This window comes from Campylobacter corcagiensis (genome assembly GCF_013201645.1).
GTDB lineage: Bacteria > Campylobacterota > Campylobacteria > Campylobacterales > Campylobacteraceae > Campylobacter_B > Campylobacter_B corcagiensis.
Map to the genome: position 1 here is coordinate 861,101 of NZ_CP053842.1, position 115,343 is coordinate 976,443.

Below are 115,343 nucleotides of genomic sequence, written 5' to 3' on the forward strand. Positions count from 1 at the left end.
TGTAATGAAAATAGCATAAGTTGTGGCTGTAACTATCCTGAGTTTGCTAGTGATGATACAAAAATTTGGGCAAATCAAATTCACCAAATCTTAAAGAGTGAAGTTAGTGAAATTTTGCCACCAAATTTGATAAATCGCCCCACAACTTTTAGCTTAAAAGTTGGAAATTTAAACTTAGCCATAACTCATGGTGATGAAAAAACTCTATCTGGCTGGGGTTTATCAGCCAAAAATTTAGCTAAAAAATCTCGCCAAAGTGAAATTTACAACTGGTTAGCTAAAAACAGCTTTGATGCTATATTTTCAACTCACACTTGTACTAAGGTTTTTGCTGATTTAAATGATAAAGTAGTTTTAAATAACGGAGCAGCTGGACTTTCTACCGTTGGTACAAATGGCGTGATTTTAAGGGCTGGAATTAAACCAAAAAGTAAAGCTATTTTTAGTAAAAAGATAAAAAATACCTTCCTTGAAGCTCATTTAGTAAATTATGATAATGCTAAATTTATAAATTGGTTTGATGAAATTTGGGACATAAACTCTCCTGCTAGCAAGTCATATAGAGATAGGATATTAAAAGGATAAATTTATAAATAATTAGATATAATTATAATTTTTAGAAGGTAGGCTACCTTAGTTTTAAATTTAGGATTTTCTATGAAAAAAATCAAAATCTTTCTTTTAGCAGTTGTTGCTACAGTTTTTGTTGCTTGTGGTGGTGGGGTTGATACTACTACGATGAGTTCTGGTTATTTAAAGGGCGATGAGGTTGTTGCTGCGATGAAAGACCCAGATGCTGTAATTATCGATGTTAGGGTTAAAGATCAATTTGATGCTGGACATATTGATGGTGCAAAGCACATTCCGCTAGCTGATATTAAAAATAGCGTTGATGTTCTTAAACCATACAAGGATAAAAAGATCGTTTTTTACTGCAACAGCGGAAATCAAAGCGGACAAGCAGCTAAAATCCTTGAAGATAATGGCTTTAAAAGTGTCTATAACGCTGATGGCGTAAAACAATACAACTATAACTTAGTTAAATGACAAATGCCATTATTTTCTTTACAAAAGCTCCAGTAGCGGGCTTTTGTAAAACTAGACTACATGAGTTTTTAGCTCCTAATTATGCAGCAAATTTACAACTTTTTTTAATCAAGAAAAATTTAGAAATTTTAAAGAATTTGCAAGCTAAAACCTTTATATTTTTAGATGGCAAGTGGGAATTTGAAGGCTTTGAAGTTCATGCTCAAAATGGCGAGAATATAGGTCAAAAAATGAGCAGTGCTTTTGATGAAATTTTTAAAAAAGGTTATAAAAAAGTGCTTTTAATAGGCTCTGATTTAGCTGATTTAAAACCTGAAATTTTAAATAATGCGTTTGAAATTTTAGATTTTAAAGATGTAGTTTTTTCTTCAAGTAGTGATGGTGGATACTCACTAATCGGGCTTAAAGCCCCCTGCTCTAAGGTTTTTGAGTTAGAAAAATTTAGCACAGAAAATGTTTTAGATGATAGTTTAAAAACTATTAAAGATAAAAGTGTTGGTTTTGTGGATGAGATTTTAGACATTGATACACCAAAAGACATTGCAAATTTTATTACAAATTCTAAATGTGAATTTCTAGCAATGGGTGAGTATAATCTAAATTTTAAATTTAAAAATAAGGGTAAAACAGAGATTTTACGCATGAAAAAAGGCTCACAAATTAGTGTAGATGAGCCATCAAAATATGAATTTGAAGCACTAAAATTTCTTGAGCCACTCAATATCACACCAAAGGTATTTAAGCTATTTAATAAAAGCGTTTTTTTACCATATGGTGGCTTTACTATGGAATTTTTAGAAGGTAGAGCGCTTGATTATAAAAAAGATCTTTTAATAGCTGCTAGGATTTTGTCAAAGCTTCACTCATTTGATACTAAAAATGCCCCACTAATGATTACTAAAAAGCCATTTTTACAGATGTATGAAGAGTGCTTAAAATTTTCAAAATTTTATGAAAGCTCTAAATTTAAAAGCAGTAAAGTTTTAGAAATGCTTGAATTTTTTAAAGAGCATTTAAGTGAAAATCTAGATAGTGAAATTTCAACTAAAAGCGTAATCAACACCGAACTTAATAGCTCAAATTTTATTATTAGTAAAAATTCTTTTATCATAGACTGGGAAAAGCCATTAATAGGCGATAATGAGCAAGATTTAGCACACTTTTTAGTTCCAACTACCACCCTTTTTAAGAGCGAAAATACTCTAACAAAAGCTCAAATTTATGAGTTTTTAAATGAGTACTCAAAACTCAAAAGTTTTGATGAAAAACTACTTAAAAGATATCTTAAAGCCACCTGTTTTAGAGGCTTTTCATGGTGTGCTTTTGCTTACTATCAAAGTAAAATTTCAGGTATAAAAAGCCCAGCTTATAAAAAAATAAAAGAGTACTTAAGCGATGAATTTATAGAAAAACTTAAACGCTACTTTTTGGAGCTTTAATGGCAGTTAGTATCATCATTCCACTTTATAACGAAGGTAATTTAGAGCCACTTTTAGCAAATTTAAACGCTCTTAATGGCAAATTTGAAGTTATCTTTGTAAGTGGTGATAATACGCATTATAATACACAAAATTTTACGCATTTATCTTATGAAAAAGGTAGGGCTAAACAGCTAAATTTTGGTGCAAAAAGAGCTAAATTCGAGAATTTATGGTTTTTACACGCTGATTCAAAATTTAGTAAAAATGCCATTTTAGAAATAGAGAATTTTTTAACTAAAAATAGTCTTGGTGCTTTTAGACTTAAATTTGATAGCGATAAATTTCTACTTAAAGTTTGTGCATTTTTTTCAAATTTGCGCGTTAAATTTGGAGGTATTGCGTTTGGCGATCAAGGTATGTTTTTAAGCAAAGAGCTATTTTTTAAACTTGGTGGATTTAAAGACATTAAGATTATGGAAGATTATGAGTTTAGCTTAAATGCTAAAAAAAATGGCTTAAAATTTAACCTTTGTAATGAGTATATCACGACAAGTTCAAGGCGGTTTTTAAAGTATGGTACTTTAAAAATGATGATTAAAATGCCCATTTCAAGGCTACTTTACCGCTTTGGAGTGAGTGAAGATAAAATTTTAAGGTTTTATTATGCAAAATCCTAATAATTTAGATCAATGCATAAAGTGTGGCGTTTGCACAAAAAAGTGCGATTTTTTAAAAAAATACAATCTTGATTTAGTTGATTTTGCAAATCGCCCAGACTTAGCATATCACTGCTTTTTATGTGATGTTTGCACTCAGGTTTGCCCTGCTGATATAGATGGAGTTAAAATTTCGCTTAATCTAAGAGCTAAAAATCCAAAGAAATTTAGCTATTTAAATTTTAGTAAACAAAGTCCTTTTAAATCCCCATATATCTACTCAAACAACTCTAAAAATCCTAGCTGTGAGCTTATGTTTTTTGGCTGTAATTTTCCAGGATATTTTCCAAAAACTACCAAAATTTTAATAGATCTTTTTGCTAAAAATGGCGTTGATTTTAGTATTGATTGTTGTGGAAAACCTCTTTTTGAAGCAAATTTGGAATTTTTAAAAACTAAAAATCATCTTTTGGATCTGTTTAATAAAAAAGGTGTAAAACGCATCATTACTGCTTGTCCAAACTGCTACTATTTTTTTAAAGATCACTATAAATTTGAAAATATCCAAATTTCAAGTGTGTATGAGAAACTAAATGAACTTGGGCTTATGGACGATATAGAAGAGCAGATGAACCTTTTCTTTCCTTGTCCTGATAAATTTCGCCGTGAAATTTTTAGCGAGTTTAAAAAATATATAAATTTTAAAAATAGCTTTAGGGGTGTTAATTGTTGCGGTATGGGTGGGCTTGCAAAATCTCAAGAACCTGAAATTTACGAAAATGGCATAGAGATGGTTAGGCAAAAAGGTGGGCAAAATGTCTATACGTATTGTGCTACTTGTGCAGGAAATTTCGCTAAAAATGGTATAAAAAATGTAAGACATTTAACAAGTGAGTTTTTAGGAATTTGTGAAAGTCCTGATACAAATTATGCTAAAAATGTTATGAAATTTAAATTTTATAGGAGAAAAAGATGACAGCAGATGAGTTTTTAAATAGCGATTTAAAGGCAGATAAAATCACAACTATGCAGGTAAATTTAGGTAACCTTTGTAACCTTGCCTGTCGCCACTGCCATGTAAATGCAAGCCCTCGTGGCAAGGATAATATGAGCAGAAGTGTTGCTGAAATTTTAGTTAAAGTTTTTAAGGAAAATGGTTTTCATACGCTTGATTTAACAGGTGGAGCACCTGAGATGAATGAAAATTTTAGATTTATTATCGAAAGCTTAAAAAATGTGGCAAAAAAGATCATAGTTCGCACAAATTTAGTGATTTTAAATGAAGATGGTTTTAATGATTTGGCTGAGTATTTTGCTAAAAATGGCACCACTCTTGTAGCAAGCCTTCCATGCTATACAGTAGAAAATGTTGATAAACAGCGTGGAGATGGCGTTTTTGAAGGCTCTATAAAAGCTCTTAAAAAACTAAATAGTCTTGGATATGGTAAGGATTTGGAGTTAAATCTTGTTTATAATCCAAATGGAGCGTTCTTGCCAGGAGATCAAAAAGAGCTTGAAAATGACTATAAAAAGATGCTAAAAGAGAATTTTGATATAGAATTTAGCGAGCTTTTTACCATAACAAATATGCCAATAGGTAGATTTAAAAAAGAGCTTTTAAGAGATGATAAGCTTAGTGAGTATATGGAGCTTTTAAAGAGTAATTTTAACCAAACAACCATTCCAAATTTAATGTGTAAAAATCAAATTTCAGTAGGTTTTGATGGCAAACTTTACAATTGTGATTTTAACCAAATGCTAGGACTTGAGCTTAGTGAAAATTTAGAAAATTTTACTGATTTTGATGGCAAAATCATCATAAAACCACACTGTTTAGCCTGTACAGCTGGAGCTGGATCAAGCTGTGGCGGGGCTTTGGAGTAAGGCTTGATATGACAGATATAAAAGCAAAATCTGATTTTAAAAGTGGCAAAAACTGCACCCAAATAGTCTTAGATGAGTGTTGTAGCGATATCATTTCAAAAAAGATGAGTAAAGAACTAAGTAGCTGTTTTGCTGGAGGAATGTGTGCTGGAAAGATTTGTGGAGCAGTAACTGGGGCTTATATGGTTCTTGGACTAAAAAACAGACCCGAGCTAAAAAACGAATTTGATCGTGAGTTTTTAAAAGAGTTTAAAAGCTTAGAATGTAAGGAAATTTTGGGTTTTGATCTAAGTAAAGATGATGAGCTAAAACAGATACAAAAACAGGATTTATTTATGAAAATTTGCCATAAGACGGTGAAATTTGCAGTTGATTTTTTAAAGAAAAATGGGGTGTAAATTAAAGCTAGTTACACTTAAAAAAATAGCTATAAAAACTTTTTATTTATAAACTTAGATTATTTGTTAATTGTAAAATGATAGCATTTAGTTAAATTTTTAAAAAAGGGGATAAAATGAAAAAAATTCTTTTAGCAAGCTTAGCAGCTTCAACTATACTTTTTGCAGCTGGACATGATGCGGATGCAAATATGATAAATGAGTTTGATCCAAAAAGTGTTGAACATGTTGTTGTAGAGATGAATCTACTTGATGAAAATGGTGATAAAAAAGTTGGTGAAGTTGTTGCTATAAATACAAACTACGGTGTTGCTTTATTTCCAAATATGAGTGGTTTAGGCGAAGGCGGGATGCATGGATTTCACGTGCATGTAAATCCTGATTGCGGTGCGACTGAAAAAGGTCTTGCTATGAAAGCAGGCGGACACTGGGATCCAGCTGATACCAAAAAACACTCATTTGCATGGGATGATGAGGGTCACAAAGGCGACTTACCAGCACTTTATGTTGATAAAAACGGAGTTGCAAACTACCCAGTACTTGCTCCAAAAATTAAAAATATTGATGAGCTAAAAGGTCATTCCATAATGGTTCATGTTGGCGGTGATAACCACAGCGATAACCCAAAAGCACTTGGTGGTGGCGGTGCTAGAATGGTATGTGGCGTTATAAAATAAACCTTATAGCATAAAGCATAAATTTGCTTTATGCTTTTTAAAACCAAAAATAATGCCTATTTCATTAAATTTCTAACTATTTTACTGAAATAAAAAGCCTACCTAATAACTTTTTTCGGCTATTTTCAAGTTCGTTTATAACTTCCACGCTAAATCCCCACAAAAATTTCAACTATTTTTTTAATTTTTTCTAAAATTCCTAGTTTTTTCTTTTGCCTTTCTCCCCCACGCCTTGAAACAACTGGCATTATCTCATCTATCCATGTTCCATTTTCATCAACAAAACCTTTTTTTATCGCACTTTCGATGAGTTTTTTTGGACTGCTTATATTGTTTTGTAAGTTCTCATTTTCTATTAAATTTTTAATCTCTTTATCTTTTTTACCTTTTGCAAATGTATAAAAGCTTTCTAAAATTTCACTTTTTTCTTTTAGTTTTTTAATGTCTTGTTTTTCTAAAAACTCCATTATTAAGCTCTCTTTTGCTCTTACATCAAGGCTTGATCTAATCATTCTTTTAATGTCTGATTTGATGATATTTGGATCTTCGTTTTGCTGTGTTTTTTCTAAAATCAAAGCTAAAATATAATCCAAATTTATCTCATCAGTTTTTAAAAGTTCTATCTCAAAAGTAACATCGCTAAAATCAACCTTTTCTTTTGTATTTTCTAAAACTAAATCAGAGTTTTTATTTTTATAAACTTCATCTTTTATCTCGATATATGCACTTTTTAAATCCTGCATAAAACGCTCATCTATGGGACTTTCAAAAGTGCTAAACTCATCGTAATTTTTTAAGATATTTTCTGTTTTTAAAATCTCACCAAAAAGCTGTGCAAATTCCTTTTTATCACTATCAAAAATGATATTTGTAGGATCAGGAAATTTAGTCAGCATCTCATCACATAAAGCCTTAAATCCTTTAAACTCAACCCCATCATCAGCGTATCCATTTATATACTCTTCATAGCTTTTTTCTAAAATCACATTTAAGCTATTTTCATCGCCAAAAACTCTAATCGATTCTTTTGTCGCCTCTTCTAAATCTCTAAAACAAACTATATTTCCAAAAGTTTTGACGCTGTTTAAAATGCGATTTGTCCTAGAAAATGCTTGTAAAAGTCCGTGATAGCGTAAGTTTTTATCCACAAAAAGCGTGTTTAAAGTTGGAGCGTCAAAGCCAGTTAAAAACATACCAACAACTATTAAAAGATCAATCTCTTTATCTTTAACCCTTTTTGATAAATTTTCATAATACCCCTCAAAGCCTTTTGAATCGGTGCTAAAATTTGTCCTAAACTCAGCGTTATACTCTTTTATAACTTCGTCTAAAAACTCTTTTGATGATAAGTCCATTAAATTTAGGTCAAATTTCTCATCTAAAATCTCACCTTTTGCACTTTGTGTTTCATTTTGCGAAAAACTAAAAATAGTAGCGATTTTTAGCTTTTTATCATCTTTTAACTCATCAATTTGCTTTTTAAGTTCAGTATAGTAAATTTTTGCAGCTTCTACGCTTTGGACTGCAAACATCGCATTAAAGCCCTTTAAACGCTTATCTTTGATGTTATAAATTTCATTTCTATGAGTTTTTGTATCATAAACTTTTAAAATATGACTTACTACTTCGCTAATCCTCTCTGGGTGAAGTAAAAGCTTGTTTTCATATTTTTTAAGTTCATCTAAATTTTGCTCTTTTTCAATATCTTTAAATTTAGGCGATAAATTTATATAATCCACCTTAAATTTAAGCACTTTTTCATCTCTAATCGCATCAGTTATAACATAACTATGAAGCTGCGTTCCAAAAACCCCAGCTGTAGTTTGCGTCCCAAGGGCGTTATCTACGAAAATCGGCGTTCCTGTAAAGCCAAATTGATAATATTTTTTAAAATGCTTTGTTATGTTTTTTTGTGCTTCGCCAAATTGCGATCTATGGCACTCATCAAAGATCAAAACGCAGTGTTTATCGTAAATTTCGTGATTTTTATTTTGTTTTATAAACTCATTTAGTTTTTGTATCGTGGTTACGACGATTTTATCATCGCTTTTTTCAAGATTTTTTTTAAGCTCTTTTGTATTTACACTTCCATTTATGCTATTTTTTTGAAAACTTTCATATTCTTTTTTTGTTTGATAGTCTAAATCTTTCCTATCAACCACAAATAAAACTTTATCGATAAAATCAAGCTTTGTAGCGAGATTTGAAGTTTTAAAAGAAGTTAGCGTTTTTCCACTTCCAGTTGTGTGCCACACAAAACCACCTGCTTCAACGCTGCCAAATTTTTTATTTTTATAGCCAATTTCTATTTTTCTTAAAATTCTCTCACTTGCTGCGATTTGATAAGGTCGCATTATTAAAAGCTCATTTGATGAGTTAAAAACGCAGTATTTTGTGAGAATTTCAAGTAAGACTTTCTTTTGAAAAAATGTCGCTGTGAAGTCTTTTAAATCGCTAATCGCCCTATTTTTCGCATCCGCCCACTCGCAAGTAAATTCATAATTATTTTTATTTCTTGCAGCTGTATTTGCGAAATATCTAGTAAAAGTCCCATTTGAAATGACAAAAATTTGAGCGTATTTATAGAGTGAGTTTTGAGAATTAAAGCTTTCTTTTGTGTATCTGTGGATTTGATTAAACGCTTCATTTAAGCTAACGCCTCGTTTTTTAAGCTCGATATGCACAAGTGGAAGTCCATTTACTAAAATACTTACATCGTAGCGATTTTGGTGCGTTCCAGTTTGTGAGATTTGATTTACAACTTGCAAATAATTTTTATGAATCTCTTTTTTATCGATTATTTTTATATTTTCTAGCTTTTCGTTATCAAATTTAAAGCTGTGTTGATGATCTATTTGGATTTTTCTTGTGGCATCGATAAAAGTATCATTTTGCTTATCTAAATACTCATATAAAAATCTCTCCCACTCACTTTGTGAGAATTTAACTCCGTTTAATCGCTCGATTTGAGTTTTTAAATTTGCTTTCATCTCATCTAAGTTTAAAAAACTAACCCTTTCATAGCCTTGAGTTTCCAAATCTTTTATAAATTCATTTTCTAAATCTTTTTCGCTTTGATAAGAAGTTGAATTTTTAGGAAGTTTTTCGTAGTTTGCAAGGACGATGAAATTATCTGATTCTATTATGGGCTTTGTTTCTTGCATTTTTAATCCTTTTTAAAATTTAAAAGTAAATTTCTATAATATTCATATTGTTTTTGCCTTAAATTTATCTCTTTTGGTAAGCCTTTTTCTAAATTTGATGAAATTTGGCTAAATTTATCTAAAATTTTAACTATTTTTTCTTGGATTTTTAGAGGTGGTAGTAGGATTTTGAAATTTTGCGTTGTTTCAATTGATATTTGTGGTAGTTTGCCGGTAATAGCTTTGTTTTTAAAATAATCAATATTGTTTTTAAGATAGTAATACAAAAATTTAATATTGAGAATATTATCATTTTTTGAGCCATAAGACCACATTTCATTTTTATGAGTAAATTTACCACTATAAAATTCAAAATCAATATTTCCACGCGATTTCACAATAACACTTGGTTTATCTATTATATTTTCTAAGCCAACTTCTGCCGTGCTTAATCTTGCCATTGTATTTCCACCTGCAAAAACCATAACTTCTGAATTTTCATTATGTAGTTTTTCCATTTGTCCAGCTGTAATTTTAATACCTTTATATCTTTCACAAATTTCACCTAGCATTTTTGTTTGTAGTCGCCCCCCCCCCGCAGCTTCTTGGCTAAATTTATAACACATTTTTTCTAAAAACTCTTTACTTAGTAATAAATCTCTGTAAAATTCATACTGCTTAGTGCGGAGCTGTAATTCGGTCTGTAATTCGGTCTGTAATTCGGTAGCATAATTTGTAAATTTGTCAAGGGTTTTGGCAATTTTTTCTTGAATTTCTAATGGTGGAATTGGGATTTTTATTTTCAATAAATCTCCCATATTTAAATGCATAATAGTAGTTCCATAAACACACTGCATTTTTTTATTTTCAAAACTATTACTATTTAAATAATACATTAGATAATCAGGCGATATATCATCGTTTAAAATCAAAGATACTGCATCTCCGCCAAGCAATGCGGAGTCCATTTTAAACACAGAAGCTTTTCCTATTTTTGCTTCTTTTGTTGTGCTAGATATTGGTAATAAGATATTATTTTTTATTATTTTTACAGATGATTTAACTTTTTTGGCATCTACATATGTTTCTATTGAATTTATATAATCACCATACACCGTATATAGTTCTCCATATAAAATAGCTGGCACACCACTATCTTTTTTATCTGATTTTCTTAAACCTTTTCCACGCTTTATCTCGCAAACTTCCCCCAACTTTCTCCACTCAACTTCTACATTTTGTAAAATTTCATCTATTTTATTCATCATAATTCTTTTTAAATTTATGCTGTTTTATTTGAGGTGTTGTAAAAAATCATACCCTCAACGCTTAATTGTAAATCCAAGCTTTCCCACTCTATACCTGTTTTATCACAGATAAAATGCCAATCTTTCATCTGCTTTATCGTAGCATTTAAAAACTCCTTATACCAACTAAGTGGAGTTGAGATAATTCTGCCATCATCTAACTCAACATTTAGATAAAACTCATCAAATTTAACATCTTTAGCCCTTAAAATACTCATCCCAAATCCTTATAAAATCATCTTTTTTCTTTTGTAAAATTTTTAGTGCAAATTTAAGGTCATTTCCTTTTAAACTACTAAAAACAACTTCTAAATTTTCTAAATTTATCTTTGCAAACTCATCGCCTTTTAAAATATGGATATGTTTTGGCTCATGTTCGTTTGAGTAAAAGAAAAATTTAAAACCATCTGTTTTTAATAATGTTGGCATAAAATTTCCCTTGTATTATATAAATAAATTTTTAACTTCATTCATAAAATTTCTATCTCTTTTACGATTTCATCTATTTGGCTTCGTAAATTTGAGATGTTTTTTACAACTTCGCTGATTTCTAAATTTAGCTTTTTTATATCTATTTTTTCTCTTAAATCCTCTTTTTCAACATAGCTTGAAACAGAGAGATTATACTCATTTTCTTTTATCTCATCAAAACTAACATATCTTGAAAAATACTCTTTATCACTTCTTTTATCAAACTCATCTAAAATTTTTTCTATATTTTCATCGCTTAAAATGTTGTTATTTGTCTCTTTTTTAAACTCATTTGAGGCATCTATAAATAAAATTTTATTATCTATTTTATTTTTTGCCATTACTAAGATGCAAGTTGCGATGCTTGTGCCAAAAAATAAATTTGATGGAAGCTGTATAATGGCATCTATGAAGTTGTTATCCACCAAATATTCGCGGATCGTTTTTTCAGCACCTTTTCTATAAAAAATCCCTGGAAAACAGACAATGGCGGCTCTTCCTTTGGACGAGAGATAGCTTAAAGAGTGCATAATAAAGGCAAAATCTGCGTAATTTTTAGGTGCTAAACGCCCAGCTGGTGCGTAGCGTTCGTCGTTTATTAAGGTTGGGTCATTATCACCGATCCATTTTATGCCATACGGCGGATTTGAAACGATCGCATCAAATGGCTTGTCGTTATTATGCAAAGGATTTAAAAGCGTGTCGCCTCTTTTAATGTTAAATTTATTATAGTTAATGTTGTGTAAAAACATATTCATTCTAGCCATATTATAAATCGTGATATTTATCTCTTGCCCAAAAAATCCATCTTCGATTTTGTTTTTATCAAATTGTTTTATAATTTGTAAAAGTAACGACCCACTCCCACACGCTGGATCATAGACTTTATTAATGCTTTCTTTTTTGTGCGTTACGATTTTTGCTAACAGCTTTGAAACGCTTTGTGGGGTGAAAAACTCGCCGCCTGATTTACCTGCATTACTTGCGTAATTTGAGATCAAAAACTCATACGCATCGCCAAAAGCGTCTATTTTATTATCTTCAAATTTGCCAAAATTTATCTCACTTATGCCTTGTAAAATTTTAACTAATCTTTCATTTTTTTCTTTTACGGTTGAGCCGAGGCGATTATTTGTAGTATCGATATCATCAAAAAGCCCTTTTATGTCATCTTCCGAGTCAAAACCTATGGCACTTTTTTCGATATTTTTAAAGATATTTGCTAAATTTGTGTTTAAATTTTCATTTTTTTTAGCGTTTTTTACGACATTTTCAAAAAGCTCACTTGGTAGGATAAAAAAGCCTTTTTCTTTTACCGTGCCAGGCTTGAAGTCTTGTAAGGCATCTTCGTCTGAAATTTTTGCATAATCAAACTCCAAATCCCCTGCAATTCGTTCGTTCTCATTAAAATAATCTCTTAAATTTTCACAAATAAATCTATAAAATAAAATTCCTAAAATGTATTGTTTAAAGTCCCAGCCATCAACAGCCCCACGCACATCATCAGCAACTTTCCAAATTTTTCTATGAAGTTCATCTCTTTGTAGTGTTTCACTCATTTAATTTCCTTAAAATTTTAAACAAATTATAACGAGTTTTGGTAATTATTTAAACTTTCTTTTAACTTATGAAGTTCTTTAATAGCCTTAAATTCGCTATTTGATAAAACTCTACATATCAAAATTTCATCACCCAATTTTGCACTGCTAATAACTAAATCATCACTTATAACATCATCAAATTTTGGCGTTTTAAAACCATAGCAAAACATAAAAAAGCTAAATTTAAACTCTTTAAAAATCCCAAAACTTTTTATCTCATCACCCAAAAAAGTCTTATCGCTAAAAATAAGCTTTTCATCAGCGTAAAAGTTATTTACCAAAAAAAGTTCGCTAAAACTAAAAAGCTTATCATCACTGCTATATCCACTACTTACGCCATCAATGTAGATAAGCTTTGAGTTTTTTTCTAAGTAAAAATCTGAAATTTGCCTAAATTTAGCATCTTCATAAGCTATCAAACTTAAATTTTCATAGTCTAAAAATGAGTTTTTTCCTAGATTAATTTTAGAGTTAAAAATGGCAAATTTACCGTCTTGAGTTTTATAGACTTTTTGATTTGATTGTGGTTTTATGGCTATTTTTGCACCATCTAAAAGAGTGATATTTTGCTTATATTTTTCACCACTTATTAGCCCACCACCTAAGGTTACTAAGTAGATAAACTCATCATTTAAAACCCTACTAGCTTTTAAGCAACCTTTGTTTTTATACTCTTTTAAGTAAGTAATCTCACCTTTTTTGGCAAAAGTTAAGCTTAGTTTATTCATCTTAAATCTTCAAACAAACACTCTTTTTTTATCCACTTTACAGCCTCATTTACGCCTTCATCTTTTTTTAAATTTGTAAAGAAAAATGGCTTATTTGTGCGAAAATTTTCAGTATCACTTTTCATCACAGCTAAATTTGCTCCAACAAAGGGCGCAAGATCAGTTTTATTTATGATAAAAAGATCTGATTTTATCATACCAGCGCCTGCTTTTCGTGGGATTTTCTCACCTTGCGCGACATCGATGATATAAATGCTAAAATTTACTAAATCAGGACTAAAAGTCGCAGCCAAATTATCCCCGCCACTTTCTAAAAAAATAAGGTCTAAATTTGGAAATCTTTGATTTAGCTCATCAATTGCTGAATAATTCATCGACGCATCTTCTCTAATTGCGGTGTGAGGGCAGCCGCCAGTTTCAACGCCGATGATTCTGCTTTCGTCTAAAACGCTATTTTTTGCCAAAAACTTAGCGTCTTCTTTTGTGTAAATGTCGTTTGTTATGACGCCAATTTCGTAAGTTTTACTCAAAACTCGGCTAAGTCTTTCAACAAGCAAGGTTTTTCCAGCTCCAACAGGACCGCCGACGCCTATAATTACAGGTTTTTTCATAATTTTTCCTTTAAATTTCTTTATGACATAAAAAGACGGAAATTTAGGCTTTCGTGCATTAAATTTCCAACTTCTAAGCCGCAAAATCCACAACCTAAAAATTCACTTTTAAAACTGCTTAAATTTAAGGCATTTTCGTAAATTTCATCAACTAAATCGTAGCTATTTTTTAATATTTTTTGAGTGGCGATTTGCCCCAAAGGAATAGATCTTGTGGCATTTGCGGCTAAATTTTTAATGTTTGAGAAAGTGTAGTTTTTTAAAACGCTTTTACTAAGATCAAATTCTTTACAAAACAGCCCAAAAACTAAGGCATTATGTCCGTGACATTTTTTAGATTTAATCAAATTTGCGTATTTTAAAAGCGAATTTGAGCTAAAAATTTCCAAAGTTTTAAGCGAGTTTTGAGCCATAAATTTATTTGCATTTCGCATCTCCAAACTTTGCGAACTTGCAAATAAAATCTCATCTAAATTTGTAATATCAAAGCCATCATACGCTAATAAAAAGCCCAAAGCATCGTTATATAAAAAGCTTTTTTTCATATAAATTTCAAGCCATTTTAAAAAACTTTTTTCATCATTTATTAAATTTAGCCGTAAAAAACTCTCAAAACCAAAGCTGTGCGAATATGCTCCATTTGGAAAAGCGTTATCAAAAATTTGAGAGATTAAAAGTTCTTTTTGCACCGAATTTCCCCTAAATTTCGCTCTTAATGGCTATGTTCTGCGTGCTTTAACGCAGTTTTTAAAACTCTTTTTGTTTTTATAAATTTAGCTTTTTGTGAAGTTAAAAACTCCTCTATCACGCTATCTGGCTCAATTATTATCAAATTTTCTTCAAAAATAGCAGGTGTGTGGCGATTTCCGATATTGTGCGCTAAAAAGCCCATTTCCTTTAAATTTGCAGGGTAAATTTCAAGCACATCAGTTGGTAAAATTTCTACAATAATAACACTATCATCAAAAATAGCTAAAATATCGCCATTTTTAAGCTCATTTTCCACGCTTATTCCAAGCTCGGTGCCGCTATTACTTTTAACTCTTAAAACTTTTTTAAGCCTATCATCATTTGAAATTTGAGCAAAATCAATCTTTTTTCCACTCAAATTTCCGCCCAAATTATCGCCTGATTTTCCGCTCAAATCAAAATCTTTTAAATTTCCTAAAATTTTATTTACTATCAAATTTAGCCCTTAAAACATAAAATATCTCTGCGTCATCGGAAGACTTTCAAACGGCTCTGTATAAACAAACTCGCCATTTACATAAACTTTATAAGTTTGTGGATCGACTGAAATTTCAGGCGTTAAATTGTTTAATTTTAAATCCGTTTTTAAGACATTGTTGCAGTTACTTACAGGTAAAATTATCTTTTTTAGCCCATATTTTTTGCCGATATCAAGCTCATACGCACTTTTGCTAACAAAACTAAAACAAGTCTTATGCACCGCTTCGCCCATTGCCCCAAACATAAGTCTAAACTCATTTGGCTGAGGCGTTGGGATACTTGCGTTGCTATCGCCCATTTGTGATAGAGCTATCATTCCACCTTTTAAAACCATCTTTGGTTTTATACCAAAAAACTTTGGATCCCATAAAACTAAATCAGCAAATTTACCAACTTCCACACTTCCAACATATGAGCTAATTCCTGCTGCGATTGCTGGATTTATGGTGTATTTTGCGATATATCTTTTTATCCTTTCGTTATCACAAAACTCGCTATCGCCCTCTAAACTTCCCCTTTGAATTTTCATCTTATGAGCACATTGCCAAGTTCTTAAAACCATCTCGCCAATCCTACCCATAGCTTGAGAATCACTACTCATTATCGCCATTACGCCCATATCGTGAAGCACATCTTCTGCACCAATTGTCTCAGCTCTAATCCTACTATCAGCAAAAGCAACATCTTCAGGGACATTTTTATCTAAGTGATGACAAACCATAAGCATATCAAGGTGTTCTTCAATTGTATTATTAGTAAATGGCATCGTTGGGTTTGTACTTGCTGGAAGTATGTTTTTAAGTCCAGCTAGTTTTATGATATCAGGGGCGTGTCCGCCACCAGCACCTTCTGTGTGAAAAGTGTGAATCGTTCGTCCATTAATTGCTTTAATAGTATCTTCCACAAATCCAAACTCATTTAAAGTATCAGTGTGAAGTCCAACGCTTATATCAAATTTTTGCGAAGCCTCAAGTGAGAAATTTATAGCTGATTTTGTAGCACCCCAGTCTTCATGGACTTTTAGTCCAGCTGCACCAGCTAAAATTTGCGCTTCATTTACGCCTAAATTTGCCCCACTTCCTTTGCCATAAAGTCCGATATTTATCGGCAAATCATCAACTCCTTGAAGCATTCTTTCTATATTAAAAGCTCCTGGAGTTACGGTTGTGGCTTTGCTGCCATCAGCTGGTCCTGTTCCACCACCAAAGAGAGTCGTTACGCCATTACACAAAGCCTCTTTTACTTGATCTGGGTTTATAAAATGTATATGAGTATCTATCCCACCAGCTGTTACGATAAGTCCCTCAGCACTAATAACTTCTGTGCTAACTCCAACGATAAAATCAACTCCGTCCATCGTGCTATCATTTCCGCCATTTCCAATATAAGCAATCTTTCCATCTTTTATGCCGATGTCTGCTTTATAAATGCCGGTATAATCAATAATTAAAGCGTTTGTGATGATTAAATCCACCACTTTTGGCTCACCTCTTAAAAGTATCGCATTTTGTCCCATTCCATCTCTTAATGTCTTTCCACCGCCAAATTTTGCCTCTTCACCGTATGGAATTAAGCTTTTCTCAACTCTTGCAAAAAGTTCTGTATCAGCTAGACGAACGCTATCGCCTGTTGTGATGCCAAACATCGAAGCGTAATTTTTCCTTGAAATTTTAAAACTCATTTTTTCCTCACTTCTTATCTAAAAAACCATCGACTAAATTATTTAAACCATAAACTTCTCTTTTTCCGCCGATGTCAATTAAACTAATCTCTTTTTCAACGCCTGGTTCAAACCTAACAGCCGTTCCAGAGGCGATATCAAGCCTTTTGCCATAAGCTTTTTCTCTATTAAACTCTAAAAACTCATTTACTTCATAAAAATGAAAATGAGACCCAACTTGGATCGCTCTGTCGCCTCTGTTTTTTACAACTAAATTTATAGCCGTTTTTCCTTCATTACAAACTATATCGCCGTTTGCAAAAATGTATTCTCCTATTTTCAAAACATTTTCCTTTTTAAATAATTGGTTTATGAAGTGTGACAAGCTTTGTGCCGTCTTTAAAAGTAGCTTCAACTTGAACTTCATCTATCATCAAAGCCACGCCCTCCATCAAATCCTCACTTTTTAAAACCTCTCTACCACTTTGCATTAGCTCAACGACACTTTTTCCCTCTCTTGCGCCTTCAAGTATAAAGTCACTTAGTATCGCCATAGCTTCTGGATAGTTTAGTTTTAGCCCTTTTTCCTTTCGTTTTCTAGCCACAGATGCAGCGTAGCTAATAAGCAGTTTTTCATGCTCTCTTGGAGTAAAAATCATAATTTCCCTTTTAAAAATGTGATTAAAAAATAAAATAAGACTATTATATCATAAATAAAATAAAAAGCTAGTTTATATAAGTTTTATTAAATGTATTTAGGGTTTAAATCATTCATTATTCGTTGTAGTTAGTATATAAATTACACTTGTTGTGGTTTAAATTAAATTCTGAGCTTGAATCTAAATTTAATAGTTAGTTTTTAAATAGTTTAAAATTTAGAATATAAAGAAATTTATTAAAGATAGTGAATTAAAAAATACAAAAGTAAGATTTATTTCTTAAAATTTGCCCTAAAACTATATAATTTGTAGTTGATTTATGGAGAATATGCAGAATTTATATTGATTTTATTATCTTTTTGTTATAATCATAGCCTATCTATATAATAAAGGATTACTATGAAAAGAAAATGGGGGGGGGTTCTAACTCTTAGCTTTATTTTGGTCGGTTGTGGAGAAAATAATATTGATATAGTTAAAAACTATACCTTTCCTAATATAAAAACTATGACCATTGGGACAGCTATAGGGACATTTGATGAGTGCCAAAGCGTTAAATGGAAAGATGAAAGTAACGAAGCTCAAAAAATAGTAAGTGCAACTTGCGTGGTAAAACCTGAAATTTTAAAAGCTGAATATGAAACAGAAATTGCTAAGCTACAAAAAGAAAAAGATGAATATAAAGCTGAGTTTGATAAAGCAAAAGATGAGTTTGAAAAACGATACAAGGAAGCGGAACAAAAAGCACTAAATAGTTTTAAGGCTGATAGACAAAGAGAACTTGATTGGGCTGTTACTTGGGGTAATTGGCCAAAAGATACAGGCACCACGGAAGATGATGTTTGGGAGCTTTATGATGAGTTTTGTAAAGATAAAAAATTTTGTGATAATGATGGGCTATCTACTAAGATTCAATATAAATATAAATTAGGCAAAAATACAAATAAAGAAGAGCGTATGATAAAATCTATCAATAATCTCAAAAAAGAGATGGATAAAGAATTTTCTCCTGAAAACTACAATATGCCAAAATTTATAGAACCAGTTAAAATGTTTGGGAGAGATCTAAACCAAACAATTGAACCTATAAGCTCTCGTTCTTATAAATTTGAGTTTTTTGTAAATACGGATAAAACTGTGGAATTTAAAGATGAGTATATAATAGAAAATGGTCTAGCTGAAAAATCAGGTGGATTTGGTAAAGGAAGAATTTTATCTAAATTTTACAAAAGATAGATAATCTCTATAGTCAAGTAAGGGGCAAACTGCCCCACTAATTTTAATTATGTGCTTATTCACGCACTAAAATTTTTATCTTCTCATCATCAGCATCTATATAAATTTCATCGCCACTTTTTATCTCATCTTTTAGTATCATCTCAGCTATTTCATCCTCTACTAACTCATACATCGCCCGTCTTAGCGGTCTTGCACCAAACTCAGGGTCATATCCAACACTTGCGATTAACTTTTTAGCGTTATCGCTTAAATTTGCCTTAATCTCTCTATCTAGCAGTTTTTTGTTTAAAGCTTCAAACATAATATCAACTATTTTTACTAAATTTTCCTCTTTTAAAGGATTAAAGACGATGATATCATCAAGCCTGTTTAAAAACTCAGGCTTAAAATACCCTTTTAAAGCCGTTTTAACTAAGGCATCACGCTTATCTTTATCTGAGCCAAACTGCATAATCTCACTTGATGCGATATTTGAAGTTAAAATAATAATTGTATTTTTAAAATCAACCACAACGCCCTTATTATCAGTTGCCCTACCATCATCAAGTATTCCAAGTAAGATATTAAAAACATCTTTATGAGCCTTTTCTATCTCATCAAAAAGTAGCACTGAGTAAGGCTTTCTTCTAACTGCTTCGCTTAACTGCCCACCCTCGTCATATCCAACATATCCAGGAGGTGCTCCAAGCAGCCTTGAAACGCTGTGACGCTCCATATACTCACTCATATCAAACCTAATCATCGCCTTTTCATCATCAAATAAAAACTTAGCCAAAGCTTTAGCACTCTCTGTTTTTCCAACTCCAGTTGGACCTAAGAATAAAAAGCTACCTATCGGGCGATTCGCACTTGAAAGCCCTGCTTTATTTCGCTTAATAGCCCTTGCAAGTGCGTGAAGTGCTGCGTCTTGCCCTACAACGCTTTGTTTTAAATGCTCTTCAATGTGGAGGTATTTTTCTTTTTCGCTTGTTAGCATTTTTGTAACACTTATACCTGTCCATTTGCTTAAAATTCCAGCTACTAAATTTTCATCAACTTCATTTTTTAAAAGCGTTCCATTTTCTTGCATTTTATTCCACTTTTCTTCAAGCGATTTAATTTCGTTTTGTTTATTAGGAATTTTGCCATATTCTATCTCAGCGGCCTTATTTAGATCGCCATTTCTCCTAGCAAGTTCGGCTTCATTTTTTAAACTATCAACGCTTTTTTTAGCCTCGCTAATAGAACTAAATACCTTTTTTTCGTTTTCAAACTGCGAATTTAAGGCGTTTTTATTTTCGTTTAAATTTGCAAGTTCTTTTTCTATCTCATTAAGTCTGGTTTGATTTTTTTCTTTATCTTCCATTTTTAAGGCCTCTTTTTCAACTTGCAAAGTGATAATCTCTCTTTTTATCTTTGCTAACTCAAAAGGCTCGCTTTCTATTTGCATTTTAAGCTCAGCCGCTGCTTCATCGATCAAATCAATCGCCTTATCAGGTAAAAACCTGCCTGAAATATACCTATCACTTAGCTTTGCAGCCGAAACCAAAGCACTATCAGTTATGCTAACATTGTGATGAACTTCAAGCTTTTCTTTAATTCCTCTTAAAATTTGAATCGCTTCATTTACACTTGGTTCGCCCACATTTACAGGCTGAAAACGCCTTTGTAAGGCTGCATCTTTTTCAAAGTATTTTCTATACTCTTTTAAAGTAGTTGCTCCTATCATATGAAGCTCACCTCTTGCAAGTGCTGGCTTTAGGATGTTTGCCGCGTCCATTGAGCCCTCACTTGCTCCAGCTCCAACGATTGTGTGAATTTCATCGATAAATAAAATCACATTTTTAGCCTTTATTACTTCATCAATCACAGCTTTTAATCTATCTTCAAACTCGCCTCTATACTTTGCTCCTGCGATTAATGCACTCATGTCAAGGGCGATTAATTTTTTATTTGCAAGGCTTGTTGGAACATCGTTTTTTACTATTTTTTGTGCTAAGCTTTCTACAATCGCTGTTTTTCCAACACCTGGTTCGCCTAGTAAGATAGGATTATTTTTTGTTTTTCGTATTAAAATTTGCATAACTCTTTGAAGCTCTTCATCTCGTCCGATGACTGGATCAAGCTTTCCTTCTCTTGCTTTATCAGTTAAGTCAATTCCAAATTTTGCTAAGCTATCCATCGTCTCATCAGCAGTTTTTGAATCAATTTTCCTGCCACTTCTTAAAAGCTCAAGCTCTTTTTTAAACTCGTTTAAATCTATAAATTTGCTTAAAATTTCATTTATCGACTGAGTATTTAAATTTGCTAAAAGCCAGGTATCAATGGCTATAAAACTATCTCCAAGCTTTGTCATGAGCCCTTTTGCGTTTTCAAATGAGTTTAATAAATCTCTACTTATTTTAAGATTATCTTTACTTACATTTGAAGATGTTGGTAAATTTGAGATTTTTGATTTTATCTCTAAATTTAAGGCCTCTTTTGAAATGCTAAATTTATTTAAAATTTGATTTAGCAAAGAGCCACTATCAGTGCTTAAAGCCCAAAGCATATGAAGTGGCATAACTTCACTATTTTTAGAGTGAAGTGCCAAAGATAGCGAACTTTCAAGCACTCCTCTAAGCTGATCTGTTAAAATTTCAAATACATTACTACTCATCTTTTTTCCTTTTAATTTTATAATGGTTGTATTATATAACTTTAGTGTGTTAATGTCAAGTTTTATAATAAAATATTTTTAACTTTAAGAAATAAAATAAATTTTAGCTTAAAAATTTGATGAAAATTTTATAAAACAGGATAAACTTAAAAGAGTATAAATTACTATAAATTTCGCATTATTAAGCCCAAAATTCAGATAAATGTGATAAAATACCTGCTCAACTTAATAACGGAGACAATATTTGATAAAAAATAGAGTATTTATAAAATTTAGCTCTTGCTTGATTTCCTTATTGATGGTAGCAAGCTTAAGTGCAAATGAAGTAAAAAAAGATATTAAAAAACCAGACACAGAAGAGACAAAATTAGAAAGCCTTGCAAAATTTACAAGAGTTATAGCAACTGTAGAGAGCAACTATGCTGATGATCTTACTTTTTCAGAAATAATAAACAAAGCAATAGCAGGACTTATGACAAACCTTGATGCTCACTCTGCTTATCTTGATGAGAAGGCATTTAAAGATACGAAGGTCCAAACAGAAGGCGAATTTGGCGGACTTGGCATAACTGTTGGCATGAAAGATGGAGCTTTAACTGTTGTAGCACCCATTGAGGGAACTCCTGCTGATAAAGCTGGAATTAAATCAAACGATGTTATTTTAAGAATCGATGGTAACGCAACTTTAGGCATAACCCTTGAAGAAGCAGTTAGCAAAATGCGTGGAAAACCAAAAACACCTATAACTATCACAATTTACAGAAAAGGTGAGCCAAAGCCATTTGATGTAAATATCATAAGAGATATTATAAAAGTTGAGTCTGTTTATGCTAAAGAGATAGAAGATGAAGATGTGCTTTACTTAAGAGTTACAAATTTTGACCAAAAAGTTACGAAAGAAACCGCTAAATTTATCACAAAATATAAAGACAAAAAGGGTATAATCCTAGATCTTAGAAACAATCCTGGTGGACTTTTAGATCAAGCTATCGGTTTAACAAATATTTTTGTAGAAAGTGGCGTTATCGTATCTCAAAAAGGGCGCGATGAAAAAGAAAATATAGAGTACAAAGCCCAAAAAAATAGTAAGATAACCGACTTACCACTTGTAGTTTTAGTAAATGGCGGAAGTGCAAGTGCAAGCGAGATCGTAAGTGGGGCTTTACAAGATCTAAAAAGAGCTGTAGTTGTTGGAGAAAATACCTTTGGAAAAGGTAGCGTTCAAGTTATACTTCCACTATCTGAAAAAGAAGCTATAAAAATGACAATAGCGAGGTATTACTTACCAAGTGGCAGAACTATACAAAATACTGGCGTAGAGCCTGATATCATAGTATTTCCAGGAAATGTTCCAAATGATGAAAGTACATTTAATATAAAAGAGTCAGATCTTAAACTGCACTTAGAAAGTGAGCTAGAAAAGATCGGTGACAATAACAAAACAGTACAAAATAGTGATAATAATGGCACGAAAAAAGAGTTGATCACAAAAACTGATCTATACAAAGATATTCAGCTTAAAACAGCTGTTGATACGCTAAAAGTACTAAATCTTACAAAGGGTAAAAAATGACAAAAAACGAAATGATTTACGAAGGTAAAGCTAAAAAGATGTGGAGCACAAAAGAGTGTGAGGATTATTTAATAGTTGAGTTTAAAGACTCTTTAACTGCTTTTAATGGCGAAAAAAAGTCAGAGGAAGTTGGAAAAGGTGCTTTAAATAACAAAATTAGTACAGAGATATTTCACTTACTAGAGAAAAATTACATTAAGACTGCTCTTGTTGAGATGATTGATGACAATCATCAGCTTGTTAAAAAAGTAGATATTATTCCACTTGAAGTTATCGCAAGAAATATCGCAACTGGCAGCCTTACAAAACGCCTTGGCATAAAAGATGGTACGGTGCTTCCATTTACTTTAGTTGAGTTTTGTTATAAAGATGATGATTTAGGTGATCCCATATTAAACGATGAGCACGCATTGATACTTAAAGCAGTAAAAGATCAAAGTGAGCTTGACTATTTAAAGGCTGAAATTCGTAAAATTAATGAAATTTTAAAAGATTTCTTTGCTAAAAAAGGATTAAAGTTAGTTGATTTCAAGATTGAATTTGGTAAAGATAAAGATGGAAATATACTTCTAGCTGATGAGATAAGCCCTGATAGTTGCAGATTTTGGGATATGGAAACTAACGAAAAACTTGATAAAGATAGATTCAGACAAGGACTTGGTGGTGTAAAAGTCGCTTATGAAGAAGTTTTAAAAAGAATTTTAAGCTAGGAGAGATTTTGAAAGTTATAGTAAATGTAAAACTAAAAGCAGGTGTCCTTGACCCTGCTGGTAAAGCAACAGAAAATGCACTCCACTCACTTGGGTTTATTAGCGTAAATGATGTTCGTATCGGTAAGCAAATCGTGTTTAATCTTGACATTGATTGTAAAGATGAAGCTAAAAAAGAAGTTACTAAAATGTGCGAAGAACTCCTTGCAAACACAGTAATAGAAGAGTATGAGATAGTTTTATGAAAGTAGCTATTATAAATTTTCCAGGCACAAATTCAGAGATTGATACAAAATGGGCGTTTGATAAGCTTGGGTGTGATAGTGAAATTTTATGGCACAAAGAGAGTAGTATTGATGCTGATTTAGTTGTGCTTCCTGGTGGATTTAGCCATGGAGATTATCTTAGAACAGCAGCTATTGCTAAATTTAGCCCTATTATGGAAGCTGTTAAAGCTCACGCTAAAAAAGGTGGCTATATCTTAGGAATTTGTAATGGTTTTCAGATGCTTTTAGAACTTGGGTTACTGCCTGGTGCTATGAATAAAAACTTAAGCTTGAATTTTATAGCTAAATTTCACTGTTTAAAAGTTATATCAAATTCAAATAAATTTCTTAGCAATTGTGAAGTTGGTGAAATTTTAAAAGTTCCAATAGCCCATGGTGAAGGAAACTATCACATTGATAATTATAGCTTGTTTAAAATGCAAGATAAAGAGCAAATTTTACTTAAATACTGTGATGAAAACGGAGAAATCTTAAATCCAAACGGTTCAGTTGATGGCATAGCTGGAATTTGCGATGAAAACAAAAAGATTTTTGGGCTTATGCCTCATCCTGAAAGAGCTTGTGATGAACTAAATGGCAGTGTTTGTGGGATTAAAATGCTAAAAGGATTTCTTTGAGAATATTTATAACAGCCCTGCTTTTTCTTGCTAGTTCATTAATAGCTGAGGATGTAGATCTTGAGTTTTTAAAAAGCATAAAACCTAAATCTCAAGAAGAAATTCACGAGCAAGGACCTTACGCAGCTGAGAAAAAAATCCTTGAAAAAGACGAACTTACTCTTGATGATCTCATGTTTATAGCACCTACAAATGAAGAAGTCATATATGAAGAAAATGCTCAAGACTTCGCTGTTTATCAAGAGGTTAGAGTTACAGAACTTCTTTTGTCAACAAGCAATGTTCCTAAACAAATTTATCAAAATCAAGTATTTAGTATGAATTTTGCTGCAAATATTCAGCAAAACATTAATCTTGATCTTAACCTAACTATTGACTCCACAGAGTCGCTAAATTGGCTAAATCAAAATAATATTAATTGGGTAAAAGATATCAACGGTGTTTATAGAACAACGCTTTGGTTTGAAGCAAACGCAACAGATGCTTCTATAAATAAAATAAATGTTATAGCAAATAGAAATGGTGAATTTTTTCAAAAAGCAAGCATAAAGCCAAAACTTCCTAAAATTACTAATGTTGAAGAGCGTCCAAACTACGCTCATATAGTGGCTGATGAGCTTTTAGTTAAAAACTACAAAACATCTAAATTTGATGATAGTTCCAACATCATGACTATTGAAATAACAGCTAAAAATGCCAACCTTAACTCAATGTGGATAAATGATCCATCCATTACTAGACAAGGTTTTAACCCTTCAAGGGGAAATTATAGAAGTCAAACTGGATTTTACTTTGTTGTCTTTGATAACAATAAAACTGAATTTAACTTTAGTTACTTTAATGCAGTAAATAAACAGTTTGAAAACTACGCCCTTGGAGTAAGGCTTGAATTTGATGATTTAAGTACTCAAGTTGGGCTAAATCCGCAAAATGATCCATTTTCAGCATACAAAAAAGCAGCTATTTACATAGGTGTACTTATTTTATTATTTATGTATGTAGCTAGCAAAAACTCAACCCCATTAATTTTTGCTTGTTTTTTAATAGCATTTAATATCTACAGTCAAGACCCGCATTTTATCGGCATCGTAGCTGATAAAACGAAGGTAAAAATCCTTCCTATAGAGCGTTCAACTATTTTTTATGTAACACAAAAAGATGAAAAAGTTGAAATTTTTGACAAGGAAGGTGGGTATTATAAGGTGTTTTTTGATAATGGAAAAATTGGCTGGGTTGAGGAAAAAGATATAAAAATAGAGTAATTTATGCTAAAAATAAACGCAAAATGTGAGAATGAATTTATAGGAAAAAGCTTAAGTGAATTTTTAAAGGCTAAAAACTATAACATCTCTCACATTGCAGTTGAGTTAAACAAAGAGATAGTGCCAAAAGACAGATACGATACTACCATTTTAAAAAGTGGCGACATATTGGAGATTGTTACTTTTGTAAGGGGTGGGTGATTGGATAAAGATGACTTTTTACAAAAATTTAAAAAAAGAAATTCAAAAAAACTAAGAAAAAATCTAAACAGTTTAAAAATTGCAATAGCTGGGGCTGGTGGTATAGGCTCAAATTTAGCCATCTATCTTGCAAGAGCTGGCATTACTAATTTACATATCATAGACTATGACAGAGTTGAAATTTCTAATCTTAATAGGCAGCACTATTTCATAGATGATGTTGGAAAATATAAAGTTGATGCAATAAAAAGCCACCTTCTAAAAGTAAATCCATACATAAGTGTCACAACTGAAATTATAAAAATCACAAAAGATAATATCTTAGAAATTTTTAAAGACTATGATTTGATTTGTGAAGCTTTTGATGATGAAAAGAGCAAGTCAATGCTTGTTGATGAAATTTTATCAAATTTTAGTGATAAATTTGTAATATCAACTTCTGGAATGAGCGGAAATATAATAGATGAAAATTTTAAAATTAGAAAATTTGGAAATAGACTTTTTGTTTGTGGAGATTTAAAAGATGAAAATTTAGAGATTTCAGGTCTTATGGCACCAAAAGTTAGTGCTTGTGCAGCACTTTGTGCAAGTGTAGCATTAGAAATTTTACTAAGTAAATAGTAGTTGTGATAATATAAAAGGTACTAAATTTAAGATTTAAAGGTTAAAAATGTTAAAGCTAGGAAACAAAGAATTTCAATCGAGATTTATATTAGGTAGTGGTAAATTTAGCCTTGAGCTAATAAAAAGTGCTATACATAACGCAGGAGCTGAGATTATAACTCTTGCTTTAAGACGTGCAAATTTAGGCGGAGCTGAAAATATACTAGATTTTATCCCAGAAAATATCACCATACTTCCAAATACAAGCGGTGCGATAAATGCTGATGAAGCAGTTAGGATAGCAAAGCTTTCTAAAGAGATAGGTTGTGGAAATTTTATAAAAATTGAAGTTATAAGAGACACTAAATACTTGCTTCCAGACAATTACGAAACTATAAAAGCTACTGAAAAACTTGCAAATTTGGGTTTTTATCCGCTTGCTTATATGTATCCGGATTTAAATGTTGCAAGAGATTTAGCAAATGCTGGAGCGGCTGCTGTTATGCCACTAGCTTCACCGATTGGTTCAAATCGCGGACTTTTAACTAAAGAATTTATTCAGATATTGATAGATGAAATAGAAGTTCCAATCATAGTTGATGCAGGTATTGGTAACCCTGCACAAGCATGTGAAGTTATGCAAATGGGTGCAGATGCTGTTATGGTAAATACAGCAATAGCAACCGCAAGTAACATAAACCAAATGGCAAAGGCATTTAAACTGGCAGTAGAAGCTGGAAGAGAGGCATATCTTGCTGGTTTAGGTAGGATTATAAAACAAGCTGATGCAAGCTCACCACTAACTGGATTTTTGGACTAAGATATGAGAAGTGATTGTATGGAATTCCTTCCGCAAATGGAGCGTATAGATAGCAACATAATGGATGAAGTCTTAAAAGCTAGAGATGATTATAAATGTGAAAATTTTGAAATTTCAGATATTAAAGCAACACTTAGTAAAGATAGAATTTCGTTAATTGATCTTAAAATTTTACTTTGTGATAATGCTTTAGTTGTTTTAGAAGATATAGCAAGAAAAGCACGAGAGCTTACAAGGGCAAATTTTGGAAATTCTATTAACTTTTTTACTCCACTTTATATCTCAAACTACTGCGATAATGCCTGCGTATATTGTGGTTTTGGGTGCAGTAATAAAATAAAAAGAGTTCATCTAAACAGCACTTCTATAGAAAAAGAGTTAATCGCTATCAAAAAAACAGGACTTAATGAAATTTTACTACTAACTGGCGAGAGTCAAACTTACTCAACGCCGTCTTATATCGCAAATGCCGCTAAATTAGCTAAAAAATACTTCTCAACCATCGGAGCTGAAGTCTATCCTATGGATACTAAAGATTATAAGCTTTTACACGAAAATGGCGTGGATTTTGTCACTATCTTTAACGAAACATATAGCATTAAAAAATATCAAAAAGTCCATATTTCTGGCAATAAAAGAGTATTTCCTTACCGCTTTAACTCTCAAGAAAGAGCTTTGTTAGCTGGAATGAAAGGAGTTGGCTTTGGTGCACTTTTGGGTCTTGATGATTATAAAAAAGATGCTTTTTCAACTGCTCTTCATGCAAGTTTAATCCAGAAAAAATATCCACACGCTCAAATTTCTATCTCGGTTCCTCGTCTTCGCCCTACTTTAACAAATTCAAAAATAAATCCAAATAGCGTAGATGAAAGACGCCTACTTCAGATAATTTGTGCATACAGAATCTTTTTGCCATTTGCTTCTATAACTATTTCAACAAGAGAGAGTGCTAAATTTAGAAACGCAGCCATACAAATCGCTGCAAATAAAATTTCAGCAGGAGTTAGCGTTGGCATCGGCACTCACGATGAAACAAACCATGACAAAGGAAGTGAGCAGTTTGAAATTTCAGATAGTAGGAGTGTTAAAGAGGTCTATGATGACGTACTTAAACTAGGTCTTCAGCCAGTTTTTAAGGACTATGAATTTTTATCATGAATATAGTTTTTGTAACAAATAGCCAACTTTCTAGTCAAAATTTAACTCAAATTTTAAAAACAAAAACTGGCTTTAATAGCGTGATTTTAAGAGAGAATTTAGAGTATTACAATAAATTTGGAACTAGGATAATAGAAATATGTAAATTAAAAGGGGTAAATTTTATAACTCATAATTTTACAAATTTTGCTATTCAAAACTCTCTTAAGAGTATTCACTTTAGCTTTTTAAATTTTAAAAATTTAGATAAACAAATTTTGAAAAATTTTAGCCAGATATTAGTTAGTGTTCACTCTATAGATGAGCTTAAATTTGCTAAAGAAAACGGCGCAACAGCGGTTATTTATGGAAATATTTTTAAAACGGACTCTCATCCTAAAAAACCAGGAGTTGGCATGGATAGCTTAATAAATTTAACAAAACAAACCGATTTAGATGTTTATGCAATAGGTGGCATAAATTCTAAAAATCTAGATAAATTTAGCAACCTTGATATAGCTGGTATCTGTATGATGAGAGAATTTATGCTATAAAGTTGATATAAACTCTATAAACTTTACTAAATTATTAGCAACTTATGGTATAATCTGCTAAAAATTTTAGAAAAGGAAACAAAATGACAGAAAAACATGAATTTCAAACAGAGGTAAGTGATTTATTAAATTTAATGATCCACTCACTCTATTCAAACAAGGAAATTTTCCTAAGAGAGTTAATATCTAACGCAAGCGATGCGCTTGATAAACTCAACTACTTAACACTAACTGATGATAATTATAAAAGCTTAAACTACACTCCAAAGATAGATATCAAAATAGATAAAGATGCAAAAACATTAACTATTAGCGATACTGGAATTGGAATGGATAAAGATGAACTTATAAGCTCGCTTGGAACAATAGCAAGAAGCGGAACAAAAGGCTTTTTAGCAAACTTAAGTGGAGATGCTAAAAAAGACTCAAATTTAATAGGTCAGTTTGGAGTTGGTTTTTACTCAGCCTTTATGGTGGCTGATAAAATAGAAGTTTTAAGTAAAAAAGCATTAAATGAAGAAGCAAACTTATGGATAAGTGATGCAAAAGATTTTAGCATTAAACCAGCTAAAAAAGATACTCACGGAACGCAAATCACACTTCATATGAAAGATGATGAGTTTTTAAACGAGTATAGGATTGAAAATATCATTAAAAAATACTCAAACCATATCGCTTATCCAATTTTTATGGATAAAGAGGAATTTATCCCAGCTAAAACTGATGATGAAAGCAAAGAGATAGAGCCGAGTAAAAGCGAAATCAAAAATACTCAAATAAATAGAGCAAGTGCATTATGGCGAATGCCAAAAAGCTCACTAAAACCAAGTGATTATAATGAATTTTATAAACAAATCAGCCACGACAGTGCAGATCCACTACACTATATTCATACAAAAGCAGAAGGAACCTTAGAGTACACTACGCTTTTTTATATACCAAGTGTAGAGCCGTTTGATCTATATAGGGTTGATTATCAAAGCGGGGTTAAGCTCTATGTAAAAAGAGTTTTTATAACTGATGATGAAAAAGAGCTACTTCCTGTTTATCTAAGATTTATTAGAGGAATTATAGATGTTGAAGATCTGCCACTTAATATAAGCCGTGAAATTTTACAAGAAAATAGAGTAATGGCGACTGTAAAAGATGCAAGTGTTAAAAAAATACTTAGCGAACTTAAAAAAATGATGGATAGCGATAGAGAAAAATATCTAAAATTTTATAATCTTTTTGGCAGAGTTTTAAAAGAAGGGCTTTATGGATTTACACCTTATAAAGATGAGATTTTAAATTTAGTACTTTTTAAATCAAGCAAAAGAGATGGTCTTATTAGCCTAAAAGAGTATAAAGAGGCTATGAAAGATGACCAAAAAGAGATCTTTTATATAACTGGTAAAAACTCTCAAATGCTTAAAAATTCGCCTCTTTTAGAGAGTTTTAACAAAAAAGAAATTGAAGTTTTGCTTTGTGATGATGAGATAGATGCTATTGTTATGCCGATGGTTTTTGAGTATGATAAAACCCCTATAAAGCCAGTTTCAAGTGCTAAATTTGAAGAGGAGTTAAATCAAGATGATTTTAAAGAACTAACTTCAAAGATAAAACAAGCCTTAAACGATGAAGTAAAAGATGTCCGTGTTACTTCAAGGCTTGATAAATCAGCGTCTTGCTTAGTCTATGATGAAAACGACCCAGACTTTGCAACACAGCAAATTTTAAAGCAAATGGGACAAGAAAACTTACCAAAAATTTTGCCGATTTTAGAGATAAATCCAAATCACGAAATCATTAAAAAACTAAAAGATAATCAAATAATGCTAAATGATGTCTCAAAAGTTCTTTTAGGGATTGCAAAAATTCAAGAAGGAATTAATTTAGAAAATTCAGATGAATTTGCGAATTTACTAACTAAATTTATAGAAAAAGCGATTTAGCCTTAAAAAGAGTAGCTAAAAACTACTCTTTTATAAATTCATAATTATATTCTTTGCTTACTAGCTTCGCCTTTTAAAATCTCAAGTGCAACTACAATATCCCAAATCTCAGCAGATGCAAGATTAGCAAAATTAGATCAAATCAATAACCTTTTCATTGATTATTTTTTCTTATATCCATATTTTTCTATTAACTCTTCTGTATCTACAACTTCGCTTTTTTCTATTTTTTCATAGTTATATTTCTCTTTTAAAGCTTTCATTCCACCTTGTAAATTAATAATCTTCTCAAAGCCTCTTCCATCCAACATCTTAGCAGCTACACCGCTTCTACTACCAGCTTTACAAATAACCCCAATAGGTTTTTTAGGATCTAGCTTTGAACTTAGTACTTGTTTCACAAAAGCGTAATTTAGCGAAGTTTCATCATCATTTTTAATAGGAATCCAAATTGCTTTTTCAATATGTCCTTCTAAAAATTCACTTGGAGTTCTAACATCTAGAATTTGTAAATTTTCATCTTCTATGATTTCAGGCGTGACATCTATATTTATAATATCACCAAATAAAAGAGATGAGCCAAAAACCAAACCAAAAACAACTTTTTTCATTACTACTCCTTCTTTTAAAAATATATATTTTTATTATACAAATATATTTTAAATAAAATTTTATTTTTTATAGTTAAAAAATATATAATAATTATATTTTAATTTATGAATTTTAGATTTCTTTAAAACTTATTGTGATATAATTACACAAATCTTTAAATAAAGGAGAAAAGATGGCAACAAGAAAAGAACACGATTTTATCGGTGAGTTAGAAATTAGCGACGATGTCTATTATGGTGTCCAAACTTTTAGAGCGGTTGAAAACTTTAAAATGACTGGAAGACAGATCAAAGACTATCCATTCTTTGTAAAAGCTTTTGCTCAAATCAAAAAAGCAGCAGCCTTAGCAAATAAAGAAGTTGGAGTTTTATGCCCTGAAAGAGCTGATGCGATAGCAAAAGCAGCTGATAAAATTATCGCTGGTGAGTATTTAGATCAATTTGTTGTAGATATGATTCAAGGTGGTGCTGGAACATCAACAAATATGAACGCAAACGAAGTTATCACAAATGTTGCGTTAGAAATTTTAGGTCATAAAAAAGGCGAGTATAAATATCTCCACGCAAATGATCACACAAATTTAGGTCAAAGCACAAACGATACTTATCCAAGTTCTATCAAAGTTGCAACTTATGCAAAACTAGATGATCTATTAAAAGCTATGGAACTTTTAGTAAGCGAACTTGAGAAAAAAGGCACTGACTTCAAAGATATGATAAAAATGGGAAGAACAGAACTTGAAGATGCCGTTCCTACCACACTTGGAAATACCTTTAACGCTTTTGCAAGCTATGTAAAAGCTGATATTGAAAACATTAAAAAAGCAAAAGATTTAATGAGCTATTTAAACATGGGTGCAACAGCTATCGGAACAGGTATCAACTGCCATCCAGATTATAAAAAAGCAGTTCATAAACATCTTAGCCAAATTACAGGAAATGAGTTTAAACCAGCTGAAAATTTCATAGCTGCTACTCAAGATACAGCTGATTTTGTTCAAGTTAGTGCTAGTTTAAAAACAGCTGCTGTAAGACTTTCAAAAATAGCAAATGACTTGAGATTAATGAACTCAGGTCCAAGATGCGGTTTAGCTGAAATCGAACTTCCAAAAATGCAACCAGGTAGTTCAATCATGCCAGGAAAAGTAAATCCAGTTATAGCTGAAGTTGTTGGTGAGGCTTGCTATGAAGTTATGGGAAATGATGTAACAATCATGCTTTGTTCAGAAAGAGGAGAGTTTGAACTAAATGCGTTTGAACCAGGAATCGCATATGCACTATTTAACTCACTTGTAGTTTTAGAAAATGCATATATTACCCTAGCAAACAAAGCTATAAAAGAACTAAAACCAAAACCTGAAAACTGCTTAAATTTAGTTCTTAATTCAGTTGGTATAGTAACTGCCTTTAACCCAGTAATTGGCTATGAAAACTCAGCATCAATTGCAAAAGAAGCACTTGAAACTGGCAAATCAGTAGGTGATATTGCGATCCAAAGAGGTCTTTTAACAAAAGAAGAAGTTGATAAACTTCTAGATCCAAAAAGCATGTTAAACCCTCATATGGATCATACTGGTAAATAGTAAAAATAGCACAAGGATTTTTCCTTGTGCCTTAAATTTAAAAGGATTTTTTATGGACGTTTCAATTATTTTACAAATTATTGTTCTATTAGGAGCGATATTTCTAGGTGTTAAGCTAGGTGGTATCGGCATTGGTTATGCTGGTGGACTTGGCGTTATAGTTTTAACCATCGGACTTGGCTTAAAAATGGGAAGCATTCCATGGGATGTTATTTTAATCATCGCTTCTGTTATTTCAGCCATTGGGGCGATGCAAGTTGCTGGAGGGCTTGATTATTTAGTTCAATTAGCTGAAAAAATACTTAGGAAAAACCCAAAACATATAAATTTCCTAGCTCCAGCTGTAACTTACTTTTTAACAATATTTGCTGGAACAGGTCATACTGCATTTTCTATGATACCAGTTATCGCAGAAGTTGCAAAAGGTCAAAACATTAAGCCTTCCGTTCCGCTATCAATTGCAGTTGTAGCTTCACAAATAGCAATTACAGCAAGTCCAGTATCAGCTGCAGTTATTTTTATGGCTGGTGATATGGCACTTGGTGGGCTTGGAATTTCTTATCCGATACTTCTAGCTATTTGGATTCCAACAACATTTGCAGGTTGTATGGTAACAGCTTTGATTATGAACTTACTTTGGAAGCAAGATTTAGATAAAGACCCAGTTTATTTAGATAGACTTTCAAAAGGTTTAGTTGCAGCTCCACAAAAAGAAGGAACTTATAAAGAGCTTCCAGCAGGTGCAAAAACTTCTGTTATTATCTTTTTAGTTGGAATTATCTTAGTTGTTTTATATGCTTCAGCAATTAGCCCTCAATTTAAACTAATCGAAAATGTCAAACTTCCTAGAGATGGTGCGATTATGAGTATTATGCTTACAATTGGTGCGTTAATTGTTATGATTTGTAAGATTGATGTTGATAAAGTTCCACTTCAAAGCACATTTAGAAGCGGTATGACTGCTTGTATCTGCGTTTTAGGTGTTGCGTGGCTTGGAGATACTTTTGTATCAAACCACACAGAAGAGATCAAAGGCTTAGCTGGTGATTTAGTAAGTCAGTATCCTGTATTATTATCAGTAGCGTTATTTTTTGCAAGTATGCTTCTTTACTCACAAGCAGCAACTGCAAAAGCTTTGGTTCCTACTGTTATAGCAGCCCTTGGATTAACTGCTACAAATAACGGCGATGCTTATATCTTAGTTGCATCATTTGCAGCTGTTTCTGCACTATTTGTTCTACCAACCTACCCTACACTTCTTGGTGCAGTTCAAATGGACGATACAGGAACAACAAGAATTGGAAAATATGTATTTAACCACGCATTTTTCTTGCCAGGAGTTTTAGCTATAGCTTTCTCAGTAGGCTTTGGCTTTATTCTAGCACCGATTTTAATGTAAAATTCGTGCGAATTTAGTTGGGAGCTTTTCCCAACTAATCAAATTTAGTATAATCTTATAAAAATATACAACCATATAAAATTTAACAAAATTTAAGTTCATTATTCTTAATGATTTTATAAAACCCAATATAAATCTTATTAAATTTAAAATTTATACCATTTGAAAACTATTTATATAACTCTAAAAATCTACTTAATTCATAGATTATAAGAGCATCTCTAATAATATCAAATAAATTTAATCTTAATATAATTTTGGTATTAAACTATCAAAAGCTTAAAATTTCTAAATGTTAAAACTAGATATAAGTGTATAAATTTAAAAAAGCCCTAAGTTTTTACTCTTAGGGCTTTGTGGTTATGAACTTTTTGCATTTTTCTAAAATTTCTGAAATTATAACAGAATAGCTCATTAAAACTTCATTTTAAAACTTAAAATAAAATTACTCTTCCTCTTTTGCAAAGCCATCTTTTGCATGCGCTTCTAAAAATCTTAAAATTCTAGCTTTTTCTTCGTCATTTATCTTTGCAAAATACTGCATAGCTGATAAATAAGCATCCCACTCATTCATCAAATGCTCAGCTGGATGATGCCCTGCGTGGCAACTTGTACAAGTATCATAATAAACCAGTTCAATTTCCTCCCAAGATGGATACTCTTTATCGGTTAAATCAGAACTTTTTACCAAAAATTTATCACCGCTTTTTGCCTTTTTATCATTTAGCGTTAAAAAGCTAACTAGTGGCATTCCAGTTGTTGCATCGTTTTTATAAACTAAAACTTTATCATCCATTGCTGAGGCTTCACCTTTTATCTCAATCAAAGAAAACTCATCATCTTTTTTTATTAAATTTACAGGTGTTCCTTCATAAATTTCTCCAACAACTGCTTTTGTATCTGGGTCTAATAAATTTGTTTTGATATTATAAATCCACATATCTTTTGCAAATGCAAAATTTCCTAAAATTAATGCTAAAAACAGAACTTTTTTCATTATGCTTCCTTTATACTTGGTGTTTTTATGCCACTATATGGCTTAACATCTACTTTTTTAATATTTACAAGGCAAGTATTTACCGAAGTTGCTTGAGCCATAGATGAGGTTGAAAAGTTTGGAGTTAGGACATTTACATGACCAGCGTTACATCTTTTTTCGCTTTTATCTTCTGGGTCATACCAAACGCCCTCTTGCAGTGATAAAACTCCACTCATTATATCATCACTTACAACCGCACCTGCTAAAACAGCACCTCTATCGTTAAAAATTTCAACCGTATCGCCATCTTTTATGCCAAGTTTTAAAGCATCATCTTTATTTATCAAAACTGGTTCTCTATTTCCAACCTTATAAAGTTTTCTAACAAAGCAGTTATCAAGCTGAGAGTGAATTCTATAAGTTGGGTGTGGGCTTACGATGTGAAATGGAAATTTAGCCGTCATTTCTTTATTTCCTAGCCACTCGTTTGGCTCTTTCCAGATAGGATGACCTTTAAAATCATCTAAATTATAACTTGCAAATTTTTCTGAATAAATTTGAAGTTTTCCTGTTTCAGTTCTTAGTCTATTATTTACAGGATCATCTCTAAAATCACTATGGCGGACAAATTTATACGCACTTTCATCTGGCGTAAAATGCACAAATCCCTCTTTCCAAAACTCATCAAACTCAACATAATTTGGACAATCACTTCTTTCATAAAATTCTTTTATTCTAACTTCTTTTGATTTTCCACCGCCTGTAAATTTACGCCACTCTCTTTCTCCGACCATTTTTGCCATCTCTTCAAAAATATCGTAGTCGTTTCTTGCTTCATTTAATGGCTCGATGACTTTTTTCATAGCATAAACATAATCTTGAGAATAGCTTCCACCATAGCTTATATCATCTCTTTCAAGCGTTGTAGTCGCTGGTAAGACGATATCTGCCATTTTTGCAGTTGGTGTCCACCAAGGCTCATGAACTATAACCGTATCAAGAGTTCTTAAAGCTTTTATTAAGCTATTTGAGTCTGGTTGGTGACCTAAAGTATTACACCCAACATTATAGAAAATTTTAATATTTGGATAGGTTATTTTTTCGCCTTTAAATTTGATAGTTTTTCCAGGATTTAAAATCGCATCACTTACTCTTGAGGCTGGAATTTTAGCCCTTACTTTGTTTTTTCCCTGTGCAAGACCTGCTGGAAGCATAACTCCGCTTGATGCTTGACCGCCACCACAATAGTGCATAGAAAAGCCAAATCCACCGCCAGCAAGTCCGATTTGTCCGATAAACGCAGCCAAAACCATAAGAGTCCAATCAGCTTGTTCGCCATGTTGTGCTCTTTGCATCGCCCAGTTTCCTGCTAGAAATGTTCTATTTTTTACAAAAGTATCAGCAAGTGATTTTATAACACTTTCTTCAATTCCAGTTATTTTACTAGCCCAAGCAGGGGTTTTTTCTACTTTATCTTCTGTTTTACCAAGCAGATATGGCAAAAACTTATCAAATCCATAAGTGTATTTTTCAATAAATTCTTTATCGTATTGTTCTGTTTTATAAAGATAGTGCATCATTGATAGCATTAAAGCCACATCAGTATTTGGGCGAATTTTTATCCAATCTGCGTTAAGTTTTTTTGCAATAGGGGTGTATTGTGGGTCAATTGTAATAAATTTAATATTTGATTTTGCATATTTTTCATAGTAAGGATTATTTCCACGATTTGGAACTTTAAAATCGATTTAATTACACTTTAAAATATCAGCACCCCACATAACATAAACTTGAGTATTTTCTAAGATAACTTCGTGTGCGGTTTGAAGTGAATAAACTTCTAAATCCCCAACTATTGTTGTATTTACCTTACCAGCTGCACCGTTACTGTGTTCGCCATCCATTGTAACTGCACCGCCAATTACGGTATTAAAAAATCTACCAGTTGTTGCTGCACAGTTGTGAAGTAGTCCTGGATGTCCCCAACCACCATAACTTGCGTTATAAATTTCATCAGGTTTTACACTTTGAAGTTTATCTAAAACTAGCTTTAAAGCATCATCCCAGCTAACTCTTACAAATTCCTCTTTTCCGCGAAGTTCTGGCTTTGAGTTTGATTTTACACCTTTTGCTTCAAGATAGCTTTTTCTAACACATGGATATTTTATCCTTGTATCGCTATAAACTCTATCTATCCAAGCCTCACTCCAAGGTATTTTTGGGTCTTTATCAGAAGCTTGTGGGGTGATTTTTACTATCTTTCCACTCTCATCAACATCTGCATAAAATGCACCGACATTTGAAGCACTTGCTATTTTTTTAGTTTGATTTTCTTTTGCTAATAGCTGTGGCACAGCTGATAGCACAGCACTAGTAACCCCAGCTTTTTTAATGAAATCTCGTCTTTTTTCATCAATTTGCATTTTCTCTCCTTATAAAATTTAAGTGAAAAATTATAACCATTTTCATCATTTTAAAATCACTTTTTAGCTTTTAATTAGCTTAATTGTAGTAAAATGGCTAAAAATTAATTTTTAAGGAAAGTATTTTGAACAGATTTAGAAATTTAAATTTAATGCTTGTTACAAATGAAAAAAAACTAATCTCAAAAGCAAAACACTCAAGTAGTAATTTTAAAAATTTATACATTCAAAATAGTGATGATTTTATCTCTGCTTATCTTAACTCAAATGTTGCAATTGACGCTGTTGTGCTTGATTTAGACGATGATGAAAAAATAGATCTTTCAGCTATTTTATATATCCATCCAAATCAGCAATTTATTTTCCTAGCTTCAAAAAGGCAAATTTATGTTGATTTTTTAGATAAATTTAGAGGTGGAAAATCAGCAGTTTTATTTAAGCCGATTAAATTTAGTGCGATTTTGGATAATTTAACTTTGATGCTAAAAAACAAAGATAAAAAAAGTGAAAATTTAATAAATTTAAATGATAAAATAAGCATAAATTTAGAAAAAGAGAAAATTTATGAAAATGGCAAAGAGATTTTTCTAACTCCAATGATGCATAAACTTATGCTTTTACTTTGTGCAAATTTAGATAGTCTAGTAACTTTTGAAATGATAGAAAGCTCAGTTTATGAAAGTGTGCCAAACTCACGCATCGTTGTGCAAAATTTAGTCGGAAATTTAAAAAGAAAATTCAGTCTTGACATAAAAAGCATATATGCAAAAGGATATATGTTACAAAGTTTTCAAAGCCAATAAATTTAACTATCTATGTCAATCTTAAGAAAAATTTATTTTATAAATTCGATCTTTATTTTGACGATAACTAAACTTGCTATTAAAATAGCAGTTAAGTTCTTTAAATAAAACCTAACCATTAAAAAATTAAGTAAATTTAGCTTTATCAAAATTTAAATTTACTATTTTCCTTTTGGGCGAAAAACCTTCATAACCTTTTCATCAGTTTCTATTCTTGAACCTTCTATTAGGTCTATACAGTAAGGAATAGCAGGAAAAACAGGCTCTAAACACTCTCTAATCGCTTTTGGTTGACCTGGCAAATTTATAATAAAACTACTTTTTCTAGTTCCAGCTATTTGGCGAGATAAGATAGCTGTTGGAACATACTTAAGACTTTCTAGTCTCATAAGTTCGCCAAACCCAGGTAGAATCTTATCACATACAGCTTCTGTAGCCTCTGGAGTTATATCTCTTTTTGCAGGTCCTGTTCCACCAGTTGTGATGATCATATCACACTTTTTTTCATCAGAGAATTCTATAAGGCTTGATTTAACCATATCATAATCATCAGGAATTACCTTATAAAAATACTCCACATCGTTTAATAACCACTTTTCAAGAAGTTCTTTTATAGCAACGCCTGATCTGTCTTCATACTCTCCACTACTTGCTCTATCACTTAGCGTAATGATACCTATTTTAATTTTTTGCATTTTCTTCTCCATCATACTCTTTTGATAATATCTCTTTAATCTTATCTGCAGTAACAGTCTCAAAAGCAAAAAGATATTTTGATACACTAACCAAACTAGAGCCCATACTTGATAAAAATTCACTAACTTCATCAAAGTTTTTCTTAAGCAAACTCTCTACCACTTGCTGGCTTGGCATAATTTCATCACCCATAGCATAATCAAATATCATAATATTTGCCAAATTTAGTGCCTTTTTGACATCGTGTTTTGAGTTACTAAAGCTATCTTCTTTATAAATCTTAAGTGCAGCCATACCGCTTAGATAGACTTTTAGTTTATTCTCAAGTGTTGTTTTTGACTCAATCTCACTATCGTCTTTTAAAAAATCATCTTCTAAAAGATTTATTTTAGAGAAATTTACACTATACCAGTATGCACTTAAAGCCTTAGCTCCTTGATAAAGAGCTTGGATCTCTTTTTCTTTTTCACTTAAGACAAGATCCTTTTTTTTGCCTATTAAAACTTTATTTTTAACACTTTCAAAATCACTAAGCTCTAAAATCTCACTACCCCTTCTTATAGCATTTATCATAGCTTCATTTACAAATGTAGCAAGTCCAGCACCACTAAAACCAACACTCATTCTTGATAATTTTGTTATATCAGCTGAGTTTGCTTTTCCTTTTAGGTGAAGTTTTAAAATTTCAATTCTATCTTTAAAATTTGGAAGTGAGATAAAAATTCTTCTATCAAACCTTCCAGGACGAAGCAAAGCATCATCTATCATGTCTATTTTATTTGTAGCAGCGATAACTATAACACCACTATTTTCCTCAAATCCATCCATTTCAGTTAGAAGCTGATTAAGAGTTACTTCACGCTCATCATTTCGCCCCTCACCCCTACTTTTGCCAATAGCATCAATCTCATCTATAAAGATTATACTTGGAGCATTTGCTTTAGCATTTGCAAAAAGCTCACGAACTCTTTTAGCTCCCAAACCAACATACATCTGGCTAAAATTTGCTCCACTTTCATAGTAAAATGGCACGCCTGACTCGCCAGCTACGGCTTTTGCTATAAGTGTTTTACCAACTCCAGGAGGTCCAGCCATAATAACTCCTTTTGGAAGTTTGATGCCAAAATTTCGATATTTTATAGGGTTTTTAAGAAAATCAACTATCTCTACAAGTTCGCTTTTAACTTCATCAATCCCTGCTACATCGCTAAATTTAATATTTGAAATTGATGGAGTAAAACTAAAATTTGATGAGTTTGTGCTATTTGCTAAACCTTTTTGTTCTACTATAATCTTTCTTGCTGGAGCATTTTTAAGAATTTTATCAATAGCAAAAATTAGTAGAAAAACCATAATGGCAAGAATTATAAAATCAACCCAAAAAGATGATTCATTAGCTTTTTCTATCTTGGTCACGCCAAAAAGCTCTTTTAAATCAACCGCATCTTCTAAAACAATGTAATCTTTGCCATTATACTTAAGATAAATTTTGCCATCATCAAGAGTTGCTTTTGTTATGGCTTTGTTGTCAATAAGTGAGTCATATTCGGCTTTTGAGATATAAATAGATGGATTTCTAAAATAGACAAAACTAAGTAAAAATATAAGTATAAATAAAAATATAAGTATTATATTTAGCTTGTTTGGTTTAAGCTTTTGCAAAATTTCCGCTATCTTTGATCTCATAATCTCTAACCTCTATAAATTTATTTCTTAAGTCTTGATCGCTTTTTAGATAAACTCTGTTATAAAACTGATCAAATCCACTCCAAAACTCGCCGTTTTTTTGCTCAAACAGAACATTTAGTGGCTCATTATACAGCTTTTTTCTAAATTCTAAATTGTTTAAATTTACTATATTTTGAATCTCTTTAAGTCTTTGTTTAGAAATTTTACCATTAATTTCTCCAAATTCTTTAAGTAGTTCAGCACTTCTTGTACCATCTCTTTTTGAGTAGATAAAAGCATGGATATGAGTTAGTGGAAATTTTTTAAAGTTACTCAAAGCTTCACTCCAAATTTCATCACTCTCTCCTGGATGCCCTACTATAAAATCCGTTCCTAAAGCAAATCCCATATCGCTAAGTTCACAAAATAGCTCTATATCTTTAATCGCTGTATTTCTTCGCCTCATTAAGCTTAGCATCTTTTGACTTGTGTGTTGAAGTGCGATATGAAGATGCCTTTCTAGCCAACTCTCTTTTAAAATTTCTCTAAAACTATCATCTATCTGAGATGGCTCTAAACTTCCAAGTCTTATTCTTTTAATGCCTTTTATAAGACTAAGTTTTTTAAGAAGTTCACCTAAATTTGTGCCACTATCACTTCCATAACTTCCGATATTTGTGCCTGTTAAAACTATTTCACAAAAGCCATTTTCTACTAAATTTTTTGCTTCGTTAAGAAGTTTTTCTTCACTTTCACTTCTTGCAATACCCCTTACATGAGGAATTATACAGTAGCTACATTTAAAGTTACAACCCTCTTGAATTTTAAGAAAAGCTTTTGAGTGATTAGAGAAATTTGTTACACTTCCTTTTTCAGTTGTAGAGCTATCTCCAAATTCATAAAATTTAGTACTATTTTTTAAAAAATCTGAAATTTCAAGCTTTCTACTCATACCAAAAACGCCATCAACCTTGCCATCATCTAAAAGCTCTTTGCCTTTAAAAACAGCTCCACACCCTGTTAAAAGAACTCTTTTTCCAGCTCTTTTCATACGGCTTATATAGGTTCTTACATCGCTATCTGCGCCATTTGTAACTGTGCAAGAATTTACAACTATAGTATCAGCCAAACTCTCATCATTACAAATTTCATCAAAATTTATAGAATTTTTCATAATTTCACTATCGTAGATATTTGTCCTACAGCCAAATGTCTTAAAGTATACTTTCAAGCTAACTCTTCCTTTGCTTCGTTATTTGTTTCATGTTTTTGAGTTTGTAAAACATGCCTTGCTAAATCATCTTTTTCTTTTAAATATAAAGTCTGGCTTGGATAGGCTATTTTAATGTCATTTTCTTTTCTAAAAGCTTCTAAAATTTCTCCAGATATAGTACTTCTTAAAGCTAAAGTTGCATATGAGTTAGTCATATACCAAACGCTTATTTTTATGCCATAAGCATCAAAAAAGTGAAAAATTCTAGGCTCAACACTTGGGCTTTTTATACTATACTGACTCCTTAGTTTATTCATCTGTTTTTTTGCTATATCTGTATATCCTTTTGAGTATTGACGAGCGATGTTTTTAACAATATAAGTTGCTTTTTGGTAGTTACTATCAAATGTAAGTAAGATATCAATACCATCCCATACTGTTTTCATCCCACTATGAGTATAGTTTGAGATAAGTTCTGTAAATATATAGTTATTTGGAACGAAAATAATCCTACCAGCACGGCGGTGTTCTTTGGTAGTTATCATCGTAACATCTTCATATATAGTCATTCTAAGAACCGATATATCAATGATATCTCCTACATATGTCTCACCATTAATCTTTCTAACCTTAATTCTATCTCCAACTCTAAATGTTCCACCAATCATAATAACAAACCAGCCAAGCATGCTCATAAACATATCTTTCATAGCAATTGCCAAACCAGCAGAAGCAAATCCTAAAAATGTAACAAAATATGAAACATTATCAATAAAAGCAAAGAGTAAAATAAAGATAATTATAAAGAAATTTATAAAATTTATGACCTTGTTTGTCATATAAAAACGTTCATTATCCTTAATGGATTTTTTAGCAATAAATTTCATCAAAATTGATATAATAATGATAAACCCTATCACTATACCTACATTTATAGCTCTTTTTGTTTGGACTTTGATATCGCTTCTAACTGTTGCTATTCTATCTTCTATCTTTGTAGAGTAAACTTGATAAGTACTATCTCCAGTTGCTTTGGCAGCACGAAGTTCGTTTAATCCAACTTGAATTAACTCAATATCCTTAGATATATTTTGATCATTTGGAATATAATTTAGTATTGATCTTAAAAGATTTTTCTTCTCACTAAGTCTATCTATAAGAGTGCCTAAAGAGGCCAGATTTACTCTATACTCATCTCTTTCAAACATTATCTGTTTTATATAAGATAGTGCATACAGTATCCCTAAAGGGCTTTTAATCTTTTCATATGATGTTAATTCATCTGCATCAAGCATAGATGTAAATGGACTATTTTCATACTCTCCAAGTAGTGAAATTTGCTCATTTACAACCCTTAATTCAGAATTTATACTCTCTTTTTCATCAGCTTTTTTAACTCTTTTTAACTCTTTTTCTAGTGAAATTTTGTTTTTTATAAGCTCTTGATAAGTTTGATAGTTTTTATACTGAAGATACCAGACATTATCTTTAATGGAAGAATCAATTGCTAAGATCTGCTTTTTTAAATCTTCAACCGCTATAGAAGTAAGATTTTGATCATCTGTTTTATTAGCTTCAATTATACTTGATTTGGTCTTATTTGACTCTGTTTTGTTAGCTTCAGAGGCATTAATATCTGCTGGTTTTGCTACTAAAATTTGAGCTATTAAAAATAAGCTTAGAAAAATTCTTATCATATAAACTCTTTTAAGGTTTGGATTACTAGCTCTTCTTTTACATCATCTTTAATCTTAAAATTTCCAATTCCATTTGGCAGTATGAATTTTATCTTAGAGTTTAGTGACTTTTTATCAAGCTTAAAATGTTCATAAAAATTTTTAGTATCTTTTATTTTATAGCTTACTGGAAGGCTAAATTTTTCCAAAACTTCACGCACTTGCTTACTCTCATCTTTGCTTAAAAGCCCTAGTTTTTGTGCTAAATTATTTGCCATATTTATACCAATTGCCACAGCTTCGCCGTGCAAAAATTTAGAGTAGTTTGTTTGATTTTCTATTACATGAGCAAATGTGTGTCCGTAGTTTAAAACCGCCCTTATGCCACTTTCTTTTTCATCTTGATTAACAATATCAGCTTTTATTTTTACACATTTTTCTATTAGATAAATCACATCATCTTTAGCTTTAAGATCGCTTTTTTTAAAAAATTCAAAAAACTTACCATCAAACATTACAGCCATTTTAATAGCTTCTGCAACACCTGCACTAAATTCACGATTTGGAAGTGTTTTTAGGTATTTTGTATGACAGTAAACAGCCTTTGGTTGATAAAAACTCCCAATTAAATTTTTACCAAATTTATTATTTATACCAGTTTTTCCACCCACACTTGCATCAACCATAGATAAAAGCGTAGTTGGTATATTTATAAAATCTATCCCTCTTTGATAAATGCTTGCAGCAAAGCCCGTAATATCACTTACTACTCCACCACCAAGAGCTATTAAAGTGCTTTTTCTATCAAGTTTAGCGTTAAAAAGCTGTTCAAGAATCAAATTTAGAGTGTCTAAATTTTTATAAGCTTCACCATCTGGAATTGCTATAAGTGTAACGCTTTTAGCTTTTATCCTTCCAAGCAGATCAGCTAACCATAAAGCCCCAACAGTTTGGTTTGTTACAACTCCAACAGAACCATCAAACTCTAAATTTTCAAGTTCATTTATATAAATTTTATAGCTGTTTTTATCTAAGTTAATATCTACTGTCATTTTAAACCTTTTAAATTTCCTAGATTTTATCCAAACTTCTTAAATTTCACTGAAATCAGGTATAAAAAGCTGATAATTACTCTTAAGCTTAAAATATAGCTCATCAATATCTTTTGACAAATTTGAGAGTAAATTTCTTTTTAAAACGCTCTCATTAAAAGGCACAAACTGTAAAAAATCGCTCTCTTCATAAAGAGTATTAAGCGGATTTATCTCAGAGTTATTTGTTATAAAAAGCTCTTTTTTAAAAAGCTCTGAAAGGTCTTTATAATAACCAATAACCTCATCTTTTTCAATCTGGTCGTAGTAGTAAAGACTAATATCAAGACCAAGCTGACCACAAAGATCAAAAACAACACTAGCCCCAGTTGTAGAGCTTTTATTATTTACTATAACAACGCCTTTTTTAAGATTGCTTACATCTTTATCGCCAAGGGTAAGGATAGGAACTTTAAGATTAAAAACTCTTTTTTTATAGCGTTCAAAAAATTCATTATTTGATATAATCATACCGATTTTATGGTGTTTTACATCCTTATCCATTATAGAAACTTGCTCTTTATACTCAACCATTATCTCACAACTCAAACCATCACAATCACTTGTTAACTCCTTTACACTATCAAGCGTAGTTGGGTTAATAATGCGGATAAAAAGCTTATGATTTGTAAGAGTTTCATTTAGAAATTTAGCACTTTTTATCATCTTTAAGATTTCATTTTTCTCAGTTCTTGCCATATCAATAATAAGATAAAAATTTATCCCAAAAGGCGATGGAAACTGCCCACGAGCGGTCTTTATAGTCGTGTATACGTCTTTTAAAACAGATGGTTCGCCAACCATCAAAATAGTATCATTTGGAAAAATCATCGTGTTGTATTTTGTAACAATTGCTTCATTATGACGATAAATCATAGGAATTTTATACTTTTGATTTGTAAACATTCCAACTCTTTTATAGGCAAAAGAGCTTCCTACTGGAACCTTTGCTTCCATTATCTCCCCACTTCCAAGCCCAATATCATCAGCTAAAATAGGATGATCTGGCAAATACCCAACAAGCCTAGAGGTTATAATATCCAATAAATCCACGCTTTTTAGGTGTTTATCGTCTAATCTATCACTAAAATCATCCCAAGCATCAAGTAGATAAATTTCAACATCTGGTAAAATTTCTCTTAAATTCTTATATATATTTATAGTGTTAAATTTGTTATCTTGAATGATCATAAAAGTATCAAATTTTTTACTAAGTGCAACTTTTAGCCTAGGTAGGCTTGTGGCATCAAATTTTTCTAATGTAAGATTATCGCCTACGATATTTTCGCTAATAGTTTCGTCACTGTTATAAATAATTGTATAATTATGGCGTAGGTTTTTAAGCGTTACAATCTTTTCTAAGAAATTTTTAGCTAAAATACCATCGCAAATAATCATTATGTTTTTCATAAATTAACTCCAAATTTTAAAAAGGATATTATAGCAAAATGAAATTTAAAATAGATAAAATAGACGGTAATGCTAGGGCTTGTACTATTCAAACAGCCCACTCGGTCATACAAACTCCAGTTTTTATGCCAGTTGGAACTGTTGGGGCTGTAAAGGGGCTTGATGCTGTTGATATGAGTGAAATTTTAGAAGCTAAAATAATTCTAGCAAACACATACCATATGTATCTTCGTCCAGGTGCGGATGTGGTTAAAAAGTTTGGTGGATTACATGGCTTTACAAAATTTCCAAATAGCTTTTTAACTGATAGTGGCGGTTTTCAAGCTTTTAGCTTAAGTGATATCTCAAAACCAGATGAGTATGGAATTAAATTTAGGTCACACATTGATGGTAGTAAACACTATTTTACGCCAAAAAGCGTTATTGATACCCAGCACAAACTAGGTAGCGATATAATGATGATTTTAGATGATTTAGTAGCTTTGCCAGCGACTAAAAAAAGAGTAGATGAGAGCATAAAAAGAACGATAAAATGGGCAAAAGAAGCTTTAGAGTATCATAAATTTAAACAAAATGAAGGCACTGGAATAAATCAAAATCTTTTTGGAATAATCCAGGGTGGAACTGACTTTGATATGCGTAAAATTTGTGCACAAAGTCTATGTGAGATGGAATTTGATGGTCTTGCTATAGGTGGTTTAAGTGTTGGCGAGAGTAATGAAGAGATGTATGAAACTGTTGAAAATGTTATGCCCTTTATAGATAAAAATCGCCCAAGATATCTCATGGGAGTTGGCACACCTGAAGATTTGGTAGAAAATGTATATCGTGGTGTTGATATGTTTGACTGCGTGATGCCTACAAGAAATGCAAGAAATGGCACACTTTTTACAACTTTTGGTAAATTTAATATAAAAAGAGCTGAGTTTATTCATGATGATGAACCAATTGATAAAGCGTGTGATTGTTATACTTGTAAACGCTACTCAAAGGGGTATTTAAGTCATCTATTTAGAGCAAAAGAGCTAACTTTTTACCGTCTTGCATCTTTACATAATTTGCATTATTATCTAAATTTAATGAAAGAGATAAGAGAGGCTATATTAAATAGCAAATTTGATGAATTTAGGCGTGAATTTTATTTAAAAAGAGAAATTTAGCTTTTAAATTTAGCTAAATTTCATATCTTTTATAAGCAAATTTTAAAAGATATTCACATAAATTTCACAAGTTATTCACGCCTTATTCACATGGGAATAACTATGTAAATTTTTATGTTTTAATACTTGCTTTCAAATTTTCCAGCCATTGCCTTATATACTGAAATTTCAGATTGTAAGGCTTTGTATTTTTCATTTATTAAGCTAGTTTTGGCTGAAATTTCAGCATTTTTAGCCTCCAAATAATCCTTAAGCTCGGCCTTTCCAAGAGTATATCTTGTGTAATAAAGACTAGATAATTTCGCAGCGTTTGAGCTTATTTTAGAGCTATTTTCAAGGCGTAAAAGTGAATTTGTATAATCACTATAAAATCTACTTACCTCATTTAGTGCTTTATATAGTGCGTTTTTATAAGTTGCTACTCTTTTTTCAAATTCAAGCTCGCTTATTTTAAGGTTTGCTTTTAGTCGGTTATAGTCTAAAAATGGTAAATTTATCCTTATACTTCCACTTAAAAAATCAAGCTCACCGCTTCCGCTAAAATCACTACTTGAAGACGAAAGCGAACCACCAAGAGAAATGGTTGGATAAAAGCTTTTTTGCCTTACTTTATAATCATAAAAGCTAGAATTTATCTGCGAGATAAAAGATCTAATATCTGGGCGATTACTAAGTGCATAAACAGGCACGCTCATATCAACACCCATAAATTTGATATCAAGCAAAGCCTTGCCATCTAAATTTATAGTCTCATCTGGCTTTAAATAAAGTAAATTTCTTAAAATTTCTAAATTTGCAACTCTATCTTTTTTAAAATTTAGAATTTGATTTTGTAAATTTAGTATGCTTTTTTCTACTTCTAAAGCCTCCATCGGCATTGATTTTCCTAAATTTACCTTTAAATTTACGATATTTTTAAGGCTTTTATAGTTTTTTAAATTTTCATCTAAAAGCATCAAAGTATCTCTTAAATAAAGCTCCCTAAAATAGCTATCAACAACTAAATTTATAACATTTAACTTAGCTGCTTTTAAATCATAAATGCTAGCTTTTGCACTCCACTGGCTACTACTTACGCTGTCTTTGATTTTACCATACAGATCTAGTTCATAACTAATGCTTAAATTTGAGCTAAAACTATCTTTCCACTCCTGTGAAACGCTAATATCACGCCCACTTTCTACTCCCCACGAAGCCATAAAAGTTGGCAGCAAATCAGCTTTTATAAGCCCTACTCTAGCTAAAGCTTGAAGTGAGTTAAGTGCTGCTATTTCAAGCTCTTTATTTGCCACTAAAGCTCTATCAATAAGTAAATTTAAAGGCTTTTGGTCATACCCTAAATACCATTTTTCATTTATAGTAAAACTCTCATTTTCATCTATAAATTCCTGTACTTTATAGTTATCTACTGCTGTTTTTCCAGCACAGCCTACTAAAATAAACACTAAAAAAACTAAATTTATAAAATTTCTCATCTTTACTCCTGCGAAAGTGCATCAATGGGGTTTAGTTTGCTTGCATTTCTTGCTGGCAAATAACCAAAAACTACCCCTATAAAACTAGATGTTATTAACGCTACTAAAGCTGGCGTAAGGCTAAATTTCATATAAAAGTCAATATTTAAGTTATTAAATAAAAAACCAATTGCATACGCTAATCCAAGCCCAATAACTCCACCTATAACACACAAAAGTACCGCTTCAATCAAAAACTGCATCAAAATATCGCTTTGTTTTGCACCAACTGCCATTCTAATGCCAATCTCTTTAGTTCGCTCTGTAACGCTTACTAGCATAATATTCATAACTCCAATACCACCAACTATAAGAGATATCAAAGCAACACCTGATATTAAAATTCTCATAGTATTTGTCGTAGCCTCAACAGTTTGGCGAATCGTATCTGAATTTCTTGTATAAAAGTCCTTTTTACCATGCTTTGCAACTAACAAATCAGTAAGTCTTGTCTCAGCAACTTGCGGGTTGGCACTATCTTTTACTTTAACAGTTATGCTTTGGACATTTCTATCGCCTGTGATTTTATTTACCACAGTAGAAAAAGGTGCATAAGCTCTTAAAACATCACTACTTCCAAACATAGTATCATTTTCTTTTACAACGCCTATTACCTTAAATGGCTGACGCTCAAAAAATAGCACCTTATCAAGTGGATTTTCATTTTTAAAAAAGCTATTTTTAGTATTTTCATCAATTATTAAAACCGAATTTGACTCATCTATGTCAGCCTTACTAAAGCCTCTACCATGTGATAACTCAAGCCCATTAACTTCTAAATAGTGAAGCCCTCCACCTCTTAAATTTCCATTTAAGCTTTGGTTTTTATAAGTCAAAACACCAGTACTTGATGTATTTGGTGTGGAGTAGTCAAGATATGGCTGTTTATTTAACAAATCAGAATCACTAACCGATAAGCTTTTTACCTGATTTACTCGCCTGTCACCAAAACTTTTACCAGGAAAAACAGTAATTGTATTTGTCCCAATAGCGCGAATTGAAGATAAGATTTTCTCTTGAGAACCCTTTCCAAGAGCTACGACGCATATTACTGAACTAATGCCAATAATAATGCCAAGCATAGTTAAAAGCGAGCGAAGTTTATGGCTAAATATCGCTCCAACTGACATCTTAAAACTCTCAGTAAGTGAGCTTTTAAAGGCTGGAATTTTGTTTATTTTACTCTTTTGTCTGCTTTTTAACTCATAAATTTTATCATCTTTTTTCTCATCTTTTATAATTCGTCCATCTTTTATCTCTATTATTCTATTTGCATAGTTTGCGACATTTAAATCATGAGTTACAAGTATTATCGTGTGACCTTTTTTGTGTAAATTTGTAAGGTTATCCATGACCATAAGCCCGCTTTTAGAATCCAGTGCTCCAGTTGGCTCATCTGCTAAGATAATCTCACCACCATTCATCAAAGCTCTTGCTATGCTTACTCTTTGCTGCTGTCCACCGCTTAATTTATTTGGTATATTTTGGCTTTTATCACCTAAATCTAAAGAGTTTAATAAATTTAAAGCTCTTTTTTCTCTTTTGTTTTTATCTATACCGTCATAAACCGCAGGTAAAGCTACATTGCTAAGGGCTGAAAGAGATGGTATTAGGTTATATCTTTGAAATACAAAACCAAATTTCTCTCTTCTAAGAGAAGCTAACTCATCAGAACTAAAATGGCTTATATCTTTATTATTCATTAGATACTTTCCATTTGTTGGCGTATCAAGACAGCCGATAATATTCATAAGAGTTGACTTACCGCTTCCACTTTGTCCAATGATAGCTACAAATTCACCCTTTTTTATACTAAGATCTATATCTTTTAAGACTCTAACGCTATTCTCACCAAGCGTAAATTTTTTATTTATGCCTTTTAACTCTATCAATGTACCATTCCACCACTTCTTTTCATAGATGATCTTTTATCAACTTCAGTGCTATCGCCTAATATAACTTTATCATCGCTTTTTAGACCACTTTTTATCTCTACATAAAAACCATCAGTTATACCTAAATTTACCTCTTTTTTAACTCTTTTTTCATGCTCTAAATTTCCAACTAATATATCTACGAAATCTTTATCATCTTCTTTATAAACTGCGCTTTTTGGTATATACATCGTATCAATACTTTCATCTATTATGATCTCATTTTGTGTTGTCATGCCTATTTTTAGGAAGTTATCACTATTATCTATATATGATTTTGCGTAGTAATATACTGCTTTGTTTGAAGTTGTTGAGCTGCTTCTTGAAAGAGTTCCATCACTAAGAGATGTCATTGCTGGATCGATTTTATTAATAATGGACTCTTTTTTTATATTTGGGTTTGCAAGTATTGAGTAGCGAATTTTAAGACCTTCTTTTATCTTTGGAAGATCTCCTTCAGCAACTTCAAGATTGATTTGTAATTTTGTTAAATCAGCTATTTGAACGATAACTGGAGTTGTCTGGTTGGCATTTACTGTTTGACCCTCTTTAACTATGGTTGAAACTATCGTTCCATCAATTGGTGCTGTGATTTTTGTATAGCTTAAATTTGTCATAGCTGTATCAAGGTCGATTTGATTTTGTTTTATTTTTGCATTTATTTGAGTAACTTGTGAAATTTTAAGAGCTGCTTCGTTTTGAGCCATCTCAAGACTCTCTTTTGAAGTTGCGTTTCTTTTAAAGAGTTTTTCCTCTCTTTTAAGCTTACTAACTGCTATATCTTTAGCAATTTGTGTAGCGTTTAAGTCTGCTAATAAACTCTCATACTCAGCGATTTTCTTATCGACTTCATTTCTTTGTCTGATATCTTCTATTTGAGCTATCATATCGCCTTTTTTAACCATATCTCCGATATCAACATATAGCTTTTCTATACGCCCACTAACTTGAGCACCGATGTCAATTAAGTCCATTGCATTTACTTCTCCAGTTGCCACTACTGAATTTACAAAGTCACCTTTTATAGGCGTTGTGGTAAGATATCTTATCTCATCACTACTTTTTATAAATTTAAAATATATAAACCCACCAATACAGGCTAAGAGTAGAGTGATAAATAGTGTTTTTTTCATAATTATCCTTTGTTTGAAAATGATACTAAAAAAATATAAATTTAATGTGAAATTTGCCAACACCTTTAAAGATATAATATTTTTCTTCAATATAACCATTTCTTTAACTAATTTTTGGTAAAATGCTGTATTTTTACAATTTTAAGGTTAGAAATGAGTAGCGTTTCAGTAGTTATTTTAGCAGCAGGTTTTGGCACTAGAATGAAATCAAACAAGGCAAAAGTGCTTTTTGATATAAGTGGTGAGCCGATGATATGTCATATTTTAAGAAAAGCTTATGATATAAGTAGCGATGTAAGTGTGGTTTTAAACTACCAGTTTGAAGAGGTTAAAGAGGCTGTTTTATCAAAATTTCCTAATACTAAGATTTACCGCCAAGACGTAGAAAATTTCCCCGGAACAGCTGGTGCTTTAAAAGGTCTGAAATTTAGTAAAGATAAAACTATCGTGCTTTGTGGCGATATGCCCTTAATAAAAACCGAGGAGTTAAAAAATTTAGCCAAAAGTAGCTCAGACTTGACCGTAGCAGTTTTTAAAGCAAAAAATCCACACGGATATGGTAGAGTTATCACTCAAAATGGTGAAATTTTAAAGATAGTAGAAGAAAAAGACGCTAATGAAAGCCAAAAAGAAGTTGATGTAGTAAATAGTGGATGTTATGCTTTTGACACTGAAGTATTAGCTCAAATTTTACCTAAAATTTCAAACAATAATGCTCAAAATGAGTACTATTTAACTGATACAATTTCATTAGCTAAAACATCAGGCTATAAATGCACAACTGTGCTAGTTGATGAACAAAATTTCATGGGCATAAATGATAAATTTACTCTAAGCATAGCAGAAAACATAATGCAAGATGAGATTAAAAAAAATTTAATGAAAGCAGGCGTTAAAATGCGTTTACCAAACACTATCTACATTGACTCAAGAGCGAAATTTGAAGGAGAGTGCGAACTAGAAGAAAATGTAAGCATTATAGGGGAGTGTTTTATAAAAGATAGCAAAATAAAAAGCTCAACCGTTATAGAAAGTAGTGAAATTTACTCTTCTAGTATAGGTCCACTTGCTCATATCCGCCCAAAATGCGAGATAAAAAACTCTCATATAGGAAATTTTGTAGAGTTAAAAGCAGCTAAAGTTGACGATATAAAAGCTGGGCATTTAAGTTATCTGGGTGATTGTGAGATAGGAAGTGGCACAAATATTGGGTGTGGAACGATAACTTGCAATTACGACGGCAAGGCTAAATATAAAACCATAATAGGAAAAAATGTTTTTGTTGGAAGCGATACGCAACTTGTCGCACCTGTAAAAATAGAAGATGATGTGATAATAGCAGCTGGTTCAACCGTGACAAAAGACGCTAAAAGCGGTGATTTGGTTATATCACGATCAACACAAGTAAATAAAGATGGATTTTACTATAAATTTTTTGGAGATAAAAATGTTAAAAAATAAGAAAATTTTACTAGCGGTTTGTGGAAGTATAAGCTTTTACAAATCATATGAGATTATCTCAAAACTTAAAAAACTAGGTGCAAGTGTATATGTAACGATGAGCGATGGAGCTATGAAATTTGCAACACCTGAGAGTTTTGAAGCAGTCAGCGGACACAAAGTAGCTTGTTCAAAAACACATAGTTGGTGTGATGGTGTAAATCACATAGAGTACTCTAAATTTGATCTAGTTTTAATAGCTCCAGCTACAGTTAATACCATAAATAAATTAGCTCATGGAATTTGCGATTCTATATTTCTTGATATATTAGTTGCTTCAAGCGGTGTTCCTTTGCTAATAGCACCAGCAGCAAATGAAAGGATGTTAAACCACTTTAGCTTTAAACGCTCTATTGAATTTTTACAAGAAAATGGTGCTAAGATAATACAACCAGTTAAAAAAGAGCTAGTTTGTGGAGAGATTGGAAAAGGTGCTTTATCAAATGTAGATGATATTATATATGCTGTTATAAGAGAATTTTTAAAAGATGACTACTACCTTGGCAGAACTGTTGTAATAACAGGTGGTCCAACAACAGAAAAGATAGATGATGTAAGAGTTATAAGCAATCTCTCAAGTGGCAAAATGAGCAAGGCTTTAGCTGATACATTTTACTATCTTGGAGCAAATGTTGTATTTATCACAAGTGTAGAATTTGATGCACCTTATAAAATAGTTAAATTTGATAGCTCTTTTGGACTTCAAAGTGCACTTGGAACACAGAAATTTAACAAAGGCGACATATTGGTTATGGCAGCAGCTGTGAGTGATTTTATCCCAAATAAAGTAAAAGGTAAGCTATCTAAAGATGATACGGCTGGGGTTTTAACTCTAAATTTTAGAAAAAATATCGACATTTTAACTTCAGTTGATGTAGATGGCATAAAAAAGATAGGATTTAAACTTGAAGTTGATGAAAAAACTGCACTTGAAAATGCTAAAAATATGCTTAAAATCAAAAAATTAGATGCGGTTTGCTTAAATGTTTTACTTGGAAATGTTAAATTTGGAAGCGATGTAACAAAGATAAGCTTTATAACAGATAAAAAAGTTGTAGAAATTGCTGAAAACAGTAAAGAAAAAGTGGCTTTTGAGATAGCAAACCTTATAAAAAGCATATAATGAACGACTTAAATCATTTAGCAATAATAATGGACGGAAATGGACGCTGGGCAAAACTAAAAAGCCTAGCTAGAAGCGTTGGTCATAAAAACGGTGCTGATACGATAGATAAAGTAGCACTAACTTGTATAGATTTAGGCATTAAAAATTTAACTCTTTATGCTTTTAGTACTGAAAACTGGTCTAGACCAAAAGAAGAGATTGATTTTTTATTAAACCTTGCAAAAGATTTTATCAAAAAAAAGGAAGCTCTTTTTATAAAAAACGGCGTTAAATTTGAGACAAAAGGCGATATAAGCGTATTTGATGATGAGTTAAAAAAAGCGATATCTCACCTTAAAGAAGTCACAAAAAATGGCTCAAATTTAACTCTTGCCTTAGCGGTAAACTATGGTTCAAAAGATGAGATAGCAAGGGCTGTAAAAAAACTAATAAAATTAAATTTAGAGATAAATGAAGAAAATATCACACAACATTTAGATGCCCCACAAATGGGCAATGTTGATCTTATCATAAGAACAGGTGGCGAACAAAGACTATCAAATTTTATGCTTTGGCAAGGAGCATATGCTGAGTTAGTTTTTACGCCAACTTTGTGGCCTGATTTTAATCAAAAAGAGCTTTTTAAAATAGTAGAAAATTATAAGAAAATTCATAGAAAGTTTGGTGGATTATGATGATTTTTTTAGCATCTCTTTACTTTGTTTTAGGTCTTTGTATTGCCTCTTTTTCAAATGTTTTAATCTACAGAATGCCAGTTATTGCCATTAAAAAACAAAAAGCTAAAGAAGGCATTGATGTTGGCGAAATTGAAAGTATTTCTTTTCCTTCATCTCACTGCCAAAACTGCCTTACGCCACTAAAATGGTATCACAATATACCAGTTTTTTCGTGGCTTTTTTTAGGTGGAAAGTGTGCTTTTTGTAAGAGTAAAATTTCTATACAATACCCAATAATAGAGCTTTTAGGCGGGCTTTTTATGCTTGTTGGATTTTTTATAGAAGTTGGTTCGTTTAACTATTTAGAACTTTTTAAAGCTTTAATTATAGGAACGCTTTTTATAATTCTTCTTGCTATGAGTATAATCGACCTTCGCTATACAGCAGCTCCAGACGAGCTTTTATATACCAGTGTTGTCTTAGCTCTTTTATACTCTTTTAGTCTTAAAGGCATAACTGATGCTTTAATAATAGCAGGAATTTTTACACTTTTAGCTTTGATTGTTAGCCTTATAAAAAGACGCTTTGCCATGGGATCAGCTGATATATTTATATTTGCAGCTATGGGGGCAGTTTTAGGACTAAATTTAGCATTTATAGCGATATTTATAGCAGCTATTGTCTCACTTCCTGCGTTTTTTATAGCAGCACAAAAAGATTATGAACTTCCGTTTATTCCGTTTTTATCATTTGGGCTTTTTGTTACTTACTCCTTAGAGATGCAAATTTTAGATATTTTAAACCAAATTTACGGATAGAATATGAACAGAGTAAATAGATACCTTTTTTCAAATTTCACAAGTAGCTTTGTGTCACTATTTAGTGTTTTGTTCCTTATAGTATCTATTGTGTTTTTTATAAGAATTTCACGCATTACTGCTTATATAGAGATAAATGCCACAGAGCTTTTAAAACTATATCTTTTCATGCTTCCACGGGTTCTTATTTTTACAGGACCGATAGCTTTTTTCGTCTCTTTATCTATATCGTTTTTCAGACTCTCAAAAGATAATGAAAGCACAGTTATATTTACATTTGGTCACTCACCAGTAAAAATAAGTAATTTTTTTCTATCAGTTAGTTTTGTTTTTTCTATAGTTTCACTATTTATTGGACTTGTTTTAATGCCATATGCTGAAAATTTAAGAGATAATTTCACTGAATATAAAAAAACACAAGCAACGCTAAATCTTCAAGCTAGTGAATTTGGTCAAAGAATGGATGAGTGGCTTATTTATATAGAAGATGATGATAAAAGCTCAGGAAATACTCTATATAAAAATCTTATTTTATATAATCCAACAAAAGAAGATGAAAGGGTTATACTTGCCAAAGAAGGCGAGTTTAAAAGTGAGAGTGGAATTTATGTCATGAGCCTAAAAGATGGACTTATATATACTCTAAAGGATGAAATTCACATCACAAAATTTAGCCAAATGGACATAAAAAGCAAAGAAAGTTCACAAATTTCAGGAGTAAATTCTATATTAGACTACTGGAGTGAGATAAAAACAAGCTCAAAAGCTAGGCAAAATTTAAGCATATACACTCTTGTAGCGCTCTTTCCATTTGCCACAACTCTTTTTGCACTCTCTTTTGGAATAGTAACTTATCGTTATGAAAAAGGTTTTATATATGTTGGAATTTTTACTGTGATTTTGGCTTATTTTGCAGCTATTATGCTACTTGGCAATATGCCTTTTGTTGCCATTCCAGTGATATTTGGCGCAACATTTATCATATCAAATATATTTTACTACTACAAAATTTTAAGAAAGTATTAGTTGAAAATAAAGCTTATCTACTCATATGATGGTTCACTTCTTAGCGGATCACAATCTCAACCCAGTCAAAATACGGCCGAAGATATACTAAAAAATGCTATGTCTCATGCTGGACTTTTTGATAAGCTTATAACTAGTTCAAGAACAGATAAAGGAGTACACGCACTAAATCAAGTAAGTGTTACAAAATGCTTAGATTTTTGGAATTTAAACCGCTTAAAAGAGCTTATAAATCGTCACTCTCGTCCAACTTTAAATATAAAAAATATAGAAGTTGTAGATGAGAATTTTCACCCCCGTTTTGATGCTAAGGCAAGAAGTTATAGATATATCTTAAATCACTCTAAATTTAGCCCTTTTTTGGCAAATTACTGCTATTTTTGTGATGCGATAGATATAAAAAGTCTAAATTTAGCACTTAGTAAATTTAAAGGCATAAATGATTATAAAAATTTTATGAAAACAGGAAGCGATACAAAAAGTAGCGTTAGAGAGATTTATTTAGCTTTTGCGTATAGATATAGAAATTTAACCATTATAAAATTTAAAGCAAATGGTTTTTTACGCTCACAAGTTCGTTTAATGGTTGCAAATGCTTTAAAAGAGTGCAAAAAAGGAGATAAATTTAGCCTAAAAAGCCCAAATACTCGCATCCCTGCTCCACCAAACGCACTTTATTTAGAAAGAGTTTTTTACTGAGTTAAGCACCCTTTTATCTACTAAAACCTTGCTATCTTTAACATCAACTTTTTCTATATTTTTATCAACAAATTCAAATTCTACGCTATTTGCACCGAAATTTTTAGCAATAGCTGTTAGAGTGTCAGAAGCTGATTTATGAATTTGATCGCCCATATCATTTATGATTTTAACAGACATTGATTTTATCTCATCTTTTGCACTATCAATTAGTTGATTTTTCTCACTCTCATCAAAGCTAGGTCCAAAAAGTCCATTTATAGAATCAGGCAACAAAAACGGCATAAATTTAGAGTTTTTCTCATCATAAATTTTCATATCTCTAATTGAAAATTTATATTTACAAGCTGGCATAGTGATCTTAAAATTTCCTTCCCCTAGCTCTTTTATAGAAAAATCCCTGCTTTTTAAATCATAAATAAAATCGATTTCAAACTCAAATATAACAGCGATTTGTTTTTTTGTCATAGACCAACCAAGAAGAGTATTCCAAAGTTTACTCTCAATTGGACTATCCTTTCTAGTAACTATCTCTTTTGAGTAAATTTTAAAAACACTTAACTCGCCGATGCTTTTTAACTTTGTTATCTCGGTTCTAGTGTTGATTTTTGGTTTTTCTTTAGCCTTTTTTAGGGCTAAATTTTGTCTGTAAAGCAAAAACGAAACAACAACTAAAACTAAAATAAGTATAGTTACTAAAAACTCCATTTCATCCCCTTATAAAATCTGCTTAAACTCATATCCATTTGCTTTTAAGGCCTGTATTACGCTATTTTGATGCTCTTTTCCTTTTGTCTCAAGCGTGATAGTAATAACAGCATCACCATAATCAATACTAGTAGAAAACCTATCATAATCAATCTTAACAATATTAGCATTTGCACTGCTTAGAGCTTTTGTAAGACCTGTTAAAGCTCCTGGTTTATCAACCAAAGTAACGCTAATTGTCATTTTTCTATAAGTTTTTATAAGACCTTTTTCTATAATGACATTAAGCATTTGAACATCTATATTTCCACCACTTAAAATAACACCGATCTTTGTACCTTTTTTGTAACTAAATTTAGAGTGCAAAAGTGCTGCCACACCAACAGCTCCAGCTCCTTCGACAACTATCTTTTGAGCTTCTAAAAGATAAAGTATAGCTTCTGCTATCTCTTCATCATCAACTTGAACAAACTCATCGACATTTTCTAAGATATGACTAAGAGTTACAGGACTTGCATCACGAACAGAAATTCCATCAGCTATGGTTTTAACGCTTTTTGAATTTATTGGCTTTCCTGATCTAAAGCTATCAAACATCGCCGGAGCTCCTTTTGCACCAACTGCGATGATTTTAATATCAGGATTTATCTGTTTAGCACAGCTTGCTACCCCACTTGCTAAACCACCACCACCAACAGGCACTATCATATAGTCAAGATTTGGCACATCTTCTAACATCTCTAACGCTATAGTTCCCTGCCCTGCTTGAACAAATTCATTATCAAAAGGGTGAACAAAAATAAGCCCTTCTTTATCAGCAAATTCTCTTGCATAAGCGTAAGCTTCATCAAAATTATCTCCCTTTAGTATAACTTCAGCACCCAAATCTCTAGTCCCACTAACCTTAAGAAGTGGTGTAGCTTCAGGCATCACAATAACTGCTCTTATGCCAAATTCTCTAGCACTTATAGCAACTCCTTGAGCGTGATTGCCAGCACTAGCAGCGATTACACCTTTTGCTTTATCCTCACCGCTTAAATTTGCTATCATATTGTAAGCACCGCGAATCTTGTAAGCACCAGTTCGCTGCAAATTTTCACCCTTTAGATATACTTCAGCCCCCAACAGAGCACTTAGCTTACTAGCTAATGAAAAAGGGGTTTTTTCAACAAAACCTGATATCATTCTTTTAGCTCTTACTATTTTGTTTAAATCAACCATAATTTTCCTTGTTATTAAAAGTTTTTATTATACCGAAATTTTAAGCCTTTAGCATTTTAGTGGCAACTTCAAGCATTCTTATTGAAGTTTGGTGATGCTCAATCATCATATTATAAATATCATCTTCACTTAAAACTCCCCTTTTAACTGAGTCTGGAATTTCTCCTTTATTATCGCTTTCTAAGTCGCTATCTCTTTGATCGCTGTAGTAATACTCAACCAAACTCTCATATTTAGAAGTTAAATTCTCTATCTCATCAAGGCTTTTATTTAGCTTTTCAAGTGTCTCGATGTGGGCATCCAAAATCTCTTCAAATTTAGTTATATGACTAAAATCTTTCATTTTTTATCCTTTATATTAAATTTATATCAAACACTCGCCATCCCTACAGCTAGGGCTATTTAGCGGATAGATAAGCTCATTAACTATTTTTACTTTGCCATTTTTTATAAGTGTATCAACTAACTCATCACACTCATTTTCACTAATGTTTAAAATCTCCATTATCTCTATCTTAGCGGCATTTGAGCCGATATATTCTAAAATATCATCTTTTTTAGGCTCATAAATTTCTAGTTTTAAATTTAAAACATTTTCTATGACGCTTTTAAAGTCATTAAATCTTGCATATCCCCTTAAAAGCACCTCTTCACCGCTTTGTAAATTTCTAACTAAAAAGCTAGGAAAACCGCTAACGCCGTATTTTCTAGTAAGTTCTAAATCTTTATAAAATTCTTCTTCGCCGTTTTTTAAATCAGAGCTAAATTTAGCCACATCAAGCCCAACTTTACTAGCAAGGCTAACTAAAACGCTAGGTTTTGAAGTTATTTCACACCTTAAAGCTGTAGCTATTCTAATCTCCCTAAGAAGCTCTTTTGCTAACTCTTCGCTTTGAATCTCGGCAGTTTTAAAAGCGATATTTTGTGGATAGCTTGAAGGAAATTCATCACTAAAAAGATGAAATCCACTCTTAGCTACTGGCATTTTATGAGTGCGAGAGGCTTCTTGCCAGTGGGCTAAAATACTAGCATTTGTTTTGTTAATATCTCCGCCTATGCCGTTTAATGGATCGCTAAACTCTCTTATATCTCTAACAAGACCACCCATTATAAAGCTAAGTTTAAGATGGTTTTTATAAATAGCTTTTAGTTTTCTTAAAACTGGCTCAGCCCCCCAGCACCATGTACAAATTGGATCGCTAAACTGAACTATCTCAAATTTTGCCCCAAATTCCTTCTTATACTCCACCATTATGCATCTATCTTGGATAAAATTTACGCCGTTTTTTAGTGCTTTTTCTTTGGCGTTTTCGTTTGTGATACCTAGCTGAAGCCACAGAGTTTTTATACCTTTTTCTATAACTTCATCTATTAAAACATCAGCAAATTCGCCCTTTCTAAACATAACTACGATGTCGATTTTATCTTTAATCTCGCTTAAATCTCTATAAACTTTTTCGCCTAAAATCTCATCAAATTTAGGATAAATCGGATAAATTTTATACCCTTTTTCTTGTAAAAATTTACTTACATAGTGGCTTGGCTTACTCTCATCAGGGCTAAGCCCAACAACGGCTATATTTTTTGCAGTTTTTAAAATTTCATTTATAGTCATCTTTTCTCCTTAAAAAACAACTTTTAGTCTATCGCCTACTATAACTTTGATATTTGCAAAATCATCAAAGTTAATATCAGCGTAGCCATTTAAAACAACTTCACAACTTTCAAATTCTTTTAGCTTTTCAACTACAGCTTCATCACTTTTAACGATTACTAAAATTTCATCACAGATAAAAAGTCTGTCTTTTATAATCTCTTTTAACTCTTTATCTAGGGTTTTGCCACATATCAAAAGTAAATTTCTAGCTATATCAAAAGGGGTTAAATTTGATAAATGAAGTTCTATTGTGCCATTTTCTAAGGTTAAATTTGGCTTATCTATCATCTTAAAAACGCTAACTTCAGCACTGCTTTTTAAATTTTTAATCGCCCTTTTAACTCGTTCAATTGTGATATCGCTAATTACAGGGCTTTTACTTTTTAACTCATCTTTACAAAAATCGTAAGCGGTTTTGCTCTTTTTTTCATCTATTTTTTCATCAAGCTGGACTAGGATAAATTTACGGTTACCATTATCAGCTAAGTTTTGTTCAATTACAGCATGTGCTGTCGTGCCACTTCCTGCAAAGAAGTCTAAAATAATGTCGTTATTTGAAGTTGACATTTCTATAAAATATTTTATTAGAGTTGTTGGTTTAGGATTATCAAAAGGACACTCGCCAAAAACTCTAGCTAGCTCCTTTTTGCCGTCTGTATTATCTACAATTAAAGACTTCACAACATCGCTTGAAACTGTATCTAAAAAGCGTTTAGACCTTGGAATTCTTTCGTGAGTATCATAAAACTCTATTAAATCATCAGCTATCATTTTATACATTTTTTCTTTTGTCCAAACCCAGCCACGATTTGGAATTTTGCAAGGTTTTTTTGTTACAGGGTGCAAAACTTCATAAGTGGCTGCTTTTCCTGTTGATAGCGGTGCTCCTAGATTATCAGCAGTATATACACGGAACTTACCATCTCTAAATTCAACATTAGAATAACCTTTTATTCCTTTTAAATGTTTATTATTTTTATAAAATTCCAAAATTTCATTTTGCGTTTTTTCTCTACTCCATTTTTCATCAGTGGCTTTTTTTAAGATAGTATTTACTTCATCAAAACCTGGTTTTTTAATCCTAAACATCTCGCTTACGCTTTCAACTTCTGAAATATTTTTTGCATAACATAAAATATATTCGTGATTTGTGCTTGTAGTTTTGCTTAAATTTTTAGTGGAGTTTTTTACCCAGATAAAATTTTCTACAAAATTGTCCTCTCCAAAAATTTCATCACAAAGCAGTTTTAAATTTGCCATTTCGTTATCATCTATTGAGATAAATATCACACCATCATCTCTTAAAAGATCTCTTGCAAGTTTAAGTCGTGGATAGATAAAGCTTAACCAACCGCTATGGCTTCTTGAGCCTTGTATGTTTTTTATGAAATTTAAACTCTCACTTTCAACTTCATTTCCATCATCATCAACTTCTATTAGATCAAGATCTTTTAAAATATCTTTATAATCTTTTCTAAAATCATCAGGATAGATAAAATTTTCATTTTTAGTGTTATAAGGTGGATCAATGTAGATCATTTTTATCTTTGAGTCATAAGCACTTTTAAGAATCTTTAAAGCATCTAAGTTATCACCGATAATGATTTGATTTTGTGCATTAGTTTTGCCACTTTCTAAGATTAGATCTTTATTTGATTGTACTTGATAAAGAGCGTGAGACAGGGCTTTACCAGTCCAGTTTAGCTCATATCCACTTACGCTTTTATCAAGTCCTAAAATAGCTAATACCCCACTTATTGAAAATTCTCCATCTTTAAAAGTAGATGGAAAATTCTCTTTTAGAAAATTTGTTAATCTCTCTTTATCACTTTGGCTATCTTGTAAAATTTCAACATTTAGTTTTAAGGCGTCGTTTTTTGTGATCATTTTAAATCTCCTAAAATATCAATTAAGCTTTGTTTGTTAATCCTAGTTTCAAACCTTATATCAGCGTTTACACCCTTAGTTTTGATATATTTATCAAGGGCTTTGAAAAATACTTTTGCGTAGTCTATTTTTTGGCGTTCATCTTTTGAGACCTTATCATAAAAATCATATCCTTTTGTTTCACAGATAAAAAATATCTTTTTGCCACTATCATTTTCTATCAAATAAGCAAAGTCAGGCTCATACTCTTTATATGGAGTTGGAATGCTAAATTTTGGTAGTTTTGCAAAGACTTTTATGAAGTTTTTATTAAATTTAACAACTTCTTTTTCGATAACATCTTTTTCAATCTCACTATCATAAATAACCTTATCATATAAATAGTGATCCTTTGGTCTATTTGGGCTTTTAAATTTACCTAACTTGCTTGTTGAAATTCTATCTTTTGGGCTCTCATCGGCGTTATAAAGGTATGAAAATGGTGTTTGAGTTGTGATGCAGGTTTGATTAAAATCATAGCTTATTTTTTTAATTATACCTTTATGAACGCTATCTTTTATGATAGCATCAAGGCTTTTTAGGGCAGTTTTTGTGTCGTTTTTAAAGTTTATTTTATTTGAAATTTGGTTATAAATTTTCATAATGAAATTAAATGGATATGCGTTGTTTATAGAAAAATCCATTAAATTTTTTAAAATATAAAAATCGCCTAGTTCGTAACTTTGTGCTAAAATTTCCTCTTTTTCTATGCTATTTGTCTGAGATATAAAGGTCTCTTTTGTGATTTTTACTGTTTTTGGCTCTATTTTAAGCTCATCAAATTTAGTAGCAACTTCATTTATAAGAAGATCATCGTCAATGCCATTATATCTAATCACAGCTTTAGTATTTATGCTTTTCCAAAGCTCTTTAAACTCTTTAGCTAAATCTTTTTTAATATTAGTAAAATCTGACTTTTTATTTTTATCTATGATTTGTGCTGCACTATTTTGACTAGGAGTTATGAAATTTATAAACTCATCAAAGCTATCTTTTAGTAAATCTTTTACATACTCATCATCTTTACAAATTTCAAAAATTGGAGTTATGATTTTATAGTTATCATTTGCTTCATCAAATTCAACCGCATTTAGTTCTTCTTCTAAATATGAAAAAAGCTTTATTTTTTGCCTACTATTTAGCATAGTTAAGTGATCTAAATTTAGATTTTCTTCATTAAAGCTAAAACTTGCTTCATCTATTTCGTTTTGTAAATCAGCTATAAATCTACCTTCAACTGAATTTATCACAACATCAAGGGCGTTTATATCATAAAAGTTATGTGTGGCTAAATTTTGAGTGATCCTTTTGCCGCTTTGATTGACTGCTAGTCTTAAACCACGACCAACTTGTTGGCGTTTTGATGTATCAGATGATGAGCTTGCTAGTTTTGTTAGAGTAAAGACATTTGGATTATCCCAGCCCTCTTGTAAAGCCCAAACGCTAAAGATAAATCTAAGTGGAGTTTTAAAACTAAGAAGTTTTTCTTTTTCTTCTAAGATAAGCCTTATATCGTTTGCTTCTTTATCTTCTACATTTCCGCTTGATTTGCTATCGCCACTAAAATAGCCATTTAAGACCTGTAAATTTCCATTTTTATCAAAGTCATTTTCTAAATATTTGCGGTAAGCTTGGTTTAAATTTGGATTTTTTAAAACTTCTTTTCTTTTTTCTTTATAAAGTTTAGTAAATTCATCTTTTATAAATGGTTTTTCGCCCCTAAAATTGCTAATATTTGGTATAAAAAATAGACTTAAAGCTTTAATATCTTGCATAAAAAGTCTCTCTTCTTTTTCAAAATGAAGATCAATTGCTTTTTCTAAAAGGATTGAAATTTGCTCTTTACTTAGTATGTAGGAGTTTGATTTTTCTAAAATTTCACCACTGCTTAGGTAGAGTTTGTTTGATTTGATAGAATTTATCTCCACACCTTTTAGGCTCTCATCATTTAGCTTTAAGCCCAAATCATCGCCAATTTTGAGATCTACTTGCTTTGGAATTGAGTCTAAAAATATCTCAAAAGTTGCACTTTTTCTTTTTTGGTTTAGATCTTTTAGAAGTGGTTTAAAATTCTCATCAATTATAGTATGAACTGAAATTTGCTTTACTAAGTAGTTTTTAAAAGCACTTATGCTATCAAGAGCAAAAATCAAATTTGATAACTTATCATCGCCATCTGGAAAAGTAGCACCAAATCTCAAATAAAGCGAGTCTATCTTTGAAAAATACTCCTTAAATTTTTCGCCTTTTAAAAGGTGTGGTTCATCTATAAATGAGATTGGTTTTATCTTCGAGATAGCATCTAATACACTTCCTTTAAAAAATAAACTCTCCTTTGGTCTGTTTAAGTGGTTATCTTTTTTATTTATAGCACTACTTGTTAGAAGCAAAACGCTTAACTCTTTTGTATCGTTTATGTAGTGATTTATGATATTTGATATGCTTTTTTCATCTTTATACTCATAAATTTTAAGGTGGGTTTTATAAATTGAGTAAAAGTAATCTTTTGTAAGCTTTAAATTCTGCTTTACACTTTCTAAAATTGCCTTTCTTGGAACAAAGATTATAAATTTGTTTTGATTATAAATTTTATGAATTTCATAGATAGCATTTATATAAGTAAATGTTTTTCCAGTTCCAGTTTCCATCAAAATATCAAGATTTTTATTTCCACTAATGCCTAAATTTAGGGCTTTGTTTTTACTATAGAACTCTTTTAAGCAATCTTTTAAATTTGAGTGGGTGCTAAAATCAAAGTCGTTTAAAATCTCTATAATATTTTCTATACACTTAGTTTGATGCTCTTGTTTTTCAAATATCATCTTTTCTCCTTAATATCACACCACACTCAATGTGCTTAGTATGCACAAACTGATCAAAAATAGCAAAATTTATAACTTCATGAGTTTTACAAAGATCATTTAAATTCTCCTCTAAAGTCAAAGGATTACACGAAATATAAATTATATTTTCATGATTTTTTATAAAATTTATAACGCTTTTATCAAGCCCAGCACGGGGCGGGTCAACTAGAATATGACTAAAATCAAACTCATTTAAATTAACCCCAGATAGTCTTCTAAAACTCTCTCCACCAAAAGCTCTAATCAGTTCTTCGCTACTCATTCTAAGAAAATTTATATTACTAACGCCATTTAACTCACAGTTTAAAGTAGCGTTTTTGATTGAGCTTTTGCTTATCTCATTTGCTAAAACACGCCTAAATTTAAAGCTAAGTGGAATGGTAAAATTTCCATGCCCACAATACATCTCAAGGAGATCCTTTGGAGCTTTAATATTATCAGATATAAAACTAATCATTGCTTCATTTATGGCTTTATTTGGTTGTAAAAACGCCCCACTTTCAAATTTATAGTGATAAATTTTATCCTTTATATTTAGAGTATCATTTAAAATTTCACTTCCAAAAACTAGCTTTTTGCCCCTGCTTCTTGCTATTAAATTTATATCTAAAATTTTAGCTAAATTTAATAGCTCATCTTTGATTGAGTTTATATCTTTATGATATAGCAAAATAGCTAAAATATCGCTACTTGTAGCTACAAACTCAACTCCAAAGAGTTTAAATTTTAGCTTTTCATCTTTTTCTAAATTTTTAAGTAAATTTGGCATTAAATTTGCTATTTTTTCATCAACTTTTGGACACTCATCTATCTTTAAATACTTAGTATTTAAGCCATTCATAGTATAAGAAAGTCTGTCATTTTCGTGATAAATTCCAAACTCAGCCCTACATCTATAGTGCTTTGTTTTTGATCTAAAAACCTTAAACTCACCCTTATAAAACTTACTAAATTTTGAAGCTATAAAATCCTTTTTAAGCCCTATTTGCTCATCATAAGAAGTATCAAAAGTGCAACTAGCACACTCTTTTAAATGTTTACAATGGCTATTTTTCAAAGAAAAATCCCGCCCAACTTTGAGTAGTTGCCATAACCTCAACTCTATTTATATTTACATTTGCTGGTAAATTTGAAATTTCATAAATTATCCTAGCGATATCTTGGGCTTTTACATAACCAGTATCAGCATAAGGAGCTTCAGCTTTTGCGGTATCGCCGCCAAATCTAACCAAACTAAACTCAGTTTTACAAAGCCCTGGTTCGATATTTGTAACTCTTATACCACTTCCTCTTATATCATTTCTTAAATTTAGGCTAAACTGCTTTACAAATGCCTTTGTACCGCCATAAACATTACTTCCAGCATAAGGCCAGTTTCCAGCAACAGAACCGATACTAAATATCGTTCCACCGCGATTCATCAAAGGCAAAACCGCTTTTGTGACATACAAAAAGCCTTTGATATTTGTATCAATCATTACTTCAAAATCATCTAAATTTGCATCTTTAACACTATCTTGACCTAAAGCAAGACCGGCATTATTTACTAAAATATCTATATTTTTAAACTCTAAATTTTTAACTGCTTCAAAAACTGCATTTTTGTCCCTTACATCTACAACTAAAGGATGTATAACGCCACTTTCAAACTCATCTTTTAGCTTTTCAAGCCTACTAGCTCTACGCCCTAAAGCGATGACTTTATAGCCATTTTTTGCGTAAATTCTAGCTGTTTCTAGCCCAAATCCTGAAGTGGCACCTGTAATAAAAACTACCTTATTCATAACTAACTCCCCCTAAATTTCTCTCTTGTAAGCCTAAACTTTTAAAATATCTATAAACGCTTTTATCGCTATTAAATTTAGCATAATCAATCGCACTAAAGCCCATATCATCAACCAAATCAATCACAGCACCATTTTTAATAAGAGTTTTAACAATAGCTAGGTTTGAGTATTTGGCTGCGTGCATTAAAAGGCTTTTTGATGTGTGATTTAATCCGCATAAAGAAAAGGGCAAATATCCGCTTCCAGCTGAGTCAAGAGCGCTTTTTTCATAGCTTGATATGATAAGAGCGTTTGTATTAGCGCCATTTTGCACCAGTAAATTTACTAAATTTTCATCCATAAATTCAGCCGCATAAAAAAGCGAAGTCTTACCAAAGCTATTTTGATAGTTCACATTTGCACCATTTTCTAGTAAAAATTTAAGTGTAGCTAGGTTTTTAAGAGCGTAAAATATAGCACTTTCATGACCTGAGTTTAAATTTGCTCCAAATTGCATTAAAACAGCTAAAAACTCAATATCTCTATTTTCTAAAATAGCAACTTTTAGGGCTTTTGAGAGATTGTTTTGTGGATGAGTGTAAAGATATGATATTAGCTCATTTTTATCAAATTTAGGATTTAAAATAAGATTTTCAAGCTCGCTTAAACTCTCTTTTTCTTTAAAACTCCCAACAGCTGCGTTTAAAAACTCATTTGCCACGCGGTTTGCGTAGTAAATCGCACTTGCTTTATCATAACTTCTTTGATAATAATCAACAAGCATAGGAACTGCTACTTGATAAAACGAGTTAAACTCATCAAATTTAAGACGGTTATATAAGCTTTTTGTGCTCCAAATTTTAAAATAATCTCTATTGTTATTTGTCATATCATCGGCTATTTTAGCATTTGGAAGGGTTTTTTTATAAATTTCAGGTGCCAAAAGGGCTTTTAAAATTTCAAATTTAAATTTTTGTTGAAAAATCAAAGCCTTGCTTCCATCACAATCGATATTATTTCCTCTAATTTCGTAAGTTAATTTTTCAAGTGATTCTAAATTTTGAGCCATTTCTATGCAATTTGTATCTTTTTTAATGAGGGTAAAATTTGAGTTATCACTAAAAAACGAAGTAGGATTTAAAAGAATTTCATCGCAAATTTCAGCAAAAGTAAGAGTAAAAAGTGATAAAAACAGTAAAACTAATCTCATATTAACTCCAAAAATAAAGAGTATATTTTATCTAAAATTTATGAAATTTAGCTAAAAGGCAAATTTAAGGGGCACTTTTACCCCTTAAATTTATAAAGAAAATGAATCAATCTCGTTGAAATTTAGATATTTATAAATGCTAGCTTCTTTACCATCAAGTTTTTTTGGTACTATTTTCATATACTCATCAACGCTTGGTAAACGCCCTAGCATCGCACAAACAGCGGCTAACTCAGCACTTCCTAAATAAACCTTAGCACCTAGCCCCATACGATTATCAAAATTTCTAGTTGAAGTTGAAAAAACCACAGCTTCATCAGCTACCCTTGCTTGATTTCCCATACAAAGGCTACATCCTGGAATTTCTGTTCTTGCTCCAGCTGCTCCAAATAGCGAGTAATAACCCTCTTCTTTGAGCTGTTTTTCGTCCATTTTTGTAGGTGGTACAACCCAGAGCCTAGTAGGCAGTTGACCCTCGCCTTTTAAAACTTCGCCCAAAGCTCTATAATGTCCGATATTTGTCATACAACTTCCAACAAAAACCTCATCAATCTTTTGTGCTCTACTATCATCAGCTAAAACTTCACTTAAAGTCGCAACATCATCAGGATCGTTTGGACAAGCAACTATTGGCTCTTTTATCTCACTCATATCTATCTCAATGATAGTGTGATAATTTGCATCTTTATCAGCCTTTAAAAGCGTAGGATTTTTAAGCCACCCGCTCATCTTATCTCTTCTTCTTTTTAAAGTCTCTTTGCTCTCATAACCAGCTTTTATCATAGCATCAATCAAGACTATATTTGAGTTAATATACTCTATAACAGGCTCTTTATCCAAAGCCACCACGCAAGCAGCAGCTGAACGCTCAGCACTAGCATCACTTAACTCAAAAGCTTGTTCCACTTTTAGATTTTCTAAGCCTTCTATTTCTAAAATTTTACCTGCAAAGATATTTTTTTTACCATTTTTATCAACGCTTAAAAGCCCTTGCTTTATGGCGTAGTAAGGTATGGCATTTACCAAATCTCTTAGAGTTATGCCAGCTTGAAGCTTACCTTTAAATCTCACCAAAACTGACTCAGGCATATTTAGTGGCATAGCCCCAGTTACAGCTGCAAAAGCCACTAAGCCACTTCCTGCTGGAAAGCTTATGCCGATTGGAAATCTAGTGTGAGAATCCCCACCCGTTCCAACTGTATCAGGTAAAACCATTCTATTTAGCCACGAGTGGATAACGCCATCTCCTGGTTTAAGTGAAACTCCACCACGACTTGTGATGAAATTTGGCAAAGTCTTATGAGTGATGGCATCACTTGGTTTAGGATAAGCTGCTGTATGACAGAAGCTTTGAAGAACAAAATCTGCTCCAAATCCTAAACTTGCTAGCTCTTTTATCTCATCTCTTGTCATAGGACCAGTTGTATCTTGTGAGCCAACAGTTAGCGTTATAGGCTCAACATACATTCCAGGTGCTACTCCACTCATACCACACGCTTTTCCTACTATCTTTTGAGCTAAAGTAAAGCCTTGATTTTTTGTATCTGGCTGAGATGGTTTTGTAAAGATATCTTCTTTTTCAAGTCCTAAAAATTCTCTAGCCTTAACGCAAAGCGATCTAGCGATGATTAGAGGAATTCTTCCACCAGCTCTTACTTCATCGTAGATGGTATTTGGAATAAGATTAAATTTACTTACAACTTTGCCATTTTTAACGATCTCACCTTTATATGGATAAATTTCAATCTCATCGCCCATTTCTAACTCATCAACACTTGCTATAATTGGCAAAGCCCCGCTATCTTCAGCTGTGCTAAAAAATATCGGCGCAATTGTTTGAGCAATTATTATACCGCCTGTTTTTTTATTTGGCACACCTTTGATATCTTCTCCTATATGCCACTGAACACTATTTATGCCGCTTTTTCTACTTGATCCTGTTCCAACGACATCGCCTACATAAGCTACTTTTTTGCCACTATTTTTAAGCTCGTTTATCTTTTTGATACTTCCTTCTTGACGCCTAATAAGCATAGCATTTGCGTGAAGTGGAATGTCTGAACGAGTAAAGGCTTCACTTGCAGGACTTAAGTCATCAGTATTTGTTTCACCTGGAACTTTAAAAACTATAGCTTCTATCTTTTCACTAAGCTTTGGACGGCTTAAAAACCACTGAGCGTCCGCCCAACTTTCTATGACATTTTTTGCATAAATATTTCCATTTTTGGCTAAATTTGCCACATCGTTAAAGTAATCATGTACAAATATTATCTCTTTTAAAGCCTTGCTTGCCTCTTTTGCTACTTCTTCATCACTGCTTGATAAACAGGCGATTAAAACTATAACATTATATCCGCCTAGCATCGTTTTTAGCATAGATATGGCTTTTGATTTACTAATACCTTTAACGATAAGTGAGTGATTTAAGATCTCATTTAAAAACTCAGCCTTAACCTTAGCAGCTTCATCAACGCCAGGACTAACGCGGTTTTCAAGTAGCTCTATAAGCTCATTTTGATTTTCATTACCAGCTTTTAAAAGATTACAAATTTCAGCTGTTTGATCTTTATTAAGTGGAAGTGGTGGAACGCCAAGCTTAGCTCGCTCTTTTATGTGCTTATCATAGTTTTGTAAAAAACTCATAATATCTCCTAAATAATTTTTGATTATTCTATCAAATTATCTTAATAATTTAGGTATAATTGCCCAAAAAGGCTAAATTTGGAGAAAATTTACTATAAAGCACCGTTTGGAAATTTAGAGATTTTAGGCGATAAGAGTGGAATTTATACAATAAATTTTAGTGATAAATTTTTAAATTTAAAGCCTAAAGATGAGAATTTAACTCTTTGTTTAGATGAGCTTGATAGATATTTTAAAGGTAAACTTAGAAATTTTAGTGTAAAGCTCAATTTAACTGGAACTAAATTTGAGCGTGAAATTTATCAAACTCTACTTAAAATCCCATATGGCAAAACTTTAAGCTATAAAGAAGTGGCTGAAATTTCAGGACATAAAAACGCTTACCGAGCCGTTGGAAATGCAAACGCTAAAAATAAAATCCCTATCATAGTTCCATGTCATAGAGTTGTAGCAACTAATGGCTTGGGTGGATATTTTGGTGGAATTTCAGTAAAGAAATTTTTACTAAATTTAGAAGGAGCAATATAAATAATCACTCCTAATATTTTTATAAATTTAGCTTTTAAAACTATAAAGCCTTAAAGAATTTAAAACAACAGTTACTGAACTAAAGCTCATAGCAAGTGCTGCAAAATGCGGCTCAAGCAAAATTCCAAACAGCGGATATAAAGCCCCAGTAGCTATTGGTATACAAAGAGCGTTATAAAAAAATGCCCAAAAAAGGTTTTGTTTTATAACCTTTACACTCTTAGTTGAAGTATTAATAAATTTAGCTACGCCCATTAAATCGTTATTTACTAAAAGTATATCGCCAGCTCCTTTTGCAATGTCTGAGCCACTATTCATAGAAGCTCCTATTGTTGCACTTTTTAAAGATAAAGCATCATTTACACCATCACCTACAAATATAGAATTTTCATAGTTTTTAACCAAATTTAGCTTATCTTCTGGAAGCGCACTAGAATAAATTTCATCTATACCTAAACTTTTACCAACAAAATCTGCGGTTTTTTTGCTATCACCTGTTATCATTACGCTTTTTTTGTCTTTTAAGGTATTTAAAAGCTCTTTTGAGCTATCTCTTAAAGTATCGCTAAGTGCTACATATCCTTTGTACTCTTTATCGTATGCTACTAAAATTATGCCATCACCTTTATCAATAAATTTAGAAAATTCACTCTCATTTATATCAAAAATACCATTTTTATTTAAAAATTCTAAATTTCCAACTATTAACTTATCAGCCTTTAATCCACGCCCTACAACGCTTTCAAACTCACCATCAAATTTACTAAATTTTAGACCTTTTTTGTTAGCAAAGTTTACTATTGCTTTTGCGATTAAATGCTCACTTAAAAGCTCAGCTGAAGCTAATTTGGTTAAAATTTCATCACTTAAATTTGTACTACTTACTGAAATTTCACCAGTTGTCAGAGTTCCTGTTTTGTCAAAAATAAGAGTTTTTGTATCTTTTGCTATTTCTAAAACTTCAGGATTTTTAACTAAAACTCCATTTTTAGCAAGGTTTGAAACTGCACAAACTATAGCTATAGGTACAGCCAAGCCCAAAGCACACGGACATGAAATAACTAAAACAGATATAGCACACATTATGCCATAATACGAATTTCCACTTAAAAACCAGACTAAAAAGGTTAAGATTGAGAGCAAGATAACAGCTGGAACAAATATATTTGCCACTTTATCAGCCATCCTAGCAATAGGCATTTTTTTAGCTGTTGTTTGACTTAAAAGCCTTGTTATTCTTGCTAAAAGTGTTTCATGAACTTCAGTTGTAACGCGAACATTTATTACTCCATTTGTATTTAAGCATCCTGCATTTACCATATCGCCTATTTTTTTATAAATAGGCATACTCTCACCTGTTAAAATAGCTGCGTTTATCTCAGTTGCACCGTGTAGTATAACTCCATCTCTTGGGATATTCATACCACTTTTTACCATAAAAACATCGCCGATTTTTAGATCTTTTGCTAAAATTTCCTCAGTCGTTCCATCGCTTTTTACTAAAAGTGCGGTTTTAGGAGTTAGATCGAGCAAAGCCTTTATATGGCTATTTGCCTTAGCTTTAGAGCTGTTTTCTAAAAATCTTCCAAAGAGTATAAATGAGATAATCATACTAGCTGACTCAAAATAAAGAGTGTGAAATTTATCTATTACTAAATTTGGAAATAAAAAAACAAAAGTAGAAAAAGCAAAAGCAGAAAAACTACCAAGCGAAACTAAGACATTCATATCAAAATTTCTGTTTTTAAGGGCTGATATTGCATGAGAGAAAAAATCACTTCCACAGTAAAAAACAACTATGAAGCTTAAAATAAGCTGAGCTAAAGAGTTCGTGTAGCTATGAGTTGCTATCATGTGAAGATAGATTATGATTAGTGTTAAAAAAGCTGCTAATATAAGCTTAAATTTTAGCTTTTTAAGATGAGCTAGTTTTTTTTGATTTAACTCTTCATAATCAGTAGCAACTTCAAAACCAAGCTTTTCTATTTTAGTTTTGATTATATCTTCTAGTTTTAAACTTTTAACATCAAAAATAGCCTCTCCAGAGCTAAAATTTACATTTGCATCAACTACACCATCTATTTTTTTAACAGCTCTTTGAATCGCATTTGAGCAGTTTACACAGCTCATTCCAACGATATTTAGTGTTAATCTTTTTGACATTTTCAGATCTCGCTAGTAACCTTAAACCCTAAATCTTCCATCTCTTCATAAAATTTATCTAAATTTTTATCATCTACATTAAGAGTAACAACTCCATCTTTAACATCTACTTCTACTTCGCCAAATTCATCTTTTAAGGCGTTTTTTACAGTGTTTGCACAGTTTTGGCACATAATATTTGAAGCTTTGAATTTTCTCATAGTATTTTCCTTTTATAAATTTTAATTTGATAAGTATAAGATTAAAGACTAAATTTCTTTTTAACATTATCTAACTAAATTTAAGCATCTTTTGCTATAATTTGGCTTTTAACTTATAAAAGGATATTAAATTGGGAAGAGCGTTTGAGTATAGAAGAGCTGCTAAAGAGGCTCGTTGGGGTAAGATGAGTAGGATATTTCCTAAACTTGGTAAAGCTATAACAGTAGCTGCTAAAGAAGGAGGACCAGATCCAGATATGAACCCTAAGCTTCGCCTTGCTATCGCAACAGCAAAAGCGCAAAATATGCCTAAAAACAACATCGATGCAGCGATAAAAAGAGCAAGTGGCAAAGACGCTGCTGATATCAAAACAATCCATTACGATGGTAGAGGTCCGCACGGAACAATGCTAATAATTGAGTGTGCAACTGATAACAACACAAGAACAGTAGCAAACATAAAATCTATTTTGGGTAAAAATGGTGGTGAATTTTTGCCAACTGGAAGCTTGTCGTATATGTTTGAACACAGAGCTGTTTTTGAAGTAAAGATGCCTGAAAATGCTGATTTAGAAGAGATTGAACTTGAATTAATAGATTATGGTATGAGTGGTGCTGAAGTAAATGAAGCTCAAGAAGATGACGAAGAAGACACACTTATTATTTATGGCGAATATGATAGTTTTGGTGAGCTAAATGAGGGAATTGAAAAGCTAGGTCTTGAAGCAGTTAGTGGAAGCTTAAAATACATCGCAACTAATAAGCTTGAATTTAGTGATGAACAACTTGAAGATGTTGAAAAACTTATAGATAAGCTTGAAGAAGATGACGATGTGCAAAACATCTACACAAATATAGCTTAAATTTAAATAAAGGATAAAAAATGGAAAGTATTAAAACTTATGAAGTTACAGGCGATTTGCCAACAAAAGCGGTTATTGACACAGATAAAGGCATAATGGAGCTAGAACTATATGGTGATGAAGCCCCGCAAGCTGTGCTAAATTTCGCTTATTTAGTAAATAGTGGATTTTATAATGGGTTAAATTTTCACAGAGTTATACCAAATTTTGTAATCCAAGGTGGATGTCCAAAAGGAAATGGTACAGGCGGACCTGGCTGGAGAATAAAGTGCGAATGCGTAGGTCAAAAGCATAAACACCAAAGAGGAAGCCTTTCTATGGCACACGCCGGAAAGGACACTGGTGGGAGTCAGTTTTTTATATGCCACTCAGCTCAGCCTCATCTTGACGGCGTTCATACTGTTTTTGGAAAAGTTATAAACGAAGATAGTTTAAAAGTTCTTGACAACATAAGAGTTGGTGATAAGATAAAAAGTATTGTTGTTGAATAAATTTCAACATTAAACTACATAAATAATTTACAAAAGAGAGTTTACTCTCTTTTGATCTTTTGAATTTATTAAATCAAATTTAAATCTAAATTTTACTTAAATAACTATGATTTTGCGAAATTTATTATCGCTTTTGCAAGCTCACTAGTTGCATCTATAAATTTAAACTCACTGTTTAAATATGGTATAAATATAGGAATTTCAGTACAAGCTGCTATAAAAACATCAGCTTTAATCATCTTTAAAGTATCTCTAAAAAGCCCTACATACTCTTTTGTTTTTCCAGCTTTTACACCTTTGTAAATACACTCCATTATATTTTGCTCAATTTGTGGGCTAAACTCAACACTATTAAACCCTTTTAGATTTAAAAATTTATCATAAATTCCTGTTCTTCTAGTGCCAACTGTAGCAATTACTGCTATATCTTTAGCGTTTGGATAGATTTTTGATATACTAGAAACTGTAATTTCTGGCATATGTAAAAATTTCATTGAAGTGTGTTTTTTAAGATCATCAGCAAAAAAATGAGCTGTATTACATGCCATACAAAATGCCTTGCACCCTGAATTTTCAAGCCTTTTAGCACTATCTATTAGATAAGGCAGTGGATCTGGTTTGATTTCATCACCTCTAAATATATACTCGCTTCTATCTGGTATTAAAGCATTGTTATCAATACTTAATAATATATGCTCTTGATCGCACTTTGCAGGAGTAAGGCTTACTATTTTACTGTATAAATCTGCACTTGCTAAAGAGCCCATCCCGCCTATTATGCCAACTCTTTTCATAATCATCCTTTTAAATTTAACTATCAAAGCCGAAATTATACTACTAAAATTCTTAATTAATCTATAAAATTATTACCATCTAAATTTATAATAGTAAAAATATACTTTACTTTATTTACGCCCAATAAAGTCTTATTAGCTACAATATAGCTTTTTAAAAGGCGCTTTAACACCTTTTAAAATTTCATCCAAGCTTTTATATATAGTTAAATTTTATCTCCATCTAAGATGGTGATTTTTAGATATTGTTATATAAAAATCTTACAAATTTGATTTTTTAAAGCTTTTTAAAAGGTCAGCTAACATAAACGAAAGCTCTAAAGCTTGAGAGGCATTAAGCCTTGGGTCACACTGAGTTTCATATCTATCAGCTAAGGTTTTTTCAGTTACATTAAATGCCCCACCTGTGCACTCAGTAACATCATCACCACTCATCTCAAGATGAATTCCGCCCGGATAGCTACCCAAAGATCTGTGGATCTCAACAAAACTTTTTACTTCACTTAAAATAGCATCAAAATCTCTAGTTTTATACCCAACTGAAGTTTTTATAGTGTTTCCATGCATCGGATCAATACTCCATAGAATTTCACGCCCCTCTTTTAGCACCTCTTTTAAAACTTTTGGAAAGTTTTTTTCTATTGTTTCAGCACCCATTCTAACAATGATATTTAATCTACCAGCTTCGTTTTTAGGATTTAGCTTATCACAAAGGGCTAAAATTTCGCTACTTGTTATGGTTGGTCCTGTTTTTACGCCGATTGGGTTTTTTATGCCACTTAAAAAATGAACATGAGCATCATCTATGCCACGAGTTCTTTCACCTATCCAAAGCATATGCCCAGAACAACCATAATAATCCCCAGTAAGGCTATCAACTCTAGTAAGAGCTTCTTCATAAGGAAGTAGCAGTGCTTCATGAGATGTGTAAAATTTAGTCTCATTTAACGCTGGATTTTCAGTATCTATCCCACACGCTTTCATAAATTCTAAAGCTCTTGTGATATCATCAGCTAAATGACTTAGTCTCTCATCAAGTCTATTATCTTCAACAAAACCTAAATTCCAGCTATGAATTTCATGTAAATTTGCAAAACCACCCCTTGCAAAAGCTCTAAGAAGGTTAAGCGTAGATGCACTTTGAAAGTAAGCTTCTATCATCTTTTCAGGCTTTGGTGTTCTAGCTTTGGCACTAAACTCAAGATCATTTATAATATCACCTCTATAGCTTGGAAGTTTTACACCATCAATCTCTTCAAAATCACTACTTCTTGGCTTTGCAAACTGCCCTGCTACTCTACCAACCTTAACTACAGGAAGCCCGCCAGCAAAAGTAAGAGCTACTGCCATTTGAAGGCTAACTTTAAACATATTTTTGATACTATTTGCACTGAAATTTGAAAAACTCTCAGCACAATCGCCACCTTGAAGCAAAAATGCCTCACCTCTTGTAACTTTAGCAAGGTCAGCTTTAAGACTTCTAACCTCTCCAGCAAATACAAGCGGTGGAAGCTTTGAAAGCCTATCTTCTACCTTTTTTAACTCATCAAGATCTGGATATGTTGGTTGCTGTTTTATATTTAAATTTCTCCATGAATCCTTATTCCAAGTCATATTTATACCTATCCTTAAATAAAATTTATGGATTGTATCTAATTATCCTAAACTAAAGCTTTGATAAAGGATAAATTTGTAAAATATGTGAATTTTATAAATGGAGAGATTATGAACATAGGTCTTATGATAGTCGTTGCTGTGATAGTTGGAGTTGTGATTTATATGGAGATAAACAAACAACTTCCTCGTATAAATGAAAAAGAGCTAAACCCAGATATGAGTAGATATATGATGTTTGCTGATAAGATAGATGATGAGATAGATGCTCTTAGAAAAGGGGTTTTGTTTGGCGAAACTAAGCTATTTGATAGCGAAAAAAAAGATGAATTTTTAGAAAAACTTTCAAGCCTTAGAAAAGAGCTTGAGTTTTTGCAAGCTTCACACGCTACAAATAAAAATGCTAACATTTGGGAAGAGAAATTAGCTGAGTTTTTAGCTAAATTTGAAAGTGTGGTTGAAGAGTATATAAAAGATGGCGAAGCTAAAAATGATGAGATTAGGAGTAGTTTGCAGAGTAAATTTTAGAAATTTTGGCTAAGATGAAAATTTAAATTTGTAAATATAAATCTAAAAAATATAGAGCTTTTTTAAAATTTATTTTAAAATTTGGTTTAATGCCTTAAAAGATCACTCAAGCTCTTCTTTGGCTCTTTTCCGTCTATTATTAGTGCTACTTCGTTTGCAATAGGCGTATAAATATCGTAATTTTTTGCCAAATTCAGTATAGCTTTTGATGTTAAAACTCCTTCAGCAACTTCGCCAATTTCAGCTAAAATTTCATCTAAGCATCTGCCTTTTGCTAAAGAATGACCTACTCTATAATTTCTTGACATAGAACTTGATGCGGTTAAAAAAAGATCTCCTGCCCCACTAAGCCCTAAAAAAGTCTCATCTCTAGCACCAAATCTCTTGCCAAATCTAGCAATCTCAACAAGCCCTCTAGCTATAAGGCTAGCTCTTGCATTATTACCAAGATTTAAGCCATCACAAATTCCACTAGCTATAGCAATAACATTTTTATACGCTCCACAAATTTCAGAACCTATCACATCGCCACTTGCATACGCTTTTATAAAATCTGGAAAAAATGAGCAAAAATCTGTAGCCAAGCTTCTATTTTCAGAACTTACAACTAACGCACAAGGAAGTCTTTTACTTACTTCATCTGCAAATGATGGACCTGAAAGTGTAGCTAAATTCTCAATGCCAACATACTCGGCAAAAATTTCATGTAAGAATTTACCACTACTTGCTTCAATCCCCTTTGAAGCTACTAAAATTTTATGGTTTTTGTTTAATCTGTTTATCTTTAGCCACGAACTAATACTTTGAGCTCCTATGGCAAAAACCAAGTACTCACATTCTAAAGCTTTATCAAGAGAGATGAAATTTGGTATGTCTCTTTTAGTTCTTGAGGTTATATAGCAGCTATTTTTATCACTAAGTGCAAAGTGTAAAGCACTGCCCCACTTACCTGCTCCAATAACTGCTATTTTTTTCAATTAAGATAGCCTTGATTTAAGAAGAGCGTTAACTTTTGAAGGATTAAAAGCACCCTTGCCTGCTTTCATAGTTTGACCTACAAAAAATCCAAATAGCTTATCTTTGCCGCTTTTATACTCTTGTACTTTATCAGCATTTTTTTCTAAAATTTCATCAATCACAACTAAAATTTCACTATCATTACTAACTTGCTTTAATCCAAGTTTATCTATAACTTCATCAACGCTACATTTAGGATTTTCAAAAAGATAGTCAAGCACATCTTTAGCTGCTTTTTGTGAAATTGTATCATCTTCTATGCGAGTTAAAATTTCACTCATTTTTTCACTATTTACAGGACTATCGCTTATAGTTAATCCACCTTTTAACCTAGCAGCTAGCTCGACAGTTAGCCAAGTAACACATAGTTTTGGCTCATGTCCTTTGTTTATTAAATTCTCAAAATACATAGCTGTATCATAATCGCTAGTTATAACACCCGCATCGTACTCTTTAATGCCAAGCTCATTAGCGTATCTAGTTCGTTTTGCATCGGGTAGTTCAGGAATATCTCGTCCTTTTTTCATCATACCATCATCAATATGCACAGGATACAAATCAGGGTCTGGAAAGTAGCGATACTCAGCACTATCTTCTTTACTTCTCATTGATCTTGTTACTAAGTGAGTAGTATCAAAAAGTCTAGTTTCCTGAACAACTTCAGTATCATATTTACCATCTTCCCAAGCTAAAATTTGACGCTCTAGCTCATACTCTATAGCCTTTTGAATAAATCTAAATGAGTTTAGGTTTTTTATCTCAACTCTTGTGTATAGTTTATCATCACCTTTTGGTCTAATAGATATATTAACATCACATCTAAAGCTACCTTCTTGCATATTTGCATCGCTTATATTTAAAAATCTAAGAATTGAGTGGAGTTTTTTAAGATAAGCAACTGCTTCATCACTACTTCTCATATCAGGTTGGCTTACTATCTCAAGAAGTGGCGTACCAGCACGGTTTAAATCTACATAACTCTCATCATCACCGTGATTATTTTTACCAGCGTCTTCTTCAAGGTGAGCTCTTGTAATGCCAACTCTTTTTTTATTTCCGTCTACTTCTATAAAAAGCTCACCATTTTCTACTATAGGAACCGTAAATTGTGAAATTTGATAGGCTTTTGGAAGATCTGGATAGAAGTAGTTTTTTCTATCAAAAACTGAGTTTTGATTAATAGTAGCATTAACAGCCTCACCAAAGCTTATGGCTTTAATAACAGCTTCTTTATTAAGAACAGGAAGTGCTCCAGGAAGTGCTAAACAAACAGGACAAACATGAGTATTTGGAGCATCTCCAAAACTAGTAGCACAAGAACAGAAAATTTTAGTTTTAGTATTTAATTGACAATGAACCTCTAAACCAATAACGGTCTCAAACATTAAAATCCTTTTAAAAATAAGTGATTTAAGCTCAAAATTTTGAGCTTAAATTTATAAAGCTTAATGCTCGTCTACTACAACAGCACCAGCTAAATATACATATGATAAAACCATAAATATGAAGGTTTGAAGAATAGCCATAAAAGCAAGTAAAGCATAAGGAATCATAGGAACAAACCAAGGCATAAGTGTAAGCATAACTAATAAGAATAGATCATCACCTTTGATATTACCAAAAAGACGAAAAGATAGTGATACAACTCTTGAAAGGTGAGAGATAACCTCTATAACAAACATAAATGGCGCCATGATTTTTATCGGTCCACAAAAGCTTTTAAGATAGCCCACTACTCCATTAACCTTAAATCCTTGATAGTGATAGTATATAAAAACACAAACTGTAAGTGCTAAAGTAAGGTTTAGGCTTGCACTAGGTGATTCAAAACCTGGAACCATACCGATAATATTACTTAGAAAAACAACAAAACCAAGAGTTGCCACTAAAGGCAAGTAACGCCTTGCAAGTTCTGTGCTACCCATTGCATCCTTGCCAATAGCTATAACGCCATTTAGATAAGCTTCAACGATATTTTGAATACCATGTGGAACAAGCTGCATAGATTTTGTAGACATTCTAGCAATCAAAACAATGATAGCAACAACAAGTAAAAAGTGGAAAATATAGATAAAAGTGTGGTTATAACTTATCAAACTTCCAGCAAATAAAAATATATCTTTTAGCATATAAAACCTCTTAAGCCTTAAAAATTTTGGGTAATTTTACTATAAATTTGCTTTATCTAGCTTTAAAATGAGCAATTTTACACATTTATGATATAAAAAGCTTAAGAATAGTTGCTCCAACTACAGTTAAAAATATCCATTTAATGTATTTTGTATCTTTTGTGATAACTAAATTTGCCCCTAAATATCCGCCTATTATCTGTCCAGCCGCCATTACAAGACCAACCATCCAAAGAATATGCCCACCAACTAAAAAAACCGCCAAAGATACGATATTTGAAGTAAAATTCATAACTTTTGTGTTTGCTACAGCTTGCCGCATATTTAGCCCTAAAAGTGCAAGAAATGCAAAAACCCACAATGACCCAGTTCCTGGACCAAAAAAACCATCATAAAATCCTAGCAAAAGACCAAAAATTATGTAAAAAGCGTTTTTACTCATCTTAGCGTCTTTATCTTTTTCACCCATAGCTGGCGAAAAAAGCGTATATAAAAAAATTCCTAAAAGCAAAACTGGCATAATGTAGTTTAGAAATTCAGCTTTTACTAACAAAACTATAACCGTACCCAAAACCGCCCCAATCAGCGTAAAAATGATACCTATATATATGTCGCTAAATTTAATATAGCCTTTTTTTATAAAATTTATACTTGCTGAAAGCGTTCCAAAGCTTCCTTGCAGTTTATTCGTCGCTAAAGCTGCGTGAGGCGGAACTCCTACAGCAAGAAGTGCAGGTATGCAAATAAGTCCACCACCACCCGCAACAGCATCAACAAAACCAGCCGCTAAAGCAACGCCAAAAAGCAAAACAAGCTGCCAAATTTCAAATTCCATAAATAAACCTTTATTTTAAAGATTTTATTCTATATTATTTTGCTTTAAAAAAGTATAAATTTAAGTTGCTAAATTTCTAAAATTTATAGCTTAATTTAAATAAATTTAAAGCTAATTTCATATATAAAGCCATAAAATTTCATCTAAAGATTTTTTAAAATCTCTTTTATCTCGCCACTTTGCCCAAGTCTATAGAGTGCAAAATCATACTTTATAGGGTCATCTGGGTCAAATTTTTGTAAATTTTTTGTAAGTTCAAGAACAGCTTTAAAATCATAGCTTTTTCGCTTAAGCAATCCTAATGCTCTTGAAACACGCTGAGTATGGACATCAAGAGGCATAAGAAGCATACTTTTAGGAATACTTTTAAAAATTCCAAGGTCAATATCTGAGTTTCTCACCATCCATCTTAGATACATATTATAACGCTTATATGGGCTTTTAGGGGCTTTTTCAAAGCTTTTTGAGTAAAAAAACTCATATCCATCACTTCTGTAAGGATTAAGTAGGTAAATTTTATCTATTAAATTTTTTATACCAAACTCAATACTTCCGCCACTTTTAAGTCCATCGCTAACTAGCTCTTCAATGCTATAGCTATTTTTTAAGCGTTTCATCGTTATAAAAATTTGAGCTACATCGCTAATGCTTTGAAAACGGTACTTATAAGAGCTATAAAATTTTAAAATTTCACTCTCACTCTCATTTAAAAGTTCAAAATTTAAAGAATTCAGAAATTTAATTATTAAATTTGCATTTCCATAAGCAAACAGAGCGCAAATAAGGCAAATAACTGGCTCTTTATAAACTCTAGCAACTTGTAAAGGATCGGCATTTGCAAGCAGATTTTCATCGCAGTTTTTAAGGTCTGCGTGATAATTTAAAAGCTCTTTTAAATTATGCATAATAAGTTAAAGTTGTTAGGCCAAATTTCTTTGACTTTATAAGAGAAAATTTGCCTATTTTTTCTTCAAATTTAACGCTACTTGCATGTTCTATAGTAACCAAAACGACCCTTTCATCAAGAGAATTTATCAATTTTATAACCTTTTCATAAACATCATTAAATCCATCTCTTATGTTAAATGGCGGGTCAATATATAAAATATACTCATCACCTAGCAAAAGAGTTGGAATTTCTTTAAAACTATCACCATTTATCGCAACCAAATCCTTGCTAATCAAACTAAAATTTGAACTTAAAAGTTTAAAAGCATCTCTATCTTTTTCTATAGCGTAAGCTTTTTTTGCACCATTACTTAAAGCTTCAGCTGCCATACTTCCACTTCCGCCAAACATCTCTATAAAAACCTTACCCCTTAAATCATAGCGGTAAGTATCAAAAAAAGATCCCTTTACGATGGCTTTTGTAGGGCGAGTTGTGCTACTACTTGGTAGAGCTAACTTTTTGCCTTTATAAATTCCTGAATTTATTGTAGTAAAAAACTTACTCATAGTGATCTTTTATGATTTTAATTAGTCTAACTTTAAACTCATCAACTAAGCTAGAAATTCTGTTTTCAAGTGGCTCACGCTTGATCATTTGGTTATTTGCACAAAAACTATACTCTTCTAAAGCCTCTAAAAGCATCTCTTTTGTAAAAGGCAAATTTAGATAGTTTTCTATCAAAAAAACCTGCTGATTTACATCATCTTTAACATCACTTACTATAAAATCAGGCTCGTTTGATATAAAATCACTTAAAAAAAGCTCTAAACTTCTTTGCATCAAAATACACTCACAATCAACTGCTAACTTCACCTAAACTCCTTTACTAAACTCTATAGCTTTAAATCTTGACCCAAATTCATAAATCAAGCGTTTTAACTGAAGTGTGGCATTTTTATAAGCGTTTTTGTTATTGGAGTTACTCACCACACTTAAAACCTCACTTGCTCCCATATCCATAAGAGCCACACTTTGCTTTTTAAAACTTATAAATTTAACGCCTTTAACCTTTAAAAACTCACTTTTGAAAATTTCAAAATTCAAATCATAAGTTATATCAGAATTTTTATAAAATTTGGATAAATCTTTTTCTTCTAAAAGGTTATAAACTCTGTGATTATCATAAATTCTAAGAGTTATATCGCCCCTAGAGCCCATATCTCCATAATCAAAAGTTATGAAATGAAATTTACTAGCTGACGCGGATAAATTAGTAAAAAATTCATATAACTTAAGTGGAATTTCACCTTTTTTAACCTCGTACTTTTTAGCAAAGTCTTTTATTTCTGGATCTATTTTATCCCAAAAAAGCTCTAAATTTTCACCAACATAGAGCATTTTTTCACCATCAACTACTTCACAAGCAAATGAGTCAAAAAGCTCATTTGAGATAAAAATGGCGTTCTTAAATTTGGCATCTTTTAGGCTTTTATAGTGGGTAAGAGAAATTTCATCTCCAAAAAATTCTTTAAAATTTGCTCTTTGTAAAAGCCTTAAATTCTCATGTGGCTCAACCATAACAAACTCAAATTTTGATAAACTCTTAGGACTAAAAGTAAAAATTCCTTGAATAATATCAGCTAAAAGATACCCTTCATTTGCCCCTATCTCAACTATGGAAATTTTACCATCAAATTTAGAACTTATCGATAAAATATAGCGTGATAATATAACTCCAAAAAGCGAACCAACACTTACGGAAGTAAAAAAATCTCCATTTTTGCCGATTTTAACGGCTTTTTTATAATACCCATCATTTAGCCATGAGTTAAAAAACTGGCTAAATCTCATTTAAAGCGTCTTTAAAGCGTTTAAAACCATCTTTTATCTCATCTTTTTTTATGTTAAGGGGCGGAAGAAAACGAACTATATCTTTTCCTGATTTTAGAACTAAAACTCCTTTTTCAAGGCATTTTCTATAAACAAGATCTTGATATTTAGCATCTTTTACTTTTAAGCCTAGCATCAGTCCAAGACCTGTTTTAGACTCAAAAATTTCACTATATCGCTCTACCATTTTGTCAAGATATCTATTAAAAGTTTTGATATTTTTATTAAGTTTGCCACTTTCTTTTAGCTTTAAAATCTCGCTAAGAACTGTATTTGCCACGCTAGTAACTAAAAAATTTCCACCAAAAGTACTTCCGTGATCTCCTGGAGTAAAGATATCTTTTGTGCTTACACAAGCTCCAATCGGCACTCCACCACCAAGGCCTTTAGCAAAAGTAATAATATCAGGTTTTATGCCATAAATTTGTGAAGTTACAAACTCACCAGTTCTAAAAACTCCACACTGAACCTCATCAGTTATAAGTAGTAAATTTCGTTTTTTCAAAACCTTACTAAGTTTTACAATATCATCTTTTGGAAGTGGCTTTATACCGCCCTCGCCTTGGACAAGTTCTATCATAACAGCAACAGTTTTATCATCAATGTTTTTAATAATCTCATCAATCGTATCAAAAAACTTAAATCCAGGAGTGTAAGGTGCAAAAATTTCAGGGTGGAATTTATCCTGACCAGTGGCTGCTAAAGTTGCCATAGTTCTACCGTGAAATGAGTTTTTAAGAGTTAAAATCTCAAATTTCTTCTCTTTAAAATTAATCGTTCCATACTTTCTAGCTAGTTTTATAGCACACTCATTTGCCTCAGCTCCAGAGTTACAAAAAAAGGCATATGTTTTATATCCTAAAAGCTTATCTATACTTTTTGATAGCGTTATTTGTGACTTAATAGTGTAGATATTTGAAGTGTGAAGTAAAGACCTTGATTGTTCAGATATGGTTTTAGCTATTTTTTTATTAGCATGACCAAGCGAACAAACCCCAATACCAGAACCAAAATCAATATAATTCTTACCCTTACTATCTAAAATTTTTGCTCCATCACCTTTTACAAAAGTGATATCTTCTCTTGCGTAATTACTCATTAAACTCATATCATCTCCTTATCTTTTTTCATCAATTTTTGGCAAATGCCAGTTTTTTTTGTATGCTATCATCCTAATAATAGTACCAAAACAAAAAAGCACCATTATCCAAAACATATTATTAAATCCAAATTTATCCATAAAAAAATATATAAATCCAACTGCTAAACTAACTGTCCCATAAAAGCCAGCACGCATAAACCAAGGCACTTCATTGTACAACATATCTCTTAAAATTCCACCCCCAACACCATTTGCAAGCGCAGTTAAAACAACGCCATAAATGTTACAATCATACTCGATAGCAACCATTGCTCCAACTATTGAAAAGCTTACAACATCCACAGCATCTGTAAAAACAAAAACAGTGCTTCTACCAAGGCTTTCATGTTTAGTATGAGCTTTAAAAATATAAGCTCCAGCCATCATAACTAAAACAATTGAAACTGGCATATAGTGAGTAAATGAGTAAAGATCTCTTCCAACTAAAACATCTCTTAAAATACCACCACCAAGAGCGGTTAAAAAACAAGCTAAGAAAATTCCAAGCAAGTCACACTCTTTTTTAACAGCATACAAATAGCCACTAAGTGAAGCTGAAGCGATACCAACATACTCGACAAACAAAAGTGCAGTCATCAAACTCTTTTCATATTTTTTCAAATTCTACAAAAATTTACTTAAAGTCTAGTCAAATTTTAAAATTTAAGAGTAAATTTTGTTTTTTTATCTCTGCTTTGGCAATAAATTTTATAATTTAACTCATTTGAGTACTTTTTAACAAGGCTAAGACCTATACCAAAACCACCATTTTGAGAGTTAAAACGGCTAAATTTATCAAAAATTTTATTTAAATTTTTAGTTTCTATAGTTGCACCTGTATTTTCTATGCTAAAGCTATTTTCATCTAAAAAAATATAAATTTCACCATTTTCATCGCTATATTTGATGGCATTTGATATAAGATTATCTAAAATTTTACTAAGTTTTATAGGGTCAGTGTTTAGACTAAGTGAGCTTAAATTTAGCCTAAATTTAAGCCCTTTTTTAGAAGCAATATCTTCAAAATAAGAAACTTTTTGATTTACTAAATTTGTGATATCAAGCATAATTAAACGGTTATTTTCACTTTTTAAATTTAAAGACACCAAATCATCATAAAGGTTTGAGATAGTTTTTGTAGCAACTTTTATGTTTTCAAGATACTTTTTAGGGTTTTTATCAACCATTTCTAAACTCATCAAAATCACGCTAAGTGGGGTTTTTATCTCATGAGTTGTATCGGTTATAAAGCTATTTAACTCATTTATCTTATCAAACAGCGGACGAAGCGAGAGTTTGATGATAAAATATGCAATTATAAGAAAAAAAGCTAGTGAAATAGCCACCATAAATATAAGCCTTATCACTAAAAAGCGTAAATTTTCATAATAGCTTGCATCTTCAAAATATAGCGTGTAAGCTTTAGAAGCTCTTTTAAATTTAAAAAATTCTTTGTAATAAAGCTTATTATTTTTAAAAGCGTAAGAATTTAATCTCTTTTTACTTTTAAAAATATCTTCTTCATCAAATTCTTTAACTAGCCATTTTTGATTTACATTATCATAAATTTTAACCTTTACATTGCCCGTATTTATACTTTGAAGATCATCTTCATCAAATCTTAAATAAGCTTGGATATCTTTAGAGATCTCTTTTATCTGATAGATGCTTGATTTTAGGATGTGGTGTTTTTGTTCGATATAATAAAAATATGCAAATGTTGTAAGAAAAATCATACTTGTAATCATATATAGAAAAAATATCGGAAATATATATCTTTTATCCCACATATTTTTCATCCATAAAAGCATATCCTACTTTTGAGCGAGATAATATCTTATCTTTAAAAAATTTCCTTAAATTTCTTATATAAACTCTAAGACTAAGCTCACTTGGCATCTCATCATACTCCCACACATAGCTAAATATCTCATCTTTGCTTACAAATTTACCTTTGTTTTGAAGAAGGATGGCTAAAAGCTTACTTTCTTTAACTGGAATTTTAACAGTTTCGCCATTATAGAAAAGCTCTTTTTGGTTAATATCAAACTCATATCCATCGCCTAAATCCTGAACTACTTTTCTTTGGTGAGCGAAATTTCTTTTTATAAGATTATCTATTCTAAGGCTTAGCTCAGCAAGTTCAAAAGGCTTTTTTAAGTAGTCATCACAACCACTTAAAAAACCCTTATTTAGATCATTTATACTATTTAATGAAGTTGTAAAAATACAAGGCGTAAGTCTGTTTGAAGCTCTTAAGTCTTTAAGCAGATCAAAGCCATTTCCACCTATAACTTTAACATCAAAAACCCAAATATCAAAGCTCTTTTCATAAGCTAAATTTAGAGCTTCTTCATAGCTTTTTACACCTACAGCGTCATAAGAGTTGCTACTTAGATACTCAACTATCATATCAAGTAGCATACTCTCATCTTCTAAGACTAAAACCTTAGACAATTACTTATCTTCCTTATCACAAGGCAAATTTACTTGACATTTTCCATCTTCTAAATCTGAGTTAAATTTCATCATGCTTCTGCCTTGATTCATACCTTGACTCATTTTTAAATTTTGCTTGAAATCTTCATTTTTACTTTTGTTATCTTCTAAATTTTTATTAAAAGGGCAGTTTGGATTTTTTTCTTTACACATTTTTTTATTATCATTACGGTTTTTATCCATGCCGCAACCTTTATCATGGTTAATTCCACAAGGAGTTTTTACACCTTTTGCCATACATGGTTTTGACATCATACCTTTTTGGAAATCACTTTTTTGGCAACCACAGTTTTTATTAGCTTTTTTTGGTCCTTTTGAGTATTTATAACAAGCTTTTCTATCAAAATTATCTCTTTCTACCTTACTAAGATTTTCAAAATTTGCATAAAAATACATATCAAATTCATTTCTAAAAGCTCTTTTTTGTTCAGGTGTTTTACCATCTAGTTCTTTTTTAATCATATTACCAAAAACCAAACAAGCATTTTGAGCATCTTTATTTTCTAAACTTACTCTTTTGCTTAGTTCAAAACCAGCCTCTGCAAAGCTTTTAACATCACCACTTTTAACACTATCAACAACAGCCAAATCGCTCATATTTGAAAAATCAGCCGCAAAAACAGACGCAGCAACAAACGCTATCGAAAAAATAATCTTTTTCATAGTATACTCCTTAAAATAATTTATCTAAGTATAACAACTATTTGTTAAGTATATGTGAATTTCTTAATATAAACAACCAAATTCTGAAATCTTACTCAGCTTCAAATAAAGAGTAGTTAATCTTTTGTATAAATTTTAAAGGCTCAACGCTATTTCCACCCACCATTATGCCAAAATGAAGGTGTGGGCCACTTACTCTACCGCTATCTCCACTAAGACCAATGATCTCTCCTTTTTTTACCTTATCGCCTACTTTTTTGTCTATCCTACTTAGATGATAATACTGTGAGTAAATTCCAGCACCATGATCAATGATAATAGAATTTCCAGCAAAATATCTATTTTTAGCTAAAACAACAACTCCTGAATTTGCTGCTTTTATAGGCGTTCCAATAGCCGCTCTATAGTCAGTTCCTGAGTGATAGCTTTTAAGTGAGCCATTAAAAAGCCTAGCATTTCCAAAATTTGATGTGATAAAAGAATTTAGTGGAGCTTCAAATTTAGAATCAAACAAAAACTCATCACCAACTTTAGAATAAATTTTCCACGCTTCCTCACTCTCTTTTTTTATTCGCTCTTGATTTTCTTTACTAGGACTTGACATACCAGGAGCAACTGTGATTTGCTCTTTTTTATAATCTCCATCTTTTAATTTAAATACAATAGGCTCGCTGTCAAAAATTTCAACTTTTATATCATCTTTTGCTCTATAATTACTACTTATCAAAGCTATCATAACGCTATTTTTATTAGGATGTTTTATCCACTTTCCCTCTTTGCCATTTACAACAATCTTTTTTGCCACGCTCTCATCAGCTCTTAGAATTTCAGTATCGCCATTAATAATCGTATAAGCAAAAATCTGAGTAGCAATAGCTAAAATAAACAAAATCTTTCTCATTTTTAACCTTTATTTAACAAATTTAGCCTAAATTCCTGCTTTTCATACAACAAAACAAAAATTTGCTGCTATAATATACCAAAATTTTAACTAAAAAGGATAATGGTATGAAAAAGATACTTCTTGGATTAGTATTGCTTTGTTTAGGTGCTAATGCAGATGTTACTCAAAATGAAAGAGTCTATGCTGCAGCAAATGTTGTAAAATCTTTTGGTTGCGATACAAATAGGACCTTTCAAGATAAATATCTAAAACATGCAAAAGCTGTAGCAATCTTAACAGATGTAACAAGAACTGGAGTTATAGCTTCTGTTCAAAGTGGTGATGGTGTGTTTATAACAAGAGACTTTAATGGAAACTGGACATCACCTCTTATGATAAAATATAGAGGTTTTGGAGTTGGATTTCAAGCTGGTGTAGAATCTAGAGATGTAATTGTACTTTTCCAAACAAGTAAATCATACAGAGATATCTTTGAAGGTATGGATACACTTGAGGCAAATGCAGGAGCAAGTGCTTTTGATGGTGGTTATGCTACTGGAGCTATGACAGATCTACCTGAAGTTTCAGCGTGGATGATAAATCATGGTGAAGTTACTGGTTTGTATGTTGGTGCAACTATTGATTTTGGTAGACTTACAATAGATAATCAAGCAACAAATGATTACTATGAGAGAATTTATGATTATGAAGATATACTAAATGGCTCACCAAGAGATAGTAAATATACTAAAATGCTTAAAAATTCACTTAGTACATATATAAGTGGAGATAGAAAAGATGGTCAGTGCAATGTAGATAAATTTATCTATGAAGAAAAAGGCTCAATAAGACCATAGCTATTTTGGCTACCTAAAAGGTAGCCTTTTATATACTTATCTCTTTTATATCAGCAACTTTTAAAAACGCCTTATAAACAGCTCCAACTAAAGCGATGCGATTATTCCTTATCTTTTCATCATCAACATTTATCATAACAGAATCAAAGAAAGCATCGATCTCGTTTTTTAGATTAAAAAGCTGATTTAAGTAATTTTTATAATCTTTAACTTCTAAATCTAGCCCCTTATAAGCACCATATAACTCAAGTTCAGCACTTTGTTTAAGTAAGCCATCATCAACACTATCAATAGTTTCATCTTTTATGATATTTGCTAATCTTTTAAATGTGCTAAATTTCTCTTTAAAACTATCCGCTTTGCTTATCTCATCAAGAGCAAGTATGGCTGAGTTTAACTTTTTAAAATCAGTTTCGCCACTTTTTAAACAAGCATTTATAATAGAAGCATTTACATCAGGATATATGCTATTTAGCCTATCCATAAAAAACTCTACTAAATTTTGGATCTTAAAGTTTGCATAGTTTTTAGCGTTTTCTTCGGCAATAGCTTTAATGTCAAAATTTAGATCTTTAGCTAGAACTATTTTGATGATGCTAAGCGCTGCTCTTCTTAAAGCAAATGGATCTTTTGTTCCAGTCGGCTCTTTATTTATAGAAAAAAGACCAAACATACTCTCAAGTTTTGTGGCCATGTTTACAACAGCACCAAAAAGAGTTGATGGAATTTCATCATACAGATACTGCTCTTTTATAGCAGTAGAGACAAACTCATTTTCATCTTTAGCATAATAACTACCCATTATACCTTGAAGCTCGCCAAACTCACCAACCATTCCAGTTGCAAGATCAGCTTTACTTAGCATAATAGCTTTTTCTAAGCTAGGTTTATAATCCCCACCAAACTCACTTTCAAGCTTACTATCGTAAATTTTAGCTAAGCTTTTAGCAACTTCAAGCTCACGAAGCTCTTTATCATAAACAGTTCCAAGTTCACTCATATATGAAATATTTTTAAGTGGCTCAGGGCTAAATTTGGATTTTAAATCACTTTCCCAAAAAAACATCGCATCACTTAATCTAGCTCTTAAAACTCTCTCATTTCCAGCTATAACTAAGCTTTCATCGCTTCCTACGCCGTTACTTACAACTACAAAGTTATTACTTAATTTTTCATCTTTAAAAACAGGAAAATAGCGTTGATTTTCCTTCATTGATGTGATTATAACCTCTTTAGGAACTTCTAAAAAACTCTCATCAAATTTACCAAGAAGAGCTTTTGGATGTTCGGTTATAGCAACTATTTCAGCAAGTAAAGAGTCATCTTTTTCTACTTTTAAGCCATATTTTTTCTCTATTTCTAGGATATCGCTTTCTATCATCTCTTTTCTTTTAGATGCTTTAAGCGTTATGCCATACTTTGGTAAGAGATTAAAATACTCATCAAATGAGCTAAATTCAATCTTTTCATATCCAAAACTTCTATGTGGATAAAAGCTTTTATCACTTCTTACGCCATAAATTTCCATATCTACATTTTCATCATCGACCATACATATGATAGATCTTATCGGACGGATAAACTCATACTCCTTATCTCCCCATCTCATAGATTTACCAAAATTCAGATCTTTTAAAAATTCATTTATTATATCACCAAGTAGCTCTTTAGTGTTACTTCCTTTTTTCACGCTTAAGTGATATAAAACCTCTTTATCTTTGATATTTTTAAACTCAAGCTCATCTACACTTATGCCACACTTGTTTGCAAAACTAATAGCAGCTTTAGTCCAGCTTCCATCTTTTAGTGCAACAGCCTTTGGAGCACCGATACTTTCTACTGTAATATCATCTTGATTTTTTGGAAAATCATCACTAAAAAGCACTAGCCTTCTTGGTGTGTACTCAAATTTGAAATTTGAATTTATGTTGTAGTTACTTAAGATTTTATTCCACTTTAAAGGGATATTAGCCTCCTCTTTTAGAAAAGGTATAGCTGGAAGCTCTTCAACTCCTATCTCAATCAATACTCTCATTTTTATCCTCTTTCTTATCTTTTAAATTTCTTTTTTGTTCCATCTGTTTATTAAAGCCTATAACCGTCACTGCTACAAAAAGCACAAATAAAACTGTCATTATAAAATCTATCATTTTACAAGTAACTCCAATTCACCTTTAAAATTTATAACAAAAGCATTTTTAAACAGCATCTGCCTATCACTATTTTCCAAAGAACCACTATTTTTTGAGTAAATACGGATATTTCCTTTTCCATAATAGAGCCTACCATTTATAACTTTTCCGCTTATAGAAGATATTGTATCGCCAACTTTTATGAAATTGGAGATCTCTTTTGTGTAGTTGTTTAGATCAGCTTTTTCATCATAAATTTTTTCTATTTCTATATCTTTAACCTCTAAATTCTCTTTATAAACATCAACACTATATATCGTAGCATCAACTAAATCTCCAACTTTAAACCTGCTTTTTTTATCATATACATAAATTCCCCTACCGCCATTTTGAGTAATAGCATATCCAAATTTATCGGTGTATGTGATAGCTGCTTTTTCTAGCTTTAACTGGCCTGTAAATTTACCCACTTTATAAACTTCATCTAGACTATTAAGAGTGGTATTTGTAGGCTTTTGAGCTTGTGTACTAAGAGTTACCATAAGTAGGTCATGGTCTGAAAGATTAGGACTTTTTATCACCTTAAAGTTTTTAAAATTTAATGTGTTTTTTTGATTAGAAAAAAAGCTCTTATCAAGAAATATATGATCAATTGCCCTACCACTTACATGTGAACTTCTTTGAAAACCAAATCTTTCTTTCCATAAATTTCTAAATCTTTCTTCAAGTGGTTTTAACATATAATTTGGCTTATAATCTTCGTTAAAATCTCCTACAATTATGGCATTTATAGAGTTATAAGCAAGCATTAAAAGCTGATCAATCTCTTTTTTTCTACTGATTTGTGAGTTTTTTTGTGAAAGGAAATGAAGGTTAAAAAGAGTAAATTTATACTCACCAATTTTAAAATTTAGTCTTAAAATATCACGAGCTTTTATATCTCTAAAACGGTAATAACTAAAGCTATCTATCTTAATTTTTGAAAGAACACCAACTCCAAAAGGTGAATCTTTTTGTTTGCTAAATTTATAATATCTATAACCGCTATTGTTAGCTAAACGCTTTAAAACATCTTCGTTTTCAATCTCTTGAAGTGCTACAATATCTGCCCCAACTTCAATTAAAAAATTTGATATATCCTTGCTTTTTTTAAGATATTTAGAATTTGACCAATTAGATTTTCCTATTTTAAAATCCCTATACTCTGTGCCGTGATTTTTACCATCAAAAAGATTTTCTACATTAAATGTAGCTATTTTTATATCAACCCCAAAAAGAGATATAACAAAAAATAGCATTATAAATAAAATTCTCATAAATCAAATCCTTTAAAATTCTGTCTAATAGCTTCGTAAGCTACTATGCCTACACTCATCGCTTGATTTAGACTTCTGCCGTTTTTTCCCATTGGAATTTTAATGGCATTTTTAAAATTTATCTGCATTAAACTCATCGGAAGCCCTGTGCTCTCACCACCAAAAAAGATATAATCCCCTGGAGTGAATTTGGCATTAAAATAGTACTCTTTAGCCTTTGTAGTAGCAAAGAAAAAACGATCTTTTTTATCAAAATTTGCCTTTAAAAACTCATCCAAACTATCCCAAATTTTAGGATTTAGTTTTTTCCAGTAATCAAGTCCAGCACGCCTTACAGCTTTCTCATCAAGGCTAAAAACAGTTGGCTTTACGATATGAAGCTTAAGATCAACATTTACACAAAGCCTACCGATAGCTCCTGTATTTTGTGGAATTTGAGGATGGACTAAAACGATATTAAACATTAAAAAATCACAGTTTTATTATCATAAACAAAGACTCTATCATCTAAAACCAAATCAAGCCCACTAGCTAAAACATTTCTCTCAACATTTCTGCCCGCTTTTCTCATATCTTGCCAACTCATTTCGTGATTTATACTAATAACATCTTGAGTTATGATTGGACCTTCATCAAGATCATTATTTACAAAGTGAGCGGTTGCTCCAATTATTTTTACACCACGTTTAAAAGCTTGCTTATAAGGGTTTGCACCGATGAATGCAGGCAAAAATGAGTGGTGAATATTTATAATTTTTTCTGGATACTTTGCCACAAAATTTGGAGATAAAATTCTCATATATTTTGCCAAAATTGCATAATCAAACTCATACTCACTCATCTTAGCTAAAACCTGCTTTTCATGATCTTCACGGCTTATATCATTACTACTTATATGAAAAAACGGCACCTCAAATTTTTCAACCAAATTTCTTAAATCATCATAATTTGCTATAACTGCTTTGATATTTGCATCTAATTCACCACTATAGTGACGAATAAGCAAATCACCCAAACAGTGAGTTTCTTTGGTGGCTAGGATGATAATATCTTTTTTTCTTTTCATGCCAAATTTAATATTTGCATTTGGTATAAAGCCACTAAGTGAGCCTAAAAATGAACTCTCATTAATGTCATTATCGGTCTTTATAACAGCTCTAAAGAAAAATCTACCATTTTCATGATCAACAAATTCACTACTTGAGTGAATATTTAAGTTATGTTTAAGGATAATATCTGTAATACGATAAATCAAGCCCTTTTCATCAACACTATCAACTTTTAAAATGTACTCTTTCATCTAAATTCCTATTTATAAAAAGGTTTATTTTACCCAAATTTGGCTTATTTTATGCTTTTAAGATACTCTTTTAGCTCTAAATTTTGCCTTCTTTTAATCTCTAAGCCGATATCTTTGCCACTAAAGCCATCATCAATGACGCTTTTTGCTGTAATTTTTGAGAAGAATTTTCTATCATAAATGTTAAGCTTTTTAGCTCTATTTACAAGGCTTTGTGAATTTAGACCAAGCCACTCTTTTAATGGCATAATAGCCCAAACACTTAAAAGATCTTCATCGGTTGGATTTTTAAAGTATGGCTCAGTTAAAATTCTTTTGAATTTTGTACTCAAATTTAGCCTTTTTAGAAGTTTAGCTTTATCTAGATTTAAGAAATTTGAAAGAGTGTATAAAAAAAACATCTCATTTTTTACAAAATTTTGTCCATTTTTAATAAGTTCGTAAAGCTCATTAAAATGCTTAAATTTAGCTCCAAATAAAAACTCATCAAGACCAAGTTCATATATTAGCTTTAAACCTAAGTGCTTAAATTTAGCATTAAAAAGTTTTAGAAGTTCAGCTGAAATTCTATCCTTGCTAAGGTCATTTAAACTTATACTTTTCATTAAATTTAAGGTATTTGGTTCAACTTCTAACCCAAATCTAGCCACAAATTGAACACCTCTTAAAACTCTAAGGCTATCTTCTACAAAAGTTTTTTCATCAACGACTCTTAAAATTTTATTTTTAATGTCGCTGATTCCGCCGTAGTTATCCACAACTTCGTCACTAAAAATGTCTATCATTATGGAATTAATCGTAAAATCCCTTCTTTTAGCAGCTAATTTAAGAGAATTTGTTAATTTAACTTCAAAAGCTTTATGTCCAAAGCCTGTTTTACTCTCAGTTCTAGGAAGTGATATATCAAAATTTTGCCACTTATAAACAAAGTAGTTTTTACCAACGCCATCTGCTTTAATCTCTCTCATCAAAGCGTCAAATTTTAGTGGCGTTATATCAAAAACTTCTATATCAATGTCTTTTGTTTTAATATTTAAAAAGCAGTCTCTTACAAAACCACCCACAAAATAAGCCCTTGTGGTGTGGTTTTTAAGTAGGTTTTTAAGCTCGTTAAGCTCCTTTGATATCCCCAACTCTTTTATCGATAGTTGCAAGTAAAAACTCCATAAATTTTAGATTTAACTCAACTCTTGCTTCGATATCACCTTTATCAAAGTTGCTAAGACCTTCAAAAAGCACTAAAATTCTATCTTTTACAGAATTTAAAAACTCAAGTTCGCCCTTTTTATACTCCTCAAGGTCAGAATTTACAGGAGTAAAACCGTCCAAATCTGACTCTTCTAAATTTTGGCTAAACTCTTTTTTGTTTTTAAGCTCTTTAATTATAAGCTTTATCTCATCTTCTATATTCATATATCTACCAGCCATCTTTTAAATTTATCAATGTCATTTTTATCAGTACTATAAAAAAGCTCTAATTTATCACTATAGTTTTTTTTTGCTGATGCTAATCTTTTTAGCCCCAAAAGAGCCTCTTTGTTATTAGGATCAGCTTTTAAGATATCTTTGTACAATAAAACTGCATCTTGAGTAAGTCCTTGAGACTCATAAATCAAAGCTTTTGTAAGGTTATTCATCTGCAATAATATTACTTATATGAGTGCCTATCTCTTCAGTTGAACAGATCTCTTTTGCACCAAAATTTGAGATATCTTTTGTTCTATATCCTGATTTTAGGACTTTTTTTACAGCATTTTCTATGCATTGTGCAGCTGCTTCTTCTTCAAAAGCATATCTTAGCATCATAGCAGCACTTAAAATCATAGCGATTGGATTTGCTATGCCTTGACCTGCTATATCTGGAGCTGAACCATGGATTGGCTCATAAATTCCAACTTTTCCACCGATACTTGCACTTGGTAAAAGCCCGATAGATCCACATATCATACTTGCTTCATCGCTTAAAATATCACCAAAAAGATTTTCTGTAAGAATAACATCAAACTGGCTTGGGTTTCTAACTAGCTGCATAGACGCATTATCCACATACATCATCTCAAGAGCTACATCTTCATAATCTTTTGCCACTAAAGATACAACTTCACGCCAGAGCTGACTAGTTTCTAAAACATTTGCCTTATCAACTAAAGTTACTTTTTTATCTCTTTTTTGTGCTGCTTCAAAGGCCACTTTAGCTATGCGGCGAATTTCATCACTTGTATAAATCATAGTATTATACGCTTTATCAATTTGTTTTTCTCGTGGCTCACCAAAATAAAGACCACCAGTTAGCTCTCTAACAACCATAATATCCACACCTTTTAAAACATCAGGTTTTATAGTTGATGCTTCTACCAACTCATCAAAAACTAAAGCCGGGCGAAGATTTGCAAATGCACCAAGTCCTTTTCTTAGCTTTAAAAGTCCACTTTCAGGGCGTAAATGTCTTTCAACATCATCCCATTTTGGTCCACCTATGGCTCCAAAAAGCACAGCATCTGAATTTAAAGCACCCTCTAAAGTCTCACTAGGAAGTGGCTCACCAAATACATCAATAGCTGCTCCACCCATTAAATAGTGTTCATAGTTAAAGTCAAGATCAAATTTATTAGCCACTGTATCTAAAACCTTAATTGCTTCATCAACTATTTCAGGACCTATTCCATCGCCTTTTATAACACAAATTTTATAATGTTTCATATCTTTCCTTAATTAAGTTTAGTTTTAGCGTAGTTTATAAGACCACCAGCCTTGATGAGTTCTTGCATAAATTCAGGAATGGCTTCAAATTTATAAGTTTTATTTGTAGTATTATTTGTAATAATACCTTTATTTATATCAATATCTAAATCATCACCTTCACTTATCTCATCTGCATCTTTGCACTCTAAAATCAAAAGCCCAGTATTAAAGCTATTTCTATAGAAAATTCTAGCAAAACTCTTAGCTATAACACAACTTATCCCAGCAGCTTTTAGGGCTATAGGAGCGTGTTCGCGACTACTGCCACATCCAAAATTCTCTCCAGCTACGATGATATCACCATCTTTTACTTTCTTAGAAAAATCAGCATCTCTATCTTCCATGACATGAGTTGCTAGAATTTTAGGATCACTCGTGTTTAAGTAGCGAGCTGCGATGATTATATCAGTATCAATATTATCATCAAATTTCCATACTTTTGCCATATTTTTTCCTTATTTATTTCAAATTTTAGTTTGGTATGATACCAAAAATTTCTAAATACCTAGCTTATTATTAACCAAATTCCAACAATGCCTAGTAAAATAGCTGAGATAGTTGTTAGATATTTTAAATATGAGTTCATAAATTTTCTAAATACAGCACCACCTCCAGCATAACTTACAAAAGCAATAATTTGAGTTATTCCAATCAAAGCTATTATTATAAAAAGACGAGAATTTATTAGGCTTGTTTTGTCTAAAAATGGAGGTAAAAGTGTTGCCATAAATATCCACGCTTTTGGGTTTGTAAAGTCAGTGACAAAGCCTTGGATAAAAAGAGCTTTGTTTGAAATCTTGCTTTTTATGCTTGTGCTTTCAACCTTTAAATTGCTTTTGGCAATTGAGTAAGCAACATATAAAATATAAAGTCCAGCTAAAATTTTAAAAATTTTAAAAATATCTGGATGGTTTAAAATAAGAGTTCCAACCCCAATAGCACAAACAAATGCCACTATCATAAGCGATATTACCCCACCAGCTATCATAAATAAAGTTTTTCTAAAGCCAACGCTTAGTCCAAGGCTTAGTGCCAAACTCATATCAATACCTGGCAAAAACGCAGCAGCTGTAAAAGTTGATATAAAAAGTAAGTAGTCCAAATAACAACTCCAAATTTTAAAATTGCGAAATTGTAACTAATTTGGCTTAAATTTTAATAATTTCACTATTAACAGCTATAAATACGCTAAATTTAAGCTAAAAAAGTTAAAATTATAAAGATTTTAAAACAAGGAGTATCTATGTCAGATAGTAAAAGTGGCATTCTTTCAGCTTATTTTAGAGCAAATTTAGCTAAAAGAATTCTCATCGGTCTTATTTTGGGCTCAATCTTTGGTATAGTTATGGCATATTTGGGTAATAAAACCCTTATACCATACCTGCAACCATTTGGCGATCTTTTCGTTCGTCTTTTAAAAATGATAATAGTTCCTATCATTGTTGCTTCTCTTATAATGGGAACTAGTTCTATATCACCTTCAAAACTTGGTAGAGTTGGTGGAAAAGCTGTGCTTTTTTACTTTCTAACAACACTTGCTGCTATCGTGATAGGCTTAATTTGTGCTTTTATATTTAAGCCAGGATCTGGACTTGATTTAAGTGATGCTTCAGTTGCTGTTACAAAAGCAGCAGAACAGACACAAATAAGTCAGATTTTGCTTAACATTGTCCCAACAAACCCAATTGAATCAATGGCAAAAACAGATATCTTACCAATAATTTGTTTTTGTATATTTTTTGGTATCGGCTTAGCTTTTGTAAGAGATAGCGAAGATGAAAGAATAAAAGCTGCTGGAGAGGTTGTTTATAAATTTTTTGATGGTGTAAGCGAGATAATGTTTTTAGTCGTTAAGTGGGTTATGCAATACGCTCCAATAGGTGTTTTTGCGCTTATGTTTGTTGTATTTAACAAAAGCGGTGCTGGAGCGATAACTTCTTTACTAAATGTTACTTTTACTTTGTATCTTGGACTCTTCTTACAAGTTGTTTTAGTTTATTGTGGTATTTGTTTATTGATAGGTTTAAAACCGCTTGAATTCCTTAAAAAAGTTCGCCCACCGATGCTTATGGCTTTTGTTACAAGAAGTTCAAATGCTACTTTGCCTATCTCTATGGAAACAGCTGATGAGGATATGGGCGTTCCAAAAGGAATTTATAGCTTTGTACTGCCAGTTGGAGCTACAGTAAATATGAATGGAACTACAGTTTATCTTGGCGTTTGTGCACTTTTTATAGCTAATGCATGTGGAGTTGATTTAAGTGTTGGAAACTATGTTACTATAGTTTTAACTTCAATCCTTGCAGCAATCGGAACAGCTGGAATACCAGGAGCTGGAGCTATAATGCTTTTATTAATCCTTCAATCAATCGGTCTTCCTGTTGAAGGAAATGTAGCAATAGCTTATGGAATGATACTAGGAATAGATGCTTTACTTGATATGGGTAGAACTTCTATGAACGTTACAGGAGATGTTATAGCATCTGTTTGGGTTGCTAAAACTGAAGGCGAACTTGACGAAAGCAAATGGTCATAAATTTAAGGGGTTAAATCCCCTTAAATTCTTATAATAAACATATATAAAATCGTAGAAATTACTATACTCACTAAAGCGTTTTTACCTAAAATTTGAACTATAAAAGCTACTAAAATTCCTAAAATTTCAGCCCACGGATAGTAAACTGAACGAGTTGTATTAAGAGCGTAAAATATCAAAACAACCATTATGAGCAAAGCACTGTTTTTTTGTAAAAATCTAAGCCAGTAGTTATGTGATAAATTTTTTAAAAAAGCATATGGCAAAAAACGAGTTATAAATGTAGCCACGCTAGCTAATATAATTGCTATTAAAATCTCTAAATTTGAGCTATTTGCACTAATTATCAAGCCATCTCCTTAGTATCAAAATAAGCATAAATCCAATCACTAAAGACAAAATTAGCATTGACTTAGCAGGTAAAAAAAGCAAGCCAAAAATTCCAACTCCTACTGAAATTCCAAGAAGTTTAAAATTTCTATCACCCCTTAAAATTTCAACCGCTAAAACAACAAAAAGCCCAACTAAACAAAACTCAATACCACTATAATCAAATTCTAAATTTTTACCAACTAAAACCCCCAAAATAGTGCCAAAAACCCAATAAATTTGATTTAAAAGTGGTAGATAAAAGTACAGTTTATCACGGTTTTCATCACTTACTTTTATAGTTTTAAGAACCGCAAAACTCTCATCTGTTAAAGCAAATATCGTATAAAACCTGCTCTTAGCTTTTATAATATCATCAAGAAGTGTTGTTGTGTAAAAAATATGTCTTAAATTTAGTATAAAAGTTGCCATAAAAATTTCTAAAACTCCAGCACCAACACTAAGTAAACTAACAAGCAAAAACTGCCCACTTCCAGCGTAAACAACCATACTAATAAACACTACAGCCCAAACTGGAAGCCCAATACTTACAGCTAAAAGCGCATAAGCAGCCCCAAGTGGAACATATCCAAAAAGCACTGGAAGAGATAGTTTAAAAATCTTTTTTAAACTCAAATTTAATCCCCAAATTTTAAAATTTTATATTCTATCAATTAAAGAATTTTTTGTCAAATAAAACTAGTTAAGCTAAAATTAAGAAAATTTTGATATAATCAATCTCTTTTTAATTTCATAAGGAGTTATCACATGGCTACAACTAAGAAAACTACCACCGTTAAAGAGTTAAACGCAAGTATTGAAGAGCTTTTTGAGGAGAACAAAAAGAGCTTTGTAACTTATGAAAAACTTATAAAACTTTTTAGTAAAACACCAACAGCTACAAATGTTAAAAAAATTGAAAGTCTAATGGAAAAATATGAAATTACGCTTTTATCATCCGCAAAAGCTGCTGAAATCAAAAACATAGAAGATGCAAAAAAGCGTGCTGATGAAGCAAGAGCTTACATAGAAAATAACAAAGATGAAAACTTCGATATAGCAAATGACAGTGAAATTTTAGAGTGGGGAAGAAGTGATAGTCCTGTGAGAATGTATCTTCGTGAGATGGGCGCTATTGATCTACTTGATAAAGATGAAGAGGTAGAAATAAGCAAGCAAATTGAACTTGGTGAAGATATTATAATAGATGCATTTTGTTCTGTGCCGTATTTGATTGATTTTATTTTGGACTATAAAGAGCCTCTTATAAACAGAGAAAGACGCGTAAAAGAGCTTTTTAAAAGTTTTGATGATGATGGAAGCGATGAAGAAGAGGAAGAAGAGGAATTTAGCGAAGAAGAGTCAAAAACTCCTGCTAAGAAAAATCTTGATAAAAGATCCCTTAGAGTAATCGAAAGCTTTAAAGAGTTAGAAAAAGCTAAAAAAGACTGGATGAGATATGCTAGTAAAAATAAAGATGAAATTAGCGAAGGCGATAGTCTTTTTGAGATACTAAATTTAGCATATAAAAAGAAGATATTAAAACAAAAACTTATGGATCTTGGTCCAACAAGTAAACTTATAAATGAGATAGTCAAATCAATGGAAACAGCTCTTAAAAGCGACACAGAATTTGATAAAGAGCTAAAAAGACTTGAGTACAAACTTCCACTTTTTAGTCCAGAACTTAAAGCAAATCACGCCAAAATTTTAAAAGATATCACTAAACTTAGCAAAGAAGAGATAACTGAAAGAGTTCCAGAAGCTACTATGGTGTCAACATATATGGATATAAAAAAGCTTTTCCAAACAAAAGAGGCTAGTAAAGATAGCTTTGATATGCAACCAGAAAGACTTGGGGTTATTTTAGAACAAATTAAACGCGGTAAAAATATCTCTGATAAAGCAAAAGGTAAAATGGCAAAGTCAAATTTACGCCTTGTTGTAAGTATTGCTAAACGCTACACCAACCGCGGACTTCCATTTTTAGATCTTATTCAAGAAGGAAATATAGGTCTTATGAAAGCAGTTGATAAATTTGAGTATAAAAAAGGGTATAAATTTTCAACTTATGCTACTTGGTGGATTCGTCAAGCCATATCAAGAGCGATTGCTGATCAAGCAAGAACGATAAGAATTCCTATCCATATGATAGAGACGATAAATCGCATAAATAAAATCACAAGAAAACACATACAAGAAACAGGAAAAGAGCCAGATATACAGTTTATTGCTGATGAGATTGGTTTAAGTGTAGATAAAGTTAAGCAAGTTATTAAAATAACAAAAGAACCAGTTAGTCTTGAAGCACCCATTGGAAATGAAGATGATGGTAAATTTGGAGATTTTGTAGAGGATAAAAGCACAATCTCGCCGATGGATAATGTCTTAAAAGATGACTTAAAAGAGCAAATTGAAGAGGTTTTAGAACAACTCAATGAGCGAGAAAAAGCTGTCATTAGAATGCGTTTTGGACTTTTAGATGACGAAAGTGATAGAACACTTGAAGAGATAGGAAAAGAGCTAAATGTTACTCGTGAGAGAGTTCGCCAAATAGAAAGCTCAGCTATCAAAAAACTAAAACACCCTAAAGTTGGCAGAAAACTTAAAAACTACATAGAGGGCTAAATGCTACTACTTTGTGGTGATACTCATGGAAGCTATGAGATAGATAAAATTTTAAACGAGGAGTTTTTAAACTCCTACCCTTTTAGTCGCGATGACGTTCTTATCGTACTTGGTGACTTTGGGGTTTTTTGGCTTGATGAGCCTGATAAAGAAGAGAGATATTTTTTAGATAAATTTAATAGTCTTCCTTTTACACTTTGCTTTATAGATGGAAATCACGAAAATTTTAATAGACTATATGAATTTAAAACCGAAAATAAATTTGGTGGCTTGGTAAGCAAGTGTGGAGAAAACTGCTACTGGCTAAGGCGTGGTGAAATTTATGAAATTTGTTCTAAAAATATCTTTACCTTTGGTGGTGCAATGAGCAGAGATAGAGAGTTTAGGGTTTTAAACGATAGCTGGTGGTTAAGTGAAATTCCTTCAGATGACGAAATGAAATACGGCTTTTCAAATTTAGAAAATTTCATAAAAAGTGGTAAAAACATAGACTTAGTTTTAACTCACACAGCACCACAGTTTCTGGTAGAAAGTATGGGCTTTGATGGCAAGATAGATAAAACTTCTGTTTTTTTAGATAGAGTTTTCAATCTGCTAAAGCCAAAAGAGTGGTATTTTGGACATTTTCACGAAGATGTCTTATTAAAAACAAAAGAGTGTAAATTTAGAATTTTATATAATGAAATAGTTGGAGTAAGATAAGTTATAAATTTGGGTTTTAAACCCAAATTTTATTAATACCTTACGCTACTCAACCTACTAATCGTTTCACTATCAAGTGGTATAAAGCTTTTTGTATCGCTATGTTTATAAGTCCTGCCATTAAGTGTAGCGTCCATTTTAAGGTATGGTTCTACAGCTGAACCATCTAAAACTCTATCGCAAAGCCCACTTCTATTTATCGTTACTTCCATAACTTTTAACTCATGAAAATCAAATTTCAAACACTCAACACCTTTAACTTTAAATGAGCTATTTTTAAAATCCACATTTGTCATATCTTTTATATTTGTGGAGTACTTGCCCTGACTAATAGTATAAGCTATAACATCGCTAAGTGCAGTACTTAAATCATTTTTAGCTACTGCAATCAAAGCATCATCACGGCTTGCACTAAGGCGTGGCAAGGCAATAGCAGCCAAAATTCCCAAAATCACTATTACAAAAATAAGTTCTATCATAGAAAAACCATTTTTCAAAATCACTCCTTAAACTAAAAATCCAAACTTAAAAAGCAAATCAACCTTATCTTTCACATAAGCTTTTGCCATACTTTCTATCTTGCTCTCATCTTCTACAACCATATCTTCTATAATAAAGTTAAATTTACCACTTTTTTCTAAATTTACTAACTCACTAGCTAATTCTTCTATATCTCTTGTACCATCCATTAAAGGTAGTAACTCATAATCACAATCAGAATTTAGCTGAATATTATCATACAAAGGGCTAAAAAACGATACTATGCCATCATACTCTTTTATAAATTTAACTAACTCTATACTATTTTTACCTAACTTTGGCTTTTTTGGAATATCATTTAAAAGTTCTTTTTTATATATAGAAAAATCAACTTTTTTACTACACAAAAGATATGCTAGATTAGTATAAAACTCCCTAATCTCTTCATCACTTTTAGATGTTTTTAACTCACTTATAAACTCACCAACGCTTAAATTTGATGGATAAATTTCGCTTAATTTATCAAATAATTTTCCCATTCCTTTTGGCATTATGGTATTAGTTTGAGCATTTTTATAGACTCTGTTTGTATTATCATATATGAAATTTCCACTTACAAAAAATTTATCTAAATTTGAAAACTCTATATTTACTTCATCTTTTGGTTTTGCTTTTGTAAAAAGAGTTCTTCTAAAGGTTTTATTAACTATAAAATCTATAAATTGCTCAAACCTTACTCTATCGCCTTTTGACTCTGCTTTTAAAGCGTTATTTAAATTCTCATTTACAGGTGGAAAAATTGAGCTTTGCCAATCTGCTTCACATAAGAAATTTAGCCCACTATCTTTAGCACAACTTGCCACTTCATGAAAGTAGTTTGGACTGTTTATAGACTCAAAATACTCATGCATTATATAACTTGGATTTCGTTTTATTAAATCATCGTAGTTATCATCTATAACCTTTTTTATAACACCATCAAGAGCGTTATTTTTAAGATGTCTAAGAGTATCAAACCCTAGTTCTATCTTATTATTAGATGAAACTTCGCCATTTCTATAAAGCATAATATCTCTTAATATCTCCTTACCTTTCCAGCCTGGATAGGTATTATAGCTAAGATAAGCGATACCATTTTCACTTAAGCACTCTTTGAAAATTTTAAAAATTGCTCTTTTTACATCATCACTCACCCAGCTATAAACCCCGTGAGCTATGATATAGTCAAACTCGCCAAATTTTTTATCAATCTCAAGAATATCTTTTTTTATAAACTCTATGTTTTTAGTGCCTAAACGCTTTTTTAACTCATTAGCCATGCTAATTTGCTTTGATGAGAGATCTACTCCTACTAATTTTGATTTTGGGTGATTAAGCCCGAAAGATATGATATTTGCACCTACCCCGCACCCTATCTCTAAAACTCTAGCCTTATCAGGCAAAACTCCATTTACGCCGTATAATAAACCAGCTATATAGCTATTTTCTGGTAAAGACTCTTTAAAAATTTTTGATCTATAAGGAATCTCATCATAATATCTCTCTTCATTCATAACAACCCCTTATTTTGTTCTAACTTCTACACTTAGCTTATGAGCCTCAAGCCCTTCAGCTAAAGCTAAGTCCATACACGCCCTAGATAAAGCATCAAAGCCAGTTTTATTTAGCGAAATTATAGAGCTTTTTTTGATAAAGTTATAGACCCCTAAAGGTGAGTAAAATCTAGCTGTACCACCAGTTGGCAAAGTGTGATTTGGTCCAGCTAGATAATCCCCCATCGCTTCAGGTGTATAGTGTCCTAAAAAAATCGCTCCTGCGTGTTTAATGCGTGCTAAATAATCACTTGCACTGTCCATAGCTATTTCTAAATGCTCAACTGCTAATTCATTCATTAACTCCACAGTCTCATCCATATCCTTTGCAACTATAATAGCTGCTCTATTTTCAATGCTTTTCGTAGCAATTTCAGTTCTTTTTAAATTTGGTAAAATTTTATAAATTTCATCTTTTACCTTGTTTGCTAAAATTTCACTTGGAGTTACTAAAAAGCTACTAGCAAGCTCATCATGCTCAGCTTGAGATAGAAGATCCATAGCGACATGATGCGGGTTTACACTCTCATCAGCTATAACTCCTATCTCGCTAGGCCCTGCTATCATATCTATATTTACATCGCCAAATACCATCTTTTTAGCAGTGGCAACAAAGATATTTCCAGGTCCTGTTATCACATCGACTTTTGGAATAGAATTTGTTCCATACGCCATCGCTGCAATCGCTCCAGCACCACCTATCCTAAAAGCTTTTTTAATGCCTAAAAGATAAAGAGCAGCTAAAAGTAGATTGTTTATCTCTCCGCCAACTGCAGGTGTGCAAACTACTATCTCTTTAACTCCAGCTACTATTGCTGGGATTGCGTTCATAAGAAGTGAACTAGGATAAGCAGCCTTGCCGCCTGGAATATAAAGCCCTGCTCTATCAACCGGAGTTACTTTTTGCCCTAAAACAGATCCATACTCATCAAAGTGTAGCCAAGTTTTTTCAAGCTGTTTTTCATGGTAAGTTTTAATTCTTTCATAAGCTAAATTTAGGGCATTTTTTAAATTTGTAGATATTTCATCATAAGCTTTTTTCATCTCATAACTCGAAATTTCAAGCTCTTTAGTGTGCTTATCAAATTTAAGGTTTTGCTCTTTTAGGCTCTCATCGCCTCTAGCTTTTACATCATCAATTATACCTTGAACAATAGGCATAACCTTTGACATATCCAAATTTCCACGATTTTTTAAAATCTTTAACTCATCTTTAAAATTTGCATCACAACTTTTTAAAAATTTCATAACATTTCCTTATCTTTATATCTTTGAAGTTGGCTTATATTTCCTAAAAGCCCACCTTGATGGATATATAAAATTTCATTTTCAAATTTATCCAAATTTGTAAAAAGCGTTAGAAGTCCAACAGGGTCGTATATAAGATCAAATTCAACTTTAGTCTCTTCTAAAAGCTCTTTATAAATTTCAATAAATTCCTTTCTTAACTGAGCATATCTGTACTTTTTAGGCGGATTTAAAATTTCTAGATTTTCACCTAAATTTAGCTCATCAAGCTGTTTTTTAAGATACTCTTTAGTGCCTACAGTTGGGCAAGTAAATACCCTAAATTTAGAGTGCTTTGCTAGATATCCAGCGCTCGTTCCAGTCCCACTTGGTAAAAATATATCAAATTTAGCACCATTAGCAAAATTTTCTATATCTTTAGCTTGGTCTATAAAGCCATACTCTGCTTCTTTCATCGCCACGCCCTCTTCTATAAAAAGTGAGTTTTCATCGCACAAACTTAGAGCAAACTCTCGTCTATCATCACTATTTTTAGCACCACTTTCATAAAGTTTCATACCATTTTTAAGGGCAAATTTAAGATTCCCAACTGGACTAGCTTTTAAATTTGGATTTAGATAATTAACCACGTATCTAAACTCAAGCCCTTTTATTTTAGCAAAAACAGACAAGCTTTGCATAGCGTTTGATTGTGATGAGCCGTGACTTACTACGCTTTTATACTTACTTAAATCAGCGTTTAAAAAGTACTTTAATTTCCTAGCTTTGTTGCCATTAAACTCACCTAACAAATCATCTCTTAAAAGCCAAAATTTAACCCCTTTAAAATTTAATCTATCAAAACGCGGTTTTGTTATAGTCAAGTAGCTTTCCTATCTCTTCAATAGTTTGCCTATTTGAAAGGGTAAATTTTATCTCTATACGCCTACTTTTGTCCATATTTTCGCTTCCATCACTGTTTAAAACAGGCATAGTAAAGCTTCTACCGCTTGCAGTTAGATAGCTTTTAAGTCTTTCATCCTTGTTCCACTCATTTATAAACTCCATCACAGCATAAGCTCTATCTTGAGAGAGTTTAAGGTTAAAAAGATAGCTTCCATCTGTATCGGTATGACCTTCTATAACGATAGTATCAAGGTTATTTCTTATCTCATCACTATTTAAAAGAACACCAAAATACTTCTCCAAAGTAGCTTTTAACTCAGGTTTAGCTTCATCTTTTAGCGTAGATGAGCCTTTATCAAAAAGCACAGAGCTTAAAAGCGTTAAAGCACCTGATTTCTCATCTATACTTACGCTACTTCCAAGGCTTTGCTTGATATCAGATATAACTCTAACTCCAACGCCAGCTAAATTTTGAATGCGATTTCTTGTGATATTTAAATCAGCCATAATGCGCGCTAAACTTGCATCTTTGCTTGAAATTTGTTCCATTAAATAAGTAATTTTAAGCTCACTATTTTTCAAGCTTTTATTATAATCGCTCTTAAGATCTTCTAAGTCCTTATCTTTTTTAGCATTTTGTCCATATAACTCATATAGAGTTTGGTTTAAGTCCTTATTTTTATCTTTTAGAGCAGTTACAACTTTTTCAAGTTCACCAATCTCAAAGATATAAACGCCCTCTTTTTGCCTTAAGTCTTTAGCTTCTATATCAAGTTCATTTAATCGTTCATTAAAAATCTTATTAAGCTCTTCAAGTTCTGAGTTTTTTTGCTGTTCGCCTTTTAGCATTGAAAGAGTGCTTAAAAAACTAGCCTCTTTTTCCTTTAAATCGCTTTGAGTTAAAACATACTTTACTATAATTCCTCCGATTAATAACACAAAAACAAAAAAAAGCCCTGCCATAAGATCGGCATAAGCTATCCAAAAAGTATCTTTTGAGTTGTTATTTGCTTTCATGTCTATCTTTTTCGATTCTTTCAATTATAGCTTTTGACTCTTTATCGATGCTATCAAGAGATTTTTTAAGCTCATAAGCTATTGAGTCGTTTGTATCAAGCGAATTAAACTTAGCTTTAAGCTCATCAACACTTGCTCTTATGCTCTCTTTATAACTCTTAGTTGCCTCTTTTTGTGCGTTAAAAATTTGATAGTTTGCTTCACTTAACATTGCTCTTAAATTTGAGAGTTCATTTACTACTTTATTTGTGCTATTTTCAAAATTTTGCCTATTTTCTTCATTTGAGATGGCAAATTTTTCAAGCTGTTTGTTTAAATTTCCTTGAACTTCATCTGTATTTGATATTAGATTTTCAAGGCTATTTATAACTCTTTCGTACTTTTTAGTAAGATGAATGCTGTTTTCTTCAAGAGTATAAAAAAGCTTAGCACTTTCACTAAGTGTAGCTCTTGTGGTATCAATGCTGCTTTTTTGCATATCTATAACACTTCTAAACTCATCATAACTCTCACTCATAGAAGCTCTTAGTTTTTCATTAAAGTCAGTGTTAAAGATTCTCTCAAAACTATCGGCAACTTTTTCGTTTCTATTTAAAATTTCAAGCATTAAACTTTGAGAGATTTCATCTTTGTCCCAGAAAAACTCCTTTGTGGCTGCTTTGTATTTTTGTAGTAAAGCTTCAAATTTACTAACGCCTTTTTTCTCAAAATATATCCACCAAAGTGCTAAAAAAATTCCATATATTGATACATAAAAAGCAGTTCCAACACCGCCAAGAAGCTGAGCTATCTCGCTTTCAAGTGCATTAATGTTTGATGAGCTGAAATTTGGCATAGATAGAGCAATACTTATAAAAGTTCCTAAAATTCCAAGCATAGGAAACACTCCAGCTGCCACACTTGCATAGTTGTCATTTCTAAGACCAAGGGTAAAATTTTCAGCAAAAGAGTTAAATGGAGCGTTTGATTTTTTACGGTTTCCAACTGCTAAAAGGTGAGTCATTATATACTCTTTTAGCTCACTTTTAAATCGTGAAATTTTACGCTCAAATATACAACATCCAAGCTCAGCATTATGTCTAGCAAATATTAAAGCCATAAAAAACAAAAAACCCATAAGGATAACTGAGTGAATTTCTACTTTTAAATTTACAAAACCTAAAAATCCCGCCACAAAAAAAGCATATATCAAAGCAGGCATAAGGATGATTTTAAGGTATGTTAATACAAGAGAGCGACCGCCCTCTTCTGGTAAAGTTAAATCAAGAGTTGAGTCGTTCCTTGTCATATCTAGTTCCTATTTAGGCAGTTTAAATCCTCAAAAGCTACCAAAAGTCTATCTCTCATACTCTCTTCGCCAACCCTTAGCCATTTTCGCGGATCGTAGTACTTTTTATTTGGTTCAAACTCACCTTCAGGATTTCCTATTTGACCTTGTAAATATCCGTGGTATTTTGCTTCATATCCTTTTACTCCGTCCCAAAATGCCCACTGAGTATCAGTGTCTATATTCATCTTAATAACACCATAACTTACTGCATCTTTGATATCTTTTATATCACTTCCACTTCCACCGTGAAATACAAAATTTACAGCTTTCTTAACGCCAAATTTATTCTCTATATAGTTTTGAGAATTTTTAAGAATTTCAGGACTTAGTTTTACATTTCCTGGTTTGTAAACACCATGAACATTTCCAAAGCTTGCTGCTATAGTGAAATTTGAAGAGATCTTTTTAAGTCTTTCGTAAGCAGTAGCAACTTCACTTGGCTGAGTATAAAGTAAAGCATTATCTACATTTGTATTATCAACCCCATCTTCTTCGCCACCTGTTACACCAAGTTCTATCTCTAAAGCTATATCAATTTGACTAAGCTTTTTTAGATAATCTTCACACGTGCTAATATTGCTTTCTAAACTCTCTTCACTTAAATCAAGCATATGAGAGCTAAAAATTGGTCTACCTGTTTTAGTAAAGTTTTCTTTACTATACTCTATTAAAGAATCTATCCACGGAAGTAGTTTTCTTGCAGCATGGTCTGTATGAAGCACTACTGGAACTTCATACTCTTTAGCTAAAAGATGAACATGTTTTGCACCACTTATAGCTCCTAAAACAGCAGCATTTGGACAAGTTTTACCAGCTATAAAACTAGCTCCACCATTTGAAAACTGAATTATAATTGGAGAGTTTGCCTTTTTAGCACTCTCTAAAGCTGCGTTTATGGAGTTATTTCCTACGACATTTACAGCAGGTATCGCAAAGCCTTCACTTTTTGCAAAGTTGTAGAGTTTTGTAGTCTCAGATCCGCTTAAAACGCCTGCATTTACGATATCTAAAGCACCCATTATTTATACTCAATTTTTGCTTTTTTTCTAAGATCTTGTGTAGATTTTTGTGTTAATTCTACTGCTTTTTCTTGCCTTAAAACATTTTCAATATATGGCTTAGCTTCATCAACACTAAGTTGTTTTTTTGCTCTATCGCCTGTTTTAAGGATTACATGATAACCAAATTGTGATTTTACAGGTTTTTGACTCATCTCGCCAGTTTTCATTTTTGATAACGCTTCACTAAATTCTTTTACCATCTGCTCAGGTGCAAACCAACCAAGATCACCACCTGTTGCTTTTGCTGTTGGATCTATACTTAACTCTGTTGCTTTTTTAGCAAATTCAGCATCAAGATCTTCTTTTTTAACTTTTTTAAGATCATTTATAATGCTTTGAGCAGCTTCAACATTAGCAACTAAAATATGGCTAGCTGAAATGGCAGCAGGTTCAACAAATTTATCTTTATTTTCATCATAAAATTTCTTAACTTCAGCATCATCAATCTTAATCTCTTTAGTCATCTTAAGCTGATAAGATCTTAAAGCTATAGCATCTTTTGCTATCTCCATTTGAGTTTTAAAAATTTCATCTTTTTCAATGCCACTTTCATAAGCTTTTTTTGTAAGAAGTTTTATATCAATAGCTCTATCAACGATCTGTTTTTTTGTCTCAGCTGGAAGTGCTGATAAGTCTACACCTTGAAGATTTCCAACCAAAGGCGCGATATCTTTATCTGTTATCTCCATACCATCAACTGTAGCAAATACAGCAGCATTAAGAGTTGCTGCGGCTGCTAAACTAAGTGCTCCAAATAGCAATTTTTTCATTTTTAACCTTTCATAAAAAATTCTGTCAATTATAGCCAAATTTAGGTAAATTTAGGCTATAATCCCAAAATGAGAACGAAAAAAGATACATTAGAGATAAAATCAAGACTTTTAGAGCATTTTGGAAAACCTGAAACTGAGCTAAAATTTAGTAACCTTTATGAGCTTTTAGTTGCTGTTATGCTTTCAGCTCAATGCACAGATAAAAGGGTAAATTTAATAACTCCAGCTTTTTTTAAAGAGTATCCGAGTGTGGTTGAGCTATCAAATGCAAATTTAAGCAGCGTAAAAGAGCTTATAAAAAGCTGCAATTTCTACAACAATAAAGCTAAAAATCTCATACTTATGGCAAAAAGCGTTATGGAAAATTTTAACGCAGAAATCCCACTAGATACAAATTTGCTTGTAAGTCTTGCAGGTGTTGGTAGAAAAACAGCAAATGTTGTAATGATAGAGTATGCTGGAGCAAATTTAATGGCTGTTGATACTCATGTTTTTAGAGTTGGTACAAGACTTGGGCTAACAAAAGCTAAAACCCCCGAGTTAGCTGAGATAGACTTAACAAAGGCTTTTAAAACTGAGCTAAACTACCTTCATCAAGCAATGGTTCTTTTTGGTCGCTATACCTGTAAAGCAGTAAAACCAGAGTGTGATAAGTGCTTTTTGTATGATCTTTGCAAAAGCAAAGATAAAATTAAATTTGAGTAAAGCTGTTGTAATTATTTATAAGTGATTTGAAATTTATGGTAAGCTTTTTTAAATTTATGAAATTTGTTTGATAAGAGTATAAAATGTGTATTATTTTTAGTAAAATTTTATGTATTTTATAAAACTAAGTTATTGTTTTACTATTTTTAATTTTCCATCAATCATCTCATAAATCCTATCTGCAGCACTAAAATATCGATCATCATGGCTTATTGCAAAAACGCTTACCCCATGACTTTTAAGAATTCCTAAAATTTCATCATAGAAATAAGCCCTAAATTCAGGATCTTGATCCGCTGCCCACTCATCAAGCATCAAGAAGTCACGCCCATCTAAAAGAGCAGTGATTAAAGCAAGGCGTT

At 31.8% G+C, this 115,343-nt stretch carries 113 protein-coding genes and 2 pseudogenes (2 of these 115 running past the window's edge); 39 read left to right on the forward strand and 76 right to left on the reverse strand.

Annotation, left to right across the window (positions count from 1 at the left end):
• From CCORG_RS04500 to CCORG_RS04535, 8 genes are all read left to right on the forward strand, one after another.
• Positions 1 to 585 carry the 3' portion of a hypothetical protein gene (locus tag CCORG_RS04500; protein WP_025803444.1) on the forward strand. The gene continues 243 nt to the left of window position 1, outside the view, so the window shows 585 of its 828 coding nt (coding positions 244-828); its start codon lies off the left edge, out of view; its stop codon occupies positions 583 to 585.
• Positions 586 to 657: 72 nt separating this feature from the next.
• Positions 658 to 1,047, forward strand: coding sequence for a rhodanese-like domain-containing protein (locus CCORG_RS04505; protein ID WP_025803443.1), 390 nt, complete (start codon positions 658 to 660; stop codon positions 1,045 to 1,047).
• Positions 1,044 to 2,486, forward strand: a complete 1,443-nt coding sequence (locus CCORG_RS04510; protein ID WP_025803442.1) for a TIGR04282 family arsenosugar biosynthesis glycosyltransferase — start codon at positions 1,044 to 1,046, stop codon at positions 2,484 to 2,486. The genes CCORG_RS04505 and CCORG_RS04510 overlap by 4 nt, the downstream gene beginning before the upstream one ends.
• A complete protein-coding gene (locus tag CCORG_RS04515) occupies positions 2,486 to 3,145 on the forward strand; it encodes a TIGR04283 family arsenosugar biosynthesis glycosyltransferase (protein ID WP_025803441.1) in 660 nt (219 codons plus the stop codon). Before CCORG_RS04510 ends, CCORG_RS04515 begins: the two co-directional genes overlap by 1 nt.
• Positions 3,132 to 4,100 (forward strand): (Fe-S)-binding protein, encoded by a 969-nt coding sequence (locus CCORG_RS04520; RefSeq protein WP_025803440.1) that lies wholly within the window; start codon positions 3,132 to 3,134, stop codon positions 4,098 to 4,100. The genes CCORG_RS04515 and CCORG_RS04520 overlap by 14 nt, the downstream gene beginning before the upstream one ends.
• Positions 4,097 to 5,008, forward strand: coding sequence for an arsenosugar biosynthesis radical SAM (seleno)protein ArsS (gene arsS, locus CCORG_RS04525; protein ID WP_025803439.1), 912 nt, complete (start codon positions 4,097 to 4,099; stop codon positions 5,006 to 5,008). The genes CCORG_RS04520 and arsS overlap by 4 nt, the downstream gene beginning before the upstream one ends.
• Before the next feature lie 8 nt (positions 5,009 to 5,016).
• Positions 5,017 to 5,406, forward strand: coding sequence for a C-GCAxxG-C-C family protein (locus CCORG_RS04530; RefSeq protein WP_025803438.1), 390 nt, complete (start codon positions 5,017 to 5,019; stop codon positions 5,404 to 5,406).
• A gap of 116 nt (positions 5,407 to 5,522) precedes the next feature.
• Complete coding sequence (locus CCORG_RS04535; RefSeq protein ID WP_025803437.1) at positions 5,523 to 6,083, forward strand: superoxide dismutase family protein; 561 nt, start codon at positions 5,523 to 5,525, stop codon at positions 6,081 to 6,083.
• A gap of 149 nt (positions 6,084 to 6,232) precedes the next feature.
• Here the strand turns inward: CCORG_RS04535 and CCORG_RS04540 are convergent, their stop codons facing one another.
• From CCORG_RS04540 to CCORG_RS09135, 12 genes are read right to left on the reverse strand one after another with little or no spacing between them, the layout of a single operon-like run.
• Positions 6,233 to 9,247: a type I restriction endonuclease subunit R gene (locus tag CCORG_RS04540; RefSeq protein WP_025803436.1), complete on the reverse strand. Its 3,015-nt coding sequence runs from the start codon at positions 9,245 to 9,247 to the stop codon at positions 6,233 to 6,235.
• 2 nt (positions 9,248 to 9,249) lie between these two features.
• The gene (locus CCORG_RS04545) at positions 9,250 to 10,491 is read right to left on the reverse strand and encodes a restriction endonuclease subunit S (RefSeq protein WP_172658552.1); all 1,242 of its coding nucleotides are present in this window, start codon (positions 10,489 to 10,491) and stop codon (positions 9,250 to 9,252) included.
• A 17-nt stretch (positions 10,492 to 10,508) separates the two neighbouring features.
• Positions 10,509 to 10,751 carry a DUF2442 domain-containing protein gene (locus CCORG_RS04550; RefSeq protein ID WP_025803435.1) on the reverse strand — a complete coding sequence of 81 codons (243 nt, stop codon included), beginning with the start codon at positions 10,749 to 10,751 and terminating at the stop codon, positions 10,509 to 10,511.
• Positions 10,732 to 10,962, reverse strand: coding sequence for a DUF4160 domain-containing protein (locus CCORG_RS04555; RefSeq protein ID WP_025803434.1), 231 nt, complete (start codon positions 10,960 to 10,962; stop codon positions 10,732 to 10,734). The genes CCORG_RS04550 and CCORG_RS04555 overlap by 20 nt, the downstream gene beginning before the upstream one ends.
• Positions 10,963 to 11,003: 41 nt before the next feature.
• Complete coding sequence (locus CCORG_RS04560) at positions 11,004 to 12,563, reverse strand: type I restriction-modification system subunit M (RefSeq protein ID WP_025803433.1); 1,560 nt, start codon at positions 12,561 to 12,563, stop codon at positions 11,004 to 11,006.
• A gap of 26 nt (positions 12,564 to 12,589) precedes the next feature.
• On the reverse strand, positions 12,590 to 13,333 hold the full coding sequence (locus CCORG_RS04565; protein ID WP_025803432.1) for an urease accessory protein UreD: 744 nt from the start codon (positions 13,331 to 13,333) through the stop codon (positions 12,590 to 12,592).
• Complete coding sequence (gene ureG, locus CCORG_RS04570) at positions 13,330 to 13,944, reverse strand: urease accessory protein UreG (protein ID WP_025803431.1); 615 nt, start codon at positions 13,942 to 13,944, stop codon at positions 13,330 to 13,332. Before ureG ends, CCORG_RS04565 begins: the two co-directional genes overlap by 4 nt.
• Positions 13,945 to 13,964: 20 nt before the next feature.
• Positions 13,965 to 14,633 carry an urease accessory protein UreF gene (locus CCORG_RS04575; protein ID WP_025803430.1) on the reverse strand — a complete coding sequence of 223 codons (669 nt, stop codon included), beginning with the start codon at positions 14,631 to 14,633 and terminating at the stop codon, positions 13,965 to 13,967.
• Positions 14,634 to 14,656: 23 nt separating this feature from the next.
• Entirely contained in the window at positions 14,657 to 15,130 is a 474-nt protein-coding gene (locus tag CCORG_RS04580; RefSeq protein WP_025803429.1) for an urease accessory protein UreE, read from the reverse strand.
• Positions 15,131 to 15,139: 9 nt separating this feature from the next.
• The gene (ureC, locus tag CCORG_RS04585; protein ID WP_025803428.1) at positions 15,140 to 16,855 is read right to left on the reverse strand and encodes an urease subunit alpha; all 1,716 of its coding nucleotides are present in this window, start codon (positions 16,853 to 16,855) and stop codon (positions 15,140 to 15,142) included.
• Between the two features lie 7 nt (positions 16,856 to 16,862).
• The gene (ureB, locus tag CCORG_RS09130) at positions 16,863 to 17,177 is read right to left on the reverse strand and encodes an urease subunit beta (protein WP_025803427.1); all 315 of its coding nucleotides are present in this window, start codon (positions 17,175 to 17,177) and stop codon (positions 16,863 to 16,865) included.
• Between the two features lie 13 nt (positions 17,178 to 17,190).
• Positions 17,191 to 17,493 carry an urease subunit gamma gene (locus tag CCORG_RS09135; protein WP_025803426.1) on the reverse strand — a complete coding sequence of 101 codons (303 nt, stop codon included), beginning with the start codon at positions 17,491 to 17,493 and terminating at the stop codon, positions 17,191 to 17,193.
• 399 nt (positions 17,494 to 17,892) lie between these two features.
• Here CCORG_RS09135 and CCORG_RS04600 point away from each other — a divergent pair, with 399 nt between their 5' ends.
• A complete protein-coding gene (locus CCORG_RS04600; protein WP_172658554.1) occupies positions 17,893 to 18,729 on the forward strand; it encodes an OmpH family outer membrane protein in 837 nt (278 codons plus the stop codon).
• A gap of 55 nt (positions 18,730 to 18,784) precedes the next feature.
• Here the strand turns inward: CCORG_RS04600 and CCORG_RS04605 are convergent, their stop codons facing one another.
• Positions 18,785 to 21,370, reverse strand: a complete 2,586-nt coding sequence (locus CCORG_RS04605) for an ATP-dependent Clp protease ATP-binding subunit (protein WP_025803424.1) — start codon at positions 21,368 to 21,370, stop codon at positions 18,785 to 18,787.
• A gap of 298 nt (positions 21,371 to 21,668) precedes the next feature.
• On the opposite strand from CCORG_RS04605, the gene CCORG_RS04610 reads away from it, so the two are divergent.
• From CCORG_RS04610 to htpG, 11 genes are all read left to right on the forward strand, one after another.
• Entirely contained in the window at positions 21,669 to 22,943 is a 1,275-nt protein-coding gene (locus CCORG_RS04610; RefSeq protein WP_081755095.1) for a S41 family peptidase, read from the forward strand.
• Positions 22,940 to 23,653: a phosphoribosylaminoimidazolesuccinocarboxamide synthase gene (gene purC / locus CCORG_RS04615; protein WP_025803422.1), complete on the forward strand. Its 714-nt coding sequence runs from the start codon at positions 22,940 to 22,942 to the stop codon at positions 23,651 to 23,653. Before CCORG_RS04610 ends, purC begins: the two co-directional genes overlap by 4 nt.
• 8 nt (positions 23,654 to 23,661) lie before the next feature.
• Entirely contained in the window at positions 23,662 to 23,898 is a 237-nt protein-coding gene (gene purS, locus CCORG_RS04620) for a phosphoribosylformylglycinamidine synthase subunit PurS (protein WP_025803421.1), read from the forward strand.
• The gene (purQ, locus tag CCORG_RS04625; protein WP_025803420.1) at positions 23,895 to 24,557 is read left to right on the forward strand and encodes a phosphoribosylformylglycinamidine synthase I; all 663 of its coding nucleotides are present in this window, start codon (positions 23,895 to 23,897) and stop codon (positions 24,555 to 24,557) included. The genes purS and purQ overlap by 4 nt, the downstream gene beginning before the upstream one ends.
• On the forward strand, positions 24,554 to 25,819 hold the full coding sequence (locus CCORG_RS04630) for an SH3 domain-containing protein (RefSeq protein ID WP_025803419.1): 1,266 nt from the start codon (positions 24,554 to 24,556) through the stop codon (positions 25,817 to 25,819). Before purQ ends, CCORG_RS04630 begins: the two co-directional genes overlap by 4 nt.
• Before the next feature lie 3 nt (positions 25,820 to 25,822).
• Complete coding sequence (gene thiS, locus CCORG_RS04635) at positions 25,823 to 26,020, forward strand: sulfur carrier protein ThiS (RefSeq protein ID WP_025803418.1); 198 nt, start codon at positions 25,823 to 25,825, stop codon at positions 26,018 to 26,020.
• Positions 26,021 to 26,641, forward strand: a complete 621-nt coding sequence (gene thiF / locus CCORG_RS04640) for a sulfur carrier protein ThiS adenylyltransferase ThiF (RefSeq protein ID WP_025803417.1) — start codon at positions 26,021 to 26,023, stop codon at positions 26,639 to 26,641.
• A 49-nt stretch (positions 26,642 to 26,690) separates the two neighbouring features.
• Positions 26,691 to 27,443, forward strand: coding sequence for a thiazole synthase (locus CCORG_RS04645; protein ID WP_025803416.1), 753 nt, complete (start codon positions 26,691 to 26,693; stop codon positions 27,441 to 27,443).
• 3 nt (positions 27,444 to 27,446) lie between these two features.
• Positions 27,447 to 28,601 (forward strand): 2-iminoacetate synthase ThiH, encoded by a 1,155-nt coding sequence (gene thiH, locus CCORG_RS04650; protein WP_025803415.1) that lies wholly within the window; start codon positions 27,447 to 27,449, stop codon positions 28,599 to 28,601.
• Entirely contained in the window at positions 28,598 to 29,134 is a 537-nt protein-coding gene (locus CCORG_RS04655; RefSeq protein ID WP_025803414.1) for a thiamine phosphate synthase, read from the forward strand. The genes thiH and CCORG_RS04655 overlap by 4 nt, the downstream gene beginning before the upstream one ends.
• Before the next feature lie 83 nt (positions 29,135 to 29,217).
• Positions 29,218 to 31,068: a molecular chaperone HtpG gene (gene htpG / locus CCORG_RS04660; protein ID WP_025803413.1), complete on the forward strand. Its 1,851-nt coding sequence runs from the start codon at positions 29,218 to 29,220 to the stop codon at positions 31,066 to 31,068.
• 161 nt (positions 31,069 to 31,229) lie between these two features.
• Here htpG and CCORG_RS04665 read toward each other — a convergent pair whose 3' ends face one another.
• Positions 31,230 to 31,679 (reverse strand): rhodanese-like domain-containing protein, encoded by a 450-nt coding sequence (locus CCORG_RS04665; RefSeq protein ID WP_025803412.1) that lies wholly within the window; start codon positions 31,677 to 31,679, stop codon positions 31,230 to 31,232.
• A gap of 173 nt (positions 31,680 to 31,852) precedes the next feature.
• On the opposite strand from CCORG_RS04665, the gene CCORG_RS04670 reads away from it, so the two are divergent.
• Complete coding sequence (locus CCORG_RS04670) at positions 31,853 to 33,262, forward strand: aspartate ammonia-lyase (RefSeq protein WP_025803411.1); 1,410 nt, start codon at positions 31,853 to 31,855, stop codon at positions 33,260 to 33,262.
• A 52-nt stretch (positions 33,263 to 33,314) separates the two neighbouring features.
• Positions 33,315 to 34,661, forward strand: coding sequence for an anaerobic C4-dicarboxylate transporter (locus tag CCORG_RS04675; protein ID WP_025803410.1), 1,347 nt, complete (start codon positions 33,315 to 33,317; stop codon positions 34,659 to 34,661).
• A gap of 445 nt (positions 34,662 to 35,106) precedes the next feature.
• On the opposite strand, the gene CCORG_RS04680 is transcribed toward CCORG_RS04675, so the two are convergent.
• The gene (locus CCORG_RS04680) at positions 35,107 to 35,658 is read right to left on the reverse strand and encodes a hypothetical protein (protein WP_025803409.1); all 552 of its coding nucleotides are present in this window, start codon (positions 35,656 to 35,658) and stop codon (positions 35,107 to 35,109) included.
• A pseudogene (locus CCORG_RS04685) lies at positions 35,658 to 38,057 on the reverse strand (molybdopterin-dependent oxidoreductase). Before CCORG_RS04685 ends, CCORG_RS04680 begins: the two are co-directional and overlap by 1 nt.
• Positions 38,058 to 38,188: 131 nt before the next feature.
• Here CCORG_RS04685 and CCORG_RS04690 point away from each other — a divergent pair.
• Entirely contained in the window at positions 38,189 to 38,866 is a 678-nt protein-coding gene (locus CCORG_RS04690) for a helix-turn-helix domain-containing protein (RefSeq protein ID WP_025803408.1), read from the forward strand.
• 161 nt (positions 38,867 to 39,027) lie between these two features.
• On the opposite strand, the gene mog is transcribed toward CCORG_RS04690, so the two are convergent.
• From mog to CCORG_RS04720, 6 genes are read right to left on the reverse strand one after another with little or no spacing between them, the layout of a single operon-like run.
• Positions 39,028 to 39,561: a molybdopterin adenylyltransferase gene (mog, locus tag CCORG_RS04695; RefSeq protein WP_025803407.1), complete on the reverse strand. Its 534-nt coding sequence runs from the start codon at positions 39,559 to 39,561 to the stop codon at positions 39,028 to 39,030.
• Positions 39,548 to 41,248, reverse strand: a complete 1,701-nt coding sequence (locus tag CCORG_RS04700) for an AAA family ATPase (RefSeq protein WP_034971545.1) — start codon at positions 41,246 to 41,248, stop codon at positions 39,548 to 39,550. Before CCORG_RS04700 ends, mog begins: the two co-directional genes overlap by 14 nt.
• Entirely contained in the window at positions 41,211 to 42,461 is a 1,251-nt protein-coding gene (gene mtaB / locus CCORG_RS04705) for a tRNA (N(6)-L-threonylcarbamoyladenosine(37)-C(2))-methylthiotransferase MtaB (RefSeq protein ID WP_025803405.1), read from the reverse strand. The genes CCORG_RS04700 and mtaB overlap by 38 nt, the downstream gene beginning before the upstream one ends.
• Positions 42,458 to 44,140, reverse strand: coding sequence for a mechanosensitive ion channel family protein (locus tag CCORG_RS04710; protein ID WP_025803404.1), 1,683 nt, complete (start codon positions 44,138 to 44,140; stop codon positions 42,458 to 42,460). Before CCORG_RS04710 ends, mtaB begins: the two co-directional genes overlap by 4 nt.
• A complete protein-coding gene (gene aroB, locus CCORG_RS04715) occupies positions 44,137 to 45,171 on the reverse strand; it encodes a 3-dehydroquinate synthase (protein ID WP_025803403.1) in 1,035 nt (344 codons plus the stop codon). The genes CCORG_RS04710 and aroB overlap by 4 nt, the downstream gene beginning before the upstream one ends.
• Positions 45,172 to 45,210: 39 nt before the next feature.
• Positions 45,211 to 46,620, reverse strand: coding sequence for a hypothetical protein (locus CCORG_RS04720; protein WP_025803402.1), 1,410 nt, complete (start codon positions 46,618 to 46,620; stop codon positions 45,211 to 45,213).
• A gap of 38 nt (positions 46,621 to 46,658) precedes the next feature.
• Between CCORG_RS04720 and tgt the strand changes: the two genes are divergently transcribed.
• A complete protein-coding gene (gene tgt / locus CCORG_RS04725; protein WP_025803401.1) occupies positions 46,659 to 47,780 on the forward strand; it encodes a tRNA guanosine(34) transglycosylase Tgt in 1,122 nt (373 codons plus the stop codon).
• Positions 47,781 to 47,899: 119 nt separating this feature from the next.
• On the opposite strand, the gene CCORG_RS04730 is transcribed toward tgt, so the two are convergent.
• Genes CCORG_RS04730 through CCORG_RS04740 form a run of 3 tightly spaced genes read right to left on the reverse strand, consistent with a single transcriptional unit; the run spans position 47,900 to position 52,361 of the window.
• Positions 47,900 to 49,255: a TolC family protein gene (locus CCORG_RS04730; RefSeq protein WP_025803400.1), complete on the reverse strand. Its 1,356-nt coding sequence runs from the start codon at positions 49,253 to 49,255 to the stop codon at positions 47,900 to 47,902.
• A 2-nt stretch (positions 49,256 to 49,257) separates the two neighbouring features.
• Positions 49,258 to 51,186 (reverse strand): MacB family efflux pump subunit, encoded by a 1,929-nt coding sequence (locus CCORG_RS04735; RefSeq protein ID WP_025803399.1) that lies wholly within the window; start codon positions 51,184 to 51,186, stop codon positions 49,258 to 49,260.
• Positions 51,183 to 52,361, reverse strand: coding sequence for an efflux RND transporter periplasmic adaptor subunit (locus CCORG_RS04740; RefSeq protein ID WP_025803398.1), 1,179 nt, complete (start codon positions 52,359 to 52,361; stop codon positions 51,183 to 51,185). The genes CCORG_RS04735 and CCORG_RS04740 overlap by 4 nt, the downstream gene beginning before the upstream one ends.
• 153 nt (positions 52,362 to 52,514) lie before the next feature.
• Here CCORG_RS04740 and glmU point away from each other — a divergent pair, with 153 nt between their 5' ends.
• The 6 genes from glmU to truA are packed head-to-tail and all read left to right on the forward strand — an operon-like array spanning position 52,515 to position 58,186.
• Entirely contained in the window at positions 52,515 to 53,822 is a 1,308-nt protein-coding gene (glmU, locus tag CCORG_RS04745; protein ID WP_025803397.1) for a bifunctional UDP-N-acetylglucosamine diphosphorylase/glucosamine-1-phosphate N-acetyltransferase GlmU, read from the forward strand.
• Complete coding sequence (gene coaBC / locus CCORG_RS04750) at positions 53,809 to 54,984, forward strand: bifunctional phosphopantothenoylcysteine decarboxylase/phosphopantothenate--cysteine ligase CoaBC (RefSeq protein ID WP_025803396.1); 1,176 nt, start codon at positions 53,809 to 53,811, stop codon at positions 54,982 to 54,984. The genes glmU and coaBC overlap by 14 nt, the downstream gene beginning before the upstream one ends.
• Entirely contained in the window at positions 54,984 to 55,661 is a 678-nt protein-coding gene (gene uppS, locus CCORG_RS04755) for a polyprenyl diphosphate synthase (protein ID WP_025803395.1), read from the forward strand. Before coaBC ends, uppS begins: the two co-directional genes overlap by 1 nt.
• Positions 55,661 to 56,461, forward strand: a complete 801-nt coding sequence (locus CCORG_RS04760; RefSeq protein WP_025803394.1) for a prepilin peptidase — start codon at positions 55,661 to 55,663, stop codon at positions 56,459 to 56,461. Before uppS ends, CCORG_RS04760 begins: the two co-directional genes overlap by 1 nt.
• Before the next feature lie 3 nt (positions 56,462 to 56,464).
• Complete coding sequence (locus CCORG_RS04765; RefSeq protein WP_025803393.1) at positions 56,465 to 57,487, forward strand: LptF/LptG family permease; 1,023 nt, start codon at positions 56,465 to 56,467, stop codon at positions 57,485 to 57,487.
• The gene (gene truA, locus CCORG_RS04770) at positions 57,488 to 58,186 is read left to right on the forward strand and encodes a tRNA pseudouridine(38-40) synthase TruA (RefSeq protein WP_025803392.1); all 699 of its coding nucleotides are present in this window, start codon (positions 57,488 to 57,490) and stop codon (positions 58,184 to 58,186) included.
• Here the strand turns inward: truA and CCORG_RS04775 are convergent.
• From CCORG_RS04775 to CCORG_RS04820, 11 genes and pseudogenes are all read right to left on the reverse strand, one after another.
• Positions 58,166 to 58,894 carry a DUF4230 domain-containing protein gene (locus tag CCORG_RS04775; protein WP_025803391.1) on the reverse strand — a complete coding sequence of 243 codons (729 nt, stop codon included), beginning with the start codon at positions 58,892 to 58,894 and terminating at the stop codon, positions 58,166 to 58,168. The genes truA and CCORG_RS04775 overlap by 21 nt on opposite strands.
• Positions 58,895 to 58,903: 9 nt before the next feature.
• Positions 58,904 to 60,115 (reverse strand): threonine ammonia-lyase, encoded by a 1,212-nt coding sequence (gene ilvA, locus CCORG_RS04780; RefSeq protein ID WP_025803390.1) that lies wholly within the window; start codon positions 60,113 to 60,115, stop codon positions 58,904 to 58,906.
• 40 nt (positions 60,116 to 60,155) lie between these two features.
• Entirely contained in the window at positions 60,156 to 60,458 is a 303-nt protein-coding gene (locus CCORG_RS04785; RefSeq protein ID WP_025803389.1) for a DUF4298 domain-containing protein, read from the reverse strand.
• Between the two features lie 21 nt (positions 60,459 to 60,479).
• Entirely contained in the window at positions 60,480 to 61,367 is an 888-nt protein-coding gene (locus CCORG_RS04790; RefSeq protein ID WP_232088147.1) for a DsbA family protein, read from the reverse strand.
• Positions 61,359 to 61,730 (reverse strand): annotated as a pseudogene (locus tag CCORG_RS08945) (CoA-binding protein); the annotation flags it as partial. The pseudogene CCORG_RS08945 and the gene CCORG_RS04790, both read right to left, overlap by 9 nt.
• 9 nt (positions 61,731 to 61,739) lie before the next feature.
• Positions 61,740 to 63,659: a site-specific DNA-methyltransferase gene (locus tag CCORG_RS04795; RefSeq protein ID WP_034971544.1), complete on the reverse strand. Its 1,920-nt coding sequence runs from the start codon at positions 63,657 to 63,659 to the stop codon at positions 61,740 to 61,742.
• The gene (locus CCORG_RS04800) at positions 63,656 to 66,520 is read right to left on the reverse strand and encodes a restriction endonuclease (RefSeq protein WP_034971543.1); all 2,865 of its coding nucleotides are present in this window, start codon (positions 66,518 to 66,520) and stop codon (positions 63,656 to 63,658) included. Before CCORG_RS04800 ends, CCORG_RS04795 begins: the two co-directional genes overlap by 4 nt.
• Positions 66,510 to 67,619 (reverse strand): tRNA (uridine(54)-C5)-methyltransferase TrmA, encoded by a 1,110-nt coding sequence (gene trmA / locus CCORG_RS04805; protein ID WP_025803387.1) that lies wholly within the window; start codon positions 67,617 to 67,619, stop codon positions 66,510 to 66,512. The genes CCORG_RS04800 and trmA overlap by 11 nt, the downstream gene beginning before the upstream one ends.
• On the reverse strand, positions 67,609 to 68,346 hold the full coding sequence (locus CCORG_RS04810; RefSeq protein ID WP_025803386.1) for an SDR family NAD(P)-dependent oxidoreductase: 738 nt from the start codon (positions 68,344 to 68,346) through the stop codon (positions 67,609 to 67,611). Before CCORG_RS04810 ends, trmA begins: the two co-directional genes overlap by 11 nt.
• Entirely contained in the window at positions 68,339 to 69,538 is a 1,200-nt protein-coding gene (locus CCORG_RS04815) for an ankyrin repeat domain-containing protein (protein ID WP_025803385.1), read from the reverse strand. The genes CCORG_RS04810 and CCORG_RS04815 overlap by 8 nt, the downstream gene beginning before the upstream one ends.
• 90 nt (positions 69,539 to 69,628) lie before the next feature.
• Entirely contained in the window at positions 69,629 to 72,181 is a 2,553-nt protein-coding gene (locus tag CCORG_RS04820) for a bifunctional aconitate hydratase 2/2-methylisocitrate dehydratase (RefSeq protein ID WP_025803384.1), read from the reverse strand.
• 78 nt (positions 72,182 to 72,259) lie between these two features.
• On the opposite strand from CCORG_RS04820, the gene CCORG_RS04825 reads away from it, so the two are divergent.
• Positions 72,260 to 72,709: a methylated-DNA--[protein]-cysteine S-methyltransferase gene (locus tag CCORG_RS04825; RefSeq protein ID WP_025803383.1), complete on the forward strand. Its 450-nt coding sequence runs from the start codon at positions 72,260 to 72,262 to the stop codon at positions 72,707 to 72,709.
• 27 nt (positions 72,710 to 72,736) lie between these two features.
• Here CCORG_RS04825 and CCORG_RS04830 read toward each other — a convergent pair whose 3' ends face one another.
• Positions 72,737 to 74,872, reverse strand: coding sequence for a heavy metal translocating P-type ATPase (locus tag CCORG_RS04830; RefSeq protein WP_025803382.1), 2,136 nt, complete (start codon positions 74,870 to 74,872; stop codon positions 72,737 to 72,739).
• Positions 74,873 to 74,874: 2 nt separating this feature from the next.
• Complete coding sequence (locus tag CCORG_RS04835; RefSeq protein ID WP_025803381.1) at positions 74,875 to 75,072, reverse strand: heavy-metal-associated domain-containing protein; 198 nt, start codon at positions 75,070 to 75,072, stop codon at positions 74,875 to 74,877.
• 131 nt (positions 75,073 to 75,203) lie between these two features.
• Here CCORG_RS04835 and CCORG_RS04840 point away from each other — a divergent pair, with 131 nt between their 5' ends.
• Both CCORG_RS04840 and CCORG_RS04845 read left to right on the forward strand, forming a co-directional pair.
• Complete coding sequence (locus CCORG_RS04840) at positions 75,204 to 75,935, forward strand: YebC/PmpR family DNA-binding transcriptional regulator (protein ID WP_025803380.1); 732 nt, start codon at positions 75,204 to 75,206, stop codon at positions 75,933 to 75,935.
• Positions 75,936 to 75,955: 20 nt separating this feature from the next.
• Positions 75,956 to 76,426 (forward strand): peptidylprolyl isomerase, encoded by a 471-nt coding sequence (locus tag CCORG_RS04845; RefSeq protein WP_034971542.1) that lies wholly within the window; start codon positions 75,956 to 75,958, stop codon positions 76,424 to 76,426.
• A gap of 104 nt (positions 76,427 to 76,530) precedes the next feature.
• Here the strand turns inward: CCORG_RS04845 and cuyB are convergent, their stop codons facing one another.
• Positions 76,531 to 77,220, reverse strand: coding sequence for a cysteate racemase (gene cuyB / locus CCORG_RS04850; protein ID WP_025803379.1), 690 nt, complete (start codon positions 77,218 to 77,220; stop codon positions 76,531 to 76,533).
• A gap of 261 nt (positions 77,221 to 77,481) precedes the next feature.
• On the reverse strand, positions 77,482 to 78,834 hold the full coding sequence (locus tag CCORG_RS04855; RefSeq protein ID WP_025803378.1) for a class II 3-deoxy-7-phosphoheptulonate synthase: 1,353 nt from the start codon (positions 78,832 to 78,834) through the stop codon (positions 77,482 to 77,484).
• A gap of 111 nt (positions 78,835 to 78,945) precedes the next feature.
• Between CCORG_RS04855 and CCORG_RS04860 the strand changes: the two genes are divergently transcribed.
• Positions 78,946 to 79,362, forward strand: coding sequence for a hypothetical protein (locus CCORG_RS04860; RefSeq protein WP_051487271.1), 417 nt, complete (start codon positions 78,946 to 78,948; stop codon positions 79,360 to 79,362).
• Positions 79,363 to 79,448: 86 nt separating this feature from the next.
• Here the strand turns inward: CCORG_RS04860 and CCORG_RS04865 are convergent, their stop codons facing one another.
• The 14 genes from CCORG_RS04865 to pgp3 all read right to left on the reverse strand — a co-directional run bounded on the left by CCORG_RS04865 (position 79,449) and on the right by pgp3 (position 91,326).
• Positions 79,449 to 80,339 (reverse strand): NAD(P)H-dependent glycerol-3-phosphate dehydrogenase, encoded by an 891-nt coding sequence (locus CCORG_RS04865; RefSeq protein WP_025803376.1) that lies wholly within the window; start codon positions 80,337 to 80,339, stop codon positions 79,449 to 79,451.
• Positions 80,340 to 81,764 (reverse strand): Asp-tRNA(Asn)/Glu-tRNA(Gln) amidotransferase subunit GatB, encoded by a 1,425-nt coding sequence (gene gatB, locus CCORG_RS04870; RefSeq protein ID WP_025803375.1) that lies wholly within the window; start codon positions 81,762 to 81,764, stop codon positions 80,340 to 80,342.
• Between the two features lie 60 nt (positions 81,765 to 81,824).
• Entirely contained in the window at positions 81,825 to 82,508 is a 684-nt protein-coding gene (locus CCORG_RS04875; RefSeq protein WP_025803374.1) for a F0F1 ATP synthase subunit A, read from the reverse strand.
• A gap of 85 nt (positions 82,509 to 82,593) precedes the next feature.
• Positions 82,594 to 83,343, reverse strand: coding sequence for a TSUP family transporter (locus CCORG_RS04880; protein ID WP_025803373.1), 750 nt, complete (start codon positions 83,341 to 83,343; stop codon positions 82,594 to 82,596).
• A gap of 143 nt (positions 83,344 to 83,486) precedes the next feature.
• A complete protein-coding gene (locus CCORG_RS04885; RefSeq protein ID WP_025803372.1) occupies positions 83,487 to 84,248 on the reverse strand; it encodes a TIGR02757 family protein in 762 nt (253 codons plus the stop codon).
• The gene (gene rsmD / locus CCORG_RS04890; protein ID WP_025803371.1) at positions 84,241 to 84,798 is read right to left on the reverse strand and encodes a 16S rRNA (guanine(966)-N(2))-methyltransferase RsmD; all 558 of its coding nucleotides are present in this window, start codon (positions 84,796 to 84,798) and stop codon (positions 84,241 to 84,243) included. Before rsmD ends, CCORG_RS04885 begins: the two co-directional genes overlap by 8 nt.
• On the reverse strand, positions 84,791 to 85,105 hold the full coding sequence (locus CCORG_RS04895) for a hypothetical protein (protein ID WP_025803370.1): 315 nt from the start codon (positions 85,103 to 85,105) through the stop codon (positions 84,791 to 84,793). Before CCORG_RS04895 ends, rsmD begins: the two co-directional genes overlap by 8 nt.
• Complete coding sequence (locus CCORG_RS04900) at positions 85,106 to 86,083, reverse strand: SAM-dependent methyltransferase (protein WP_025803369.1); 978 nt, start codon at positions 86,081 to 86,083, stop codon at positions 85,106 to 85,108.
• Positions 86,073 to 87,230 (reverse strand): acetylornithine/succinylornithine family transaminase, encoded by a 1,158-nt coding sequence (locus tag CCORG_RS04905; protein ID WP_025803368.1) that lies wholly within the window; start codon positions 87,228 to 87,230, stop codon positions 86,073 to 86,075. Before CCORG_RS04905 ends, CCORG_RS04900 begins: the two co-directional genes overlap by 11 nt.
• A gap of 9 nt (positions 87,231 to 87,239) precedes the next feature.
• A complete protein-coding gene (locus CCORG_RS04910) occupies positions 87,240 to 87,860 on the reverse strand; it encodes a trimeric intracellular cation channel family protein (RefSeq protein WP_025803367.1) in 621 nt (206 codons plus the stop codon).
• 59 nt (positions 87,861 to 87,919) lie between these two features.
• Positions 87,920 to 89,062: a sensor histidine kinase gene (locus CCORG_RS04915; RefSeq protein ID WP_025803366.1), complete on the reverse strand. Its 1,143-nt coding sequence runs from the start codon at positions 89,060 to 89,062 to the stop codon at positions 87,920 to 87,922.
• Positions 89,043 to 89,720, reverse strand: a complete 678-nt coding sequence (locus CCORG_RS04920; RefSeq protein ID WP_025803365.1) for a response regulator transcription factor — start codon at positions 89,718 to 89,720, stop codon at positions 89,043 to 89,045. Before CCORG_RS04920 ends, CCORG_RS04915 begins: the two co-directional genes overlap by 20 nt.
• Positions 89,721 to 90,425: a DUF1104 domain-containing protein gene (locus tag CCORG_RS04925; RefSeq protein ID WP_025803364.1), complete on the reverse strand. Its 705-nt coding sequence runs from the start codon at positions 90,423 to 90,425 to the stop codon at positions 89,721 to 89,723. It abuts the gene before it with no gap.
• Positions 90,426 to 90,516: 91 nt separating this feature from the next.
• Entirely contained in the window at positions 90,517 to 91,326 is an 810-nt protein-coding gene (gene pgp3 / locus CCORG_RS04930) for a peptidoglycan metallopeptidase Pgp3 (protein WP_025803363.1), read from the reverse strand.
• A gap of 107 nt (positions 91,327 to 91,433) precedes the next feature.
• Between pgp3 and CCORG_RS04935 the strand changes: the two genes are divergently transcribed.
• The gene (locus CCORG_RS04935) at positions 91,434 to 92,165 is read left to right on the forward strand and encodes a lipid-binding SYLF domain-containing protein (RefSeq protein WP_025803362.1); all 732 of its coding nucleotides are present in this window, start codon (positions 91,434 to 91,436) and stop codon (positions 92,163 to 92,165) included.
• A 28-nt stretch (positions 92,166 to 92,193) separates the two neighbouring features.
• Here CCORG_RS04935 and glyS read toward each other — a convergent pair whose 3' ends face one another.
• From glyS to CCORG_RS04985, 11 genes are read right to left on the reverse strand one after another with little or no spacing between them, the layout of a single operon-like run.
• On the reverse strand, positions 92,194 to 94,200 hold the full coding sequence (gene glyS / locus CCORG_RS04940; RefSeq protein WP_025803361.1) for a glycine--tRNA ligase subunit beta: 2,007 nt from the start codon (positions 94,198 to 94,200) through the stop codon (positions 92,194 to 92,196).
• Entirely contained in the window at positions 94,184 to 94,315 is a 132-nt protein-coding gene (locus CCORG_RS09030) for a hypothetical protein (RefSeq protein WP_265092849.1), read from the reverse strand. The genes glyS and CCORG_RS09030 overlap by 17 nt, the downstream gene beginning before the upstream one ends.
• On the reverse strand, positions 94,312 to 95,613 hold the full coding sequence (locus tag CCORG_RS04945; protein WP_025803360.1) for an endonuclease/exonuclease/phosphatase family protein: 1,302 nt from the start codon (positions 95,611 to 95,613) through the stop codon (positions 94,312 to 94,314). Before CCORG_RS04945 ends, CCORG_RS09030 begins: the two co-directional genes overlap by 4 nt.
• The gene (locus CCORG_RS04950) at positions 95,610 to 96,077 is read right to left on the reverse strand and encodes a tRNA (cytidine(34)-2'-O)-methyltransferase (RefSeq protein ID WP_025803359.1); all 468 of its coding nucleotides are present in this window, start codon (positions 96,075 to 96,077) and stop codon (positions 95,610 to 95,612) included. Before CCORG_RS04950 ends, CCORG_RS04945 begins: the two co-directional genes overlap by 4 nt.
• A complete protein-coding gene (purU, locus tag CCORG_RS04955; protein ID WP_025803358.1) occupies positions 96,077 to 96,913 on the reverse strand; it encodes a formyltetrahydrofolate deformylase in 837 nt (278 codons plus the stop codon). The genes CCORG_RS04950 and purU overlap by 1 nt, the downstream gene beginning before the upstream one ends.
• A 44-nt stretch (positions 96,914 to 96,957) precedes the next feature.
• Complete coding sequence (locus CCORG_RS04960; protein ID WP_025803357.1) at positions 96,958 to 98,067, reverse strand: tRNA nucleotidyltransferase/poly(A) polymerase-related protein; 1,110 nt, start codon at positions 98,065 to 98,067, stop codon at positions 96,958 to 96,960.
• The gene (locus CCORG_RS04965; RefSeq protein WP_172658556.1) at positions 98,024 to 98,341 is read right to left on the reverse strand and encodes a CiaD-like domain-containing protein; all 318 of its coding nucleotides are present in this window, start codon (positions 98,339 to 98,341) and stop codon (positions 98,024 to 98,026) included. The genes CCORG_RS04960 and CCORG_RS04965 overlap by 44 nt, the downstream gene beginning before the upstream one ends.
• Entirely contained in the window at positions 98,323 to 98,550 is a 228-nt protein-coding gene (locus tag CCORG_RS04970; RefSeq protein ID WP_025803355.1) for a tetratricopeptide repeat protein, read from the reverse strand. Before CCORG_RS04970 ends, CCORG_RS04965 begins: the two co-directional genes overlap by 19 nt.
• Positions 98,543 to 99,613 (reverse strand): 3-isopropylmalate dehydrogenase, encoded by a 1,071-nt coding sequence (gene leuB, locus CCORG_RS04975; protein ID WP_025803354.1) that lies wholly within the window; start codon positions 99,611 to 99,613, stop codon positions 98,543 to 98,545. Before leuB ends, CCORG_RS04970 begins: the two co-directional genes overlap by 8 nt.
• A gap of 8 nt (positions 99,614 to 99,621) precedes the next feature.
• A complete protein-coding gene (gene leuD / locus CCORG_RS04980; RefSeq protein WP_025803353.1) occupies positions 99,622 to 100,101 on the reverse strand; it encodes a 3-isopropylmalate dehydratase small subunit in 480 nt (159 codons plus the stop codon).
• A gap of 59 nt (positions 100,102 to 100,160) precedes the next feature.
• Positions 100,161 to 100,757: a LysE family translocator gene (locus CCORG_RS04985; RefSeq protein ID WP_025803352.1), complete on the reverse strand. Its 597-nt coding sequence runs from the start codon at positions 100,755 to 100,757 to the stop codon at positions 100,161 to 100,163.
• A gap of 141 nt (positions 100,758 to 100,898) precedes the next feature.
• Between CCORG_RS04985 and CCORG_RS04990 the strand changes: the two genes are divergently transcribed.
• On the forward strand, positions 100,899 to 102,191 hold the full coding sequence (locus CCORG_RS04990) for a dicarboxylate/amino acid:cation symporter (RefSeq protein WP_025803351.1): 1,293 nt from the start codon (positions 100,899 to 100,901) through the stop codon (positions 102,189 to 102,191).
• Between the two features lie 20 nt (positions 102,192 to 102,211).
• Here the strand turns inward: CCORG_RS04990 and CCORG_RS04995 are convergent, their stop codons facing one another.
• On the reverse strand, positions 102,212 to 102,541 hold the full coding sequence (locus tag CCORG_RS04995) for an AzlD domain-containing protein (protein ID WP_051487270.1): 330 nt from the start codon (positions 102,539 to 102,541) through the stop codon (positions 102,212 to 102,214).
• Positions 102,531 to 103,196, reverse strand: coding sequence for an AzlC family ABC transporter permease (locus tag CCORG_RS05000; protein WP_025803349.1), 666 nt, complete (start codon positions 103,194 to 103,196; stop codon positions 102,531 to 102,533). Before CCORG_RS05000 ends, CCORG_RS04995 begins: the two co-directional genes overlap by 11 nt.
• Positions 103,197 to 103,328: 132 nt before the next feature.
• Between CCORG_RS05000 and rpoD the strand changes: the two genes are divergently transcribed.
• Both rpoD and CCORG_RS05010 read left to right on the forward strand, forming a co-directional pair.
• Positions 103,329 to 105,188 (forward strand): RNA polymerase sigma factor RpoD, encoded by a 1,860-nt coding sequence (gene rpoD, locus CCORG_RS05005; protein WP_025803348.1) that lies wholly within the window; start codon positions 103,329 to 103,331, stop codon positions 105,186 to 105,188.
• The gene (locus tag CCORG_RS05010) at positions 105,189 to 105,890 is read left to right on the forward strand and encodes a metallophosphoesterase family protein (protein WP_025803347.1); all 702 of its coding nucleotides are present in this window, start codon (positions 105,189 to 105,191) and stop codon (positions 105,888 to 105,890) included. It abuts the gene before it with no gap.
• Positions 105,891 to 105,922: 32 nt separating this feature from the next.
• Here the strand turns inward: CCORG_RS05010 and CCORG_RS09035 are convergent, their stop codons facing one another.
• From CCORG_RS09035 to CCORG_RS05050, 8 genes are read right to left on the reverse strand one after another with little or no spacing between them, the layout of a single operon-like run.
• Complete coding sequence (locus CCORG_RS09035; protein ID WP_025803346.1) at positions 105,923 to 106,387, reverse strand: type II secretion system protein; 465 nt, start codon at positions 106,385 to 106,387, stop codon at positions 105,923 to 105,925.
• A gap of 9 nt (positions 106,388 to 106,396) precedes the next feature.
• Entirely contained in the window at positions 106,397 to 107,923 is a 1,527-nt protein-coding gene (locus tag CCORG_RS05020) for a class I SAM-dependent methyltransferase (RefSeq protein WP_025803345.1), read from the reverse strand.
• 9 nt (positions 107,924 to 107,932) lie between these two features.
• A complete protein-coding gene (gene hisD, locus CCORG_RS05025) occupies positions 107,933 to 109,210 on the reverse strand; it encodes a histidinol dehydrogenase (protein WP_025803344.1) in 1,278 nt (425 codons plus the stop codon).
• Entirely contained in the window at positions 109,207 to 110,073 is an 867-nt protein-coding gene (locus tag CCORG_RS05030) for a hypothetical protein (protein WP_025803343.1), read from the reverse strand. Before CCORG_RS05030 ends, hisD begins: the two co-directional genes overlap by 4 nt.
• Entirely contained in the window at positions 110,048 to 111,112 is a 1,065-nt protein-coding gene (locus tag CCORG_RS05035; protein WP_025803342.1) for an OmpA family protein, read from the reverse strand. The genes CCORG_RS05030 and CCORG_RS05035 overlap by 26 nt, the downstream gene beginning before the upstream one ends.
• The gene (locus CCORG_RS05040; protein WP_025803341.1) at positions 111,099 to 112,400 is read right to left on the reverse strand and encodes a MotA/TolQ/ExbB proton channel family protein; all 1,302 of its coding nucleotides are present in this window, start codon (positions 112,398 to 112,400) and stop codon (positions 111,099 to 111,101) included. The genes CCORG_RS05035 and CCORG_RS05040 overlap by 14 nt, the downstream gene beginning before the upstream one ends.
• Before the next feature lie 2 nt (positions 112,401 to 112,402).
• Entirely contained in the window at positions 112,403 to 113,461 is a 1,059-nt protein-coding gene (gene fbaA, locus CCORG_RS05045) for a class II fructose-bisphosphate aldolase (protein WP_025803340.1), read from the reverse strand.
• Entirely contained in the window at positions 113,461 to 114,273 is an 813-nt protein-coding gene (locus CCORG_RS05050; RefSeq protein ID WP_025803339.1) for a peptidylprolyl isomerase, read from the reverse strand. The genes fbaA and CCORG_RS05050 overlap by 1 nt, the downstream gene beginning before the upstream one ends.
• 69 nt (positions 114,274 to 114,342) lie before the next feature.
• On the opposite strand from CCORG_RS05050, the gene nth reads away from it, so the two are divergent.
• Positions 114,343 to 114,981: an endonuclease III gene (gene nth, locus CCORG_RS05055; protein ID WP_025803338.1), complete on the forward strand. Its 639-nt coding sequence runs from the start codon at positions 114,343 to 114,345 to the stop codon at positions 114,979 to 114,981.
• 129 nt (positions 114,982 to 115,110) lie between these two features.
• Here nth and CCORG_RS05060 read toward each other — a convergent pair whose 3' ends face one another.
• A protein-coding gene (locus CCORG_RS05060; RefSeq protein WP_025803337.1) for an ATP-binding cassette domain-containing protein crosses the window boundary here: on the reverse strand, positions 115,111 to 115,343 show its final stretch. 1,357 nt of this gene lie beyond the right edge of the window; the window shows 233 of its 1,590 coding nt (coding positions 1,358-1,590); its start codon lies off the right edge, out of view — the gene reads right to left on this strand; the stop codon is at positions 115,111 to 115,113.

Excerpts from the sequence above, each read along its gene's own strand:
- CCORG_RS04990 (WP_025803351.1), top strand. The coding sequence starts at position 100,899 with ATGTCAGATAGTAAAAGTGGCATTCTTTCAGCTTATTTTAGAGCAAAT.
- uppS (WP_025803395.1), top strand. The coding sequence starts at position 54,984 with ATGAACGACTTAAATCATTTAGCAATAATAATGGACGGAAATGGACGC.
- rsmD (WP_025803371.1), bottom strand. The coding sequence starts at position 84,798 with ATGAGTAAGTTTTTTACTACAATAAATTCAGGAATTTATAAAGGCAAA.
- CCORG_RS04875 (WP_025803374.1), bottom strand. The coding sequence starts at position 82,508 with ATGCTAAAAGATATATTTTTATTTGCTGGAAGTTTGATAAGTTATAAC.
- CCORG_RS04935 (WP_025803362.1), top strand. The coding sequence starts at position 91,434 with ATGAAAAAGATACTTCTTGGATTAGTATTGCTTTGTTTAGGTGCTAAT.
- mog (WP_025803407.1), bottom strand. The coding sequence starts at position 39,561 with ATGCAAAAAATTAAAATAGGTATCATTACGCTAAGTGATAGAGCAAGT.
- CCORG_RS04855 (WP_025803378.1), bottom strand. The coding sequence starts at position 78,834 with ATGACTTGGAATAAGGATTCATGGAGAAATTTAAATATAAAACAGCAA.
- CCORG_RS04740 (WP_025803398.1), bottom strand. The coding sequence starts at position 52,361 with ATGAAAAAAACACTATTTATCACTCTACTCTTAGCCTGTATTGGTGGG.
- CCORG_RS04560 (WP_025803433.1), bottom strand. The coding sequence starts at position 12,563 with ATGAGTGAAACACTACAAAGAGATGAACTTCATAGAAAAATTTGGAAA.
- purU (WP_025803358.1), bottom strand. The coding sequence starts at position 96,913 with ATGAAAGAGTACATTTTAAAAGTTGATAGTGTTGATGAAAAGGGCTTG.
- leuB (WP_025803354.1), bottom strand. The coding sequence starts at position 99,613 with ATGAAACATTATAAAATTTGTGTTATAAAAGGCGATGGAATAGGTCCT.
- leuD (WP_025803353.1), bottom strand. The coding sequence starts at position 100,101 with ATGGCAAAAGTATGGAAATTTGATGATAATATTGATACTGATATAATC.
- CCORG_RS04815 (WP_025803385.1), bottom strand. The coding sequence starts at position 69,538 with ATGAGATTAGTTTTACTGTTTTTATCACTTTTTACTCTTACTTTTGCT.
- CCORG_RS04810 (WP_025803386.1), bottom strand. The coding sequence starts at position 68,346 with ATGAATAAGGTAGTTTTTATTACAGGTGCCACTTCAGGATTTGGGCTA.
- pgp3 (WP_025803363.1), bottom strand. The coding sequence starts at position 91,326 with ATGAGAAAGATTTTGTTTATTTTAGCTATTGCTACTCAGATTTTTGCT.
- CCORG_RS05040 (WP_025803341.1), bottom strand. The coding sequence starts at position 112,400 with ATGACAAGGAACGACTCAACTCTTGATTTAACTTTACCAGAAGAGGGC.
- CCORG_RS04655 (WP_025803414.1), top strand. The coding sequence starts at position 28,598 with ATGAATATAGTTTTTGTAACAAATAGCCAACTTTCTAGTCAAAATTTA.
- CCORG_RS04795 (WP_034971544.1), bottom strand. The coding sequence starts at position 63,659 with ATGATCACAAAAAACGACGCCTTAAAACTAAATGTTGAAATTTTACAA.
- CCORG_RS04845 (WP_034971542.1), top strand. The coding sequence starts at position 75,956 with ATGGAAAGTATTAAAACTTATGAAGTTACAGGCGATTTGCCAACAAAA.
- CCORG_RS04710 (WP_025803404.1), bottom strand. The coding sequence starts at position 44,140 with ATGATAAGAATTTTTCTAAGCTTATTTTTAATAGCTCAAATTTTAGTA.
- thiS (WP_025803418.1), top strand. The coding sequence starts at position 25,823 with ATGCTAAAAATAAACGCAAAATGTGAGAATGAATTTATAGGAAAAAGC.
- CCORG_RS04600 (WP_172658554.1), top strand. The coding sequence starts at position 17,893 with ATGAAAAGAAAATGGGGGGGGGTTCTAACTCTTAGCTTTATTTTGGTC.
- hisD (WP_025803344.1), bottom strand. The coding sequence starts at position 109,210 with ATGAAATTTTTAAAAAGTTGTGATGCAAATTTTAAAGATGAGTTAAAG.
- CCORG_RS05035 (WP_025803342.1), bottom strand. The coding sequence starts at position 111,112 with ATGAAAGCAAATAACAACTCAAAAGATACTTTTTGGATAGCTTATGCC.
- CCORG_RS04530 (WP_025803438.1), top strand. The coding sequence starts at position 5,017 with ATGACAGATATAAAAGCAAAATCTGATTTTAAAAGTGGCAAAAACTGC.
- rpoD (WP_025803348.1), top strand. The coding sequence starts at position 103,329 with ATGGCTACAACTAAGAAAACTACCACCGTTAAAGAGTTAAACGCAAGT.
- cuyB (WP_025803379.1), bottom strand. The coding sequence starts at position 77,220 with ATGAAAAGAGTTGGCATAATAGGCGGGATGGGCTCTTTAGCAAGTGCA.
- CCORG_RS04835 (WP_025803381.1), bottom strand. The coding sequence starts at position 75,072 with ATGAGAAAATTCAAAGCTTCAAATATTATGTGCCAAAACTGTGCAAAC.
- CCORG_RS04785 (WP_025803389.1), bottom strand. The coding sequence starts at position 60,458 with ATGAAAGATTTTAGTCATATAACTAAATTTGAAGAGATTTTGGATGCC.
- CCORG_RS04965 (WP_172658556.1), bottom strand. The coding sequence starts at position 98,341 with ATGGCTGGTAGATATATGAATATAGAAGATGAGATAAAGCTTATAATT.
- glmU (WP_025803397.1), top strand. The coding sequence starts at position 52,515 with ATGAGTAGCGTTTCAGTAGTTATTTTAGCAGCAGGTTTTGGCACTAGA.
- CCORG_RS04680 (WP_025803409.1), bottom strand. The coding sequence starts at position 35,658 with ATGAAAAAAGTTCTGTTTTTAGCATTAATTTTAGGAAATTTTGCATTT.
- CCORG_RS04730 (WP_025803400.1), bottom strand. The coding sequence starts at position 49,255 with ATGAGAAATTTTATAAATTTAGTTTTTTTAGTGTTTATTTTAGTAGGC.
- CCORG_RS04970 (WP_025803355.1), bottom strand. The coding sequence starts at position 98,550 with ATGAATAACCTTACAAAAGCTTTGATTTATGAGTCTCAAGGACTTACT.
- aroB (WP_025803403.1), bottom strand. The coding sequence starts at position 45,171 with ATGACAGTAGATATTAACTTAGATAAAAACAGCTATAAAATTTATATA.
- CCORG_RS04790 (WP_232088147.1), bottom strand. The coding sequence starts at position 61,367 with ATGGTGGAGTATAAGAAGGAATTTGGGGCAAAATTTGAGATAGTTCAG.
- htpG (WP_025803413.1), top strand. The coding sequence starts at position 29,218 with ATGACAGAAAAACATGAATTTCAAACAGAGGTAAGTGATTTATTAAAT.
- nth (WP_025803338.1), top strand. The coding sequence starts at position 114,343 with ATGAGAACGAAAAAAGATACATTAGAGATAAAATCAAGACTTTTAGAG.
- CCORG_RS04945 (WP_025803360.1), bottom strand. The coding sequence starts at position 95,613 with ATGAGAATTTTATTTATAATGCTATTTTTTGTTATATCTCTTTTTGGG.
- CCORG_RS04880 (WP_025803373.1), bottom strand. The coding sequence starts at position 83,343 with ATGGAATTTGAAATTTGGCAGCTTGTTTTGCTTTTTGGCGTTGCTTTA.
- CCORG_RS04645 (WP_025803416.1), top strand. The coding sequence starts at position 26,691 with ATGTTAAAGCTAGGAAACAAAGAATTTCAATCGAGATTTATATTAGGT.
- purC (WP_025803422.1), top strand. The coding sequence starts at position 22,940 with ATGACAAAAAACGAAATGATTTACGAAGGTAAAGCTAAAAAGATGTGG.
- CCORG_RS09030 (WP_265092849.1), bottom strand. The coding sequence starts at position 94,315 with ATGATAGATTTTATAATGACAGTTTTATTTGTGCTTTTTGTAGCAGTG.
- CCORG_RS04950 (WP_025803359.1), bottom strand. The coding sequence starts at position 96,077 with ATGTTTAATATCGTTTTAGTCCATCCTCAAATTCCACAAAATACAGGA.
- CCORG_RS04510 (WP_025803442.1), top strand. The coding sequence starts at position 1,044 with ATGACAAATGCCATTATTTTCTTTACAAAAGCTCCAGTAGCGGGCTTT.
- coaBC (WP_025803396.1), top strand. The coding sequence starts at position 53,809 with ATGTTAAAAAATAAGAAAATTTTACTAGCGGTTTGTGGAAGTATAAGC.
- CCORG_RS04545 (WP_172658552.1), bottom strand. The coding sequence starts at position 10,491 with ATGAATAAAATAGATGAAATTTTACAAAATGTAGAAGTTGAGTGGAGA.
- CCORG_RS04550 (WP_025803435.1), bottom strand. The coding sequence starts at position 10,751 with ATGAGTATTTTAAGGGCTAAAGATGTTAAATTTGATGAGTTTTATCTA.
- CCORG_RS04610 (WP_081755095.1), top strand. The coding sequence starts at position 21,669 with ATGGTAGCAAGCTTAAGTGCAAATGAAGTAAAAAAAGATATTAAAAAA.
- CCORG_RS04565 (WP_025803432.1), bottom strand. The coding sequence starts at position 13,333 with ATGAATAAACTAAGCTTAACTTTTGCCAAAAAAGGTGAGATTACTTAC.
- CCORG_RS04760 (WP_025803394.1), top strand. The coding sequence starts at position 55,661 with ATGATTTTTTTAGCATCTCTTTACTTTGTTTTAGGTCTTTGTATTGCC.
- CCORG_RS04665 (WP_025803412.1), bottom strand. The coding sequence starts at position 31,679 with ATGAAAAAAGTTGTTTTTGGTTTGGTTTTTGGCTCATCTCTTTTATTT.
- CCORG_RS04900 (WP_025803369.1), bottom strand. The coding sequence starts at position 86,083 with ATGAGATTTAGCCAGTTTTTTAACTCATGGCTAAATGATGGGTATTAT.
- CCORG_RS04905 (WP_025803368.1), bottom strand. The coding sequence starts at position 87,230 with ATGAGTTTAATGAGTAATTACGCAAGAGAAGATATCACTTTTGTAAAA.
- CCORG_RS04885 (WP_025803372.1), bottom strand. The coding sequence starts at position 84,248 with ATGCATAATTTAAAAGAGCTTTTAAATTATCACGCAGACCTTAAAAAC.
- CCORG_RS04820 (WP_025803384.1), bottom strand. The coding sequence starts at position 72,181 with ATGAGTTTTTTACAAAACTATGATAAGCACATAAAAGAGCGAGCTAAG.
- CCORG_RS09135 (WP_025803426.1), bottom strand. The coding sequence starts at position 17,493 with ATGATTTTTACTCCAAGAGAGCATGAAAAACTGCTTATTAGCTACGCT.
- CCORG_RS04800 (WP_034971543.1), bottom strand. The coding sequence starts at position 66,520 with ATGATATTTGAAAAACAAGAGCATCAAACTAAGTGTATAGAAAATATT.
- CCORG_RS04830 (WP_025803382.1), bottom strand. The coding sequence starts at position 74,872 with ATGTCAAAAAGATTAACACTAAATATCGTTGGAATGAGCTGTGTAAAC.
- CCORG_RS05020 (WP_025803345.1), bottom strand. The coding sequence starts at position 107,923 with ATGAATGAAGAGAGATATTATGATGAGATTCCTTATAGATCAAAAATT.
- CCORG_RS04670 (WP_025803411.1), top strand. The coding sequence starts at position 31,853 with ATGGCAACAAGAAAAGAACACGATTTTATCGGTGAGTTAGAAATTAGC.
- CCORG_RS04540 (WP_025803436.1), bottom strand. The coding sequence starts at position 9,247 with ATGCAAGAAACAAAGCCCATAATAGAATCAGATAATTTCATCGTCCTT.
- CCORG_RS04720 (WP_025803402.1), bottom strand. The coding sequence starts at position 46,620 with ATGAAAAACATAATGATTATTTGCGATGGTATTTTAGCTAAAAATTTC.
- CCORG_RS04675 (WP_025803410.1), top strand. The coding sequence starts at position 33,315 with ATGGACGTTTCAATTATTTTACAAATTATTGTTCTATTAGGAGCGATA.
- CCORG_RS04765 (WP_025803393.1), top strand. The coding sequence starts at position 56,465 with ATGAACAGAGTAAATAGATACCTTTTTTCAAATTTCACAAGTAGCTTT.
- CCORG_RS04505 (WP_025803443.1), top strand. The coding sequence starts at position 658 with ATGAAAAAAATCAAAATCTTTCTTTTAGCAGTTGTTGCTACAGTTTTT.
- purQ (WP_025803420.1), top strand. The coding sequence starts at position 23,895 with ATGAAAGTAGCTATTATAAATTTTCCAGGCACAAATTCAGAGATTGAT.
- fbaA (WP_025803340.1), bottom strand. The coding sequence starts at position 113,461 with ATGGGTGCTTTAGATATCGTAAATGCAGGCGTTTTAAGCGGATCTGAG.
- CCORG_RS04910 (WP_025803367.1), bottom strand. The coding sequence starts at position 87,860 with ATGACTGCACTTTTGTTTGTCGAGTATGTTGGTATCGCTTCAGCTTCA.
- CCORG_RS04515 (WP_025803441.1), top strand. The coding sequence starts at position 2,486 with ATGGCAGTTAGTATCATCATTCCACTTTATAACGAAGGTAATTTAGAG.
- CCORG_RS05050 (WP_025803339.1), bottom strand. The coding sequence starts at position 114,273 with ATGAAAAAATTGCTATTTGGAGCACTTAGTTTAGCAGCCGCAGCAACT.
- CCORG_RS04925 (WP_025803364.1), bottom strand. The coding sequence starts at position 90,425 with ATGAAAAAGATTATTTTTTCGATAGCGTTTGTTGCTGCGTCTGTTTTT.
- glyS (WP_025803361.1), bottom strand. The coding sequence starts at position 94,200 with ATGAGAGTATTGATTGAGATAGGAGTTGAAGAGCTTCCAGCTATACCT.
- CCORG_RS05010 (WP_025803347.1), top strand. The coding sequence starts at position 105,189 with ATGCTACTACTTTGTGGTGATACTCATGGAAGCTATGAGATAGATAAA.
- arsS (WP_025803439.1), top strand. The coding sequence starts at position 4,097 with ATGACAGCAGATGAGTTTTTAAATAGCGATTTAAAGGCAGATAAAATC.
- CCORG_RS04535 (WP_025803437.1), top strand. The coding sequence starts at position 5,523 with ATGAAAAAAATTCTTTTAGCAAGCTTAGCAGCTTCAACTATACTTTTT.
- ureG (WP_025803431.1), bottom strand. The coding sequence starts at position 13,944 with ATGAAAAAACCTGTAATTATAGGCGTCGGCGGTCCTGTTGGAGCTGGA.
- tgt (WP_025803401.1), top strand. The coding sequence starts at position 46,659 with ATGAAATTTAAAATAGATAAAATAGACGGTAATGCTAGGGCTTGTACT.
- CCORG_RS04555 (WP_025803434.1), bottom strand. The coding sequence starts at position 10,962 with ATGCCAACATTATTAAAAACAGATGGTTTTAAATTTTTCTTTTACTCA.
- CCORG_RS04915 (WP_025803366.1), bottom strand. The coding sequence starts at position 89,062 with ATGAAAAATATGTGGGATAAAAGATATATATTTCCGATATTTTTTCTA.
- CCORG_RS04605 (WP_025803424.1), bottom strand. The coding sequence starts at position 21,370 with ATGAGTAGTAATGTATTTGAAATTTTAACAGATCAGCTTAGAGGAGTG.
- thiH (WP_025803415.1), top strand. The coding sequence starts at position 27,447 with ATGAGAAGTGATTGTATGGAATTCCTTCCGCAAATGGAGCGTATAGAT.
- CCORG_RS04775 (WP_025803391.1), bottom strand. The coding sequence starts at position 58,894 with ATGGAGTTTTTAGTAACTATACTTATTTTAGTTTTAGTTGTTGTTTCG.
- gatB (WP_025803375.1), bottom strand. The coding sequence starts at position 81,764 with ATGTTTGAGACCGTTATTGGTTTAGAGGTTCATTGTCAATTAAATACT.
- ilvA (WP_025803390.1), bottom strand. The coding sequence starts at position 60,115 with ATGGTTGATTTAAACAAAATAGTAAGAGCTAAAAGAATGATATCAGGT.
- CCORG_RS04700 (WP_034971545.1), bottom strand. The coding sequence starts at position 41,248 with ATGAGATCAAAGATAGCGGAAATTTTGCAAAAGCTTAAACCAAACAAG.
- CCORG_RS04860 (WP_051487271.1), top strand. The coding sequence starts at position 78,946 with ATGAACATAGGTCTTATGATAGTCGTTGCTGTGATAGTTGGAGTTGTG.
- CCORG_RS04520 (WP_025803440.1), top strand. The coding sequence starts at position 3,132 with ATGCAAAATCCTAATAATTTAGATCAATGCATAAAGTGTGGCGTTTGC.
- ureC (WP_025803428.1), bottom strand. The coding sequence starts at position 16,855 with ATGAGTTTTAAAATTTCAAGGAAAAATTACGCTTCGATGTTTGGCATC.